The sequence below is a fragment of the Myxococcus sp. MH1 genome, from assembly GCF_059738865.1.
On sequence record NZ_AP026947.1, the window covers coordinates 7,230,172 to 7,344,708 of the forward strand.

General features: G+C 70.6%; 98 protein-coding genes and 2 tRNA genes (2 of these 100 cut by a window edge). 44 read left to right on the forward strand and 56 right to left on the reverse strand.

The features are described from left to right. The 19 genes from AC6JA9_RS28145 to plsX form a co-directional block, all read right to left on the reverse strand. Positions 1-1,115, reverse strand: partial view of a HEAT repeat domain-containing protein gene (locus AC6JA9_RS28145; RefSeq protein ID WP_426745774.1) — the 5' portion only. The gene continues 862 nt to the left of window position 1, outside the view; 1,115 of the gene's 1,977 nt are visible here — the first part of the coding sequence; its start codon is at positions 1,113-1,115; its stop codon lies off the left edge, out of view. Continuing rightward, positions 1,112-1,492, reverse strand: a complete 381-nt coding sequence (locus tag AC6JA9_RS28150; RefSeq protein ID WP_141327766.1) for a hypothetical protein — start codon at positions 1,490-1,492, stop codon at positions 1,112-1,114. Before AC6JA9_RS28150 ends, AC6JA9_RS28145 begins: the two co-directional genes overlap by 4 nt. An 18-nt stretch (positions 1,493-1,510) precedes the next feature. Next, positions 1,511-2,035 (reverse strand): chemotaxis protein CheW, encoded by a 525-nt coding sequence (locus AC6JA9_RS28155; protein WP_046714842.1) that lies wholly within the window; start codon positions 2,033-2,035, stop codon positions 1,511-1,513. Beyond that, complete coding sequence (locus AC6JA9_RS28160; protein ID WP_497958118.1) at positions 2,032-2,598, reverse strand: chemotaxis protein CheW; 567 nt, start codon at positions 2,596-2,598, stop codon at positions 2,032-2,034. The genes AC6JA9_RS28155 and AC6JA9_RS28160 overlap by 4 nt, the downstream gene beginning before the upstream one ends. A 34-nt stretch (positions 2,599-2,632) precedes the next feature. Beyond that, positions 2,633-5,260 carry a chemotaxis protein CheA gene (locus AC6JA9_RS28165; protein WP_497958119.1) on the reverse strand — a complete coding sequence of 876 codons (2,628 nt, stop codon included), beginning with the start codon at positions 5,258-5,260 and terminating at the stop codon, positions 2,633-2,635. Further along, positions 5,257-5,631 carry a response regulator gene (locus AC6JA9_RS28170; protein ID WP_046714844.1) on the reverse strand — a complete coding sequence of 125 codons (375 nt, stop codon included), beginning with the start codon at positions 5,629-5,631 and terminating at the stop codon, positions 5,257-5,259. Before AC6JA9_RS28170 ends, AC6JA9_RS28165 begins: the two co-directional genes overlap by 4 nt. 59 nt (positions 5,632-5,690) lie before the next feature. Next, complete coding sequence (locus AC6JA9_RS28175; protein WP_223745808.1) at positions 5,691-6,182, reverse strand: M17 family peptidase N-terminal domain-containing protein; 492 nt, start codon at positions 6,180-6,182, stop codon at positions 5,691-5,693. Between the two features lie 25 nt (positions 6,183-6,207). After that, complete coding sequence (gene nusB, locus AC6JA9_RS28180) at positions 6,208-6,639, reverse strand: transcription antitermination factor NusB (RefSeq protein ID WP_141327756.1); 432 nt, start codon at positions 6,637-6,639, stop codon at positions 6,208-6,210. A 3-nt stretch (positions 6,640-6,642) separates the two neighbouring features. After that, positions 6,643-7,146, reverse strand: coding sequence for a 6,7-dimethyl-8-ribityllumazine synthase (gene ribH, locus AC6JA9_RS28185; protein WP_046714846.1), 504 nt, complete (start codon positions 7,144-7,146; stop codon positions 6,643-6,645). Positions 7,147-7,186: 40 nt separating this feature from the next. Then, positions 7,187-7,846: a riboflavin synthase gene (locus tag AC6JA9_RS28190; RefSeq protein WP_497958120.1), complete on the reverse strand. Its 660-nt coding sequence runs from the start codon at positions 7,844-7,846 to the stop codon at positions 7,187-7,189. Between the two features lie 108 nt (positions 7,847-7,954). Further along, on the reverse strand, positions 7,955-9,118 hold the full coding sequence (ribD, locus tag AC6JA9_RS28195; protein ID WP_223745807.1) for a bifunctional diaminohydroxyphosphoribosylaminopyrimidine deaminase/5-amino-6-(5-phosphoribosylamino)uracil reductase RibD: 1,164 nt from the start codon (positions 9,116-9,118) through the stop codon (positions 7,955-7,957). A gap of 10 nt (positions 9,119-9,128) precedes the next feature. Then, on the reverse strand, positions 9,129-9,632 hold the full coding sequence (gene nrdR, locus AC6JA9_RS28200; protein ID WP_223745806.1) for a transcriptional regulator NrdR: 504 nt from the start codon (positions 9,630-9,632) through the stop codon (positions 9,129-9,131). A 41-nt stretch (positions 9,633-9,673) separates the two neighbouring features. After that, positions 9,674-10,930 carry a serine hydroxymethyltransferase gene (gene glyA / locus AC6JA9_RS28205; RefSeq protein ID WP_497958121.1) on the reverse strand — a complete coding sequence of 419 codons (1,257 nt, stop codon included), beginning with the start codon at positions 10,928-10,930 and terminating at the stop codon, positions 9,674-9,676. Positions 10,931-10,968: 38 nt separating this feature from the next. Beyond that, positions 10,969-11,412, reverse strand: coding sequence for a ribose 5-phosphate isomerase B (gene rpiB / locus AC6JA9_RS28210; RefSeq protein ID WP_223745804.1), 444 nt, complete (start codon positions 11,410-11,412; stop codon positions 10,969-10,971). Positions 11,413-11,433: 21 nt separating this feature from the next. Then, positions 11,434-12,690 (reverse strand): beta-ketoacyl-ACP synthase II, encoded by a 1,257-nt coding sequence (gene fabF / locus AC6JA9_RS28215; RefSeq protein ID WP_141327746.1) that lies wholly within the window; start codon positions 12,688-12,690, stop codon positions 11,434-11,436. A gap of 84 nt (positions 12,691-12,774) precedes the next feature. Further along, positions 12,775-13,017 carry an acyl carrier protein gene (gene acpP / locus AC6JA9_RS28220; RefSeq protein WP_046714853.1) on the reverse strand — a complete coding sequence of 81 codons (243 nt, stop codon included), beginning with the start codon at positions 13,015-13,017 and terminating at the stop codon, positions 12,775-12,777. Between the two features lie 104 nt (positions 13,018-13,121). Continuing rightward, a complete protein-coding gene (gene fabG, locus AC6JA9_RS28225) occupies positions 13,122-13,868 on the reverse strand; it encodes a 3-oxoacyl-[acyl-carrier-protein] reductase (protein WP_141327744.1) in 747 nt (248 codons plus the stop codon). Between the two features lie 4 nt (positions 13,869-13,872). After that, positions 13,873-14,805 (reverse strand): ACP S-malonyltransferase, encoded by a 933-nt coding sequence (gene fabD, locus AC6JA9_RS28230; protein WP_497958122.1) that lies wholly within the window; start codon positions 14,803-14,805, stop codon positions 13,873-13,875. Between the two features lie 198 nt (positions 14,806-15,003). Further along, positions 15,004-16,065, reverse strand: coding sequence for a phosphate acyltransferase PlsX (gene plsX / locus AC6JA9_RS28235; RefSeq protein WP_473567769.1), 1,062 nt, complete (start codon positions 16,063-16,065; stop codon positions 15,004-15,006). Between the two features lie 524 nt (positions 16,066-16,589). Between plsX and rpmF the strand changes: the two genes are divergently transcribed. Beyond that, positions 16,590-16,778, forward strand: a complete 189-nt coding sequence (rpmF, locus tag AC6JA9_RS28240; protein ID WP_046714857.1) for a 50S ribosomal protein L32 — start codon at positions 16,590-16,592, stop codon at positions 16,776-16,778. A gap of 138 nt (positions 16,779-16,916) precedes the next feature. On the opposite strand, the gene AC6JA9_RS28245 is transcribed toward rpmF, so the two are convergent. Further along, a complete protein-coding gene (locus AC6JA9_RS28245) occupies positions 16,917-17,519 on the reverse strand; it encodes a YceD family protein (RefSeq protein WP_141327738.1) in 603 nt (200 codons plus the stop codon). Positions 17,520-17,683: 164 nt separating this feature from the next. Between AC6JA9_RS28245 and AC6JA9_RS28250 the strand changes: the two genes are divergently transcribed. Genes AC6JA9_RS28250 through AC6JA9_RS28275 form a run of 6 tightly spaced genes read left to right on the forward strand, consistent with a single transcriptional unit; the run spans position 17,684 to position 22,747 of the window. Continuing rightward, on the forward strand, positions 17,684-18,607 hold the full coding sequence (locus AC6JA9_RS28250) for a tetratricopeptide repeat protein (RefSeq protein WP_223745801.1): 924 nt from the start codon (positions 17,684-17,686) through the stop codon (positions 18,605-18,607). Beyond that, on the forward strand, positions 18,604-19,113 hold the full coding sequence (locus AC6JA9_RS28255) for a hypothetical protein (RefSeq protein WP_497958123.1): 510 nt from the start codon (positions 18,604-18,606) through the stop codon (positions 19,111-19,113). The genes AC6JA9_RS28250 and AC6JA9_RS28255 overlap by 4 nt, the downstream gene beginning before the upstream one ends. 56 nt (positions 19,114-19,169) lie before the next feature. Continuing rightward, positions 19,170-19,850 (forward strand): response regulator, encoded by a 681-nt coding sequence (locus AC6JA9_RS28260; protein WP_046714861.1) that lies wholly within the window; start codon positions 19,170-19,172, stop codon positions 19,848-19,850. A 20-nt stretch (positions 19,851-19,870) separates the two neighbouring features. Beyond that, positions 19,871-21,226 (forward strand): sensor histidine kinase, encoded by a 1,356-nt coding sequence (locus AC6JA9_RS28265; protein WP_141327730.1) that lies wholly within the window; start codon positions 19,871-19,873, stop codon positions 21,224-21,226. Positions 21,227-21,238: 12 nt separating this feature from the next. Beyond that, positions 21,239-22,183: a metallophosphoesterase family protein gene (locus AC6JA9_RS28270; RefSeq protein WP_223785672.1), complete on the forward strand. Its 945-nt coding sequence runs from the start codon at positions 21,239-21,241 to the stop codon at positions 22,181-22,183. Positions 22,184-22,243: 60 nt separating this feature from the next. After that, complete coding sequence (locus AC6JA9_RS28275) at positions 22,244-22,747, forward strand: SixA phosphatase family protein (protein WP_223785673.1); 504 nt, start codon at positions 22,244-22,246, stop codon at positions 22,745-22,747. Positions 22,748-22,749: 2 nt separating this feature from the next. On the opposite strand, the gene AC6JA9_RS28280 is transcribed toward AC6JA9_RS28275, so the two are convergent. From AC6JA9_RS28280 to AC6JA9_RS28310, 7 genes are all read right to left on the reverse strand, one after another. Continuing rightward, entirely contained in the window at positions 22,750-23,199 is a 450-nt protein-coding gene (locus AC6JA9_RS28280; protein WP_408889857.1) for a DUF1634 domain-containing protein, read from the reverse strand. Beyond that, positions 23,196-24,041: a sulfite exporter TauE/SafE family protein gene (locus tag AC6JA9_RS28285; RefSeq protein WP_046714866.1), complete on the reverse strand. Its 846-nt coding sequence runs from the start codon at positions 24,039-24,041 to the stop codon at positions 23,196-23,198. The genes AC6JA9_RS28280 and AC6JA9_RS28285 overlap by 4 nt, the downstream gene beginning before the upstream one ends. A gap of 99 nt (positions 24,042-24,140) precedes the next feature. Next, a complete protein-coding gene (locus AC6JA9_RS28290) occupies positions 24,141-24,890 on the reverse strand; it encodes a carbonic anhydrase (protein ID WP_223745796.1) in 750 nt (249 codons plus the stop codon). Then, positions 24,887-26,431 carry a SulP family inorganic anion transporter gene (locus tag AC6JA9_RS28295; protein WP_223745795.1) on the reverse strand — a complete coding sequence of 515 codons (1,545 nt, stop codon included), beginning with the start codon at positions 26,429-26,431 and terminating at the stop codon, positions 24,887-24,889. Before AC6JA9_RS28295 ends, AC6JA9_RS28290 begins: the two co-directional genes overlap by 4 nt. Positions 26,432-26,661: 230 nt before the next feature. Beyond that, positions 26,662-28,005, reverse strand: a complete 1,344-nt coding sequence (locus tag AC6JA9_RS28300; protein ID WP_141332964.1) for a sigma-54-dependent transcriptional regulator — start codon at positions 28,003-28,005, stop codon at positions 26,662-26,664. Further along, on the reverse strand, positions 28,002-29,678 hold the full coding sequence (locus tag AC6JA9_RS28305) for a sensor histidine kinase (RefSeq protein ID WP_223785675.1): 1,677 nt from the start codon (positions 29,676-29,678) through the stop codon (positions 28,002-28,004). The genes AC6JA9_RS28300 and AC6JA9_RS28305 overlap by 4 nt, the downstream gene beginning before the upstream one ends. 74 nt (positions 29,679-29,752) lie before the next feature. Continuing rightward, positions 29,753-31,150, reverse strand: coding sequence for a hydroxymethylglutaryl-CoA reductase, degradative (locus tag AC6JA9_RS28310; RefSeq protein ID WP_497958124.1), 1,398 nt, complete (start codon positions 31,148-31,150; stop codon positions 29,753-29,755). A gap of 585 nt (positions 31,151-31,735) precedes the next feature. Here AC6JA9_RS28310 and AC6JA9_RS28315 point away from each other — a divergent pair. The 13 genes from AC6JA9_RS28315 (at position 31,736) to AC6JA9_RS28375 (ending at position 43,384) form a co-directional block, all read left to right on the forward strand. Continuing rightward, the gene (locus AC6JA9_RS28315; protein WP_267700310.1) at positions 31,736-32,428 is read left to right on the forward strand and encodes a response regulator; all 693 of its coding nucleotides are present in this window, start codon (positions 31,736-31,738) and stop codon (positions 32,426-32,428) included. A 90-nt stretch (positions 32,429-32,518) separates the two neighbouring features. Continuing rightward, positions 32,519-33,787 (forward strand): porin, encoded by a 1,269-nt coding sequence (locus AC6JA9_RS28320; RefSeq protein ID WP_483578292.1) that lies wholly within the window; start codon positions 32,519-32,521, stop codon positions 33,785-33,787. A 49-nt stretch (positions 33,788-33,836) separates the two neighbouring features. Next, a complete protein-coding gene (locus tag AC6JA9_RS28325; RefSeq protein ID WP_426745767.1) occupies positions 33,837-34,658 on the forward strand; it encodes a phosphate ABC transporter substrate-binding protein in 822 nt (273 codons plus the stop codon). A 42-nt stretch (positions 34,659-34,700) separates the two neighbouring features. Continuing rightward, a complete protein-coding gene (gene pstC / locus AC6JA9_RS28330; protein WP_426745766.1) occupies positions 34,701-35,708 on the forward strand; it encodes a phosphate ABC transporter permease subunit PstC in 1,008 nt (335 codons plus the stop codon). Beyond that, positions 35,705-36,616 carry a phosphate ABC transporter permease PstA gene (gene pstA / locus AC6JA9_RS28335; protein WP_223745788.1) on the forward strand — a complete coding sequence of 304 codons (912 nt, stop codon included), beginning with the start codon at positions 35,705-35,707 and terminating at the stop codon, positions 36,614-36,616. Before pstC ends, pstA begins: the two co-directional genes overlap by 4 nt. A 48-nt stretch (positions 36,617-36,664) precedes the next feature. After that, the gene (gene pstB / locus AC6JA9_RS28340) at positions 36,665-37,408 is read left to right on the forward strand and encodes a phosphate ABC transporter ATP-binding protein PstB (RefSeq protein ID WP_218035661.1); all 744 of its coding nucleotides are present in this window, start codon (positions 36,665-36,667) and stop codon (positions 37,406-37,408) included. 23 nt (positions 37,409-37,431) lie between these two features. Continuing rightward, positions 37,432-38,118, forward strand: coding sequence for a phosphate signaling complex protein PhoU (gene phoU, locus AC6JA9_RS28345; protein ID WP_223785695.1), 687 nt, complete (start codon positions 37,432-37,434; stop codon positions 38,116-38,118). A gap of 137 nt (positions 38,119-38,255) precedes the next feature. After that, complete coding sequence (locus tag AC6JA9_RS28350) at positions 38,256-38,774, forward strand: helix-turn-helix domain-containing protein (protein WP_408891715.1); 519 nt, start codon at positions 38,256-38,258, stop codon at positions 38,772-38,774. Positions 38,775-38,803: 29 nt separating this feature from the next. Beyond that, positions 38,804-39,352 carry an IS630 family transposase gene (locus tag AC6JA9_RS28355; RefSeq protein WP_408891716.1) on the forward strand — a complete coding sequence of 183 codons (549 nt, stop codon included), beginning with the start codon at positions 38,804-38,806 and terminating at the stop codon, positions 39,350-39,352. A gap of 54 nt (positions 39,353-39,406) precedes the next feature. After that, entirely contained in the window at positions 39,407-40,615 is a 1,209-nt protein-coding gene (locus tag AC6JA9_RS28360) for a ceramide glucosyltransferase (RefSeq protein ID WP_248544402.1), read from the forward strand. A gap of 63 nt (positions 40,616-40,678) precedes the next feature. Beyond that, entirely contained in the window at positions 40,679-41,530 is an 852-nt protein-coding gene (locus AC6JA9_RS28365) for a metallophosphoesterase family protein (protein ID WP_223745786.1), read from the forward strand. 96 nt (positions 41,531-41,626) lie between these two features. Further along, on the forward strand, positions 41,627-42,016 hold the full coding sequence (locus tag AC6JA9_RS28370) for a response regulator (RefSeq protein WP_267700308.1): 390 nt from the start codon (positions 41,627-41,629) through the stop codon (positions 42,014-42,016). Positions 42,017-42,094: 78 nt separating this feature from the next. Next, positions 42,095-43,384, forward strand: coding sequence for a hemolysin family protein (locus tag AC6JA9_RS28375; protein WP_497960770.1), 1,290 nt, complete (start codon positions 42,095-42,097; stop codon positions 43,382-43,384). A 9-nt stretch (positions 43,385-43,393) separates the two neighbouring features. Here AC6JA9_RS28375 and AC6JA9_RS28380 read toward each other — a convergent pair whose 3' ends face one another. The 3 genes from AC6JA9_RS28380 to AC6JA9_RS28390 all read right to left on the reverse strand — a co-directional run bounded on the left by AC6JA9_RS28380 (position 43,394) and on the right by AC6JA9_RS28390 (position 45,699). Continuing rightward, positions 43,394-44,113 carry an autoinducer binding domain-containing protein gene (locus AC6JA9_RS28380; protein WP_497958125.1) on the reverse strand — a complete coding sequence of 240 codons (720 nt, stop codon included), beginning with the start codon at positions 44,111-44,113 and terminating at the stop codon, positions 43,394-43,396. A 138-nt stretch (positions 44,114-44,251) separates the two neighbouring features. Next, positions 44,252-44,944: an N-acetylmannosamine-6-phosphate 2-epimerase gene (locus tag AC6JA9_RS28385; RefSeq protein ID WP_426745762.1), complete on the reverse strand. Its 693-nt coding sequence runs from the start codon at positions 44,942-44,944 to the stop codon at positions 44,252-44,254. After that, positions 44,941-45,699, reverse strand: a complete 759-nt coding sequence (locus AC6JA9_RS28390; protein WP_223785679.1) for a class I SAM-dependent methyltransferase — start codon at positions 45,697-45,699, stop codon at positions 44,941-44,943. The genes AC6JA9_RS28385 and AC6JA9_RS28390 overlap by 4 nt, the downstream gene beginning before the upstream one ends. A 484-nt stretch (positions 45,700-46,183) precedes the next feature. Between AC6JA9_RS28390 and AC6JA9_RS28395 the strand changes: the two genes are divergently transcribed. Next, a complete protein-coding gene (locus tag AC6JA9_RS28395; protein ID WP_497958126.1) occupies positions 46,184-47,236 on the forward strand; it encodes a CARDB domain-containing protein in 1,053 nt (350 codons plus the stop codon). Positions 47,237-47,807: 571 nt separating this feature from the next. On the opposite strand, the gene AC6JA9_RS28400 is transcribed toward AC6JA9_RS28395, so the two are convergent. After that, a complete protein-coding gene (locus AC6JA9_RS28400; protein ID WP_223745782.1) occupies positions 47,808-47,957 on the reverse strand; it encodes a hypothetical protein in 150 nt (49 codons plus the stop codon). Between the two features lie 171 nt (positions 47,958-48,128). On the opposite strand from AC6JA9_RS28400, the gene AC6JA9_RS28405 reads away from it, so the two are divergent. Then, positions 48,129-48,202: transfer RNA gene (locus AC6JA9_RS28405), tRNA-Arg, on the forward strand. A gap of 255 nt (positions 48,203-48,457) precedes the next feature. Here the strand turns inward: AC6JA9_RS28405 and AC6JA9_RS28410 are convergent. Further along, positions 48,458-48,781 carry a hypothetical protein gene (locus AC6JA9_RS28410; protein ID WP_223745781.1) on the reverse strand — a complete coding sequence of 108 codons (324 nt, stop codon included), beginning with the start codon at positions 48,779-48,781 and terminating at the stop codon, positions 48,458-48,460. 142 nt (positions 48,782-48,923) lie between these two features. Here AC6JA9_RS28410 and AC6JA9_RS28415 point away from each other — a divergent pair, with 142 nt between their 5' ends. The 4 genes from AC6JA9_RS28415 to cml all read left to right on the forward strand — a co-directional run bounded on the left by AC6JA9_RS28415 (position 48,924) and on the right by cml (position 52,703). Next, complete coding sequence (locus AC6JA9_RS28415) at positions 48,924-49,925, forward strand: hypothetical protein (protein WP_223785682.1); 1,002 nt, start codon at positions 48,924-48,926, stop codon at positions 49,923-49,925. A 395-nt stretch (positions 49,926-50,320) separates the two neighbouring features. Continuing rightward, positions 50,321-50,686: an HPF/RaiA family ribosome-associated protein gene (locus AC6JA9_RS28420; protein WP_141324457.1), complete on the forward strand. Its 366-nt coding sequence runs from the start codon at positions 50,321-50,323 to the stop codon at positions 50,684-50,686. Between the two features lie 99 nt (positions 50,687-50,785). Beyond that, positions 50,786-51,340, forward strand: coding sequence for a TlpA disulfide reductase family protein (locus tag AC6JA9_RS28425; protein ID WP_408891837.1), 555 nt, complete (start codon positions 50,786-50,788; stop codon positions 51,338-51,340). Between the two features lie 178 nt (positions 51,341-51,518). Beyond that, positions 51,519-52,703: a CmlA/FloR family chloramphenicol efflux MFS transporter gene (cml, locus tag AC6JA9_RS28430; RefSeq protein ID WP_497960771.1), complete on the forward strand. Its 1,185-nt coding sequence runs from the start codon at positions 51,519-51,521 to the stop codon at positions 52,701-52,703. 55 nt (positions 52,704-52,758) lie between these two features. On the opposite strand, the gene AC6JA9_RS28435 is transcribed toward cml, so the two are convergent. From AC6JA9_RS28435 to AC6JA9_RS28460, 6 genes are all read right to left on the reverse strand, one after another. Then, complete coding sequence (locus AC6JA9_RS28435; RefSeq protein WP_408889849.1) at positions 52,759-54,117, reverse strand: glycoside hydrolase family 16 protein; 1,359 nt, start codon at positions 54,115-54,117, stop codon at positions 52,759-52,761. Positions 54,118-54,193: 76 nt separating this feature from the next. Continuing rightward, positions 54,194-55,261, reverse strand: a complete 1,068-nt coding sequence (locus AC6JA9_RS28440; protein WP_497958127.1) for a sulfate/molybdate ABC transporter ATP-binding protein — start codon at positions 55,259-55,261, stop codon at positions 54,194-54,196. After that, the gene (gene cysW, locus AC6JA9_RS28445) at positions 55,258-56,109 is read right to left on the reverse strand and encodes a sulfate ABC transporter permease subunit CysW (RefSeq protein ID WP_497958128.1); all 852 of its coding nucleotides are present in this window, start codon (positions 56,107-56,109) and stop codon (positions 55,258-55,260) included. Before cysW ends, AC6JA9_RS28440 begins: the two co-directional genes overlap by 4 nt. A 5-nt stretch (positions 56,110-56,114) precedes the next feature. Next, positions 56,115-56,957, reverse strand: coding sequence for a sulfate ABC transporter permease subunit CysT (gene cysT, locus AC6JA9_RS28450; RefSeq protein WP_223745773.1), 843 nt, complete (start codon positions 56,955-56,957; stop codon positions 56,115-56,117). Positions 56,958-56,960: 3 nt separating this feature from the next. Continuing rightward, entirely contained in the window at positions 56,961-57,992 is a 1,032-nt protein-coding gene (locus tag AC6JA9_RS28455) for a sulfate ABC transporter substrate-binding protein (protein ID WP_267700297.1), read from the reverse strand. Between the two features lie 11 nt (positions 57,993-58,003). Next, the gene (locus tag AC6JA9_RS28460; protein WP_497958129.1) at positions 58,004-59,308 is read right to left on the reverse strand and encodes an OprO/OprP family phosphate-selective porin; all 1,305 of its coding nucleotides are present in this window, start codon (positions 59,306-59,308) and stop codon (positions 58,004-58,006) included. A gap of 377 nt (positions 59,309-59,685) precedes the next feature. Between AC6JA9_RS28460 and AC6JA9_RS28465 the strand changes: the two genes are divergently transcribed. After that, a complete protein-coding gene (locus tag AC6JA9_RS28465; protein WP_497958130.1) occupies positions 59,686-62,277 on the forward strand; it encodes a LamG domain-containing protein in 2,592 nt (863 codons plus the stop codon). A gap of 13 nt (positions 62,278-62,290) precedes the next feature. On the opposite strand, the gene AC6JA9_RS28470 is transcribed toward AC6JA9_RS28465, so the two are convergent. Next, complete coding sequence (locus AC6JA9_RS28470) at positions 62,291-64,048, reverse strand: aminotransferase class V-fold PLP-dependent enzyme (protein WP_497958131.1); 1,758 nt, start codon at positions 64,046-64,048, stop codon at positions 62,291-62,293. Positions 64,049-64,187: 139 nt separating this feature from the next. Here AC6JA9_RS28470 and AC6JA9_RS28475 point away from each other — a divergent pair, with 139 nt between their 5' ends. From AC6JA9_RS28475 to AC6JA9_RS28490, 4 genes are all read left to right on the forward strand, one after another. Continuing rightward, complete coding sequence (locus AC6JA9_RS28475) at positions 64,188-67,601, forward strand: AAA family ATPase (RefSeq protein ID WP_223745768.1); 3,414 nt, start codon at positions 64,188-64,190, stop codon at positions 67,599-67,601. Between the two features lie 3 nt (positions 67,602-67,604). After that, the gene (locus AC6JA9_RS28480; RefSeq protein WP_497958132.1) at positions 67,605-71,003 is read left to right on the forward strand and encodes an AAA family ATPase; all 3,399 of its coding nucleotides are present in this window, start codon (positions 67,605-67,607) and stop codon (positions 71,001-71,003) included. A 1-nt stretch (position 71,004) separates the two neighbouring features. Further along, positions 71,005-73,317, forward strand: a complete 2,313-nt coding sequence (locus AC6JA9_RS28485) for an AAA family ATPase (protein ID WP_267700293.1) — start codon at positions 71,005-71,007, stop codon at positions 73,315-73,317. A 96-nt stretch (positions 73,318-73,413) separates the two neighbouring features. Continuing rightward, a complete protein-coding gene (locus AC6JA9_RS28490; RefSeq protein WP_408889843.1) occupies positions 73,414-76,389 on the forward strand; it encodes a tetratricopeptide repeat protein in 2,976 nt (991 codons plus the stop codon). A gap of 7 nt (positions 76,390-76,396) precedes the next feature. On the opposite strand, the gene AC6JA9_RS28495 is transcribed toward AC6JA9_RS28490, so the two are convergent. Then, on the reverse strand, positions 76,397-77,938 hold the full coding sequence (locus AC6JA9_RS28495; RefSeq protein ID WP_223785688.1) for a M28 family metallopeptidase: 1,542 nt from the start codon (positions 77,936-77,938) through the stop codon (positions 76,397-76,399). Positions 77,939-78,125: 187 nt separating this feature from the next. On the opposite strand from AC6JA9_RS28495, the gene AC6JA9_RS28500 reads away from it, so the two are divergent. Beyond that, the gene (locus AC6JA9_RS28500) at positions 78,126-79,124 is read left to right on the forward strand and encodes a hypothetical protein (RefSeq protein WP_463750325.1); all 999 of its coding nucleotides are present in this window, start codon (positions 78,126-78,128) and stop codon (positions 79,122-79,124) included. 249 nt (positions 79,125-79,373) lie between these two features. After that, positions 79,374-82,565, forward strand: a complete 3,192-nt coding sequence (locus tag AC6JA9_RS28505; protein WP_497958133.1) for a PAS domain-containing protein — start codon at positions 79,374-79,376, stop codon at positions 82,563-82,565. 25 nt (positions 82,566-82,590) lie between these two features. On the opposite strand, the gene AC6JA9_RS28510 is transcribed toward AC6JA9_RS28505, so the two are convergent. The 12 genes from AC6JA9_RS28510 to AC6JA9_RS28565 form a co-directional block, all read right to left on the reverse strand. Beyond that, positions 82,591-82,848, reverse strand: a complete 258-nt coding sequence (locus tag AC6JA9_RS28510; protein ID WP_248544420.1) for a hypothetical protein — start codon at positions 82,846-82,848, stop codon at positions 82,591-82,593. Positions 82,849-82,903: 55 nt separating this feature from the next. After that, the gene (locus tag AC6JA9_RS28515) at positions 82,904-85,165 is read right to left on the reverse strand and encodes a xanthine dehydrogenase family protein molybdopterin-binding subunit (protein WP_497958134.1); all 2,262 of its coding nucleotides are present in this window, start codon (positions 85,163-85,165) and stop codon (positions 82,904-82,906) included. A 10-nt stretch (positions 85,166-85,175) separates the two neighbouring features. Continuing rightward, complete coding sequence (locus tag AC6JA9_RS28520) at positions 85,176-85,640, reverse strand: (2Fe-2S)-binding protein (protein WP_223785692.1); 465 nt, start codon at positions 85,638-85,640, stop codon at positions 85,176-85,178. Next, on the reverse strand, positions 85,637-86,290 hold the full coding sequence (locus AC6JA9_RS28525) for a hypothetical protein (protein ID WP_046714905.1): 654 nt from the start codon (positions 86,288-86,290) through the stop codon (positions 85,637-85,639). The genes AC6JA9_RS28520 and AC6JA9_RS28525 overlap by 4 nt, the downstream gene beginning before the upstream one ends. A 310-nt stretch (positions 86,291-86,600) precedes the next feature. Then, positions 86,601-87,074: a hypothetical protein gene (locus AC6JA9_RS28530; protein ID WP_497958135.1), complete on the reverse strand. Its 474-nt coding sequence runs from the start codon at positions 87,072-87,074 to the stop codon at positions 86,601-86,603. A gap of 2 nt (positions 87,075-87,076) precedes the next feature. Further along, the gene (locus AC6JA9_RS28535; protein WP_497958136.1) at positions 87,077-88,123 is read right to left on the reverse strand and encodes a hypothetical protein; all 1,047 of its coding nucleotides are present in this window, start codon (positions 88,121-88,123) and stop codon (positions 87,077-87,079) included. Between the two features lie 68 nt (positions 88,124-88,191). Next, on the reverse strand, positions 88,192-88,743 hold the full coding sequence (locus AC6JA9_RS28540; RefSeq protein ID WP_046714908.1) for a response regulator transcription factor: 552 nt from the start codon (positions 88,741-88,743) through the stop codon (positions 88,192-88,194). Further along, positions 88,730-90,112: an ATP-binding protein gene (locus AC6JA9_RS28545; RefSeq protein ID WP_497958137.1), complete on the reverse strand. Its 1,383-nt coding sequence runs from the start codon at positions 90,110-90,112 to the stop codon at positions 88,730-88,732. The genes AC6JA9_RS28540 and AC6JA9_RS28545 overlap by 14 nt, the downstream gene beginning before the upstream one ends. Positions 90,113-90,227: 115 nt before the next feature. Continuing rightward, positions 90,228-90,746 carry a hypothetical protein gene (locus AC6JA9_RS28550; protein ID WP_141323642.1) on the reverse strand — a complete coding sequence of 173 codons (519 nt, stop codon included), beginning with the start codon at positions 90,744-90,746 and terminating at the stop codon, positions 90,228-90,230. Between the two features lie 47 nt (positions 90,747-90,793). Further along, positions 90,794-91,774, reverse strand: a complete 981-nt coding sequence (locus AC6JA9_RS28555; RefSeq protein WP_223745756.1) for a HEAT repeat domain-containing protein — start codon at positions 91,772-91,774, stop codon at positions 90,794-90,796. A 7-nt stretch (positions 91,775-91,781) separates the two neighbouring features. Continuing rightward, a complete protein-coding gene (locus tag AC6JA9_RS28560; protein WP_223745755.1) occupies positions 91,782-92,993 on the reverse strand; it encodes a hypothetical protein in 1,212 nt (403 codons plus the stop codon). A gap of 121 nt (positions 92,994-93,114) precedes the next feature. Beyond that, positions 93,115-94,443, reverse strand: a complete 1,329-nt coding sequence (locus AC6JA9_RS28565; RefSeq protein WP_223745754.1) for a glycoside hydrolase family 2 TIM barrel-domain containing protein — start codon at positions 94,441-94,443, stop codon at positions 93,115-93,117. Positions 94,444-94,525: 82 nt separating this feature from the next. Between AC6JA9_RS28565 and AC6JA9_RS28570 the strand changes: the two genes are divergently transcribed. The 4 genes from AC6JA9_RS28570 (at position 94,526) to AC6JA9_RS28585 (ending at position 101,651) form a co-directional block, all read left to right on the forward strand. After that, a complete protein-coding gene (locus AC6JA9_RS28570; protein ID WP_223784129.1) occupies positions 94,526-98,968 on the forward strand; it encodes a hypothetical protein in 4,443 nt (1,480 codons plus the stop codon). A gap of 87 nt (positions 98,969-99,055) precedes the next feature. Further along, a complete protein-coding gene (thiD, locus tag AC6JA9_RS28575; RefSeq protein WP_223745752.1) occupies positions 99,056-99,877 on the forward strand; it encodes a bifunctional hydroxymethylpyrimidine kinase/phosphomethylpyrimidine kinase in 822 nt (273 codons plus the stop codon). A gap of 118 nt (positions 99,878-99,995) precedes the next feature. Beyond that, the gene (locus AC6JA9_RS28580) at positions 99,996-100,358 is read left to right on the forward strand and encodes a YciI family protein (RefSeq protein WP_141323632.1); all 363 of its coding nucleotides are present in this window, start codon (positions 99,996-99,998) and stop codon (positions 100,356-100,358) included. Between the two features lie 24 nt (positions 100,359-100,382). Next, a complete protein-coding gene (locus AC6JA9_RS28585) occupies positions 100,383-101,651 on the forward strand; it encodes an RNA polymerase sigma factor (protein ID WP_483578306.1) in 1,269 nt (422 codons plus the stop codon). 339 nt (positions 101,652-101,990) lie between these two features. Here AC6JA9_RS28585 and AC6JA9_RS28590 read toward each other — a convergent pair whose 3' ends face one another. Further along, positions 101,991-103,310, reverse strand: coding sequence for a ferritin-like domain-containing protein (locus AC6JA9_RS28590; RefSeq protein WP_223745750.1), 1,320 nt, complete (start codon positions 103,308-103,310; stop codon positions 101,991-101,993). A gap of 236 nt (positions 103,311-103,546) precedes the next feature. On the opposite strand from AC6JA9_RS28590, the gene AC6JA9_RS28595 reads away from it, so the two are divergent. Continuing rightward, a complete protein-coding gene (locus AC6JA9_RS28595; protein WP_497958138.1) occupies positions 103,547-105,526 on the forward strand; it encodes a S8 family serine peptidase in 1,980 nt (659 codons plus the stop codon). Positions 105,527-105,575: 49 nt separating this feature from the next. Here AC6JA9_RS28595 and AC6JA9_RS28600 read toward each other — a convergent pair whose 3' ends face one another. Then, a complete protein-coding gene (locus tag AC6JA9_RS28600) occupies positions 105,576-105,881 on the reverse strand; it encodes a hypothetical protein (protein ID WP_223745748.1) in 306 nt (101 codons plus the stop codon). Positions 105,882-106,063: 182 nt separating this feature from the next. Here AC6JA9_RS28600 and AC6JA9_RS28605 point away from each other — a divergent pair, with 182 nt between their 5' ends. Beyond that, positions 106,064-108,049, forward strand: coding sequence for a CotH kinase family protein (locus tag AC6JA9_RS28605; protein WP_497958139.1), 1,986 nt, complete (start codon positions 106,064-106,066; stop codon positions 108,047-108,049). 13 nt (positions 108,050-108,062) lie between these two features. After that, complete coding sequence (gene opgC, locus AC6JA9_RS28610; RefSeq protein WP_497958140.1) at positions 108,063-109,154, forward strand: OpgC domain-containing protein; 1,092 nt, start codon at positions 108,063-108,065, stop codon at positions 109,152-109,154. 16 nt (positions 109,155-109,170) lie between these two features. Here opgC and AC6JA9_RS28615 read toward each other — a convergent pair whose 3' ends face one another. Next, entirely contained in the window at positions 109,171-109,842 is a 672-nt protein-coding gene (locus tag AC6JA9_RS28615; RefSeq protein WP_141323624.1) for a carbonic anhydrase, read from the reverse strand. A gap of 180 nt (positions 109,843-110,022) precedes the next feature. Between AC6JA9_RS28615 and AC6JA9_RS28620 the strand changes: the two genes are divergently transcribed. Continuing rightward, on the forward strand, positions 110,023-110,655 hold the full coding sequence (locus AC6JA9_RS28620) for a hypothetical protein (RefSeq protein WP_223745745.1): 633 nt from the start codon (positions 110,023-110,025) through the stop codon (positions 110,653-110,655). Positions 110,656-110,758: 103 nt separating this feature from the next. On the opposite strand, the gene AC6JA9_RS28625 is transcribed toward AC6JA9_RS28620, so the two are convergent. Next, positions 110,759-110,844 (reverse strand) — tRNA-Leu (locus AC6JA9_RS28625). A 388-nt stretch (positions 110,845-111,232) separates the two neighbouring features. On the opposite strand from AC6JA9_RS28625, the gene AC6JA9_RS28630 reads away from it, so the two are divergent. The 3 genes from AC6JA9_RS28630 to ffh all read left to right on the forward strand — a co-directional run. Continuing rightward, the gene (locus AC6JA9_RS28630) at positions 111,233-112,807 is read left to right on the forward strand and encodes an amino acid adenylation domain-containing protein (RefSeq protein ID WP_483578311.1); all 1,575 of its coding nucleotides are present in this window, start codon (positions 111,233-111,235) and stop codon (positions 112,805-112,807) included. 129 nt (positions 112,808-112,936) lie between these two features. After that, on the forward strand, positions 112,937-113,593 hold the full coding sequence (locus tag AC6JA9_RS28635; RefSeq protein ID WP_223745743.1) for a condensation domain-containing protein: 657 nt from the start codon (positions 112,937-112,939) through the stop codon (positions 113,591-113,593). A 230-nt stretch (positions 113,594-113,823) separates the two neighbouring features. Continuing rightward, positions 113,824-114,537, forward strand: the beginning of a protein-coding gene (gene ffh, locus AC6JA9_RS28640) for a signal recognition particle protein (RefSeq protein WP_223745742.1). It continues 936 nt past the right edge of the window; the window shows 714 of its 1,650 coding nt (coding positions 1-714); it begins with the start codon at positions 113,824-113,826; its stop codon lies beyond the right edge, outside the window.

The following is a 114,537-nucleotide window of genomic DNA, read 5'->3' on the forward strand; positions in this document are numbered from 1 at the left end:
ACCCCGCGCAGGTCATCCTCCGCCCACTCCAGCAGCGCGCACAGCGGCGTGACGGAGCCGGGGTCCACCAGGTCCACCAGCGCCTCGGCCGCCGCGGCCCTCGCCGGCGCGGACAGGTCCGCCATCGCCGCGAGCAGGAGCCGGCCACCTTCGGAGCCCAGCCGCCCCAGCGTGCCCAGCACATCCCGCAGCAGCCGGTCCTCGCGGGCGACCTCCGCCACCCGCACCGCGAGCGAGGCCTCGCCCAGCGCCGCCACCGCGAGCAGCGCGCCCGAGCGCACCGCCACGTCCTCCGCCTCCATCGCCTGCTCCAGCCGCGACACCGCGTCCGGCAGGCGCCGGAGCGCCGCGACGATGACGGCCTCCAGCTCACAGCGACGCGACGCCTCCACCAGCGAGGCCTGCGTGCCCAGCGCCGCCAGGGCTGCCTCGCGAATCGAGCGCGCGTCCGACGACAGGCCCTGACACAGCCGCTCCGTGGCGGCCACCTGGGGGATGAGCCCCAGCACGCGGAAGGCGCTGCGTCGCAGCTTCGCGTCGTCCAGCAGCGCCACCACCACGGGCAGGGGCGGAGGGCGACGCAGGAGCGCCAGGCCCTCCAGCGAGGACAGGCGCAGCAGCGGCTCCGCGTCACCGAGCAGCCGCGACAACGCGCGCGCCGCGTGCTCCCCGCCCACGCGCCCCAGCGCTTCCGACACCGCCACGCGCACGTTCAGGTCCGGGTCCTCCAGGGCCTGGACGAGCGGCAGCTCCGCGGTGCCGAGCCCCAGTTGCCCGAGGATGTCCGCGGCGAACTTGCGCTGGTCCGGGTCCACGTGGCCCAAGAGCTTCACCAGCGGCGCGAGCGCGGCCGGGCCCAGGCCGGAGAGGGCCTCCGCCGCGGCGTTGCGCGCGCCCGTCTCCCCGCGCTCGCCCAGCACGGCGACGAGCCGGGAGGCCACCTGCTCGGGGGGCGTCAGCCGCTGCAGGCCCGTCGCCGCCGCGTGCCGCACGCGCCAGCTCTCGTCGTGCAGGCCGGTGACGAGCACGTCGAGGATGCCCTCTGCTCGCGGGTCCAGCTCCTGGAGCGCGCGGTAGCGCTCCTCCTCCGCGGGGAAGACGGGCAGGTGGCTCATTCGAAGACCCGGTCGGACCCTTCCTGCGCGTAGAACCAGAGGGCGTAGATGCCCAGGCACGTGCCCAGCGGGAAGTTCGCCAGGTTCAGGATTCCCAGCACCAGCGCCAGCACCCGCGACCACGCGCGCCGCTTCAACAAGCCGATGCCCGTGAAGAGCCCCGGCAGGCAGTACACCAGGACACAGACGCTCACGCCGCCGCCGAACCACCAGAAGTCGGCGCGGTCCTTGGCCGAAGCGGAGTCGCTGATGATGCCCAGCCCCATGACCGTGAAGAAGAGCATCGCGCCGACGCCCACCAGCACCGTCAAGCCGTTCACCACCAGGAAGCTGATGCCGAGGATGCGGCGGTGGTTGTCCAAGTCACTGCGAGGCATGGCCCTTCCCTTCACGTGTCATCGCGCCGGACGAACCGCCTCGCGCTCCAGCTCCGCGCGCAACAGCGCCTTCAAGTCCAGCAACAGTCGCAACCGGTCCGGTGGACCGCACACCCCCACGACGAAGGGCGAGCGCCCCGCCACCGTCAACGCGGGCGCGGGCTTGATATCACCCCGACGCGCGCGCAGCACCTCCGCCACGCGCTCCACCTTCACCGCCACCCGCCGCGCGCCCAGCCTGCAGACCAAGAGGCGCGCCTTGCGCGACTCCACCGAGGGCTGCCCCTGCAATCTCTTGCGCAGGTCCACCACCGGCAGGATGACGCCGCGCAGGTGCAGCACGCCTTCGACGAACGACGGCGCGTGGGGGATGGGTGTCACGCGCTGGAGCGGGAGCACCTCCTCCACGCGCTGGATGTCGAGCGCGTATTCGTCCTCGCCGACGAAGAAGGCGCACAGCTGCACTGGCGAGTCCGGGTGTCCCGCGGGCGCCTCGGGCACACCGGAAGGATGATGCGCCAGCAGGTTGACGGAGTCCTTCATGACGCCAGCGCCTGTTCGGGGTCCAGGAGGATGAACAGCGAGGGTCCGCGTCGGCCGATGGCCACCACGCAGTCACGGTCCCCTATTCGGAGGCTCGGCGGTGGCGGCTCCAACATGGAGGGCTTGAGCTTCACCACGCCGCTGACGCTGTCCACCCACACACCCGCGGGCCCCGTCTGCGTGCGCAGCACGAGGATGCGTGCGTCTCGCGGCGGCACGGGCGCCTCGGGGCCGGCGACCAGCGGCGCGCGTTCCGCGAGGCCCAGGCGCACCTTGATGTCGTACGCGGGCAGCAGCTCGCCGCGCAGGTTCAGCACGCCCAGCAGCTGGGGCTCGGCCCTGGGAATCTCCGTCAGCGGCGGCACCTTGGCGATCTCGCGCACCGCGCGGATGGGCACCGCGTAGCACTCTCCCTCCAGGCGGAAGGCGAGGTACTCCTCGGGGACCTCCTCGGGCGTGACGGAGGCCACGCCGTCGCTGCCGGCGGCGAAGTCCTGCAGCCCGCTGACGTCCTCGTCCGGACGGAAGAAGAAGTCGTCGAGCAGTTCGGCGAACCGGGACACGGCTCGCGAGGATAGCAGCCGGCCGCGCCGGACGTCAGGCCCGCCTTCGCTCCAGGGCCAGCCCGTCTTCCAGCAGCGCGCCGACATCCAGCACCAGCACGGGAGTCCGGTTTCCCAGGTCCGTGGCGCCGGAGATGCCCCGGACCGATTGCAGCCGGCCGCCCAGGGGCTTGGTGACGATGTCCTGCTGCCCGTGCAGCTCGTCCACGGCGATGCCCAGCCGCTCCTGGGCAAGCCCCACCACCACCACGAAGTAGCGGCTCACCGGCCGCTCTGGCAGACCGAACAGGCGCGACAGGCGCACGAAGGGGAGCGTCTGTCCGCGCAGGTCCAGCACCTCGCGCCGCTCCACGGTGCGAATCTCGCGGGGCTGCACGGAGAGGATTTCGAGCACGCTGTTGAGGGGAACCGCGTACGTGCGCGCGCTCACGCCCACGACCAGCGCGCGGATGATGGCCAGCGTGACGGGCAGCGTCAGGTGGAAGGCGGTGCCCTTCCCGCGCTCGCTCCACACGTCGATGATGCCGGAGAGGTTGCCCAGGTTGTTCTTCACCACGTCCAGGCCCACGCCTCGGCCGGACAGCTCGGACACGCTGCGCGCGGTGGAGAAGCCCGGCAGGAAGATGAGGTTGAGCAGCTCGCGGCGGCCCATCTCCTCGGCCTGCGCGAAGGTGATGAGGCCCCGCGTCAGCGCCACCTCGCGCACGCGCAGCTCGTCGATGCCCGCGCCGTCGTCGCTCACCTCGATGACGACGTGGTTGCCCTTCTGCACGGCGCGCAGCGCCACCACCGCGCGGCGGGACTTGCCCGCGGCCAGTCGCGCGTCCGGTGACTCGACGCCGTGGTCGATGGCGTTGCGGATGAGGTGCATGAGCGGGTCGCTCAGCTCCTCGACGATGAGCTTGTCGAGCTCCACCTCGCCGCCGCCGATGACGAAGTCGATCTCCTTGCCCGCCTCGCGGGTGATGCGACGCACCAGCCGGGCCAGCTTGTCGAACACCTGGCCCACGGGGACCATGCGTGCCTCGAGCAGGCCCTCCTGGAGGGCCTCCAGCTTGCGCTCCAGGCCCCGCGTCTCGCGCGCCAGCTCCTGACCGAACAGCTTCGACAGGGGCACCACGCCGTCCTGCCGCGCGGACTCGGCGAGCCGCTGGAGGTTCGCCTTGATGAGCAGCAGCTCGCCCACCATGTTGATGAGGCCATCCAGCTTGCCGATGTCGACGCGCACCGTCTGCGTCAACGAGCGCAGCGACGGCTCCGGCGTGGTGGAGGCCACGGTCGTCGGAGGTGCAGAGGTCGGGGCTTCGGCGGAGGTCGTCACTGCGCGCACGGGAGCGCGGCCTCCGGGGCCCTGGAGGTACGTGACGAGCGACGGCCCGGTGGTGCCCGAAGCGCCCTGGGGCAACGGTCCGCCGCCCGGACCCGTCGACGGGGAGGAGCGCAGCCCCGAGGGGAATGCGCCCGAGCTTGCGACGGTCGCGCTCCATGCGGCGGAGGGGGCCCCGGGGCCGCGCGCCCCAGCCGCGAGTCCCGAGTCCGCGGGAGGAACGACGCCAGGGGGAATCGCGCCCGTGGGGTGCACCGACGAGGGATTCACGCCTCCAGCACCCTGCCCCATCGGATATGAGCCCGCCAGGTACGTGGCGGGGACGCCATCAGCGCCCTGCGCGCCCGCGTTCTCATGCCCGGCGTCACCTTGCACCGCCCCAGGCCCTTGCTCCGTGAGCGGCAGCGACGGCTGTCGCCCTTCCGCCGCCCCCTTCGCGCCGCGCTTCTTCCCACCGCGCTTCGGCGCGGGCGTCGCCACCCCGGGACTCTCGGGGCGCGTGCCCGGCGGCTCCACGACGATGGCGGGCGGCTCGACCACCCGGGCCAGCACCTCGGCCGAGTGGGCCGTCGCGGGCACTCCCACGGGCCGCACATTGAGGGGAGCCAGCTCCGCGGGCGTCCCACTCAACCCGGACTCCAGCTCCGTCACCGACACGTGCGTGCCGAAGATGAGGTCGAACGCGATGCCATGCGCCCCACCCGGCCGCGCGGACGGCAGCGTGCTGATGACCTCGCCCAGCGGCTTGAGCCGCGTGTTCAGGTCCGCCAGCCCCTTGTCGAAGTCAGACAGGTCGAACGCCGCGCGCACGCGCCACAGCGCCACGCCCCGCCGCATGTTCTCCCGGAGCCGATGCTCCTCGTACTCCGTGAAGACCGAGCGCACCTGCGCTTCCAGTTCCAGCCGCTCCAGCGGGTCCTCGTCCCGAGCGACGGGCACCTCGCCCAGGCGGATCAACCGCTCCGCCATGCCCTCCACGCGCCGGCTCAGCCCCTCCGTCTCCAACCCCCGCGCCGTCTCCGCCAGCAGCGACTGGAACGCATCCAGCGCTTCAATCAGCGTGTCGAGCACCGCGTCGTCCAACAGCAGCCTGCCCAGCCGCAGCCGGTCGAGCAGGTCCTCCGTCCCGTGCGCCAGCCGGGAGATGCGCTCCTGCCCGAACAGCCCCGCCAGGCCCTTGAGCGAGTGCGCCGCGCGGAAGATGCCGTTGACCCGCTCCGGGTCCGCCTCCTGGCCGCGCCGCTCGTCCAGCACCAGCAAGTCCTTGCCGAGCGCCTCGAGAATCTCGGTCGCCTCGGCCACGAACTCGGCCAGGGCCTTGCTCGGGGGACTCACGGCAGCTTCAGGTACCGGCGCAAGAGCCCCTCGAGGCTGCCGGGCTGGAACGGCTTGACCAGGTACTCCGCCGCCCCCAACGCCATGCCCCGCTCGCGGTCCTGCTCCCGCCCCTCCGTGGTGATGATGAAGAGCGGCACGTCGCGGTAGTTGGGGTTCTTCTTGACGAAGTTGATGAGCTCCAGCCCGTTGATGTCGGGCATGTTGATGTCGGTGATGATGAGGTCGAAGCGGTGACGCGGCAGCAGCTTCAGCGCCTCGAAGCCGCTGGAGGTGACGACGGCCTCGATGCCCTCCACCGCCTCCACCGTCGACGCGATGTATTCGCGCGACGCCTTGGAGTCCTCGACAATCAACACCTTGACACGCATGCGTGCACGCCCCGGACGGTCCCCCGATGCTAACAGAAGGCCTGCCCGGTCGCCGAGCTTCAGCCCTTCCTGCCTGGTAGGAGTCGGACGAGCGCCTTGTCCGTCAGGAGGGCCACCCGTCCGCCCTTGAACGCCGGCAAGAAGCCCTTCTGGAAGGCCTCTGCCCGCGCCGCGTCATCCAACGAACCGCCGCCGGGGATTTCCAGCGCCACCGACGCCACCTTGGCCCGGCTGAGCACCTTGCCCGCCTCGGCCAGCGCCTCGTGGAGCCTTTCGGCGTCCAGCGCCTTCCGGGCCCCCAGGCCCACGACGAAGATGCGCGGCACCTCCAGCTTCCCGTCCGCGGGCAACAGGAGCCAGTCGTCTTTCACGCCGGAGAAGAAGCCACCCTTGAGCACCCGCGACAACGCACCGCACAGGCGCCAGTCCACGTAGCCCGCGGTGGCCGGCAACGGGCGATCATCCTCGGCCACGAACAGGCACAGGGCGTCCACGCCGGTCAGCGAGTCCAGCCCCTCCATCCCGATGTCGTGCGTCGTCGTCTGGCTCACCGCGGTTGCTCCTCGGCTCGGGACTTCAGTCCTTCTTGAGCGCCACCGCCACCCGGTCCAACAGGCCGTTGACGAACGCGCTGGACTCCTCCGTCCCGAAGTTCTTCCCCAGCTCCACCGCCTCGTTGATGGTGACCTTGCGGGGGATGTCCGGACGGTACTTCAGCTCGAAGATGCCCACGCGCAGCACGTTGCGGTCGATGCGGGACATGCGGTCCAACCGCCAGTTGTGGCTGTGCGACTCGATGAGCCGGTCGATCTCCGCGCGGTGGCCCTGCACGCCGTCCACCAGCTCGCGGGCGAACTTCACCGCGTCCGGATCGCGCTTCTGCTCCTCGGCCTCGGCGGAGGCCGTCCACGCCGACTCCAGCGCCTCGTACACCGACGTCCCCGGCGCCATCTCCAGCTGGTAGAGCGCCTGCAACGCCCGCTCACGTCCCGTTCTGCGCGCGCCCATGGACTACCCCTTCCTCGCGTCGAGCGCGGGGATGCGCGCGTACAGGTTCACCATCTCGATGCAGGCCAGCGTGGCCTCGGCGCCCTTGTTGCCCGCCTTCACGCCCGCCCGGTCGATGGCCTGCTCCACCGTGTCGGTGGTGAGCACGCCGAACGTCACGGACGTCGCGGGGTTGGCCGCCGCCGCGTTGAAGGCCACCGCGCCGATGCCCTTGGCGCACTCGCCGGCCACGTAGTCGAAGTGGGGCGTGCCGCCGCGGATGACGGCGCCCAGGGCGATGACGCCCACGTACTGACGCGACTCCGTCACGCGGCGCACCAGCCCGGGCAGCTCGTACGTGCCGGGGCAGCGGTACACGTCCACGTCCGCGTCGGCCACGCCGTGGCGCACCAGCGTGTCCACGGCGCCCTTGGCCAGCTCCTCGGTGATGAAGCCATTGAAGCGGGCAACGCAGATGGCGAAGCGGCCCTTGGGGGGGAGGAAGTCACCTTCGATGTAGCGAGGCATGCGGGGCTTCCTACACCACCCGCGCCCCCGCCGTCGCCTGCTACGGCGTGCCGAAGCCCGCCGCCCGGACGGCCGCCTCCGTCACCCCACCCGGGGAAGCGCCCACCTGCCCGCGCTGGAGCGAGAACAGCCGGGCCACGTACTTCCCAATCGGGTCCGCCTCCAGGTTGACCCGGGCCCCCACCGCCTTGGCCCGCAGGGTGGTGCGCTCCTGCGTCTCCGGAATCAGCTGCACCCCGAAGCGGTCCGCGCCCACGCTGTTGACCGTCAGACTGATGCCGTCGATGGCCACCGAGCCCTTCTCGATGAAGTACGGCGCCAGGGACTCGGGCAGGCCGAACACCATCACCCACGAGCCGCCTTCCGGGTAGGTCTCCAGCACCGAGCTGACCTGGTCCACGTGCCCGGAGACCAGGTGCCCGCCCAGCCGGTCCCCCAGCGCCAGCGCCCGCTCCAGGTTGACCCGGTCCCCGGGCCGCACCCCGTCCAGCGTGGTGCGCCTGAGCGACTCCGGCGCCACCTGCACCCGGAAGGTGTCCCCGGACCGCTCCACCACCGTGAGGCACGCGCCATCCACGGCGATCGACTCGCCCAGCGCGAAGCCCGAGGCCCCCAGCGCCGTGTGAATCCACAAGTCCGTCATCCCACCCGGGATGACGCGCTCCACCCTGCCGATGTCCTGAATGAGCCCGGTGAACATGATGCCCAGGCTTATAACGAACGGCCCCCCGGGTCGCCCTCGTCCGGCGCGCCGATGTGTCCGTCATTCACCGACACCATGCGCCCCGCTCATGGGCGCCGAAAGTGCCTAGAGCAGCGCCTGGAGCAGGATGTCCGGGCCGTGCTGCTCGAAGGTGAGGTCCTTCACCGCGAGCGCCTGGGCCATCTCCTTCACGCCCAGGTCCCCGGCCCACGACATGCCCTCGCGACCGAGCAGCTTGGGCGCCAGGAACAGCGCGAGCTCGTCCGCCAGCTTCTCGCGCAGGAAGGAGCCGTACATCTCCGCGCCGCCCTCCACGAGCACGTGGTTGTGGCCGGAGCGGGCCAGCTTGCGCAGGAGCGCCTTCAGGTCCACCCGGTCCGCCTTGGGGCGCACCTGCCACACCTCCACGCCCTGGGCGAGGAAGCGCCGGGCCTTGCGGCCCTCGGGGTCCTCCAGCGTGGCGATGATGGTGCGCGCGGAGCTCTTCTGGTTGAAGACGGTGTAGCGCGGCGACAGGCGCAGCCGGCTGTCCACCACCACGCGCAGCGCGTCCTTGCCCCCGCCGCCGGGCAGCCGCGTGGTGAGCTTGGGGTCGTCGTGGCGCACGGTGTTGGCGCCCACCAGGATGACGTCCACGGAGTCGCGCAGCCGGTGGACCCACTCGCGCGCCTTCTCCCCCGTCACCCAGCGCGAGTCCCCCGTGGCCGTGGCCAGCTTGCCGTCCAGCGTGGCCGCGGCCTTGAGCGTCACCCAGGGCATGCCCGTGCGGATGAGCTTGAAGAAGGGCCGGTTGAGCTTGTCGGCCTCCGCCTGGAGCACGCCGGTGACGACCTTCACGCCCGCGCGGCGCATGCGCGCCACGCCCTTGCCGCTCACCTTGGGGTTGGGGTCCGCCGAGCCGCAGAAGACGCGGCGCACGCCCGCCTCGATGATGGCCAGGCTGCACGGCGGCGTGCGGCCGTAGTGGTCGCACGGCTCCAGCGTGGAGTAGAGGTCCGCGCCCCGCGCCTTGGCGCCCGCGGCCTCCAGCGCCACCACCTCCGCGTGCGCGGTGCCCGCCTTCTTGTGGTAGCCGCGGGCGATGATGCGGCCGCCCTTCACCAGCACCGCGCCCACGACGGGGTTGGGGCTGGTGCGGCCCAGGCCCTTGGCGGCCTCCTCCAGGGCGATGCGCATGAAGAACTCGGCCACCGCGCGGTCGAAGTCCGCTGCCCGCTTCGCCCGGGGCGCCCTCGTGGCTTCGAGCTTTGCCCGCGTGAGCAGCCTCATCCGTTCTCCTTCAACTGCCCCGGCCCGGGAGGAGCGGCGGCTTCGCCTTGCGCTCGCGCTCCTGGTCCTCGAGCAGGTCCTTCAGCTCGTGCATGAACTCGGAGATGTCGCGGAAGCTGCGGTACACGGAGGCGAAGCGCACATAGGCCACCTCGTCCATCTGCTGCAGCCGGCGCATGACCTCCTCGCCGATGACGGACGAGTTGATCTCCTTCTCGCCCATGCCCTGCAAGAGCCGCTCGATGGCCACCACCGTCTCCTCCAGCTTGTCGGCGGAGACGGGGCGCTTCTCGCAGGCCTTCTTCAGGCCGCTGACGATCTTCTCGCGGTCGAACGCCTCCCGCCGGCCGTCCTTCTTCACGATGAGCGGGTAGAGCTCCTCCACCCGCTCGTACGTCGTGAAGCGGCGCTTGCAGGCCAGACACTCGCGGCGCCGCCGGATGACGGAGCCCTCGTGTGACTCTCTCGAGTCGATGACCTTGTTTTCGGCATCCTGGCAGAACGGGCAACGCATGGAGGCGGGAGAGAAGCTCCTGTCGGCGAACGAGCGGCGAGCTACTTCAGACGCGAGGCGTACAGCGGGAAGCTCTGGGCCAGCTCCTTCACCTGCCCGCGGATGCGCGCGAGCCCAGCGTCGTCCTGGGCCGCGTCCAGCGCGGCGCCGATGAGCTTGCCCACCGTGGCCATCTGGGCCTCGCGCATGCCGCGCGTGGTGATGGCGGGCGTGCCCACCCGGACACCGGAGGTCACCATCGGCTTCTCCGGGTCGAACGGAATCATGTTCTTGTTCACCGTGATGCCCGCCTTGTCGAGCACCGCCTCGGCCACCTTGCCCGTCAGCTTCTTGGGCCGCAGGTCCACCAGCATCAGGTGGTTGTCGGTGCCGCCGGACGTCAGCCGCAGGCCCGCGGACAGGAGCGCCTCCGCCAGAGCGCTCGCGTTGGCGACGATCTGCTTCTGGTACGCCTTGTACTCCGGCGTCAGCGCCTCGCGCAGGGCCACGGCCTTGCCGGCGATGACGTGCATCAGCGGGCCGCCCTGGATGCCGGGGAAGATCTGGCTGTTGATGGACTTCGCGTACGGCTCCTTGCCCATCACCAGGCCGCCGCGCGGACCGCGCAGCGTCTTGTGCGTGGTGGTGGTGACGATGTCCGCGAAGGGCACCGGCGAGGGGTGCACGCCCGCGGCGACCAGGCCCGCGATGTGCGCCATGTCCACCATCATGGAGGCGCCCGCCTCGTCGGCGATCTCCCGGAACTTCGCGAAGTCGAGCGTGCGCGGGTAGGCGCTGGCGCCCACGACGATGACCTTCGGCTTGTGCTCCAGGGCCAGCTGGCGCACCTGGGCGAAGTCGATGGTCTCCGTGTCGCGCGTCAGGCCGTAGTGGACGACCTTGTAGAGCTTGCCGGAGAAGTTGAACGTGGCGCCGTGGGTGAGGTGGCCGCCGGAGTTCAGGTCCAGGGACAGCAGGGTGTCACCGGGCTTCATCAGCGCCATGTACGCGCCCATGTTCGCCTGGCTGCCCGAGTGCGCCTGCACGTTGACGAAGTCCGCGCCGAACAGCTGCTTCGCGCGGTCGATGGCGAGGTTCTCCACCACGTCCACCACCTCGCAGCCGCCGTAGTAGCGCTTGCCGGGGTAGCCCTCCGCGTACTTGTTGGTGAGCACCGAGCCCACCGCCTCCATCACCGCGGGGCTGACGAAGTTCTCCGAGGCGATCAGCTCCAGGCCTTGCTCCTGGCGCTCGGTCTCATGACGCACGGCCTGGGCAATCTCGGGGTCCACCTCGGCCAGAGTGCGGGTGTTCTCCATGGCTGATCTCCTCACGACGACGGGTACTGCGAAGGCCGCTAGCCCTGGGACTCGGCCTCGCGAATCTTCTGCACGCGGCGCTCGTGGCGACCGCCCTCGAACGCCGTGCCGAGGAACGCCTCCAGGATGGCCCGGCCCACGCCGGCCCCCACCACGCGCTGGCCCAGGCACAGCACGTTGGCGTCATTGTGGGCCCGCGCCATCCGGGCCTCGAACTCCGTGGTGCACAGGGCCGCTCGCACGCCCTTGTGCTTGTTGGCGACGATGCTCATGCCGATGCCGGTGCCACACACCAGCACGCCCAGCGTGGCCTCGCCGGACGTCACCGCCTTCGCCACGCGCGCGGCGAAGTCCGGGTAGTCCACCGAGTCCCGGGCGAAGGGCCCCACGTCCTCGTGGGCCACCTTCCGCTCCTGGAGCGCCGCCACCAACTCCTGGCGGAGCTCCAGGCCCGCGTGGTCCGAAGCGAGAATGACTTTCACGCGGGGTCTCCTCGCTTCCCGTTACTGGAAGCGCTTGAACAGCAGCACCGCGTTGGTGCCGCCGAAGCCGAACGAGTTGCTCATCACCGCGTCCACCCGGAGCTCGCGCGCCTGGTTGGGCACGTAGTCCAGGTCGCACTCGGGGTCGGGCGTCGTCTGGTTGATGGTGGGGGGCAGGATGTTGCGCGACAAGGCCAGCGCGCTCACCACGCCCTCGTAGCCGCCCGCCGCACCGAGCATGTGGCCCGTCATGGACTTGGTCGACGACACCGCCACCTTGCGGGCGTGGTCGCCGAACACCGCCTTGATGGCCTTGGTCTCGTTCGCGTCGTTGAAGGGCGTGGAGGTGCCGTGCGCGTTGATGTAGCCCACGTCCTCCGGGTTCATCCCCGCCGACTGGAGCGCCAGCCGCATGCAGCGCGCCGCGCCCTCGCCTTCCGGCGCCGGCTGCGTCACGTGGTACGCGTCCGAGTTGGCGCCGTAGCCCACCAGCTCCGCGAGGATCTTCGCGCCGCGCTTCTTCGCGGCCTCCATCTCCTCGAGCACCAGCATGCCCGCGCCCTCGCCCATGACGAACCCGTCCCGGTCCTTGTCGAACGGACGGCTGGCCGCCGCCGGGTCGTCATTGCGCGTGGACAGCGCCTTCATCACCGAGAAGCCACCCAGCCCCAGCGGGGTGATGGCCGCCTCGGCGCCGCCGGCGATGGCCGCGTCCGTCTCGCCCAGCTTGATGGACTTCCAGGCCTCGCCGATGGCGTGGGCGCTGGTGGCGCAGGCGGACACCGGAGCCCAGTTGGGCCCCTTGCAGTTGTAGCGCATGGAGATGAGCCCAGGCGCCATGTTGACGATCATCTGGATGATGAAGAAGGGCGACAGCCGGTCGAACCCCTTCTCCAGGCCCTTGCGGTGCTGCTCCTCCAAGGAGGAGATGCCGCCGATGCCCGAGCCCACGATGACGCCCACGCGCTCCGGCACATAGCCGTGCGGCGCGTCCGGGCCCACCGGCAGCCCAGACTCCTCCACAGCCATCGCCGCCGCGGCCATGGCGTACTGCGCGTAGAGGTCCATGCGGCGCACTTCGCGCTTGTCGATGAACTTCTCCGGCTCGAAGTCCCGGACCTCGCCGGCGATTCGCGTGTCGATCTTCTTGGGGTCGAAGCGGGTGACGAGGGAAATGCCTGAAGTGCCAGCAAGCAGCGCCTGCCAGTTCTTCTCGGTTCCTGTGCCCAGTGCCGAGATGAGCCCGGTACCGGTGATGACGACTCGACGGTGTGACACGGTCCTCTCCGGTGGCGCCTGAGACGCCGGGGACGCCGCGCTTCAACGCGGCGTCACCCCGCCCCCCGGCACGCTGTGTGCTGTCTACTTCTTGTGGTCGGTGACGTACTTGATGGCGTCGCCAACGGTCTTGATGTTCTCGGCCTCCTCGTCGGGAATCTCGACCTCGAACTCCTCTTCCATCGCCATCACGAGCTCGACGATGTCGAGGCTGTCGGCGCCAAGGTCTTCGATGAAGGACGACTCGGGCTTGATCTCGTCCTCTCCCACGCCGAGCTGGTCGGCGATGATGTTCTTGACCTTGGCCTCAATAGCGGACGTCGACATAATGCTGAACCCTCCAGGAACCAGATGTAGGCCCGGAAGGCTTCCCGAGCCCTGTCGAAAGCCGGCGCGGTATATCCCACGCCCGCTGGCAATCCAACCTTGGGTTACATGTACATGCCGCCGTTGACCTTGAGGACCTCGCCGGTGATGTAGGAGGAAGCGTCACCTGAGAGGAAGAGGACGGCCTGGGCCACCTCCTCCGGGCTGCCCAGCCTCCCCAGCGGAATGCCCTCCACCATCTTCTGGCGCAGCTCGTCGTTCAGGTGGGCCGTCATGTCCGTGCTGATGAAGCCGGGCGAAACGGCATTGACCCGGATGCCCCGGCTGGAAAGCTCCTTGGCCACCGTCTTCGTCAGGCCCACGAGGCCCGCCTTGGCCGCCGAATAGGCCGACTGGCCGGGGTTGCCCATGTCCCCCACGACAGAGGTGACGTTGACGATGGCGCCCGAGCGCTGCTTCATCATGGGCCGGCTGGCGGCCCGGATGAGGGCGAAGGGGCCGCGCAGGTTGGCGTCGAGCTGCTTGTCCCAATCGTCGTCCTTCACCCGCATGACCAGGCCGTCCACGGCCATGCCCGCGTTGTTGACGAGCACATCCAGCCGACCGTGGTTCTTGACGATGCCCTCGATGGCGGCGGCGCACGCGGCGGTGTCCGACACATCGAAGCGCACGGACTCCGCCTTGGCGCCGGCGGCGGTGAGCATCCCCACCGTCTCCTGGGCCGCGGCCTCGTTGCCCGCGTAGCTGATGATGACCGTGGAGGCGCCCGCCTTCGCGAACGCCACCGCGCACGCCCGGCCGATGCCGCGCGAGCCACCCGTCACCAGCACCACCTTGTCCTTGAAGCTCATGCGCTCACCCCAGCGCCGCGAGCACCTTCTCCAAGCTCGCGGCGTCCTCGACGTTGAAGGTTTCGATGTCCTTGGTGATGCGCTTGACCAGCCCGCACAGCACCTTGCCCGGCCCCAGCTCCACCACGCGCGTGACGCCCTCGGCCTTGAGCGCCTCCACGCATTCAATCCACCGCACCGGCGCGCTCACCTGCTCGAGCAGGAGCGGCACCACGCGGGACACGTCCTGGTTGGGCCGCGCCTCCACGTTCGTCACCACCGGCACCGCCGGCGCCGACAGCTTCACGCCGCCCAGCACCGCCGCCAGCCGGGGCTTCACCGGCTCCATCAGCGCGCAGTGGAAGGGCGCGGAGACGGGCAGCGGCATCACCCGCTTGGCGCCGGCCTCCTTGCACTTGACGCCCGCGCGCTCCACCGCCGCCGCGTCGCCGGCAATCACCGTCTGCTCGGGCGAGTTGTAGTTGGCCGGCGACACCACCTGGCCTTCCGCCGCCGCGTCACAGGCCGCGTTCACCTTGGCGGGCTCCAGCCCCAGCACCGCCGCCATGGCGCCCACGCCCGCGGGCACCGCCTCCTGCATGAAGCTGCCGCGCGCGCGAACGGCCCGGGCCGCGTCCCCCAGCGACATGGCGCCCGCGGCCACCAGCGCGGAGTACTCGCCCAGCGAGTGGCCGGCCACGAAGGCCGCCTGGGGCCCGCGCTTCGCGAACACCGCGTGCGCCGCCACCGACACCGTCAGGATGGCCGGCTGGGTGTTGGCCGTGAGCTTCAGCGCGTCTTCTGGTCCCTCGAAGCAGAGCTTGGAGAGCGACTCTCCGAGCGCGTCGTCCGCGGCCTCGAAGACGGCGCGGGCCTCGGGGAACTTCTCGAAGAGGTCCTTGCCCATCCCGACGGCCTGGCTGCCCTGCCCGGGAAACACGAATGCGACCTTCGCCATGTGCGGTCTCTGCCTCCTGATACGTCCAAATCCGTCCTGTGACATCGGGCGCCTTCGCGCCGACATCCCCCGGGCCACGGTCTTCCGCCGGGAAGCACTCACCCGACGTCGTGGGTCGCGGGGCGCGTCCTGTCTCCAGCCGGTCCTGACGTCACCTCGAGGAGACCCGTCGCAGCCCAATGCCCAGGCGTCCGCTCTCTAATCGGAAACCGATTGCTCTGTCCCCTTTTTTCCCCTCGGGTGGGCAGGCAGCCAGGACGCGGCGCGGGCGATGCATCGCGTCAACTCCTCCTGCAGTCCGGCCTGGGCGGTGGCCAGCGCGGCCCCCAGCGCGTTGTGGATGGCGCGTGGGGACGAGCGGCCATGGGCCACGATGCCCACCCCGTTCAGGCCCAGCAGTGGAGCCCCGCCCACCTCGGCGTAGTCCACCATCTTGCGCAGGCCCGCCAGGGCGGGCTGGAGCAGCATCGCGCCCAGCTTCTCCGACAGGCCGCCCCGCTTCTCGATGGCCTGCCGCAACAGGCCGATGACGCCCATGCCCACGCCCTCGGATGTCTTGAGGACGACATTCCCGGTGAAGCCGTCCGTCACCACCACCTGCACGTCGCCGGAGAACAGGTCCTTGCCCTCGACGTAGCCGGCGAAGTCCAGGTCCGACTGGCGCAAGAGGTCGCTCGCCTCGCGCGTCAGGGGGGTCCCCTTGGAGGCCTCTTCTCCATTCGAGAGCACCGCCACCCGGGGACGCGCGACGCCCATGCGAAGGCGCACGTAGGCCTCGCCCAGCACGGCGAACTGGGCCAGGTGCGAGGGCTTGCAGTCCACGTTGGCGCCGGCGTCCAGCAGCAGGCAGCGCCCGCCGCCCTTGAGCGCGGGGAAGAGCGCGGCCAGGGCCGGACGCTCCACGCCCGGCAGCCGCCCCAGCGTCATCAGCCCTCCCGCCATCACCGCGCCGGAGTTGCCCGCGGAGACGAGCGCGTCCGCGTGGCCGTCGCGCACCAGCTCGAAGCCCACGCGCAGCGACGAGTCGCGCTTGCGGCGGAAGGCCGTGGAGGCGTGGTCGTCCATCTCCACCACCTCCGAGGCGTGGTGCACCCGGAGGTTCGGCGGCGGCAGCCCCCGGCCCAGGTGGGGCGTCACCCGCGCGGTGTCCCCCACCAGGACGACCTGATGCTCGGGGTGGGCGCGGGCGAAGAGCACGCCACCCTCCACCGGAGCGGCCGGGGCATGGTCGCCCCCCATCGCGTCCAGGACCAGCCTCATCCCTGCCGTCCCCTCGTCTGTGCGCGTGTCATGTCCCACCCGGCCCGCACCTTCCGGGCGCGAGGCGGCGCGCAGGAGACCAGGAACCTCCCAGGGGGGCAACGAATCGCTGGCCCCGCCACGTGGGGTGGGAGCAGGTGGGCGACGGCCCGGGAGACGCTCCGCATCGGTGTCCCGTACCTGGGGTGGAGGTCAGCCGGGCGGGCGGCGTGGATCCGCGGCTCCAGGGCTCCAGGGATGATCCGCGCGGTGGCGCAGAATGGGCTGGGCGTCACGAGCGTTGTCCCGACGCGCCCCATGGGATATCTGGCCCCGGGGTGGCCTTCGAGCGCCGAGGTCTGGATGATGGATCCAAGCCATACACGCTCATTGACTCGGACCTTGTGAGCCGCTAGGGTCCGCCGCCTTTCATGCCGGACGGGGAGTACGCGAGTTGATCGCGACCGCTTCCAGCCCGGCGTTGGACCGACATGTTGCGCAGGGAGCCGGGGACCCCGGCACAGCGCGTGAGACAGAGGTGAGCCGTGGGCGTCCCCAAGAAGCGTACTTCCAAGATGCGTCGTGACCGCCGTCGTGCGGCGAACAACAACCTGCGCACCGCGGTGCAGGTGACCAAGTGCCCGAACTGCAAGGAGCCGGTGATGCCTCACCGCGCCTGCACGTCCTGTGGCCAGTACAAGGGCCGCGAGCTGCTGCCCCAGGCCGAAGCCTGAGTCTGCCTCACTGACGCTCCCTTTCCCGGGAGCGTCGCTTCAGTGCGAAGGGCCGCGCCTCCTGCTTCCGGAGGTCGCGGCCCTTGCTCTTTTCACGACCCCGCCAACCGCGCGGGGCCGTGAGCAATCATCCAAACTTCAGTTGTTGAGCTTGATGTCCTTGAGCTTCGCCAGCCGCGGGTCCACCGGCCGGGTGTCGCACTGGCACGTCGCCTCGTTGAGGTTGGTGCCGCACTGCGAGCACAGGCCCTTGCAGTCCTCCTTGCAGACGAGGTTCATCGGCAGCGCCAGCAGCAGCTGCTCGCGGAGGATGGGGTCCAGGTGGATGGTCTTCCCATCGAAGAGCTCCTGGTCGGCGTCGTCCAGCTCGAACGAGCCGCCCGTCTCGCCCTGCTGCCGCTCCTTCTTCTCCATGGACTTCTCGTCGTCGTCCTTGAAGTCGTCGCCGCGGGCCAGCGACTCGGGCACCAGGTTCAGGGTGAAGGACACGGGCAGGGCCAGCTCCACGTCCTTCAGGCAGCGCTTGCAGGGGGCCGTCAGCTGGGCGGTGAACTTCCCCTCCAGCAGCACGCCGCCGCTCACCTTGCGCAGCGACGCCTTGAGCTGGGAGGCCCGCGTCGCTCGGAAGCCGGTCTCCTGGCCAGACGACTCGCCGTCCAGCGCGGCGCTCAGCAGCTCCTGCGCGATGGGCTCGTCCAGCTTCAGCCCGGACTCATGAATTTGTTCAACCTTTACGAGCATTTACGCGACTTCCCGGTCAAAATGGGGCGGGCAACATAGAAGGCGGACCCTCCAGCGTCAACACGCCCGGGTTCCACAGCACCGCGAAGATGTCACGCCGCCGTCACCACCGGTGGAGTGGCCTTCGTGGATCCTCCAGACAACGCTTTGCTAGGGTCGGTTTGATGCACAGGCATGATTCGCCGTCGCGGGTGGGGGCGCTCTTTCTCGTCGTGGGCCTCCTGGCGCCCCCCGGGTTGGCCCGTCCGCTCTTCCCCGCGCCCGTCCTCTCACAGCTCGGCCCCACCAGCCCTCAAATCGACCGCGCGCGCGAGCAGATCGACGACGGTGAGTTCGAGGAGGCCCGACGCACGCTCCAGGAAGGGCTGGACGCGCCGGATGTGACGGACGACCAGCTGGTGGAGCTCTACCGCCTGCTCGGCCTCACGGCGCTCTACCTGGGCGACGAGCACCAGGCGCGCGAGGCCTACGAGAAGCTGCTCCAGGCCCGTCCCGACTACGAGCTGCCTCGCACGGCGCCGCCCAAGCTGCGCTCGCTCTACGCGCGCATCAAGGAGGACATCCGCAGCCGGCGCGTGCGCCCCGTCACCCTGGACGTGGACCCGATTCCGGACCCGCGCGGCGGAGAGCCCATCGTCGTGGAGGCCACCATCCAGGAGCTGGCGCTCGGCGCCCGCGCGCGGCTGTTCTACCGACGCGCCGGAGGCCAGGCGTACAACTCCGTCGACTTCGTGAAGGACCGCGGCGAGAAGGAGCGCTTCCGCGCCGTCGTCCCCGCCTACGACGTGCCCGTGGAGCCCGAGCCCTACGAGGTCGAGTACTACTTCGAGGTGGTGGACGCGGCGCAGCGCCGGCTCGCCGGCCGCGGTGACTCGTTCCAGCCGCTGCTCTTCCAGGTCGCCCCCGAGAAGGCCACGGCCACGGCCGCCGAGGCCTCCGAGGGCCGCCCCTGGTACAAGAGCCCCTGGCTCTGGGTGGCCGTGGGCGCGGTGGCCATCGGCGGCACCGCGGGCGTCGTCGCCCTCACCTCGTCCGAAGATCGCGGCCGCGTCCCCATCACCATCCGCGTGGACCCCTCCCAGCCATGAGCCTGCGCCTCCTGAACGTCCTGCCGCTCGCCGCCCTGCTCTTCGCGTGCGGTGATGCCCCCTCCTCCCACGCCGGCCGCTTCCCGCTGGACGTGACGATGTCGCGCGCGGTGGCCAACGAGGTCCACGCGCTCCAGGTGAGCGTGCTCAAGAACGGCTCGGGCCGAAGCTGCACGGAGCTGCAGCGCACCTGCCTCAACACACAGGTGAAGCGCGAGGACCTCGTGATGCTGGAGGACTCGCGCGGCAACGAGGGCCGCGCGCTGCGCTTCACCGTGGACATGGCCGCCCTGGAGAGCGGCGGCAGCCAGGCGCTCGAGGTGGACGTGCCGGTGGGGCGCGACTACGCGCTCGTCATCGAGGCCATCGCCGTGGGCTCGCCCTCGCGCTTCCTGGGCAGCTCCTGCAACTACCTGCAGGTGGTCAACTCCGGGAACAACGCGCCGGTGCTCGCCGCGCCGCTGGTGCTGACCGAGCAGTCCTGCGACCCGAGCATCGCCCCCTGAGCAGCCGTGCGCCCACGCTCCGGGCACAGCGCCGCCCACCGCCTTAAGAGGACGCCATGACGCGAATCCTGATCATCGAGGACGAGCAGGACCTCGCCGGCCTCGTCGAATACAACCTGCGGGCCGCCGGCTTCGAGACCGAGTCCGCCAACACGGGCGCCGGGGGCCTGGCCCGCGCGCGCGCCAACCCGCCGGACCTGCTGCTGCTGGACCTCATGCTGCCGGACATCGCGGGCGGCGAGGTGCTGCGGATGCTCAAGCAGGACCCGGAGCTGCGCAAGACGTCCGTCATCATCGTCAGCGCCAAGGGCCAGGAGTCCGACCGCGTGCAGGGCCTGGAGCTGGGCGCGGACGACTACGTGGTGAAGCCCTTCTCCGTGCGCGAGCTGCTCCTGCGCGTCAAGGCGGTGCTGCGCCGGGGCGACGCCGACGAGGGGCCCGCGCAGGTGCTCGCCGCGGGCGACATCCTCCTGGACACCTCCCGCCACCAGGTGCGCGTGAAGAACGAGGAGGTCATCCTCACCGCGCTGGAGTTCCGCCTGCTGCGCACGCTCTTGGAGCGAAGCGATCGCGTGCAGACGCGCGAGGTGCTCCTGTCCGACGTCTGGGGCATCCAGGCCGAGATCCACACCCGCACCGTGGACACGCACATCAAGCGGCTGCGCGAGAAGCTCGGCCCCGCCGGTGACATCATCGAGACGGTGCGCGGCGTGGGCTACAAGCTCAGCCCTCCGTAGCCGACGAGCCCCCACGCGCCATGCCCCTGCGCTACACGCTGCTCCCCCTGCTCCTGCCCGCCACGGTGGTGGGCCTGCTCGTGGCCTCGCTCGGGACGCCGAGCGGCGCGGTGCCGGTGGCGCTCATCACCCTGGCCGGCTCGCTCATGGCGCTGGGGCTCAGCCGAGGCGCGCTGCAGCGCCAGCTGGACCGGCTGGAGCGCAGCACGCGCGGCCGCGCCGAGGGCGGCAACGGGCCCACGCCGGACCCGGACCGGCTGGAGGAGGTGGCGAGCCTGGAGGGCGCCATCGACTCGCTGCACGCGCGCCTGTCCGCGCGCAACACCGAGCTGAGCCAGGAGACGCGCACGCTCACCGCCGTGCTGGACAGCATGGCCGAGGGCGTCTGGGTGACGGACGCCGAGGGCACGGTGGTGCGCCACAACGACGCCCTGCGCGGCATCCTCCAGCCCGGCGCGTCCCTCGTCGGCCAGCGCCCCCTGGCCATCCTGCGCGACGACCAGCTCCATGACGCCGTCATGCGCGCCTGCCGCGAGGGCGCCTCCCGTCACCTGGAGCTGTCGCTCGAGGGGCTGTTCCCCCGCACGCTGTCCATCCGGGTGACGCCGCTGGGCAAGGACCTGCCGGGCAGCGCCGCCGTCTTCCACGACGTCACCGAGCTGCGCCGGCTGGAGAAGGTGCGCAAGGACTTCGTCGCCAACGTGTCCCACGAGCTGCGCACGCCCATCACCGCCATCCGCGGCTACGCCGAGACGCTCCAGGGCGGCGCGCTCGGGGACGCGAAGATGGCCCCACGCATGGTGGAAATCATCCACCGTCAGTCCGAGCGCCTCTCCGAGCTGGTGGAGGACCTGCTGGAGCTGTCACGGCTGGAGTCGCGCGAGGTGAACCTGAAACTCGGGGAAGTCTCGCTCGCCGAGGCCGCCGCCCGGGCCGCCGACACGGTGCGCCTGAAGGCCGAGGGCAAGGGCCACGTGGTTTCACTCCACGTCCCGGCGGGCCTGCGGGCGGTGGGAGACCCGCGCGCGGTGGAGCAGGTGCTGCTCAACCTCCTCGACAACGCGGTGAAGTACACGCCGGCGGGCGGGCGGGTGGACGTGGACGGAGCGTGCGAGGACGGGCGGTGCGTGGTGCGGGTGCGGGACACGGGGGTGGGCATCGAGCCGCGCCACCTGTCGCGAATCTTCGAGCGCTTCTACCGGGTGGACAAGGGTCGCAGCCGGGACATGGGCGGCACGGGGCTGGGGCTCTCCATCGTAAAACACCTGCTCCAGGCCATGGACGGCGAGGTCAAGGTCGAGAGCCAACCGAACGAGGGCAGCACCTTCACCATTTTTCTGCCCCAGGCGGCCCCCGCGCGGTCTGCGACGGGATAGGATGGCGCGACCATGCGGGTCGCCATCCTCGCGGACATTCACGGCAACCTCCCCGCCTGCGAGGCCGTGCTGGAGGACATCGAGCGCTCGGTGGCGCCCGACTTCATCGTCGCGGCCGGAGACCTGGCGCTGCGCGGCGCGCACCCTCGCGAGACGGTGGACCTCATCTTCGACCGCTGCGACTCCGTGCTGATGGGGAACACGGACTGCTACCTCGCCGGGAACTACCTGGGGGGTGCGTACCGGGAGCGGGACCACTGGAAGACGGAGCTGTTGCGCTGGACGCGGGAGCAGTTGGGCGAGGAGCACCTGCGCAAGCTGGGCGCCCTGCCCTTCTCCGTGCGCTACACGCCGCGCAAGGGGCAGGACCTCTTCGTGTGCCACGCCAACCCGCGCAACCTCGAGGAGTCGCTGGACCCCACGCTGGATGACGTGGCGGTGCGCCGCTTCTTCGCCCACCTGGACGCGGCCGCGTGCGCCTTCGGCCACCTGCACTTCCCCTACCGCCGCCGCGTGGGCCGCATGCTCATCGCGGACGTGGCCAGCGCGGGCATCCCCCGTGACGGGGATTTGCGCCCCGCCTACGGCGTCTTCACGTACACGCCCAAGGGCTGGCGCGTGCAGATCCGCCGCGTGCGCTACCCGGTGCGCAAGGCCACCCAGGCGCTCACCGCGCGCCGCGTGCCGGGCGGGCCGCTGCTCATCCACAAGCTGGTGGAGGCACGCTACCGCCACCACCACGCGCTGATGGAGGCCGCGCGCCGCCACTCCGGCCTGCCGCCTCCGGGCCCCGTGCTGCGGCCCCCGCCGGGCGCGCCCATCCGCAACGCGGCGGTGCCGCTGGAGGGCCGGGCGCCCCCGGAGGTCGACCCCACCTCCCTGCCCACGGACATGGACGGCACCGTCACGGACGCGACGCCGCTGCCGCTGGATGTGTTGAACGACCTGGACGGCTGAGATTTGTCGCCAGGGCGTTGCTTGAGTCGGGGCGCGCCGGGTGGTTGAGGGCAGGCCACCATGTCCCCTCGCGAACTGCCCCTGCTGCTCGTCCGCCACGCCGAAGCCGAGGAGGCCCACGTGCTGGGCGACGAGGCCCGCGCGCTCACCCCCGAGGGCCGCGCCCTGTTCCGCCAGCACGCGCGCAAGCTCGCCCGCCTCACGCCGCTGCGCGGCATCATCACCAGCCCCCTGGTGCGCGCCGTCCAGACGGCGGAGCTGCTCGCCGAGGCCCTGGGCCTGGCCCAGGTGGACGTCCACCCCGCGCTCCTGCCGAGGAAGGGCGCGGCGCGCCGCATCCTGAAGCTCGCCCACACGCTGGGCCCGGGCTTCGCGCTGGTGGGCCACAACCCCTCGCTGGAGAAGGCGCTCGCGCTCGCGCTGGGCGACGACACCCGCGCCCCCGACAAGCTGCGCAAGGGCACCGCGGTGGCCCTGCGCGCCCTCGCCGACGACGGCGGCTACCAGCTCGTGTGGTGGGCCGCGCCGGGCCGCTCGCTCAAGCGCTACGACGCGGAAGGCTGACGTCAGCCCTCCGCCGCGCCCACCAGGAAGGACACCAGCAGCAGCGTCAGCACGCACGTGGTGATGGCCACGTAGAGCCTGTCCTTCTGCTGCCGGAAGATGAGCAGCGACAGCGCCACGCGCATCACCGGCACAGCCATCATCACCAGGAGCCCCGCCATCACGAAGGACTGCCCGCGCGCGGCCAGGGCGCCGGCCACCACGTCCGCCAGCCCATGCGGCACCGGGTGCGGCGCGGTGAGCCGCTCCAGCGCCTCCGACGACACCAGGTAGTCGGGGTGGCGCAAGAACGTCACCACCGTGCCCAGCGTCACCAACGCCATGCTGGCGAGCACGCCGTAGCGCAGCAGGTCACTGATGAGCAGCTCCGCGCTCAGCGGGGCGTCCCCCGCGCGAGGCACCACCACCGCGCGGACCTCCACGCGGGGCTCGTTCGACGAAGGCTCGCTCATGACGTCCACCCCTTGCGCAGCATCTCGAAGGCCACCCACAGCAACACGCCCACGAAGAGCGCGCGCAGCCACGCGGCATTCACCCGGGCCATCAGGTGCCGCGAGCCCAGCCACGCGCCCAACGTGACGCCCACGCACACGGGCCCCGCGATGAACGGGTCGATGTGGCCTCGCGCGAAGTACACGCCCGCACTGGCCGCCGCCGTGACGCCAATCATGAAGTTGCTCGTCGCCGTGGACACCTTCAGCGGCAGCCGCATCGTCAGGTCCATGGCCGGCACCTTCAGCGCGCCCGAGCCGATGCCCAGCATGCCGCTCACCGTGCCGGCCACGTACATCAGCCCCAGCCCCGCCACGGGCCGGGTGACGCGGTAGCCCACCTCGCGCCCCAGCGACTCGTCGAAGTAACTGCCGTGCAGCCCCAGCCGGTCCGCGAGCGCGTCCTCGGGCACCTCGGTGGGCACCGCGCCCGACTTCAGCCGGCGCAGCATCACCAGCGCCGAGTACGCCATGACGGCGCCGAAGACCAGGTATACCCCGCGCCCGCCCACCCGACCCGACAGGAAGGCCCCGGTGAGCGCGCCCGCCGTGGTGGCCAATTCCAGGAACATGGCCACGCGCAGGTTGGCCATCCGCTCGCGCACGTACGCAGCCGCGGCGCCGCTGGACGTGGCGATGACGGAGACGATGGACGCACCCACCGCGTAGTGGATGTCCACCTTCAACAGCAGCGTCAGCACGGGGATGAGGATGAGCCCGCCGCCAATCCCCAGCAGGGAGCCCAAGAGGCCCGCGCCCACGGAGAAGGCCAGGACGACGAACGTGAAGAGGAAGGGTGTCATGCGGCGCCGGGCCGCATCCTTCCTCTCCTCCGCCCGAATTCCAATCAGGAGTCACGGCCCGAAACGGGCCGTGCCCCTCGCCTGCTTGCTACGAGACGGCTAGTGGCCGCTGGCCACGGCCGACAGGTGCACCGCGCCCGCGCCGTTCGACGGGTTCACCACCGCGGCCGGAGTCGGCGCGTCGCCGCCCAGCTCGCGCAGGAGCGCCTCCCCCACCAGCTCCGTCATGGGGATGAAGCGGCCATGCGCCGGACGCCACACGTGCACCTGCGCGTTGGCGATGTCGAACCACCAGCCGTGCAGCCGCAGCTTGCCCGCCGCCACGCGCTCCTTCACGAGCGGGTAGGAGGCCACGTGCTCCAACTGCTGGAGCACGTTGAGCTGCGAGAGGCGGTCGTAGTCCGGAAGGTCCTCCCCCAGCTTGCTGCCGGCCTTGAACGTCTTGAGCGACTCGTTGCCGTGCGAAAGCCACGCCGACAGGTTCGGCGCGCCGGGCACCTGACCGCCCGCGAGCAGCGCCTTCATGGCGCCGCAGCTCGAGTGGCCGCAGATGACCACGTCCTGGACCTCCAGGTTGGCGATGGAGAACTCCAGCGCCGCGGCCTCGGACTGGTCGCCCGTGGAGACGCCCTGCGCGTCCGACGCGGGCACCATGTTGCCCACGTTGCGCACGACGAACAGGTCGCCGGGGTCCGTGGACACCATGAGGTTGGGCACCAGCCGGCTGTCCGAGCAGGAGATGAAGAGACAATCCGGAGACTGACCCTTCGCCAGCCTGGCGAACACGTCCCGGTAGGCGGGCCGGCTCTTGAGCTGGAAGTCCAAGAGACCACGAATGAGCTTCTTCATCGGGCACCTTCTGAGGCGAGAGTGTTGTTGGGAACCTGGTGACCCAGGACAGGACTCGAGGTCTTGGACGTCCCGCTGCGGACCCAGACCTCCTCGAGCGACTCCATGACGACCGAGCCGCCCGTCTTGCGATGCGTGTCACTCCAGCTTTCGATGGCCTCGAAGCCCGAGTGGTCCAGCGTATCCACGGCCAGGTCCACGCGGACCTTGCTCCCCGCGGGCACCTGCGCCAGCGCCATGGACAGACGGGGGACACCCACGAAGGTGAGCGAGCCGGACACCTGGACGAGGTACTCGTCCTGCACCTGCTTCACGTCCACCTTCACGCTGCCCAGCCGCCACAACAACCGCAGGATGGCCACCAGCAATCCCAGGCCGATGCCCGCCAGCAGGTTGATGCCGACGACGCCCGCCACCGTCACCGCGTACACGAGCACCTCGCCGCGCTTCTGCAGCTCGCGGATGTGGTGCAGGTTGACCAGCTTGGTGCCGACGACGACGAGCAGACCGGCCAGCACCGTCAGCGGCACCAGGCCCGCCACCGAGCCGAGCGTGGTGACGAAGAGCAGGAGCCACAGGCCGTGCATGACGGCCGACCAGCGCGACTTCGCGCCCGCGGCGAGGTTGGCCGCGCTGCGCACGATGACGCCGGTGATCGGCAGGCCGCCGATGAGACCCGACACCGTGTTCGCCACGCCCTGCGCGAACAGCTCCTTGTCCAGGTTGGCCCGGGGGCCCGTGTGCATCTTGTCCGTGGCCACCGCGCACAGGAGCGACTCCGCGCTCGCCACCAGCGCCAGCGACAGCACCGCCGCGATGAACGTGCCCCAGCTTCCCGCCGCGGGCAGCGCCGGCAGCTGGATGCTGCTGAACACGTTCTCCGGCAGCTGCACGCGCGCCACGTCCGCGCCCCAGAACACCGAGACCGCCGTCGCGCCCACCACCGCCACCAGCGGCGCGGGCACCAGCTTCAGCTTGCCCTTGCCGATGAACGGCCACACCACCATCAACCCGATGGTGACCAGGCCCAGCAGCGCGGCCGGGCCGTGCAGCCCGATGAGCTGCTCGGGCAGCTCCTTGATGTTCTGCCAGGCGCTCGACTGGGGACTGCCGCCCAGCACGATGTGGATCTGCCCCAGCACGATGAGGATGCCGATACCGGCCAGCATCCCGTGAATCACCGCGGGGGAGATGGCCAGCGCCGCGCGCGCCACCTTCAGCCCACCAAAGGCCATCTGCAGCAGGCCCGCGGCGGCCACCGCGGCGCACGTCATCGCCAGGCCCATGGTCTGGATGAAGCCGAACACCATCACCGCCAGGCCGGCGGCGGGGCCGCTCACCTGCATCGGCGCGCCGCCCAAGAGGCCCACCACCACGCCGCCCACCACGCCGGCGATGAGGCCCGACACGATCGGCGCACCGGAGGCCAGGGCGATGCCCATGCACAACGGCAACGCCACCAGGAACACCACCAAGGAAGCGGGCAGGTCAGCGGCCAGGTTCTTCCAGGCCGAGCCAGCGTTCCCATGACTCGTCGACATCGCCATACACCTCCACGAGAAGACGCCACCGGGGGTGGCGCACGCTGAGTCTCGCGGCGCGTCATGGCAATGAATGTGCCACGCCCCAACCCCTTGGATTCACATGCGAATCCCCCATCAAGGGTGGGCGGGCGATGAAAGGAAACTTCAGTGGCCGGGGGCCGACTTCAAGAAACTTGAGCAAGGAACTTGAAGTCCCCTGCCCCGGGCGGCCGCCGTGGGACGGCGGCTCAGGACTCCTCGAGCTTGCGCAGGAAGGTGGGATACGACAGGCCCAGGGCCTTGGCGGCCTCCATGCGGCGGCCCTCCAGCCTGCCCAGCACGTGCTTCACGTAGAGCCGCTCCACCTCGTCGAGCGTGCGGGGGCCGCCGGAGACGACGAAGGCGTCCGGGTCCACCGCGGCGGGGCCCTGGTTGCCGCGGGGCTCCAGCGCCTGGAGCTCCAGCGCGGGGCCGGACTCGAGCACCAGCGCGCGCTCGAGCACGTTGCGAAGCTCGCGCACGTTGCCCGGGAAGCGGTAGCGCTCCAGGCGGGCCTTCGCCGCGCTGGAGAAGTCCACCGGCCTGCGCCCCAGCTCCGCGCACAGCTCCACCAGGAGCGACTCCGCCAGCGGCAGCACGTCCTCGCGCCGCTCGCGCAGGGGCGGAATCTCCACGCGGAAGACGCTGAGCCGGAAGTAGAGGTCCTCGCGGAAGCGCCCCTCGGCCACCTCGCGCGTGAGGTCGCGGTTGGTGGCCGTCACCACGCGCGCGTTGCTCGTCAGCTCCGTCGTCCCGCCCAGCCGCCGGAAGGCGCCCTGGTCCAGGAACGTGAGCAGCTTGGCCTGCAGGCTCAGCGGCAATTCGCCAATCTCGTCGAGGAAGAGGATGCCGCCGTCGGCCACCTCCACCAGCCCGCGCCGCGCCGCGCGCGCGTCGGTGAAGGCGCCCCGCTCGTGGCCGAACAGCTCGCTCTCCACCAGCGCCGACGGCAGCGCCGCGCAGTTGACGTGCACGAAGGGCCCCTGCCCGCCCTGCACGTTGTGCAGGTGGCGCGCGAGCACCTCCTTGCCCGCGCCCGTCTCGCCGGTGATGAGCACCGGGCTGCGCGGCGCGGTGGCGATGCGCTCGATCATCTGCAGCGCCTCCACCATGGCCGGCGCGCGCGGACGCAAGAGCCGACGCCGCCCGCCCAGCTCGCTCTCCGCCTGGCGCAGCCGCTCGTGCAGCTGCAGGTCCTGCGCGGCCCTGCGCGCGCGCAGCACCAGGTCGTCCAGCTCCACGGGCTTGGACAGGTAGTCGCGCGCGCCCTGCTTGATGGCGTCCACCGCGCTGGCGATGTCGCCGTGCGCCGTCACCATCATCACCGCCGTGTCCGGGAACTGCGCGCGCAGCTCCGGCAGGAAGTCGATGCCGTCCCCGTCCGGCAGGCGCCTGTCGAGCACCACCACCTCGGGGGCCTGCCGGGCGAGCGCCGCGCGCGCGTCATGGAGCGAGTGCGCCAGCGTCACGCGGAAGCCCTCGTGACGCAGCACGGTGGCCGCCAGCGAGGCGAAGGTCCGGTCGTCATCCACCAGCAACAGATGGGTGCTCATGAGGTGCGCTCCAGGGGCAACCGCAGCGTGAAGAGGCTGCCCTGTGGACGGCGGGTATAGGTCAGGCTTCCACCATGTGCCTCCACGGACGTGCGCGCCATGGGCAACCCCAGGCCCACGCCCTTGGCCCGTCCGGTGGCGAAGGGCTCCCACAGCCGGGGCTCCAGCCGGGGGTCCACCCCGCCCGCGTTGTCCTCCACCACCAGCACCGCCTCCGGGCCCTCGCGCGACAGGCTCACCGACACCCACGGCGAGGGGCGCAGGCCCGTGTCCTTCGCCACCGCGCCCGCCTCCACCGCGTTGCGCACCAGGTTGTCCACGGCGGACACCAGCAGCGCCGCGTCCCCCTGCACCGTGAGATGCTCCTCCAGCGACGTGCGCAGCTCCACCGTCTCCGACTCCGGCAGCATGCGCACCGACTGCAGCGCCTCGCCCACCAACAGATGCAGCTCGCAGCTGCGGCGCAGCGCGGCACGCGGCGCGCCGAACGACAAGAGCGAGCGCGCCAGGTGCCCCAGCCGCTCCACCTGCGAGCGCAGGCCGATGACGGGCAGCTCGCTGCCCGCGGGCGTGGTCCTCAAGACCGACAGCGCCGCCTGGATTCCGTTGAGCGCGTTCTTCACCTCGTGGGCGATGAGCGCGGCCGCCGTGCCCAGCGCCGCCATGGTCTCCTGACGACGCAGCCGCTCCTCCGCCGCGAGCAGCGAGCGGTAGGAGTGACGCAGCAGGACGAGGAACAGGCCCAGCGTGCAGGTGAGCAGCGCGATGTGGAAGGCGAGCTGGCGCAGGAAGCGCGAGCGCAGGCCCGCGGTGGCGGACTGCTCCTCCTCGAGCACCACCAAGAGCAGCTCGCTGCGTCCCACCCACGCCGCGGCCCCCATCAGCCGGGTGCCCTCCAGCATCAGCGGCCCGGGCGCCTTCGCCAGGGCGCGCAGCGACTGCGAGAAGTCCTCCGCGTGGCTGAAGGTCGCCGACGGCAGCAGCAGCCGCCCGCGCGCGTCCATCAGGAACAGCGCCGTCTCCTCCGTGGCGCGCGTGGGCAAAGCCTCCGTGCGCACCTCGCCGAGCAGCACCCCCTTGAGCTGGCCTTCGCTCATCATGGGCACCGCCACCACCAGCGGGCCGCCCTCGCCCTCCAGCAGGTCGATGGTGGGCGCCTTCCTCTCCACCATGCGCTGGAACCAGGGCCTGCGGGTGATGGGTGTCGCGCCCAGGGACATGCCGGGCGGGTCGCTCCACACGCGCTCCCCCTTGGGGCCCAGCAGCGCCACGCCCTCCGAGAAGAGCGACGAGTGGTAGAAGGCGCTGTCGAGCAGCGCCTGCTCCGCCGGGGACGCGCCGTCCTCGGGCAGCAGCATGGGATGGCCCGCGACGCGCGCCAGCTCCGCCTCCAGCAGCAGCAGGTGGACCCCCAGCGCGTCCGCCTGCACCCGGGCCTGGTTGGACAGGTGGCCGAGCAGCTCCTCCCGCGCGTTGTCCACATCCTCGAGGTAGCCGAGGACGGGGCTCGTCAGCGCCACCACGCCCACCAGGCCCAGCCCCAGGAGCGCCGAGCGGCCCCCCCGCCGCTGCTCCTGCGCCAGCTGCCCCGGCGTGGGCGTCAGCGTGGGCACCGGCAGGTGGCGCAGGGGCGCGGTGGAGGGTGGCGCGGGAGGCGGTTCGGGCGGGGTCATGGCGTGCTCGCCCCGCCGTTGTGGCACAGCCCCCGCGCCTGGGGAACCGACAACGCGCGGGCGTCAGCCCGCGCTCACTCCAGGTCCTCGCGACGCCGCAGGTCCCCCGTGGGTGGCGGCGGCGCCAGGCTGGCCGCCTCCCCTCCGCCGCGCATCCTGTCCAACACCTGACGCGCCCGGTCCGGCTTCACCTCGCCCTCCTGCACGAGCAGCGCGGCGATGGCCTCCACCCACTCGGGCGGCGCGCCCACGCTCGAGGCCACGGTGCGCGCATGCACCGCCATGTGGCCCCGCTGCACGCCCGCCGCGCCCAGCTCGCGCAGCGCCGCCAGGTTCTGCGCCAGCCCCACCGAGACGAAGATGCACGCCAGCTCCCGCGCATTGGGCCGCCCCAGCAGGGTGAGCGCCGACTGGACGCCGGGGTGCGACTGGAGGGTGCCGCCCACGGTGCCCAGCGCCAGCGGCAGCTGGAGCTCGCCCACCAGGTTGCCGGCCTCCCTGCGCCACACCGACAGCGGACCGTAGCGCCCCCGGAGGGCCGCGAACGCGTGCGCGCCCGCCTCGATGGCGCGCCAGTCCTGCCCCGTGGCGAGCGCGAGCGCGTCGATGCCGTTCATGATGCCCTTGTTGTGCGCGGCCGCCCGGTACGGGTCCGCCTGGGCGAAGCGGCTGGCCTGGACCACGCCCTCCGCCACCTCGGTGCCGGACAACCCGAAGTCCCCCAGTGTCCGCTCGGGGATGGAACAGCGCGCGCGAGCCAGGCACTGGGCCGACAGGTGCGTCAGGGCGCGCACGTACACCTTGCCCCCGGTGAGCTGCTCGATGCGCGGCGCGAGCGTCTCCATCATCGAGTCCACCACGAGCGCGCCCTGCGACTCCCGCGTATCGACGTGCACGTGCACCACGAGCAGCGGATCCATCCCGGGCTCCGGCGAGGGCAACAGCCGCACCTCCACCTCCCGCGCCCCTCCGCCTTCCTCCGCCAGCTGGGGATGCAGGCTGTTGGCCAGCGCGAGCAGCTCCGTGCGCGCCTCCAGGACGCGCGCCATGGCGAAGCTGGGCGGCCCGAAGCGGGTGACCTGGATCTGACCGAGCATCAGCGACGGGTCCGCCTCCGCGAGGAACCCACCCGCCTCTCCCACCAGCTTCGCCGCGAAGGAGGCGGCCGTGATGACCGACGGCTCCTCCACCACCATGGGCACCGCGTAGGCGCGCCCGTTGACCTTCAGGTGGAGCCCCAGGCCCAGGGGCAGGCTGAACAGCCCCACCGCGCTCTCCACCGCCGACAAGGTCGTCTGCATCCGGGGGCCCTGCTCCCCGGTGAGCCCGCTCAACGCCTCCGCGTCCAACCCCAGCTCCACCCCCACCCGCTCGCGACGCTCCTCCAGCGACAACCGCTGGAAGCCCGCGAATACGGACTGGGTGGACCTGTCACCACGAACGCCCTGCGTATCCAGAAACTCATCCGTCATCAATCACCTCACACCATGACAATCCCTCTCAAATGAGTCACGCGCAACCCACGAGCAATATGACACATCACCACCCCCCGGGGACCATTGTCGCACCGCGGACATCCGCGCCCCCATGCGGTTCGTCAGCCCACAGAGACATTGAACCCAGGCACAAGGAACCCCGCCCCCGAGCGATGGACCGGGTCTCATGGACGATTCCTTGCATCCAGCATTTGCAACCGCCCCGCATTTATCCCGGGGCTCCATCCTCCCCGCCCGCACTCCGGCCCGCACGCAATCCGTCTGTCTTTCACAAAGCCTTGCAGCCCGCGCTGATTCCGCACCGTGAAACACGTGCGGGCTGTCTTGCGCATGCGGGCCACGGCCGCGAGGAAGACCTCCGGCCCCACCGGACCTGTCTTGAGTAATGGGGTCGGGCCGGCGGACGAAGGACCCCTCGGTCCCAGGCCATTGTCACATTCTCGTCAGGACGCCCCGGCCCGCATTCCTGGCGGCTCGCCCGCCCTGGCGTCCGCCCGCATCACACAATCGTTGCAAACGCGTCACGTGCATGGAAATCGGGCCGCGCAGACTCCGGGCGCCATGGCCCACGTCCTCATCGTCGACGACGAACCCGATCTCGCCCAGCTCATCGACTTCAACCTGCGCGACTCCGGCTTCTCCACCCAGCTCGCAGGCACGGGCGAGGCCGCCCTCGTCGCGGCCCGGGAGAAGCCCCCCGAGCTCGTGCTGCTGGACCTGATGCTGCCCGACATGTCCGGCATCGATGTCTGCCGGCAGCTGCGCGCCCAGTCCCCGTCGCGCGAAGTCCTCATCGTCATGCTCACCGCCAAGGGCGAGGAGGCGGACCGCATCCGCGGCTTCGAGGTCGGCGCGGACGACTACGTCGTCAAGCCCTTCAGCGTCCGGGAGCTGGTCCTCCGCCTCAAGGCCATCCTGCGCCGGGGCGGCACGCCGCAGACCACCGCGGAGACGGCGCCCCTGGCCCTGGGCGCGCTCAAGCTGGACCTGTCCGCCCACCGCTTCTACGTGGAGGACAAGGAGGTCCCCCTCACCGCGCTGGAGTTCCGGCTGCTCGGCCACCTCATGACGCGCACGGGCCGGGTCCAGACGCGCGAGCAGCTCCTCGAGGAGGTGTGGGGCCTGTCCTCGTCCCTGGAGACGCGCACCATCGACACCCACGTCATGCGCCTGCGCGACAAGCTGGGCCCGGCGCGCACCCTGCTGGAGACGGTGCGCGGGGTGGGCTACCGCATCGTCGACCCGGCCCACTGACTTCGTGACACGGATGTCACACAAGAGACCCGAAACAGCCACGGACGTTACCTAGAAGCCAGTTTCGTGACCCTCCCGAAACCCTCCTCGATGCGTCTCGTCACCACCTTCCTCACCCTCTGCGTGGCGTCCGGCCCGGCCCTGGCCCAGGAGCCCGCGTCACCGCCGGCCGAGGCGTCCGCCCCCCAGGTGCCCTCCGCCGACGCCCAGGCGCCCGCCGAGCCGCCCCCCGCCGACAGCGCGCCGGCGGACGCGGACCTGGACGAGCGGATGACGAACGCCGAGGGGAAGGTGGCCGCGCTGGAGGAGCAGAACGCGGAGACGAAGGTGGACCTGTCCGCGCTCAAGAAGCTGAAGATTTCGGGCTACGTCCAGGGGCGCTACCAGTACCAGCAGAGCCTGGATGACAGCGGCTCGGGCGGCTTCAGCCGCTTCACCGTGCGCCGAGGCCGCCTCAAGACGACGTACACCACGGACTGGTCCCAGCTGATGTTGCAGTTCGACGGCGTGCCCACCACGGGCGTCACCGTGCGCGACGCGGAGGCCACGCTCTACATCCCGGGCACCCACCAGCAGCTGGGCCTGACGCTGGGCCAGATGAAGTGGCCCTTCGGCTACGAGGCCGTGCAGTCCTCCAGCGACCGCGAGATCCCCGAGCGCACCCGCGTGGTGCGCGCCTTCCTGCCCGACGAGCGGGATCGCGGTGTGAAGTTCGCCGGCAACTTCCTGGACGGGAAGCTCCACTTCAGCGGCGGCGTGTTCGACGGCGACGGCATCTTCAACCAGGGCTACGTCGGCTCCGACAACGACAAGGAGAAGGACGCCATCGGCCGCGCAGGCTTCGACCTGGGCTGGGTGTCCGGCGGCATCTCCGGCTGGTACGGCCACACCATCACCAAGGGCCCCACGGACACCTACCGCAAGGCGTACACGCGGGATCGTCTGGCACTGGACGCCCAGCTCTACCTGGACGTGCTGCCCTTCGGGGCCACGGCCATCAAGGGCGAGTACATCACCGGGCGCTCGTACTGGAAGAGCTCTGGCGACGTGAAGATTGAACAGCCGGGTGTGCCCGCCAGCGGCTGGTACGGGCTCATCGTCCAGAACATCGGCCTGACGGACGCGGTGGCTGTCCGCTACGACTTCTTCGACCCGGAGAACGGCCGCAAGAACACGGTGACGGACGGACGCCCGGCCAGCACCAACTCGGTGGGCACCCTGGCCATCGCCGTCCTCCACTACTTCGGCGAGCACTTCAAGGTCACCGCCGCCTACGAGATGCCCGTGACGGCCGCGCCCGGCGCCCCGAAGGACCCGCACGACAACCTCTTCACGCTTCAGATGCAGGCCCGCTACTAGGCCCTACCTTCCCACCGACTCACAACGCTTCGTCAAGGAGCCGACCACCATGAAGACTTTCATTGGCGCACTCATCGCGGGCCTGCTGCTCGCCCTCCCGCTCTCCGCCCATGCGGGCAACGTCACCGTGAAGGGCTCGGACACCATGGTCATCCTCGGGCAGCGATGGGCCGAGGAGTTCATGAAGAAGACGCCCGCCACCAAGGTGCAGGTCACCGGCGGAGGCTCCGGCGTGGGCCTGGCCGCGCTGCAGAACGGCACCACCGAGATCGCCATGTCCAGCCGCGAAATCAAGGACGCGGAGAAGCAGAAGCTGCGCGCGCGCTACAACACCACGGGCCAGGAGATTCCCGTCGCCAAGGACGGCGTCACCTTCTACGTCAACGAGGGCAACCCCGTGACGTCCCTCACCGTGGAGCAGCTGCGCGGCATCTACGTGGGGGATGTCACCAACTGGAAGCAGGTGGGCGGCCCCGACGCGCCCATCATCATCTACTCGCGCGAGAACTCCTCGGGCACCTACGTCTTCGTCAAGGACCACGTCCTGGACGGCGACGACTACGCCGCCTCCGCCCAGACGCTGCCGGGCACCGCCGCCGTGGTGAACGCCGTCTCCAAGGAGAAGAACAGCATCGGCTACGGCGGCTCCGCCTACGCCAAGGGCATCAAGGAGCTGAAGATCAAGAAGGGCAACGAGGAGATCGCCCCCTCGGCGGAGAACATCAAGACGGGCAAGTACCCGCTGTCGCGCGACCTGTACTTCTACCTGCGCAACAAGCCCGCCGGGGAGGCCAAGGCGTTCATCGACTACGCGCTGTCCCCGGAAGGACAGGCCGTCGTGACGAAGGTCGGCTACTTCCCGGTGAAGTGACGCCGGGCCGTCACACGAATGTCACGCGGGGCTGGAGGCCACATGGATAGACAGGCCGTCATGGAGCAGGGTCTCACTCAGCCTCTGGTCGCGCCCACACTGTCCCCGGCCGCGCGGCGGCGGCAGCTCAAGGAGAAGGCCATCGCGGGGTTCATCACCCTGATGGCCTTCACCGGCATCGCGGCGCTCATCCTCATCATCATCTTCGTGGCCAAGGAGGCCCTGGCGCTCTTCACCCAGGCCGAGGCACGACACGAGGCCAGCCTGTCGAAGATGTTCCTGCCGCAGGAGGTCCCGCCCGGCCGCCCGCCCTTCCGCTGGCAGCCGGTGTCGAAGATTCCCAAGGTCAGCATGATTCCGCTGTTCGTCGGCACGCTGAAGACGACGGTGGTCTCCATGCTCGTCGCGGTGCCGCTGGGCGTGTTCGGCGCGCTGTTCGCCGCGGAGTTCGCGCCCCGCCGCCTGCGCGAGCTGCTCAAGCCCGTCATCGAGCTGCTCGCGGGCATCCCCTCCGTCGTGCTCGGCTTCTTCGCGCTGATGGTGATGTCCACCGTCATCAAGGACGTCTTCGCCTTCGACCGGCCGCTCAACGCCATGGTGGCGGGCCTGGGCCTGGCGCTCGCCATCGTCCCGGTCATCTTCACCGTGTCCGAGGACGCGCTCACCGCGGTGCCGCGCAGCTACCGCGAGGCGTCGCTCGCGCTCGGGGCCACGCCCTGGGAGACGGCCTGGAAGGTGGTGCTCCCCGCCGCGGCCCCCGGCATCCTCGCCGCCTGCGTGCTGGGCTTCGGGCGCGCCATCGGTGAGACGATGATCGTCCTCATGGCCTCCGGCAACGCGGACGTCATCTCCTGGAGCCTGGGGGACTCGGCGCGCTCCCTGTCGGCCACCATCGCCGCGGAGATGGGCGAGGTGGTGGTGGGCAGCCCGCACTACTCGCTGCTGTTCTTCATCGGCGTGCAGCTCTTCCTGTTCACCTTCGTCCTCAACCTGCTCGCGTCCACATGGACGAAGCGGGTGGTGAAGAAGCTCACCGGAGGTGCGGCGTGACGCCCGGCACCCGCCGCGCCGTGGGCCTCGCGCTCACGTCGCTCACTGGACTCGCCGCGTTCGTCATCGTCGCGGTGCTGGCCATCATCCTCTTCAACGTGGTGGAGAACGGCGCCGGGGGCGTCACCTGGACCTTCCTCACCCAGCCGCCCGAGGACGGGATGATGGCGGGCGGCATCTTCCCCGCCATCTTCGGCACCGCCGCGCTCACCCTCCTGATGACGCTCGCGGTGATGCCGGTGGGCGTGCTCACCGCGGTGTACCTGCACGAGTACGCACCCCCGAACTCACTCTTCGCCCGCGTCGTCCGCGTGGCGGTGGTGAACCTGGCGGGCGTGCCCTCCATCGTGTTCGGCCTGTTCGGCCTGGGCTTCTTCATCCTCTTCGTGGGCCAGGGCATGGACCGGGCGCTCGGCCACGAGGAGATGTACTGGGCCCAGCCCGGCATCCTCTGGGCGTCGCTGACGCTCGCGGTGCTCACGCTGCCCGTGGTCATCGTCTCCACCGAGGAGGCGCTGCGCGCGGTGCCCATGGACCACCGCACCGCGAGCCTCGCCCTGGGCGCCACCCAGTCCCAGACGCTGGCGCGGGTGGTGCTGCCGGGCGCGCTGCCGGGCATCCTCACCGGCGCGGTGCTGGCCATCTCCCGCGGCGCGGGCGAGGTGGCGCCCATCCTCTTCACGGGCGCGGCCTACTTCCTGCCGGACCTGCCCTCGCACCTCAACTCGCAGTTCATGCACCTGGGCTACCACACGTACGTGATGGCCACGCAGTCGCCGGACGTGGAGGCCACCCGTCCCCTGCTCTACGCGACGGTGCTGGTGCTGCTGCTGCTCACGTTCGCCCTCAACCTGGTCGCGGTCATCATCCGGACCCGCACGCGCCGCAAGGCCGCGGGCGCCCACTGACGGTACACGCCCTCCATGTCCCTCACGCCCAACGCTCCCCGCCCGAAGATGGAGGCCCGCGAGCTGACGCTCCGGTACGGCGCCAAGGAGGCCATCAAGAAGGTCTCCCTGGCCATCCAGGACCGGCGCGTCACCGCCCTCATCGGCCCGTCCGGCTGCGGCAAGTCCACCTTTCTGCGCTCGCTCAACCGGATGAATGACCTGATTCCGGGCGCCAACCACACCGGCACCATCCTGCTGGACGACACGGACATCCACGACCGGAGCGTGGACGTGGTGGACCTGCGCCGCCGCGTGGGCATGGTCTTCCAGAAGTCCAACCCGTTCCCCAAGAGCATCTTCGAGAACGTCGCCTACGGCCTGCGCGTGGGCGGGATGAAGGACAAGGCGGCCCTGGCCCAGCGCGTGGAGAAGTCCCTGCGCGGCGCGGCCCTGTGGGACGAGGTGAAGGACCGGCTGCACGAGAGCGCCCTGGGCCTGTCCGGCGGCCAGCAGCAGCGGCTGTGCATCGCCCGCGCGATGGCGGTGGAGCCCCAGGTGCTGCTCATGGACGAGCCGGCGAGCGCGCTGGACCCCATCGCCACGGCCAAGATCGAAGAGCTCATCCACGAGCTGAAGGCGACGTACACCATCGCCATCGTCACCCACAACATGCAGCAGGCCGCCCGCGTGAGCGACAGGACTGCTTTCTTCTACATGGGTGAGCTGGTGGAGTGCGGGCCCACCGAGCAGATCTTCACCAACCCGCGCGAGAAGCGCACCGAGGACTACGTCACCGGGAAGTTCGGGTGAGCGCAGAGAAGGGATTGTCGCAGATGCCGTTGACCCACACGGACAAGGCGTTCGAGCAGGACCTGAGGGACTTGCGCGAGAAGCTCCTCGCGATGGGGGCCAAGGTGGAGGGCCTCATCGTCCAGAGCATGCGCGCCCTCACGGACCGCGACAGCGCCCTGGCGGAGAAGGTCGTCGCGGCCGACAAGGACGTCAACCGGCTGGAGGTGGAGATCGACGAGCTGTGCCGGCGAATCCTCGCGCTGCGCCAGCCGGCCGCCAGTGACCTGCGCCTCATCACCACGGCCTTGAAGATCGTCACCGACCTGGAGCGCATCGGCGACCTCGCCGTCAACATCGCCGAGCGCTCCATGGACCTGAACCAGGTCCCTCCGCTGGCGCCCTACGTCGACACGCCCAAGCTGGCGGAGCTGGCCCAGCAGCAGGTGAAGCGCTCCCTGGATGCCTTCGTGTCCAACGACGTGGCGAAGGCGGAGGAGGTGCTCCAGGGGGATGACCTGCTGGATGCGCTGTTCCTCAAGATCTTCAACGAGCTGCTGGCGTACATGATGGAGGACTCGCGCAACATCCGGCGGGCCACCGCGCTGATGTTCATCGCCAAGCACCTGGAGCGCATCGGCGACCACGCGCTGAACGTGGCGGAGATGGTCGTCTACATGGTGCGGGGCAAGGACATCCGCCATCCGCGCAGCCGCAACCTGGGCGACTAGCCGGACGGCTTCACCGCGCCGTCACGTGGAATTGCCCGGGGCGCCCCGGGCGCTCCCCACTCCTGACGCGCGGGCCCCCTAAGTAGGTCGCCGGAAGTTCCGAGACAAATGCCGGTCGCATGCGCATTTTCTGGACCATGCGACCGGCAAGGAGCCCTGCCGAACTGGGGCTGACAGCAGAGGACAGGCGGAAGCTGGAGCATGCGCTGCGAAGCGTGCGCGACGCCCGCCACTTCCGTCGACTACTGGCAGTGAGACTCCTCGCAGAGGGCAAAGGCCCGGGCGAGGCTGCGCATCTGGCAGCCCTGAGTCGGCCAGCCGTCTACTTCTGGCTGGAGCGCTATCTGGCGCAGCGTGACCCCGAAGCGCTGCGAGATGCCCCGCGGCAGGGGCGGCCGAGGAATGCGCCGCGCCTGACGGCCGAGCGCCTGCGCGAAGTCGTCCGAGGCAGCCCAGAGAAGCAGTCCTGGGCGAGCCACGGCTGGACGGTGCCGCTGCTGTGCACGCACCTGAAGCGACAGGGCATCGAGGTGTCGCCCCGTACACTGCGCCGCCGGCTGCACGAGGCGGGCCTGGCGTGGAAGCGGCCACGGTACGTGTACGCCACGGCGGCGCCCCATCCAGGGCAGAAAAAGGGGGCCTTGTCCGCCGTCTGAAACGGCTCAAACGCCTGTTCCCCCGGGCCGTGCTGCTCGTCATGGACAGCACGGTGCTGCGGTGGTTTCCGCCGCTGCGCGCCGCCTGGGCCCCCAGGGGAGAGCAGGCCGTGGTGCCGATTACAGGCGAGAACGCCAAGCGCACACTGTGGGGCGCCATCAACCCTCGCACCGGCAAGCGCGTGCTGCTGGCAACCCAGCGCGCCAGACGCGAAGACTTCATGGATTTTCTGCGCGCCCTGCGTGCCGCCTACCCCGGTCGCCCTCTGCTGCTGGTGTTGGACCGCGCCAGCTGTCACACGGCCCAGAAGTCCCAGCAGCTCGCCGCTCGCCTCGGAATCCACCTGCTGCTGTTGCCCAAGCAGCGCTCAGAACTCAACTGCATGGACCACTTGTGGCGCTCCCTGAAGCAACGCGTTTCCGCCAACCGTCAGTACCCCACGGTCGAGCAGCACGTCGGCGCCGCCATCCGATGGGTGCTGGGCCTTTCTGCACGGGACGCCCTCCGCAAGGCCGGCTGCCTCGCCGAGGGCTTCTGGCTACGCGATTTGTTAGAGAACTTCTGGCGACCTACTTAGCGTGGCAACCGGTCGCGCGATGCCCGCGCGCCAGTCCCCGGGGACCGCCCGCGCATGTCGCTCGCCTCCGCCCTCCTGCTGTTCGCCGCCTCTTTCGGCCTCACCGCGCTCGCCGTCCAGTACGTGCTGGTGCTCCGCCACCGCCGGGAGGCCCCCCGGGCCCTCCCCTCCGGCGCCGCGTGGCCCGCCATCTCCATCCTCAAGCCGCTGTGCGGCGCGGATGACGACCTGGAGACCAACCTCAAGCACTTCGCCCACCTGGACTACCCCGGCGCCTACGAGGTCGTCCTGGGCGTCAAGGACACCCGCGACGCGGCGTACCCCGTGGCGTGCGAGGCGGTGCGCCGCTGGCCCGGCGTCATGCGCCTGGCGCTGCAGGAGGGCGCCCCCGGCCTCAATCCGAAGGTGAACCAGCTCATCACCCTGGCGGACCGGGCCCGGTACGACCTCTTCGTCATCAGCGACAGCAACACGCGGGTGGCGCCCGGCTACCTGGAGGAGATCGCCGCGGGCTTCGCGGACCCGACGGTGGGCTGCGTGACGCACCCCGTCTCGGGCATCGGCGAGAAGAGCCTGGGTTCGCTGCTGGACAACCTCTACCTGACGTCCAGCGCGGCGGCGGGGATGATTGGCGCCAAGCGCCTGGCGGACCAGGACATCGTCGTGGGCAAGTCCATGGCGCTCAAGCGCGCGGACGTCGACGCGCTGGGCGGCTTCTACTCGGTGCGCGACGTGCTCGCGGAGGACTTCGTCATCGGCCAGTGGGTGACGCGCAAGCTGGGACGCCGCGTCGTGGTGGCGCGTGCTCCCGTGTACAACGTGTCGCTGGGCAAGAGCGTGCGCGCCTTCTTCCAGCGCTACCTGCGCTGGAGCGTCATCCACCGGACGGCCGTGACGCCGTCCACGTATGTCGCGCAGTCGCTGCTCAACCCCGCGCCGCTGGCCGTGGCGGGCGCGCTGGTGAGCCCCTGCCTGGAGTCGGTGACGCTGGCCACGCTCGTCGTGCTCGGCAAGGTCCTGGTGGACCTGGGCGCGTTTCGCGCGCTGCGTCCCCAGCCGGTGTCATGGCGCGCCGCGCCGGCGGTGCTGCTCAAGGACGCGCTGCTGTTCGCCGCGTGGTGGCACGGCGTGTTCTGCCGCACGGTGGACTGGCGCGGGACGCGGCTTCGCGTGGGCCCGGGCACCCGCCTCTTGCCGCCGCGCGCGCGCGTGTCCACGGCGAACGCGGCGCTGGCCCCTCGGGACGAGTGGGTCGCCGGCTGATGCACAGGTGTTTCATCACGCTCGCGACGGATTCACGTGGCGGACGTGAAGCCGACGCGGTCGATGCCTACGTTGCTGTGCATGCCCCCAAGGACGTTGGCGCACCTTTCGGATCTGCACCTGGACCTGAGCCCGGCCAGTGACGCCCAGGCCCGGGCGCTCGTCGCCGCGCTCCAGGCGAACCGCGCGGACCACGTGGTGGTGACCGGTGACTTGACGCACCAGGGCTCGCACGAGGAGTACCGTCGCTTCCTCGACATCTTCTCGCCGCTGTTGGACACCGGACGGCTCACGCTCATCCCCGGCAACCACGACCGCCCTGGCGAGGACGTGGGCGGCGGCTGGATGGACGGCCTGAAGGTCCGCACCGTGGAGCGCCCCGGGCTGTATCTGGTGTGCGTGGACTCCACCGGCGAGCACAACCGCAACTACTTCGCGAGCCACGGCGAGCTGTCGCTCGAGACGGTGGAGCAGGTGGAGAAGGCGCTTGGCCGCGCCCCCAAGGACGCGCTGGTGGCGGTGCTGGTGCACCACCACGTGCTGCCCCTGCCCGAGGAGAGCTTCCCGGAGCGGCTCGCCACGCGCATGGGCTGGCCCCACGCGTCCGAGCTGTCCCTGGGCGCGGAGCTGGTGGCGCGCATCCAGGGCAGGTGCGACCTGGTCCTCCACGGCCACCGCCACCACCCCAACGAGACGGTGGTGGACACGGCCCATGGCCGCCCCTTGCGCGTCTTCAACGCGGGCAGCTCCACCGACCTGGGGCGCTTCCGGCTGCTCCAGCACTCGGAGGGTCGCCTGCTGAGCGAGCCGGTGTGGTGCCACTCCACCCAGCCGGAGCGTCCGCGCACGGCCAGCCACAACGTGCGCCCCGCGCTGCAGTACCTCGTCACCCAGCTGGGCATGGCCCTCTTCTGATGTCCGCCCGCTCGCTCTGCGAGCGGAAGCCATTCCACCGGGGGAAGCGAATGGCCCGGGGGCGCGGTGGGGTTCTTCCCATGTTGGGGAGGATGCTTGGCGCGACTGGACACCGATGACGGCTTGAGAAGAGTGCTGGTGGTCGACGACGACGCGGACTGGCGGGAGTTCCTGCGGCTCAGCCTGGAGGAACTGGGGTATGACACGATGGAGGCGGCCGACGGCCAGGAGGCCCTGGACAGCCTCCGGCGCGGTGAGCGCTTCGAGGTCATGCTGCTGGACCTGAACATGCCGGGCATGAGCGGCCTGGAGGTCGTGGAGAAGCTCGAGCGGCTGCCACGAGGGCCCCACCCCCGGGTGGTGTTCCTGACCTCGGCGGCGGCCCAGGACGTGGGCATGGCCCTCTTGGCCGGCCCCCACTACTACCTGCCCAAGGGCGCCAGCCGGGACCAACTGTCTCTGCTCTTGCAGTCACTTGGTGGGTGAGCCGCCGGCCAACCGGGGATACGGTAGAGGGCTCCTGAGAGGAGGGCCGTCATCGCATCGGAGCTGCTCGTCATCTTGTTGCTCGTCCTGGCCAATGGCGTGTTCGCCGGGGCCGAGCTCGCCATCATTTCCATCCGAAGGACGCGGCTGAAGGAGCTGATGGAGCAAGGCAGTGGCTCCGCCAAGGCGGTGGAGGCCCTGCGGGCCAACCCCGAGCGGTTCCTCGCCACGGTGCAGATCGGCATCACCGTCATCGGCGCGACGGCGGCGGCCTTCGGTGGCGCGAGCATCGCCAACCGCCTGGCCCCGGTGCTGATGGAGCTGGGCCTGCCGGAGACGACGGCGGACGAGGTGGCCCTGGCCGCGGTGGTCGTCTTCGTGTCGTTCCTGTCGCTGGTGCTCGGGGAGCTGGTGCCCAAGTCGCTGGCGCTGCGCGCGTCCGAGCGCTACGGGATGCTCATCGGCCGGCCCCTGCTGGGCCTGTCGTGGGTGATGCGGCCGGTGGTGTGGTTCCTCACGGCCAGCTCCAACGTGGTGCTGCGGCTGTTCGGCGACAAGACGAACTTCACCGAGAGCCGGCTGTCCGCGGAGGAGCTCCAGGCGCTGGTGGAGGAGGCCGCGAAGCAGGGCTCGTTGGACCCGAAGGCGGGCGAAATCGCCTCGCGCGCGTTCGAGATGGGCGAGCTGACGGTGGGCGAGCTGATGGTGACGCGCGAGCAGATCGTCGCGCTGCGTCGCCACGCGAGCGCGGACGAGATTCGCCAGATGCTGCTGGAGCGCGGGCACTCGCGGATGCCGGTGTTCGAGGGTTCACTGGACAACATCGTCGGCTACGTCATCGCCAAGGACCTGCTCGCCGTGGCGTGGGAGGGGAACCTCATCGTCCTGGAGGACGTGCTCAGGCCGGCCTTCTTCCTGGTGGAGACGATGCGGGCCATGGACGCGCTGAAGGAGCTGCAGCGCCGTCGCATGCAGCTGGCCATCATCGTGGACGAGCGCGGCGGCGTGGTGGGCCTGGTGACGGTGGAGGACCTGGTCGAGGAGATGGTGGGCGACATCCTCAGCGAGTCGGAGACGCCCGAGGAGCTGGTGCGGCGCGAGAGCCCCGTGGCGGCGGTGGTGCAGGGCAGCGCGGCCATCCGCGACATCAACCGCGAGCTGGGGCTGGAGCTGGCCGAGGACGGCGACTACTCCACGGTGGCGGGGCTGAGCATCGCGCTGGCGGGCGGCGCCATCCCCGAGCCCGGCACCAAGCTGAAGACCAAGGACGGCCTGGAGCTGGAGGTGGTGGAGGCCTCGCCCCGGCGCGTGCGCACGGTGCGCATCTTCCTGCCGCCGCCCCAGCCGGAAGAAGGCGACAGCGACTGAGGCCCGTGCTCACCCCGCGTCCATCAGCCCCAGGGTGAGCGCCTTCACCACGGCCTGGACCTTGTTGGTGGCGTTGAGCTTGAGCAGGGCGTTGCCGATGTGGAAGTTCACGGTGCGCTCGGAGATGTCGAGGATGGTGCTGATGTCCGCGGACGTCTTGCCCTCCCCCGTCCAGAGCAGCACCTCGCGCTCGCGCGGCGTCAGCGCGGTGTCCACGTCCGGCGCGAGCCGGGGCACCAGCAGGCCCATCATCCGCGCGTGGAGCTGGTGGGCGGCCATCAGCATCGGCTGACGCAGCGCCGCGAGCGTGGCGTCGGAGAGCGGCTCGGGTGACGCGCGGGCGAAGGTGAGCAGGCCGAAGACGCCATGCGCCGCCCAGCACGACTGGGCCACCGCGGAGGCCAGCCCGAAGGCGCGCGCGTCCTCGAGCAGTTGGGGCGCCTGGGCGAAGAGCTCGTCGGACCAGACCACGAGCTCGGTGCTGCTCACGCCCAGGCGGACCACCGGGTCGATGCGCAGGTAGTCGTGCTTCCGGTAGTGCGCCATCCATCCCGGCGGATAGGAGTCGAAGGTCGCCACCACGGGATGGGCGACGGGCCAGGGCATGCGCAACAGGTAGCCGCAGAAGTCGAAGCCCAGCGTGCGGGCCAGGGCGTCCACGCGCTCGAACAAGGCCTGCGCCTCATCCGCGCGCCGCGACGGCGGTCCGCTCGCCTCCCCCGTGGCCATCTGCCCTCCCTCCTCGTCGGAGCCAGGCTGGATGAGACCGACGATGAGTGGATGATATAGACAGCCCTCCCCCGGCGGACCACCCTCGATGGCTGTCTTTGCCCCGCATGGGGCGCGCACCTGGCCCGCACCGCGCATTCAGCGCGCGCGGAGGGCCTTGGCGAAGGTCGCGGTGATGAATTGAGGGCGGGTGATGGCGCTGCCCACGACGACCAGGTCCGAGCCGAGCCGCAAGGTCCGCGCGGCCTGCGCCGGCGTCGAGATGGCGCCCTCGGCCACCAGCGGGCAGCGCACCACGGCGGCGCGCAGCGCCCTCAGGTGCTCGAAGTCATCGTCGCAGAGGTGGCGTCCGGCCGTCTCCCGGGTGAAGCCATACAGGCCGCTGGAGACACAGTCGAACCCCAGCTCCTGGGCGAGCGCGGCCTCGCGGACGGTGGCCACCTCCGCCATCAACGGGACGTCCGGGTAGCGGGCGCGGACCTTGCGGACCAGGTCCGGGAGCGACTCACCCTCCGGACGCCACCGCTCCGTCGCGTCGATGCCCACCAGCTGGGCGCCGGCGTCCACCACCTCGGCCACCTCCGCGAGCGTCGGGGTGACGCGCACCCTCGAGCCTGGATACTCGCGGAGGAGGACGCCGAGGAGCGGCAGGGGGACCTTCGCGCGAATCGCGGCGATCTCCGCGGGCCCGTTGGCGAGGAGGCCCTGCGCCCCGCCCCGGACCGCGGCGACGGCCATGGCGGTCATGAACGCGCTGCCATGGAGCGGCTCGCCGGGCAGGGCCTCGCAGGCCACCACGAGGCCTCCCTGGAGTTGTTGGAGCAGCCTCATCCGGAGACCCGCGCCCGTCGGCAGTCGAGCATCGCGGCGTGGGGCCTTCGCAGGTAGGCGTGCAGCGCGGGAGGGGCGTCCTCGACGCGGGCGAGCCCCGGGGGCCAGGGGTCGGCCCAGAACACGGGCCCGAAGCCCGCGTCTCGCAAGGCCTCCTCGATGGAATTCCTGGACCAGTACCAGGCGGTGACGTCTGCCTCCACGCCCGCGGCGCGCAGCTCGACTCGCAGCGCGCCTCCTTCCGCATGGGGCGCGTCCGAGACCAGCCGCAGGCCATAGGGAGCGTAGTAGTCCGGGTCGGGCGCGTGGTCGGGATGGAGCGGCAGCGCGAGCAGACGTCCTCCCGGGCGCAGCACCCGGGCCATGCTCGCGCACATCTGTCGCAGCTCGCTCCGCGTGGAGGCATACGGGAGGACGTACACGGCCAACACCAGGTCGAACCGCTGCTCCAGCTCGGGCGTCAGCCGAGACACGTATTCGATGCCGCGCTGCTCCTTCGCCTCCCGCTGCCGCGCGGCGCTCAGCATCCCCTCGGACGCGTCATGGCCCACCACCCGGCGGGCCCCTCGCCCGGCGAGCAGCCGGGAGTACAGCCCCGCGCCACAGCCGAAGTCGAGCACGTCGCTGCGCGTCAGGTCTCCCAGCGAGTGGAGCACCGAGGGCACCTCGATGTCCCGACGGAAGGGCCAGGGGGCGACGTCCTCGTAGAGGCTCGCCAGTTCGTCGAACTGGCGCTCTGCGGCGGTGGCGGACATCGACGACCTCCCGTGCGAAGGGTTCCCCTGAGTTAAAGCCAGACACCCCGGGTGGGAAAGCTGTCAGGACTGACAGGATGGGCCCCTTCAGCGATGGCCGCGCCCCCGCCCTCGCGCCGGACGACGCCCGAGCCTCCGCGGCGAATCCCAGACACCCCGGGCGGGCGCCCGCTCTTTCTCGCCGTTTCAGACACCGTGATGCACGGCGGGTCCCAGGGGACACGGAATCTGGGCTTTACTGACTGGGACTCGGTTACACGAACAGCCTCGGTTGGGTGGAAACCACCCCTCGGTGAGTCATTGCGTGAATGATTTGACCCAGTTCAATACACCCACGCAAATGACCTAACGTGGGCATGCCTCATTGCGAGGCCATTGACCGGAGCCAGACATGACACGTGTATATGGATTCCCCGCGCTCGCGGCGCTGTTTCTCTTGGGCGGCTGCGATGGCAGCTCTTCCGAAGTGGGCGCGCCATCCTCCTTGCAGACACAGGAGGCGGCGGTAGGCGAATTGGACCTGGCGGTGGTGGACCTGGTGGCGTCCTGCCAGGCCACGGCGCTGACGCTGTCCGCGGCGGTGCAGAACCTGGGAGCCACCGGCATCGCCGGCTCGACGACGGCCATCTACGCAGGCGAGCCGGGCGCGGGCGGCACGCGCCTGGGAATCGTCAGCGTTCCCTTCCTGGTGGGGGGTGAGCGCTTCCCCTTCCAGCTCTCCTTCACGGTGCCGGAGGGGACGCAGCAGGTGGTGGTGGTCGCGGACGACGACGGCGTCTTCGACGAGGGGGACGAGGCGAACAACCGCGCCGCGTTCGACTTCCCGATTCCGTGTGCGACGAATCAGCTGCCGGTGGCGAGCTGCCAGGATGTCACCATCCAGGCGGACGCGACGTGCCGGGGGCAGGCCTCCGTGGACCACGGCTCGTTCGACCCGGATGGCTTCCCGGGGCCGTTCAGCGTGAGCCAGACCCCCGCGGGCCCGTTCTCCCTGGGGACGACGCCTGTCCGTCTGGATGTGACGGATGGCGCCAGCACGAGCACCTGCTCCGCGACGGTGAAGGTGGTCGACGTCACGGCGCCCACGCCGGGCGCGAGCCGGGGCATCACCCTGACGCCCTCGGCGGGCTCCGACTACGTGCTGGTGTCGCTGGATGACTGCGCCCTGCCAGCCACGGACAACTGTGGCGGCACGCTGCCCCTGGCGCAGGCGGGCTCGCTGCTGCGCGTCACCTCCGACGAGCAGAACGACGCGCTGTCATTGCTGCGGCTGCTGGCCTGCGACGACATCAAGCTGAGCGCGGATGGCAAGTCCGCGATGGTGCGCGCGGAGGCGGCGCTGCTGGGCAACGGCCGCGTCTACACGTTCGTGTATGGCGTGTCGGACAACACGGGCAACCAGTCCGTGGGCTCCTGTCAGGTCCGCGTTCCCGCGCTGCTGGGCAACCCCGCCGTCGACTCGGGGGCCCGGTATTGCCAGGGCGAGGGCTGCCCCTCGGGGACGACGTACCCCGGGCTGCTCTGCTCGCTGCTGTAATGGATTGAGGTCGCGGCACTCCGCCCGGGGCTGTCCCGGGCGGGGTGCCGCGGCCCAATGACTCCGCAATCCCAGATTCCTGGGATGGGCCTGCCCGGCGCTCCTCGAATACCGTTGCATCCTCCCCAAGGAGGCAACCATGTCGACGAGGTATTGCATTGGAGCGGCACTGGGACTGCTGGTGACCATGGCCATGGGCTGTGGAGCGCCGTCTGCTGAAGATGTCGTCACGACGGAAGGCATCCAGGAGTCTTCGCAGGAGCTGTCGACCTGTACGGCGGCCTGCGCCACGGGGTCGGTGAGTTGTCCGTCGGGAACGACGGTCTGCTCCGCCCAGGACAACTCCGGGGTGACGTGCAACGGAACGTTCATCGCGTGTCCCACGACGCCCCCGGCGTGTGGCGACCTGCCGCGGTGCAGAGACCTGGTGGGAAGCGTCTGCGCCCCCGGCTCCAGGGAGCCGTGCTGCACGGCCTCGGGAGCTGAGAGCGTCTGCGTCTGCACCCTCAGTGGAATCCTGCGCTGCAACACTCTCTAGGCGGAGTCCGGGCGGCTTCGACTCGCCTCGAGGCTACTGCCGTGGAGTCGGCAGGGGCTCATCCGGGTGGATGATGGAGGGGCTCCGTCGGACATAGGCCCGGGCCCAGAGGTAGGCCCCGGCCCCCGCGGCCAGCAGGGCTCCCACGGCGCCCAGGAGCACCCATCGAGTCGTCCGCGTCATTCGAGTCCTCCAGGAGGACTCCCGACAGGAGGAGCCTCCGTGCCTGCTCGACCCTAGGGCACGGAGGCTGCCGCGGGCCAGCCAGCAGTGTCCTCTCGCCAGCCTCAGGCCGAATGTGTGCTTGCGTCGGCCAGCAAGTTCGGCTACTTGTGCCCTCGCCGCAGCGGTTCTGCGCGATTAGCTCAGCTGGATAGAGCGTTGGCCTCCGGAGCCAAAGGCCGCAGGTTCGACTCCTGCATCGCGCGCAGGGACAACCGCCCGGTCTTCCTCAGGAAACTGATGGAGACCGGGCGGGAAATCCTGCCCCTCCAGGCTCCCCCAACAGACTCGCGGCAATGTCCCCGTCAGCGAAGCGCCTGTGGCGTGGTCCCGTCGCTGGGACCGGGCCGCCTCCGGGATTCGACGTCCGGATGACCGTGGCGCAAGACACCACCACGGCTCGCCCCGGCTCTCCGCCCAGGCAAGGGCGCGCCAATGGCTTCATGCGGTCTCGAGGCGACTCAGCAGACGTCGCATCCCGCGCAGTAGAAGGTGCCATCCGACCAGAACACGCAGTATTCGCAACAGTCGACATAGACAATGGATTGCGTAGTATCGGTCGAAGAGAGCTTCGCCTCAGTCCCGTCGGTCTTCACGACCGTACCCGATGTCACCGGCATGGAGCCTGAGTCACTGTGAATGACCATCGAGCCATTCTCACCATGCTCGATACGATATTCCGGGTCGGAGACGCCGCCACAACCCGTTGAAACCGCCGCGAAGAACACGAACGCCGCAACCTGACGGATATTCATTGGCCGTATGCCTTTCCAGTGGGTGCCCATGAGGCAACCACAACTATGAGGTGAATGCGATAGACTGTCCATGAGAGTCGACGACACCCCAGGACTCCGTCACAAACGACCCCGTCCGGGTGACGCGCGATTGAGCTTCTGCCGGCGTCTGACACACTTCGAGCCCCCGAATATGAACGACCTCCCCACAAGCATCGTGATCGCGGTTCCCATAGTCGAGGAGGCAACCCGGTGGTTTCGAGCCCGGTTCCCAACTGCCGCGATTGCCAGCCAGGGTGCGCTGGCTGTTGTTCACCTGGGAGACACCCGGGTTGTGCTGCTGCACGGCCCGCGAGGGCGCACGCGGCAGATCCTGGTCGAGGTCAACCCCAAAGACGTCCCCTTGCACCCGGCTAATGACGTGGAGGTTCAGGTGCGGGCGAAAACCCTATTGGGCTCCCGCTGGGCAACGCTCACGATGCCAGACCAGACGACCCAACTCGTCCTGGTGACCCCCGTTCCGGCCTTGAACAAGTACCAATTGGAGCAGGTCCGCCAGGTGCTGAGGCCACTCAAAGAGAAGGTCGCCAGGTGGCACGAGGGAGTCAAAGGTCATCTGGAATCAATCTGGAACAAGGAACTGGATCGACTCCTGGAGAAGGAGGGTCCGCACCAGATCAAATGGATCGTGGCGGGGATCAATCCCGGGAAACTGGAGGCGAGAGACGGTCGCTACCTGCACCCAGCGGGACCGTCAGGCGCACCAATGCATGTGCTGTTGCGGCATGATGTCCCCAGTTGGGACTTCGTGTTGGCCTTGAATCAAACAAGCCTTGCCAGCTCCAACATGGATGAACTGGACGACCTGTCCCCGAAGCAGCAGGAAATCCTCGACGAATCCCTCCTGGCGATGGCTGAGGCCATTGGCCAACTGGCACAGATAACTGGGGCCCACGTCTGGATTCTCGGCAACAAGGAACTCTTTGCCAGGAAAACCTCGACAATGCGCTTCTATCCGTTCTTTCAACGGTTGGCCAAGCGCACGAGCGAGGACCCGACCCTGCACGACCGACTCTACTTGAGCAACCATCCATCGAGAGGCAGCCTGTTCAGCGAACTGCCCATGACAGACGAGATCCTGGATCACGGATTGGAAGTCGCACTACGGCAGCACTGCCTCCCGCTGCGCCCGTAGCAACTCGGGGGGCGGCCACCGCGGCTTCCCTCCTCACACGGGCGCATCGAGCTTGCCTTTGCCCCTCGGAAATCACGCCCCCGCGACCATGCCGCGCCGCATCGGGCCACAGGGACTCGGCCACTTCCCTATCCCGGTGATGGGCACGGGCGCCGGTCACGTCCTCGGCTGGTACAGCGCGTCAGGCATCCTCATGGCGCTCGGGCGGCCGCGAGACACACGGGTCCCCATCGCCGCCCGGACGTAGCCTGGGTCCAACACCCTCACGCTCCACCGCATTCCCGCCCGGAGACCTTCGTTTTTTCGAAGCCTCCCGGGAGCTTTTCCTATTGGCGCGAAACTCCGCGGACCAGCAGATAGGAGATAGGCCCATGGTGGGCCGGAAGGAGCCGAGGATGCGAATCGAAATCCGAGCCCGACACTTCACCCTCACCGAGACCCTCCGCACCCACGTCGAGCGCCGCGCGCGCTTCGCCATGGGGCGACTGTCCGACCGGGTCCGCGAGGTGACGGTGCGCTTGGAAGACATCAACGGCCCACGCGGAGGCGTGGACAAGGTGGCGAAGGTCACGGTGCGCCTGGAGCACGGCGGACAGCTCGCGTCGGAGGCGATGGACGCGACCTTCCCCGGCGCGGTGGACCGGGCCCTGGAGCGCGCCGGCCACGCGGTGGGCAAGGCCCTGGGACGCTCGCACCGCCAGGACAGCGAGAGCGTGAGGACCGGTCCCTGGGAGGCCGAGGAGCAGCACAGCCCGCTCTGACGTGAAGCGCCGCCGAGGGCCCTTCTCCCCGAAGGGCCCCGGCGATGTCAGGATGGGTCCATGACGCGCGTCGCGCGTCCCTTTCCTGGAGGATTTCCGATGCAGACGGCGGGGCCGGGCGTGCTGGCGCGAGGACGGGCCGCATGGGCCCGCGCGAGGCGGCGCTGGTGGGTGCGATGGGGCGTGGACCTGGTGCTGCTGGCGCTCGTGTTCACCGCCGTCGCGGCCTGGCAGACGCGCCACCTGCCCGGCTCCGGAGCGCCCGCGCCAGACTTCACCGTGCAGACGCTCTCCGGAGAGACGGTGTCGCTCGCCTCGCTGCGAGGCAAACCCGTGGTGCTCGCCTTCTGGGCCCCGTGGTGCGGCGTATGCGGCGCCGAGTCCTCCAACCTCTCCCAGCTGCGCCGCATCGCCGGAGACTCCGCGCACGTCGTGTCGGTGGCGCTGGCCTATGAAGACGTCGCCGCCGTGCAGCGCTTCGCCCAGGAGCACGCGGTGGACTACCCGGTGCTGCTCGGCGACGACTCGATACAGGAAGCGTGGCGGGTGAGCATGTTCCCCACCGTGTTCTTCCTGTCCGCCGAGGGGCGCATCGAGCGCTCCGTGGTGGGCTACACCACCCTGCTCGGCCTGTCCTGGCGGTGGATGTTGTAGAGTCCGGAGCACCTCTCGGAGCCAACGGATGGGAACGACCAAATCCGCAGATGAGTGAGCCGCGGCGACCCTGTTGCCGCGGCCCTCTGTCCAAAGCTCATCACGTTCCCGTGGAGAGGCAGATGGCCGCCCGCTGTTCCCCTTTTGTGCGGATGCCATCGTGGCTCACTCGAAAACCTTGCCGTGGACGTACTCCGTGCCAGCAGCGCTGTTGCTGATGGCCCCCTTCGACCTCCTGGCCTCGCTGGCCATGGACATCTACCTGCCCGTGGTTCCGGCGATGGTCGGAATCCTCCAGACGTCTCCCGCCATCATCCAGCTCACACTCAGCCTCTACATGGCGGTGCTCGGGCTGGGACAGGTGGTGTTCGGCCCCTTGTCGGACCGCATCGGTCGGCGTCGGGTGCTGTTGGGAGGCGCGCTGTTGTTCGCGGCCACCTCGTTCCTGCTCGCGGGCACCTCGGACGCGATGACGTTCGTCGGCCTGCGGACTCTGCAAGCCGTCGGCGCCTCCGCGGCGCTCGTCGCCACGTTCGCCACCGTCCGTGATGTCTACGCGGAGCGGCCGGAGAGCGCGGTCATCTACAGCCTGTTCAGCGCCATGCTGGCCTGCGTGCCCGCGCTGGGCCCCATCGTCGGGGCGCTGCTCGCGAGACACTTCGGTTGGCGGGCCATCTTCATCACGCTCGGCGGCCTGGCGACGGCGGCCGTGGTGAATGCGTGGCCCCGGTGGCACGAAACCCACGCGGCGGACGGGCCACGTCCCGCCGTCGCGTTCCGTCCCATCCTGCGCGACGCCGCGTTCTGGACGTACACGCTGGGCTTCAGCTCGGCCATGGGCGCGTTCTTCGTGTTCTTCTCCACGGCGCCCCGGGTCCTCATCGGACAGGCGGGCTTCACCGAGCTCGGGTTCAGCCTGGCCTTTGCCACCGCGGCGCTCGCGATGATTGCGACGACGCGCTTCGCCAGGCGCTTCGTGGCGGCGTGGGGCCTGGCGGGCAGCCTCACGCGGGGCATGCTCCTGCTGCTCACCGGCGCGGCCCTGCTCGCGGCGGGGCAGTTGTTCGCGGCCCCGTCGTTCTGGACGTTCGTCGCGCCGATGTGGGTCATCGCGGCGGGCATCGTCTTCGCGGCGTCCGTCACCGCCAACGGCGCGCTCCAGGCCTTCGGCGCCGTGGCGGGGACCGCCGTCGCGCTCTACTTCTGCGTCCAGAGCCTCATCGTCGGCACCGTGGGCACGCTGATGGTCGTCCTGCTCGACGGCGACACGGCGTGGCCCCTGGTGGCGTATGCCTCGCTCATGGCGACGGTGACGCTGAGCGCCCAGGCGAACCTGCGACGCAGGCGGATGCCCTCCACCTAGCGCGGGCTCCCACCGCGCCGGAGGGACGTTCAGCCTCCGGCGCGGCGTGCAGCGGCTACAGCTTCACCAACTGCACATCATCCATGTGTACGAAGTTGGCACCGTTGGCCGTGGTGGCGCGGGTGTGGAAGCCCAGCTCCAGATAGCCGCCGGTGACGGAGATGACCGGCGTCTCCACCAGCGTCCACGCGCCATACGTCCCCAGCTCCGTGAACACGGGCGCACACGAGCCACACGTCTTCGCCTGGATGCGCGACAGGTCGAAGGTGCCGCCCTTTCGCACCCACGCGCGGACCCGGTAGTTGCCGGACGCCAGCCCCGACACCGTCTGATACGTCCACACTTCGAAGGGCGCGGCGTTGTTCCAGTGCGTCAGGTGATAGCTGCCCGAGTGCCCACCATTGTGCGTCTCGCTGAAGTCCGCGGCCTCCGTGCCGTTGGGGCTCCACGTCGCCCAGCCAGCCATGTCCGACTCGAAGCCCGGGTTCGTCAGCGTCCCCCCCGGCGTGCTGCCCGCCTGGTACCAACGCACCCACTCCACCTCCATCGTCTTGCGCTGCCCCAGCGGCAGGTCCACGTTGCCCGCCGGCGTATTGCCATACCAGTTCCCACCCAGCGCCAGGTTCAACAGGATGTAGTGGTTCTGCCGGAACGCCTGCGCCGCGTGCACGAAGTCCGCGTTCGCCCGGACCTGGTTGTCCAAGCGGAACACCATCCGGTCCGCCGTCCACTCCAGCTCGTAGACGTGGAACGCATCCGCCAGGCTGTAGCCCCGGTTCGCCCCGGAGCCCCAATCCCTCGCGCCCTCGCCCCAGTGCGTGGCCACCTTCATCCACGACGGCTCGTTCGAGTGCCACTCCAGGATGTCGATCTCCCCCGCCGCCGGCCAGCCGACGCTGGAGATGTTCGCCCCCAGCGTCCAGAACGCGGGCCACATGCCGTAGCCGGACGGCACTTTGATGCTCGCCACCAGCTTGCCGTAGGTCCGCTCCACCTTGCCCTTGGTGTGGATGCGCCCCGAGTAGAACGAGCGCGGCCCATAGCCGGTACAACGCGAGTCATTGGGCGCGTCGTTGGTGCGCTCGGCGGTGAGGATGAGCTTGCCCCCGCTCACCGTCACGTTCTGCGCGCGCGGGTACTCCAGCTCCCCCGTGCCGAAGTTGCAGTTGCCCGTCACCGGGTCGTAATTGCTCGTCAACACGTTCCAGTTCGCCGAGTTCAGCGCCGAGCCCGTGAAGTCGTCCTGCCACGCCAGGTTCCAGCCAGGCCCCGGGTCGTAGGCCAGCTCCTTCTGCTCCTGCGCGACCAACGGCGGCGGCTCGGACTCCACCGGAACCTCGCTCCCACATCCCCCCAACAACAACCCGCCCAAGACAAAACACGCACCCCAGCTGGACTCGCTCCGATATGCCATCCGCTCCTCCTGGAATAATGCGAGAACACGATTTACTCGAATTCTAGCATTTACTTCATTCGGAGTGACAACAAAGTCAGATGGCGTAGTCCCCCACGAACACGGAGGCGGAGCGCACGTCCGCGTTGACCGCGTCCCCTTCCGAGACGCCGAGCGCATCGAACTCGGAGCGGGACACCTGCACCGTCACTTCATCGCCCGAAGGAAGTCTCAGGAGCACCTTGACGAAGCCGCCCACGGACTTGAGGCGCTCCACCCTCCCGGTGACAGGGGAGGCGCTTCGCGCCGCTTCATCCGTGCGCGCCAGCTTGATGTCATGCGGACGCACGAAGGCATGCACCGCCTGGCCTTCCCGAGCGGCGGACGGCATCGCCAGGGCGAGCGAGCCGAGCGCCGCGCGCCCCTGCTGGACATGGCCTCGCAGGATGCTCGCCCCGCCGATGAACGACGCCACGAAGGGCGAGGCCGGGCGGTCGTAGATGTCCTCCGGTGAGCCCGCCTGGGCCACGCGCCCCTCGCTCAGCACCACGACGTGCTGGGAGATTTCGAGCGCCTCCTGCTGGTCATGCGTCACCAGGAGCGTCGTCAAACCGGTGCGCTCGTGCAGGCCATGCAGCCACTCGCGAAGCTCCTCGCGCACCCGCGTGTCCAGCGCGCCGAAGGGCTCATCCAGGAGCAGCACGCGAGGGCGGATGGCGAGCGCCCGCGCGAAGGCCACGCGCTGACGCTGGCCTCCGGAGAGCTGCGCCGGATGGCGCGCGCCCAGGGCCTCGAGTTGCACCAGGCGCAGCATCTCGTCCACGCGCGCCTCCACCTCGGCCCGGGGGAGCTTGCGCATCTCCAATCCGAAGGCGACGTTCTGCCGCACCGTCATGTGGCGGAACAAGGCATAGCTCTGGAACACGACACCCACGTTGCGCTGTTGCACCGGCTGCGCCGTGCAGTCCGCGCCGTCGATGAGGACACGCCCCGAGTCGGGAACCTCCAGCCCGGCGATGAGGCGCAGCAGCGTGGACTTGCCCGCGCCCGATGGGCCCAGCAACGAGGTGATGGCCCCCGCGGGCGCCTGGAACGACACCGACGACACGGCGGGGCTTCCGCCCGCGGAGAACCGCCGGGTGAGCTGCTCGACGACGATGCTCATGACGCCTCACTCCTCCACTCCACGTACTTCTTCAGGACCAGCGTCACCAGCGCCAGCACCGTGAGCAACGAGGCCACGGCGAACGCTCCGGCGAAGTCGTATTCGTTGTAGAGAATCTCCGCGTGCAGCGGCAGCGTCGTGGTGACGCCGCGCACGTGCCCGGACACCACCGAGACGGCGCCGAACTCGCCCATCGCCCGCGCGTTGCAGAGGATGACGCCGTAGAGCACGCCCCACTTCACCTTCGGCAGCGTGACGCGCAGGAAGGTGCGCCAGCCGCTCGCGCCCAGCGTCAGCGCCGCCTCCTCCTCGTCACTGCCCTGCGCCTGCATCACCGGCAGCACCTCCCGGGCCACGAACGGGAAGGTGATGAACACCGTCGCCAGCACGATGCCCGGCACCGCGAAGATGACGTGCACGTCGTGCTCGGCCAACAGCGGCCCCAGCCAGCCCTGCCGCCCGAAGAGCAGCACGAAGATGAGCCCCGCGATGACGGGCGACACGCTGAACGGCAGGTCGATGAGCGTCAGCAGCAGCGCGCGCCCCCGGAACCGGAAGCGCGCCAGCAGCCACGCGGCCGCAAGCCCGAAGACCAGGTTGAGCGGCACGGCGATGCCCGCGGCCGTCAGCGTCAGGAGGATGGCGGAGCGCGCCTCCGGCTCCGTGACGGCGGCCACATACGCGGCCCACCCCTTCTGGAACGCGAAGGTGAAGACCGCCACCAGCGGGACGACGAGGAAGACGGCCAGGAAGCCCAGCGACAGGGTGATGAGCGTCCAGCGCACCCACCGCGAGCCCTCCAGCGGGCGCGTCGCGCGGTGCGACACCAGACTCGAAGGAGCCAGCATGTCCGTCACGCTCCAGGCCGGACTTCGAACCGGCGGTGGCTCCAGCGCTGGAGCAGGTTGACGACGAGCAGCAGCAGGAACGACGTCACCAGCATCACCACCGCGATGGCCGTGGCCCCCGCGTAGTCGTACTGCTCCAGCTTGGTGACGATGAGCAGCGGGACGATTTCGGTGCGCAGCGGCATGTTGCCGGAGATGAAGACGACGGAGCCGTACTCGCCCAGCGCCCGCGCGAAGGCCAGGGTGAAGCCGCTGAGCAGCGCGGGGGAGATGGCCGGGAACAGCACCCGCGTGAAGGTCTGCCACGGCGTGGCGCCCAGCGTCGCCGCGGCCTCCTCCACGTCCGCGTCCAGCTCCTCCAGCACCGGCTGCACCGTGCGCACCACGAAGGGCAGCCCGATGAACGTCAGCGCCACCGCGATGCCCACGGAGGTGTAGGCCACCTTCACCCCCAGCGCCTCCAGATACTGGCCGTACCACCCCTTCGACGAGAACAGCGTGGTGAGCGTCAGCCCCGCCACCGCCGTGGGCAGCGCGAAGGGCAGGTCCACCAGCGACTCCACCAACGAGCGCCCGGGGAAGCGATAGCGCACGAGCACCCACGCGACGAGCAGGCCGAACACGACGTTGACCAGCGCCGCCACCAGCGACGCGCCGAAGCTCAGCCGGTACGCCGCGAGCGCGCGGGGCGCCGACACCGTCTCCCAGAACTGCGGCCACGTCAGGGAGAACGTCTTGAGGAAGAGGCTCGACAGGGGGATGAGCACCAACAACCCCACATAGGCCCAGGTGAAGCCCAGCGACAGGCGGAAGCCGGGCAGGACATGACGACGCGCGGGCATGCTCATGGCTCAGCGCGCCTGGGGGACGTAGATGCGGTCGAAGACGCCGCCATCATCGAAGTGCGCGGCCTGCGCCTTGCGCCAGCCTCCGAACACCTCGTCGATGGTGAAGAGCGTCAGCTTCGGGAAGCGGGCGCCCTCCTTGCTCGCCACCGCCTCCGAGCGCGGACGGTAGTGGTGCTTCGCCGCCAGCCGCTGCCCCTCCTCCGAGTAGAGGAACTGGACATACGCCTCCGCCACGGCGCGCGTGCCGCGCTTGTCCACGTGCCGGTCCACCACCGCGACGGGGGGCTCGGCCAGGATGCTCACCGAGGGCACGACGATGTCGAACCGCCCCTGTCCCACCTCGTCCGTCAGCAGGAAGGCCTCGTTCTCCCAGGCGATGAGCACGTCGCCCAGCCCTCGCTCGGCGAACGTGGTGGTGGCCCCCCGCGCACCGGAGTCGAGCACCGGCACCCGACGGAACAGCGCCTCCACGAAGCCGCGCGCGCTCTCGGGGGTGCCTCCCGGCTTGCGCAGCGCATAGCCCCACGCGGCCAGGTAGTTCCACCGCGCGCCGCCGGACGTCTTCGGGTTGGGCGTGATGACCGCGACGTCCTCGCGCAGCAGGTCCTCCCAGTCGCGGATGCCCTTGGGGTTTCCCTTGCGCACCACGAAGACGATGGTGGAGGTGTACGGCGCGCTGTTGTGCGGGAGCCGCGCCTGCCACCCCTCCGGGATGAGCGACGCCTTGTCGTGGAGCATGTCCACGTCGTAGGCCAGCGCCAGCGTGACGATGTCCGCCTCCAGCCCGTCGATGACCGCCCGCGCCTGCTTGCCGGAGCCGCCATGCGACTGCTTGATGGACACCTTCTGTCCGCGCTTCGCCTCCCACTGGCTGGCGAACGCCGCGTTGACGTCCACGTACAGCTCCCGCGTGGGGTCGTAGGACACGTTGAGCAGCGTGACGACGTTGGCCGAGGCCGCATCGGCACCGGCGGACTTGGAGCACCCGACGAGGGCGAGCACGACGAGCAGGGACGACACGAGCCACGAATGCATGGAGGGGCCTTTCACCAGCTCACCTGGAAGCGGGACATGACGACGGATTCGGGCAGGCGAGCGCCGTCGACGGCGCCTCCCTCGTACTCGGTGTGGTCATACGAGGTGGCCACCCGGACGTTGTTGTTGAGGTACCAGTTCGCCACCGCGCCCCAGCCATGGGCCTTGCGCGCCGCGCGCGTGGGGTCCGCGTAGACGGGGAACGCGTCCGGGTCCACGCGGAGCTCGGACATGCGAGCCCCCACCTCCACCGCGCCCCAGCCCTCCGCGCTCGCGCCGAACGGCTCGGTGGGCTTCACGCCGTCGTAGGCCGCCTTGCCGCCGAAGAGCACGTACGACGCGCTGGCCTGCCAGGACTCGAAGCGCAGCCGCGCGTGCTGCTCCCCCAGGTGGACCTCCTGGGTGGAGGAGACGTACTCGGCCATCGCGCCCAGCGGCCCCAGGTAGAGATAGCCCTGTGGCGACCAGCGCACGTGCGCGCCGTGGGCGACGACGGTCTCCCCCAGGCCGTTGCCCGTCCTGAAGATGAAGAACGTCTGCTGCCCCATGGAGCGCAGCGGCGCCTCGCCCGTGGTGGACGCCGAGCCGAACTGCGACCCGCGCGACGCCGCGATGCCCAGCCCCAGTCCCGAGAGCGACGAGAGCCCCAGCGCCCGGAACGGATGGGCGAACACCCGCGCCGCCAGGTCGAAGCTGTCATCCAGGTTGGTGTCGGCGCTCGCCCCATCCGCCGTGCCGTTGAAGGCCCCCAGCGCGTAGCTCACCACGCCGTCCTTCAGCTCCCCGTGCACCATCACCCCCACGTCCCGGTTGGGCACCAGGTCCGTGGGCAGCGCCCGCTCGATGAAGAGCGTATGGATGCCGGACTGGTTGCGCTCCAGCCCCACCGGCGGACGGAACCTGCCCACGCGCACCCGGACCTCCTTGCGCGGGCGGAACTCCAGATAGGCATCCCACAGCGGAGGCACGTTGGCCGCGAAGTCCACCAGCAGGCGGAAGTCGAACAGACTGAAGAGTGTCCCCTCCAGCAGCGGACGCGCGCGCCGGATGAGCAGCGTCGTCGCCCCGGGACGGTCCGCGCGGCTCTCGAAGAAGCGACCATCCAGTTGCACGTAGCCGCGCAGCTTCAGCAACAGGGCGTTGTCGGCGGAGTGGAGGGAGATTCCCTCGGACGTCGCCCTCACGCTGACGCTCCCCGGGGCGGGCGGCGTGGGCTCGGCGGGCGGAGGTGTCTGGGCCAGCGCGACGGACGAGCACAGCCAGCTCAGCGCCACGGCCAGGAGCGGGGTGCATCGATGCGGGGGTGGACCTGCCATGGCGGAACCTCGACAGCGGAGAGGGGCGCGATGGACGGGGGTTTCGAACTCCAGAAAGCCGAAAGCCCACCTCCTCGCGGATGGTGGGCTTCCTCGAACCAGCTCGAACCAGGCTTCTCAGGCCACGGGTCGACAGGCGCCCACCGCAGGTGCGTCACAGCAGCAACATGCGTGGTGGGTCGAGCGGCGCATCGAGTTCCGCCACGATGCCCGCCACCCTCCATCTTGTCAACGCGGCCCCTGACGACAGCCATCCGCCGGCAGCCGCACTTTCCACTCCGGACAGCCTTTGCCCGCCCCCTCTCACTCGCCCCCGAGGGCCTCGCGGCCAATGACTGGAATCCAAGCATAATTGGAACTCCAAGTCAGGAGGTCCCATGTCGAAACACAGTCGTTCGCGGTGGGTTCCACGCCTCGCCACGCTGTTCCTCGCGGGAGTGGCGGCGCCAGCAGTCCTCGCGGCGGAGCGCCCTTCGCTGGTGAACACGCGCATTGGCACGCCCTTCGGCGCGAACGGGCATTCGTCCACGATTGATGGCCGCGTCTTCGTGGGCAACATCCGCGAGGACCACGCGACGACGACCACCACCTGGGTGGCGCGGGTGTTCCGTCCGGAGGCGGTGACGTACGACGCGGAGGGCAAGCCGAGCTTCGCCGCCGCGTTCTCCCCCGGGCGCACCACCACGGTGAGGAACGGAGAGAACGCGCTGGCGTTCTGCTTCACCCACCCGGCCCAGCCCTACACGCTGGTCGACGGGCTCGCGGTGTACCAGCCGTACCTCTTCGATTCGATGATGTTCAACGGCCCCAACGTGTTCCGCCGCCGTCCGGTGGACCTCCGCGTGTCCCAGCCCTTCACGCCGCAGGCGGACATCTCGTCATTCACCACCGGCAACCTGGAGACGCTGACCACCGTCACCGGCGCGAGCATCCGAGGCATCGAGCCGACGATGACCTCCGACGGCCGGCTGCTCATCTTCCAGGGCGGGCCCCTGAACGATGGCGGCATCGACCACCTGATGTACGCCTACAACCCCACGCCGTGCGCCGCCTCGGGCTGGAGCAACCCGCGTCCCCTGTCGATGATGAACACCGACACGGCCTCGGGTGTGCTGCGCTATCCACTGGCGCGCCAGAAGCTCAAGGCCGCCACCGGCGAGCTCTTCGGCGAGACGACGTCCGGCCCGCTGCTGCGCGGCGCGTATCCGTGGGTGGACCACGAGGGGCGCAACGTCACGTACACCGGCGTCGTCTACACGGATGGCGCGCGCCGCGAGGCGGTGAGCCTGATTGGCGCGGACACCCAGTGGACGGCGTACCACATCGATGGCGCCATCAACACGGGCCGGCTCGACATCGCGCACCTCTTCTACTCGGGCCCCATGTGGAACTTCGAGCAGGAGCGTGCCCCGGAGCAGAACTTCCCTCCCGGCGCCAACAACGACAGCCGCTACCTGCCCGTCACCAAGTCCCACGACGTGCTCGCCCTCTTCGGCAGCAACACGTCGGACTACAACGAGGTGGACGTGGGCGAGCTGGTGGACCCGTTCCACGTGCTCAACCTGCCCATGAACGAGCTGGTGACGCGCGCGGGCGCCTACGACTTGACGCGCACGCCGGACCACTCGGGCTACTTCTACACGGGCACCCTCACCGGCACCGCGTCCATCTCCGCGGGCAACTTCGTGACGCAGTCCACCTCCGGCTCGCTGTGGGAGCCGCACGGCCAGGGCAAGGCGCTCGTCGTCCCCGGAGGCGGCGCCCTCACCGTGAATCTCACGGACCCCAGCGGCACCGTGCGCGGCGTGGGCGCGCTGGTGCGAGGCTTCACCGTGCAGCTCGCCGTCCGTCCCGACGCGAACATCCACGCGGGCTGCACCACCGGCAATCCCTATCGCTACCTCTTCCAGAAGTCGGGGGCCATCGACCTCATCTACGAGTCCGACAACACGGTGCAGCTCTCCCTCGTCATCAACGGCACCCGCGTGCGCCTGGGGCGCAGCCCGCCGCTGCCCGTCGGCGCGTGGACCCACCTGGGCTATTCCTGGGACGGCGTCACCGGCGTCTTCCGCGAGTACCTCAACGGCGTGCCCACGCGCCGCGTCCTCCCGGTGGCCCCGGGCAGCTTCCGCCTGGGCACGGGCGTGCTGAGCATCGGCGCGGGCAACGTGATGAACACCCAGTCATGTCCCGTCAATGGCGAGGGCTCGTTCAAGGGCGCCATCGACGAGGTGCGCTTCTTCAGCCACGCGCGCTCGGCCCGCTCCATCTGCATGACCTCGCCGGGCGCGGACTGTCTGGACACCGCCATCCAGGAGACACCCACCGAGGGGCAGTTCGGCATGAGCCAGCAGTTGCACCTGTGCAACAGCTACGCGGCGCTCGGCACGCGGGCCTGCTCGTCAGCCATGCACCGCGTCTGCGCGCAGCGCGGGGCGCATGACGCCCTGGCCAACAGCACCAACGTCCTGGAGACGATTCAGCAGCTCATCGGCAACCGCCCGCCCATCTCGCTCCTGGGCGTGCTCGCCGGCGCGAACGCCACCGACGTCAACGTGGCCTGCGGCCCCATCCAACATGAGAGCGTGGCCGTCACCTTCGAGGAGCTGTCGCGCCTGCACGGGCTCTGCACGGATGAGCGCGTCGCGCAGACGCTGGACTGCGGCGCCGCCGCGCATCGCTGGTGCAACAAGCTGGGCTGGACGACGGGACAGATCTTCGAGGTGACGTCACGTCCCTGGGTGGGCTGCTTCAACTCCGGCCTCATCCAGGACGTGGCCAAGGACCAGCTCGGCCCCGTGTCCAACTCCGGCGCCTTCATGACCACCGACTCCAAGCTGGAGGTCAGCCGGTGGTGCCAGGCGCGAGGGTATGGCGCCGGCGTGGTGCAGGAGCTGGGCCTGGGTTACCTCGCGCAGGTGCACTGCTTCCAGCCCGCCGTGACGGTGCCCTGGAAGATCAACCCCTGAGCCCCGGCGCCCCTCAGGTCCCCTGGAGCCTGAAGGGCGTCCCCTTCTCGCCGGCGGAGTGCTCGCGGGTCAGCACCTCGAGCACCTCGCCGGGGAGCGGGAACCACCGCAGCCGCTCGGCCTCCACGCGGAGCGGCGCGTCGTCCGTCTTCAGGCGCGCGTAGTCCTGGAGCGCCTCCTCGACGGCCTCGTGCGCGCGGGCGACATAGCAGGTCAGCTCCGATTCGGGCACGGAGCGCCCTGGAGGGGGCGCCTCGGCGTCGCCGTTGGCATAGGACAGCGCATCCAGTCGTCGCAGCGCCCGCTGATGTCCCCGGTAGCGCCACTGTCCGGTGGCGGGCTCCAGCACGTAGCGCGGCAACAGCTTCCAGCCCTCGGCGGCGACGAAGTCCACCGCGTCCAACAGGAAGCCGAACGTCGTCTCGGACAGGAAGTAGTTGAAGCCCAGGCGCACCCAGCCGGGCTTCACGCCATCGGTGCCGCTCAGGATGACGTCCTGGAAGCGGTGGCTGGTGACGGGGTCGATGCTCAAGAGGCGATGGCCGTAGGGGCCCGCGCAGGAGCACCCTCCCCTCGCCTGGATGCCGAACAAGTCGTTGAGCAGGGCGACGACGAAGTTGTGGTGGAGGTACGCGTCACCGTGGCGGACCAGGAAGCTCACGATGGGGAGCCGGGGCAGCGCGGGGTTGCCAAGGATTCGCAGCGCGGGGTTCGCGCCCCAGCGCGTGAGGGCTCTGGCGACGAAGTCCTTCTCCAGGGCGTCGATGTGCTCCACGCCCACGGACTCGCGCAGCCGGAACACCAGCCCGGCGCGTATCGAGTCCACGATGGCGGGCGTGCCACCCTCCTCGCGATGCACGGGGTCGCGCTGGTAGACGTGCTCGCTGCCGCTCACATAGGACACCGTGCCTCCCCCCGGCACGGTGGGGATGCGGTTGCCCAGCAGCCTGCGCTTGACCACGAGCACCCCCGTCGTGCCCGGCCCGCCGATGAACTTGTGCGGTGACAGGAACGCCGCGTCCTTCTCCACGCGGGGCCGCGAAGTGCCGTCCTCCCGGCCATTCATCTCCACGTGGACGTAGGGGCCCGCCGCGGCGAAGTCCCAGAACGCGAGCGCGCCGTGACGACGCAGGAGCGCGCCGATGCCCTCCAGGTCACTGAGGATGCCGGTGACGTTGCTCGCGGCGGAGAAGCTGCCAATGCGCAGCGGTCGCTCCCGGTAGCGCACCAGCTCCCGCTCCAGGTGGTCCGGGTCGATGCGCCCGTCCGCGTCCTCGTCGATGGTGACCACGTCCGCGATGGACTCGCGCCAGGGCAGGTCGTTGCTGTGGTGCTCGTAGGGCCCCACGAACACCACGGGGCGCTCGGCGGCGGGGATGCGCGAGCGCAGGTCATAGCGGGCATCCAGGTCCGCGGGGATGCGCAGGTTGAGGATGTCGATGAGCTTGCAGACGGCCGCGGTGGCGCCCGAGCCACAGAAGAGCACGACGTCCTCGGGTCCACCGCCCACGGCCGCGTGGATGATGTCGCGTGCGTCCTCGCGAAAGCGCGTCGTCTGGGCGCCGGTGCCGGACGTCTCGGAGTGGGTGTTGGCGTAGAACGGGAGCACGTGGTCCCGGATGAAGTCCTCGATGAAGCCCAGGGAGCGGCCCGACGCGGCGTGGTCCGCATAGGTGAGCCGGCGGGCCCCGAAGGGGCCGTCGAGCACCCGCCCCTCCCCCAGGATGGCGCCTCGAATCGACTCGACCAGCCGTGTACGCGCGTCGTGCATCGCTCGCACCTCTCGTGGTGGGGCCCAGCGTCCCGCCGAAGCGCGCCGACTGTCCAGTCCCCACGCGCCGACGGACCGCGTCAGCCACGCGAGCGTCGCACCGTCACTGCGCCGCCCCATGTTAGCGTGAACACACTCCATGAACTTTCGCTTCCAGTGCTGGGTGCAGCGCCACGCCAGCGGTCGGGTGACGCTCACGCCGCTGTCACTTCCCCACCTCGCGGTGCACGCGGACTCCCTGGAGAAGGCCACCGAGGAGCTCACGCTGGCGCTCGACGACCAGCTGACCCGCATCCATCCCCGCCGCGTGCCGGAGTTCATCTCCGCCACGGGCGGCACGCCGCACGCGCTGGAGCTGCGGGCCCTCCCCGTCTGGGGCGAGGAGGAGAACTCCGTCGCGCCGCTGTCGCTCTTCGGCGTCTCCGCGCCCACGCACCAGTCCTACCTGGGGCTGAACACGCCGCGCCTGGAGACGCAGCTGTGGTTCCAGGGCAAGTCACTCCCCGAAGATGCCCCGGAGCGTCTGCGCGAGCGCCTGGAGGGACTCAGCGACGCGCGCCTGTTGGCCCTGCGCGCGGACGGCGGCGAGGCGTTGATCGACGTGGAGGTGGAGGCCACGCCCACGCGGCTGTCGGCCCTGACGCCGCGGCAGCTCCACCTGGACATCCGCCCACCGCCGCGTCCCCCGGACGCCCCCGACACATCCGATGAGCCTCGCGTCACCGGGCCGCTGGACGACGAGGACGAAGAGGAGGTCCTCGACGACGACACGTGGGAGCCCCGCAAGCGCAAGCGGCGCCATGAGCCGGGTGACAAGGCCGCGAAGCCGCCCCCCACGCCCGTGCTGGACCGCATCGCGGTGCCCTGGCACAAGCTCGCGGAGGACGGCCAGCTGGACCCCGCCTACGAGCAGGACGCGCTGGTGTCCCTGCTGCGCGCCCGCCTGGCCGCGAAGGACGCGGAGGCCGTGGTGCTGGTGGGCCCCTCCGGGGTGGGAAAGTCCGCCCTGCTGCACGCGCTCGCCGAGGCGCTGCGCGCGCCCACCGCCACGGACGACGAGCGCGCGCGGCCCTTCTTCTTCCTGGACGGCAGCCGCCTCATCGCGGGCGAGGGCATGTGGGGCGGCTGGCAGCAGCAGGTGCTCCAGTCCTATCGCGAGGCCTCCGAGGCCCGCGCCATCCTCGCGCTGGGCCACGCCGTCGACCTGCTCGACGCGGGCAAGAGCGCGCACAGCGACCAGAACGTGGCGCAGCTGCTCCTGCCGCTGCTGTCCACCCGCGAGGTGTCCGTGGTGGCCGAGGCCACGGCGGAGACGTGGGCCCAGGTGGAGCGCCGCAACGCCAGCTTCGCCCGGCTGTTCTCCGTGGTGCGCGTGGAGGAGCCCGCGCTGGAGTCGCTCTCCCGCATCCTGACGCGCGTGGCCCAGGACACCGTGGGCGCCACGTCGCTGGACGTGAAGCCGGAGGCCCTGGAGGAGTGCCGCTTCCTGTGCCGGCGCTTCCTGCCGTACGGCGCGCAGGTGGGCAACGCGGTGGCCTTCCTCCGGCGGCTGCTCGCCACCTGCACCCACGCGGCCCAGGCCCACGTCACGCGCCTGGACGCCGTCCGCCAGTTCGCCTCCGAGTCCGGCATCCCCGAGTCCCTGCTTCGCGACGACGTGCCGCTGGAGGCCGAGCAGGTGCGCGCGTTCCTTTCCACGCGGGTGCTGGGACAGCCGACGGCGGTGGAGCGCGTCGCCAACGTCGTGTCCGTGCTGAAGGCGGGGCTCGCGGACACTCGCAGGCCGCTGGGCGTGCTCCTGTTCGTGGGCCCCACGGGCGTGGGCAAGACGGAGCTGTCCAAGGCCCTGGCGGAGCTGTTGTTCGGCTCGCGCGAGCGCATGGTGCGCCTGGACATGGGCGAGTACGCCGGCCCGGACGCGCTCCTGCGCCTCCTGGGTGACGGGCAGACGCCGGGCCACCTCTCCGCGGCCGTGCGCCGCCAGCCCTTCTGCGTGGTGTTGCTGGACGAGGTGGAGAAGGCCCACCCCGCCGTGCACGACGCGCTGCTGGGCGTGCTGGGCGAAGGCCGGCTCACCGACGCGTCGGGCCGCTTCACCGACTTCCGCAACGCGGTGCTCGTGCTCACCAGCAACCTGGGCGCGGACACGTGGCGCGCGCGCGTGGGCTTCGACTCGCTGGGCGGAGTCCCCGACGTGGCGGCGCTGCGCACGCACTACCTGGCGGAGGTGCAGCGCTTCTTCCGGCCGGAGATGTTCAACCGCCTGGACGACACCATCGTCTTCTCGCCCCTCTCCGCGGAGCTGCTGCGCCGGTTGGTGGTGCGCGAGGTGGAGGCCGTGCGACGCCGCTCCGGCCTGTCCCGCCACGACGCGAGCCTGGAGGTCTCCGAGTCCGCGCTGGACTGGCTCGCCGCGCGTGGCTTCGACCCGCGCTATGGCGCGCGCCCGCTCAAGCGGGCCCTGGAGCGGGAGCTGGTGGTGCCGGTGGCGGCCTGGCTCGCGGAGCACCCGACGAGCGGCCCGGTGACGCTGCACGTGGAAGGCGGCGACAGTGGCCTCACGCTGCGCGCGGAGGCGGTGGGCGGCGCTGCGGAGGGCGTGGGTCGACAGGCCATCGAGCAGGTGCTGGAGGAGGCCGCCACCCTGCGCGCGGAGGTGCAGCGCTGGGGTCGCTCTCCGCCCATGCGCGTGCTCCGCCAGGAGCTGGCTGTCTTCGACAAGATGTCCCGGCAGACGTCGTACTGGGAGGAGCGCGCGCTGGCGGAGGAGTCGTCACGCAAGTCCGGCGAGGCGCGTGAGCTGGACAAGGCCTTCCGCGAGTGCGCCCAGCAGACGGAGGCCATCGAGGACCTGCTCTTCGAGGCGCACCTGTCGCGCTCGGTGGGACAGGCGGAGTCGCTCGCGCGTGATGTCTCCTCGCTGCGCGCCACGTTCCGCCCTCTGCGGGAGCGGCTCTACGGGAGCCTCTACCAGTACTCGCGCAGCGTCTCCCTCATCCTGGTCCCCAGCCGGGGCGCGTGGGCCCGGCTGTGCTTCCTCGCGGCCTCCTACGAGCGCTGGTGCAACAGCAAGCAGCTCACGTTCCAGCGCGTGCTCCTGTGGCCCTACCAGAAGCCGGAGGGAGAGAAGGCGCCTCGCAAGCCCCCGCCTCCGACGTGGAGCTACGAGAAGCACGACGACCTGACGAAGCTGAAGACGACGCCCATGGCCTACGCCATCGAGGTGACGGGCGAGACGCGCCCCCTCCTCCTCTCCGCCGAGCACGGCGTGCACCGCTTCGTCGAGGGGAGCCAGGCGGCGCTGGTCCGCGTGCTCTTCACGACGAACCCGTACAGCCGGGACGTGCTGCCGGAGTGGGAGAAGCTCGAGAAGCTGCTGCCGAAGGAGGAGGTCCGGAGGATTCGCCCCGGCTCGACGGAGATGTCGGGGGGCTCCGTGGAGGACCTGCGCACCGGCGCGCGCGCGCGCTACGCCGGCGGCGTGCTGGACATGGAGTCGCTGCAGGAGCCGTGGATGAACTGGCGCGTGTTCGGCGAGACGGAGGAGGACTGACCCATGGATCTCAAACTGCCCCTCGTCTACGCCCCCATGGGTGGCCGCCTCGTCGAGGCCTGGGTCCCCGCCTTCTGGCCCGCCCTGCACCGCGTGGGCCCCAGCCTGTCCGCGCTGCGCGACGACCTGGCGCTCGCCATCATGGAGCGCTTCGAGAAGGAGCACCCGTCGCGCGTGGCCAGCTACCAGCTGCCTCCGCACCTGTCGCTCAAGCACGTGAAGGTGGACACCGAGGCGAGAGATCGGGAGAAGGGCCTGCGCATCGCGCTGGAGGGGCGCATGGCGGTGCTGCTGGAGAAGTGGCCTCGCGATGACTTCTGGGTGGTGACGCCCACGCGCATGCCGGAGGCCCGCTTCGCCATCGCCCGGCCCGAGGACCTGCCCAAGGCGCTGGGGCGCAGGCTGGGCGCGTGGTGCCTGGAGCACGGGCTGAAGAACCTGGACTCGCGCTGGGCCCAGGGCCGTGAGCGGCTGGAGCTGCTGGAGGTGGATGCCTACGCGCCCTCCATCCTCCCGCGCACGCCGCCCCGGCCGCCCAAGCCGCCCCGGCGTCGCCGCGCGTCCGCGTCGGAGTCGAAGCAGACCGCGACGCCGCCCGAGACACCGGAGCAGCGAGAGAAGCGGCGCAACCGCAGGCGGCTCACGCTCACGGAGCTGCGCGAGGTGGCGCGCAACCTGAGCCACGCCGCGCGCGACGACGGGCTGGAGCATTGCTACGGCCGCGAGTCGCTCGTGCGCGAGGTGGTGGACGCACTGGAAGGCCGCGAGGGCGCGGCCATCGTCCTGGTGGGCCCGCCGGGCTCGGGCAAGACGGCGCTGGTGCACGAGGTGGTGCGCCGGCTCACCGTCCGCCAGGACGCCGCGGGACAGCGCCGGGACGTGTGGCGCGTGGACGGCAACCAGTTCATCGCGGGCATGAGCTACGTGGGCCAGTGGGAGGCGCGGGCCCGGGGCGTGGTGAAGGAGCTGGTGGAGGTCGCGGACCTGCTCTACGTGGACGACCTGGCGTCGCTCGTCTACGCGGGACGCACCGCGAACGAGCGCACCAACGTGGCGCAGTTCCTGGAGCCGCACATGGCGCGCGGCGAGCTGACGGTGCTGGCCGAGTCCACGCCGGAGCGCTTCGAGCGCGTGCGCGAGGAGGCCCCCACGCTCGCCTCGCTCTTCCGCGTGGTGCACGTGCCAGCGCTGGAGCCCCGCACGACGCTGCCCGCCCTGCTGGGCACGCTGCGCGAGCTGGAGGGCTCGGGTGACGGCGGGCCCGCGGTGCGGCTGTCGCCGCTGGCGCTGGAGACGCTGCTGGACCTGCAGCACCGCTTCGTCGCGCACGAGTCCTTCCCGGGCAAGGCGGTGCGCCTCTTGCGCCGGGTGCTCGCGCGCCCGGGCACGGTGGAGCAGAACGTGCGGCGCTTCACGGAGGTCGACGTCACCGCCGCGATGCGTGAGCAGACGGGCCTGCCGGACTTCGTGCTGGGCAGCGCGCCGCCCCGCCCCCGCGAGGCGCTGGAGCGGGCCCTGGCCACGCAGGTGGCGGGGCAGCCGGAGGCCGTCGGCGCCGTGGTGGACGCCATCCTCACGCTCCAGCGCTCGCTGCAGCCGCCGGACAAGCCGCTGGCCACGTACCTCTTCGTGGGCCCCACGGGCGTGGGCAAGACGGAGACGGCCAAGGCGCTGGCGCGCACCCTCTTCGGCAGCGAGGAGCGGCTGGTGCGCTTCGACATGTCGGAGTTCATCTCCGCGTCCAGCATCACCCGCCTGCTCGGGCGGCCCGGTGCGCCGGACGGTGAGCTGACCACGGCGCTGCGCACCCAGCCCTTCTGCGTCGTGCTCTTCGACGAAGTGGAGAAGGCGCACCCGCGCGTGTTCGATGCCCTGCTCCAGTTCCTCGGCGAGGGGCGGTTGACGGACGGCGCCGGGCGCACCGTGGACGCAAGGCAGGCGGTGGTGGTGCTCACGTCCAACCTGGGCGTGCGCGAGGCCGCCGCCCGCACGGGCTTCCACCGGGCCCCCGAAGGCGCGGAGGCGCACTACCTCTCCGCGGTGCGCGCGTTCTTCCGCCCGGAGTTCTTCAACCGGTTGGACCGCGTGGTGCCCTTCCGCTCGCTGACGCCCGCCGCGCTGCGGCTCGTCGTGGAGCACGCGCTGGAGTCGCTGCTGTCGCGTCGGGGCATCCGCCGGGGCAACGTGCTGGTGGAGGTGGAGTCCCCGCTGCTCGACCTGCTCGTGGAGCAGGCCTATGATCCGCGCTATGGCGCGCGTCCACTGAAGCGCGCGCTGGAGCGTCGCCTCACCGTGCCCCTGGCGCATCACCTGGTGCGGCGCGGAGGCGACGACCTGGCCCGCGTGGAGCTGTATCGCCAGGGTGACGACATGGGCCTGTCCGTGGAGCTGCTCGTGCGCGAGCCCGCGTGGGCGCCCGAGCAGGCCGCGAGCGCATGGACGCTGCCCGCGGTCTTCCGTGCGCTCGAGGAGGTCACCGCGCGGCTGGACGCGCTGCTGGCGGCGGAGGCGAAGCGCGCGGAGGCGGGAGACGTATCGACGAGCCCCGAGGCGCTGGAACTGGGCGAGCGCCTGGAGCGACTGTCGGCCGAGGCCCTGGACATCCGCGAGAACGAGCTGGCGGACCGCGACTTCCTCGAGACGGAGGAGCGCGCGGGCAAGGAGGAGCGCCGCGCGTACGACTCCAGCTGGCACAACAAGGGACGCGGTGGACTGAGGCCCCGTCCGGCGTACGCCGCGCAGCCCCTGCCGGTGTCTCCCGAGGAGCGGCTGCGCCGCTGCCGCCCCAAGGTGATGAAGCTGCGGGATGAGGTGGAGTGGCTCGCGCACCAGCTTGGCCGGCGCGAGCGCGGCGTGGAGACGCACAGCCTGTTGGTCGAGGGTCTGGCCGACGCGTCCACCTTCGCGGTGAGCGCCGTGACGGGCTCGTTGCCCCAGGGGCTCGGCCGCTGCGTCGTCCTCGAGGAGCGCGTGGAGCCGGATGGCAGGACATCATGGGAGTCGAGCGGGACGGCGCTCCCCGTCGGAGCCCGCGTCCGGCGCGCGGTGGTGACGCTGACCGCGTTCGGTCTGTCGGACGTCCTCCCCCAGCTGGAGGGCTACGCGCTGGTCCTCATCCCTCGCGATGACGGCCCCAGGCCCGCGCTGCTGCGCGTGGAGCAACTGGAGGGCTCGCCGGAGCAGCTCGCGGACGTGGCCCAGCGGGTGGCCGCGCGAGACCAACTGAAGCTCGCCGAGCAGCAGGCACGCCGCGCGGGCACGGCCCCCGCGCCCACCCCGGGCCGGGTCGTCCTGGAAGGAATGCAGCCGCCCATCCAACACCTGGCGAGCGGACGGCCGCCCGCGGACGCCGTCACCTGGGCGGCGCGAGTGCTGCGCGAGCAGTCCCGAGGAGGGCACTGACATGGAGAAGAACTTTCACCTGTTCGTGCGCAGCTACCCGGGCGTGGGTGTGGCCGCGCACGTGCTGACGCATCCGCACCTCGCCTCGTTCGCGCCGGACCTGGCGACCGCGCGCCTGGACGTGGCGGAGGTGCTGGGGCGGCTGCTCAAGCGCGGTCAGCTCCACGATGAAGTCACGCACTGGCCGGACCTGCGCACCAAGAAGATGAACCTCACCGTGCGCGCCGTACAGCACGGGCGGCTGTTGCCCGTGCCCCTCAAGCTCACCGTGGTGACGCGCGGTGGGCGCGGCGGCGGCAAGGCGGAGCGCGCGAAGCGCAAGGCGGGCTCGGGCAAGGACCCCGTGCACGTCTGGGTGCCGCGCGTGGACGTGCAGGGCTCGCTGCAGGACCTCTCCGACCTAGAGGCGTACGTGGAGGAGCTCGTCCGGCACGAGCTCTACCTCGCGCCCCTGGAGCGGCTGCACTCGCTGGCCTACCTGGGCGATGAGACCGTCGAAACCCTCTCCGTGTCGATGAAGCACCGCGAGGCACCCCGCGCGACCCGGGTCGACGAGTCCCGGCGCGCCGAGCGCAGACCGCCTCCGCCCCCCGCGCTCGCGGAGGCCAGCCGCTGCCTCAACGAGGAGGCCCGCGCGGGCCTGCTGGAGCGTGCGTGGGAACGCAACAAGGAGGTGGGGCTGCTCACCGAGGCCGTCACGGCGCGCGCGCGCGCCAGCGTGCTGCTGGTGGGGCCGCCCTCCGTGGGCAAGACGGCGCTGGTGCACGAGCTGGTGCACCGCGCCGAGTCCGCCCCCGCGGGCAACCCGCTCCACGGGCTGGAGGTCTACAGCACGTCGGGGGGCCGCATCATGGCCGGCATGGCCTACCTGGGGCAGTGGCAGAAGCGCGTGCAGCAGATGGTGCTCGAGCTGCGGGTGCGCCGCGCGGTGCTGCATTTGGACAGCCTCTCGGAGCTGCTCTCGCTGGGCGGCGGCGACACGGGCCTGGACGTCGCGCGGCACCTGCTGCCCGCGCTGGAGGGCGGCGAGGTGGTGCTGGTGCTGGAGGCCACCCCCGAGGACGTCGCGCGCGCCGAGCGCACGCATGGCGCCTTCCTCCAGGCCCTGCGACACCTCGCGGTGGAGCCGCTGCCCGCGTCCGCCGCCAGGGCCGCCGTGCAGCAGGCCTCGCAGCGCGTGGCCAAGACGCGCAAGGTGCGCTTCACGCCGGAGTCCCTGGAGCGCGCGGCCGAGCTGACGGAGCGCTTCGGCGAGGGGCCTCCGCCCGGTGGCGCGGTGTCGCTGCTGCGCGCCGCCACGTCCCAGCTCGACTCGGGCGCGGAGGTGGGCCCCGGCGCGGTGACGGCCGCCTTCTGCACGCGCACGGGCTATCCGCGCGAGCTGGTGGACGCGTCGATTCGACTGGACCCGGACGCGCTCCTTCGCCGCTTCCGCGAGCGCATCGTCGGCCAGGACGAGGCCACGCTGCTGTTGCGCAACCTCGTCGTCACGCTGAAGACGGGCCTCGCCGACCCTTCACGTCCCCTGGGCGCGTTCCTGCTCCTGGGCCCCACGGGCGTGGGCAAGACGGAGTCCGCGCTGGCCCTGGCGGAGTACCTGTTCGGGGACGTGTCGCGGCTGGCGCGCTTCGACATGGCCGAGTACGCGGCGCCGGGCAGCGCGGGGCGCCTCGTGGGTGAGGTGGGTGGACAGCAGGGGGGGCTTGCGCGGCGGGTGCGCGAGCAGCCCTTCGGCGTGGTGCTGCTGGATGAGGTGGAGAAGGCGGACGCCGGTGTGCACGACCTGCTGCTCCAGGTGCTCGGCGAGGGGCGGCTCACGGACGGCACGGGCCGCACCGTCAGCTTCCGCAACACGGTGGTGCTGCTCACCAGCAACCTGGGCGCGGAGTCGGCGGCGCGCTCGCTGGGCTTCGGCGGGGATGGGCCTCGCGACATGGAGGCCCACTACCTGGGCGCGGCCACGGCCTTCTTCCGGCCGGAGCTGCTCAACCGCTTGGACCAGGTGGTCCCCTACCGCGCCCTGTCCGCGGACGTCATCCGCACGCTCACCCGGCGCACGCTGGATGCCGCCCTGGGACGCGAGGGCCTCTCACGGCGGGGCGTGAAGGTGTCCTTCGGCGAGGACGTGGTGGACTTCCTCGCCCGGACGGGCTTCGACGCGCGCTACGGCGCCCGGCCCCTGAAGCGCGCGGTGGAGCAGCACGCCGTCGTCCCGCTCGCCCAGTGGCTCGCCGCCCATGCGGGCGCGCCCCACCGGCACGTGGAGCTGCGCCTGGGCAGCGAGGAGCGCCTGGAGGTGGTGCCCCGGGCCTGACATCAACTCGTGACAGGGCTCTGCTATCGTCGCCCACGCCCTCCCCACCCGGAGCCAGACCCCTCCTTCATGCGCTGTGTCGACGAGGCCGTCTTCATGAAGTTGCTCCTGGGGGAGCTGTCCCCCCAGGAGTCCGCGGAGGTGGATGCGCACCTCGACACGTGCGCCTCCTGCAGGTCCATGGTCGCCGAGGGCCTGCGCGCCCAGTCCCCGGACGCCGCCGGCGCGGAGCCCCCCACCGAGCCCGCGCAGCCGTTCTCAGGCCGCCCGGACGCGGCCCTGGAGAAGGGCACCGCCGTGGGCCGCTACCTGGTGCTGGAGCTGCTCGGCGCCGGGGCCATGGGCGTCGTCTATGGCGCGTATGACCCGGAGCTGGACCGCCGCGTGGCGCTCAAGCTGCTGCGCACCGGCGCGCTCGGGCTGAACGTCGAGAAGGAGCGCGCGCACCTGCTGCGCGAGGCGCAGGCCATGGCCCGCGTCTCCCACCCCAACGTGGTGGCCGTGTACGACGTGGGCACCTTCGGCCAGCACGTCTTCCTCGCCATGGAGCGCGTGGAGGCCCGGACGCTCGTCGAGTGGCTGAAGGCCGCGCCGCGCCCGTGGCGACAGGTGCTCGAGCTCTTCCTCGACGCGGGCCGGGGGCTCGCCGCCGCGCACGCCGCGGGCGTGGTGCACGGCGACTTCAAGCCCGCCAACCTCCTGGTGGGCGACGACGGCAACGTCCATGTCACCGACTTCGGCCTCGCGCGCCTGGGCGCCGCCACCGCGACACAGGGCGCCGCCACCACGACGGAGGGTGCCGCCACCGCGGGCATGGAGCGCTCCGTCACGGGCGGCACGCCGGCCTACATGGCGCCGGAGCAGCTGCTCGACAAGACACGCGCGAGCGCGGCCGGGGACCAGTTCTCCTTCTGCGTGGCGCTGCACGAGGCCCTCTACGGCGCGCGGCCCTTCGAGGGCGCCACGCTGGCGGAGCTCTCCACCCAGGTGTCCTCGGGGCAGGTGCGGACCGCGCCCGCCGGCACGCGCGTGCCGCCGTGGGTGCGCCGCGTGTTGCTGCGTGGACTGGCCCGGCGTCCCGAGGACCGCTTCCCGCATCTGGGGGCGTTGTTGGACGCGCTCCAGAAGGACCCCTCGGCCCGATGGAAGCGCGCGCTCCAGCTCGGCAGCGCCGTGGCCATGCTCGGCGCGGCTGTGGGCCTGACGCACGCGGTGCACACCCGGGGCGCCCGCGCCTGCGCGAGCGCCCCGGACGAGATGACCGCCGTCTGGGGGCCCGAGCAGCACAACGCCATCCAGAACGCCTTCGCCGCCACTGGCCGTCCCTACGCCACCGCCGCCTGGGAGCGCGTGCGCCGCGAGCTGGACGCGTACACCGCCGCGTGGACGACCACGCGCATCACCGCCTGCGAGGCGACGCGCGTGCGCCAGGAGCAGCCCGAGGAGGTGATGGCGTGGCGCATGCGCTGTCTCGACAACCGGCTGGCGGACGTCTCTGCGCTCGCGCGGCTGTTGTCCCAGGCGGATGCCCGGACGGTGGACGAGTCGCACCGCGCGGTGAAGGGGCTGCCGGCGTTGTCGGGCTGCTCGGAGGCGCTCGCGCCGGGCGGGGCCGTGATTCCCGAGGGGCCCGAGGCCCGGGCCCAGCACGCCACGCTGCGCGCCACCCTCGCCCGGGGCCGCGCGCTGCTCTCCACCGGGCGCTATGCGGAGGGCGTCGCGCTGGTGGAGCCCACGGCGCTCGCCGCCCGGCGCGCGGCGAACCGGCATGACGGCGCCGAAATCTCGCTGCTGCTCGGCGAGCTGCGCGAGGGCGCGGGCGACTGGCGCGGCGCGGAGGCCGCCCTCTTCGAGGCGCTCAACGCCGCGGAGGCCACGCGTCAGGACGCCGTGGCCGCGCGGGCCTGGACGCTGCTGGTGCGCGTGACGTGCATCGGCCTGGACGAGTACGAGCTCGCCTCGCGCTGGAAGGACCGGGCCGCCGCCGCCATCGAGCGACTGGGCGGCGGCAACGAGCTGACGCGCGTCAACCTCCTCACCTACTCCGGCACGCTCTTGCGCAAGCAGCGCCGGTTCGAGGAGGCCGTCGAGCTCCAGCGGCAGGCGCTCCTGTTCGCCGAGAGCACCTTCGGCCCGGACAGCCTGGAGGTCGCGGACGTGCTGCTGGAGCTGGGCTCCACCCAGTGGGTGCACCCCCGGCTGGAGGAGGCGAAGGCCCACCTGGAGCGCGCCGCCGCCATCACCCAGCAGGCCCTGGGCCCCGAGCACCCGGACGTCGCGCGCGTGCGCATCGCCATGGTCCCCGTGCTGCGAGACTTGAACGAACTGGACGTCGCGGAGCGCATCGCGCGCGAGGCGCTGGGCGTCTTCGAGCGCACGCTCGGCCCGGAGCACCCTCGGGTGTACGACGCGCTCAATGACCTGGCCTCGACGCTCGTCGTCGAGTCGCGCACGGACGAGGCCCTGCCGCTGTACGAGCGCGCGCTCTCCATCGTCGCGAAGACGGACGGCGCGGTGAGCCTGGGCGCCGCCGTCATCAACGCCAACCTGGGCGTGCTCTACTTCCAGAGCGGCAAGCACGACCTCGCGCTCGAGCGCTTCCTCTCGGCGGTGAGCATCCGTGAGAAGGCGCGCGGCCTCACGGACCCGGGGCTCGTCAGTCCGCTGCGGCTGGTGGCCCGGGTGCTTGGCTTGAAGGGCCGGTACGAGGACGCCCTGCCGCACCTGCAGCGCGCCGTCGACATCCAGATGCAGCAGGCGGACGACAGCGCCAGTCAGTGGACGCTCAGCCTGAGGGACCTGGGCGCCGCCTTCCTCAAGCTCGGCCGGCCCCGCGAGGCGCTGGCGCCGCTGGAGCGCGCCGTCGCGGGCTGGGACAAGGCCCTGCCGGGCCCCGGCCACCGCACCGAGGTGCGCTTCTTCCTGGCCCAGGCCCTGTGGGACTCCGGCAAGGACCGCGAGCGCGCCGTGCGGCTCGCCAACGAGGCGAAGGCCATGGCCCTCACGGAGGACCCGTCCCCGAGGACCCAGCCGCTCATCGACACCTGGCTCGCCGAGCACCGCCTGCGCTGAGGGCGATTCAGCGCGGCGTGGGCGTCGCCTGCTTGTCGGCGAGGCTGCCGCGCTTGCCCTCCTGCCACTCGTCCCAGAGGTTGAAGGAGCGCAGCTGCTGGGGCAGGTCCGTCGCCTTCATGAGCGCCTCCACCTCCGCGCGGCCCTGACGCCCCAGCCGCTCCTCCATGGTGGCGAAGCCCCACGCCAGCGAGCCCACCACCGCCGCGTTGCCGCGCAGCGTGCGCGCGTCGCACTGCTCGAACTCGTCCGAGCGCGCGTGGTAGTTGGGCCCGTACGTCGCGGACTCCTGGTTGGCGATGAGGTTCGCCACGCCGCTGAGCATGAAGTCCAGGTTGTCGGTGCCTACCACCGGCACGTCGACCTGGGTGAAGGGCCCCAGGCCCGCCACCGGCGCGAGCGCCCGGTCCACCAGGGGCACCAGCGGAGGCCGGCCGTTGGTGAAGAAGCCGTTGATGCGCCCGCAGCCGATGTCCACCGACAGCGCCATGACGTGCCCGTCCAGCTCCGCCGCGTGCGAGCGCACGTAGCCCGCCGAGCCATACAGACCCTGCTCCTCGCCGTTCCAGAGCGCGAAGCGAATCGTCCGCGCGGGCTTGAGCCCCAGGCGTCGAATCTGCCGGGCCAGGTCGATGAGCATCGCCACGTTGGCGCCGTTGTCGAGCGCGCCTCCGCCCAGATCCCAACTGTCCAGGTGCGCGCCCAGCACCACGACTTCGTCCGGCTTGGTGGTGCCCCGAATCTCACCGATGACGTTGCGCGCCTCGTAGGGCCCGCCCGTCTTCAAATCCAACGCCGCGCTCAACGTGAGGGCCGTGCCCGCGCGAAGCAACCGCTGCGCGCGTCGGGCGCCATCGCGCTCCATCACCATCATGGGCCGGGTGTTCTTCGCGCCCGTCGACACGTTGTGGCGGTAGAGCTGATTGCCGGGGCGGCTGCCCATGTAGACGACGCCCGCGGCACCGGCGGCCACCGCGCGCGCCTCGATTCCCACCGCCTCCGCGTACTCGCGGAACAGCCCGTCCACGTCCCGCAGCTCGTCCGTCTCCACCAGGACGAAGGCGCCCTTCACCTTCGCGCCCACGCGGGCGTGGTCCGCCTCCGTGCCTCGCCCCAGGTCGATGAGCGGCGCGGTGAGTCCATTCTTCGGCGTCGCGGCCGAGAAGGGCATCGCCGCCACCCGGGGCGAGAAGCGCACGCCCTTGCCCTGCACCGTCGCGCTCGCGCCCTGCTCCAGCCACAGCGTCGGCATCCGGAACGGCTCCGCCTTCGCGCTGACGCCCGCCTCCCGGAAGCGCTCCAGCGCCCACTCCACCGCGCGACGGTTGGCCTCCGAGCCCGTGGCCCGCCCACCCACCTCGTCCACCAGCGAGCGCAGGTCCTCCACCATCGGCGTGGCCCCCAGCACCGCTCCCGTCAGCGACATCACCTCCCGCTCGCGCACCGAAGGAGCCTGAGGCTCGGCCTCCACCCGCTGCGACGACACGAGGACCAGCGACACCAACGCCGCGCTCCAGGGCTTCTGACGTGAGGACATGACGCGCAGCATTCACAACCTCCCGCGTCTGCTTCAAGCCGCAAGGCGCCACGGACCTCGCGGTACATCCGACTACAATCGTTGTTGTGTTTTATCTGCGTCCGCTTGAGTTCCACGCGAGGGGATGGCACACGGGCGGCCCATCCCAGGGCGGCGACACCAGCCGTGGCGCCGTCCTCACCCCGTGGAGGCCCAGACGATGCGTGGGAATCTGAAGCAAGCCATTCTGTGGACGTTGCCGGCGGCCCTGTTGAGCGCGTGTGGTGGAGCGCCCCAGGCGCCCGCCTCCGACGACGCGCCGCTGGAGCAGGGCCAGGCGGGGCTCGTGGCCGCTCCGCCGACACCGCCCAGCGGGAACATCGCGGACAGCGTCGTGGACCAGGGGGTGCTGCCCGTGGGCGGCGCGGTGGCCGGCTACCCGGGCTCGCAGCCCGGCTACTTCGGCTACACCATCCAGGCGAACGCGGGCGCGCAGCTCCGGCTCGAAGTCACGCACCTGGGCAGCTCCATGTACCTGGACACCGGCCTGTTCCTCTACGGCCCCAAGGACGCCGACGGGAGCTTCGGGGTGACGCCGCTCGCACAGGACGACGACTCGGGCTACGGCACGCTCAGCAAGGTGGAGCTGGTGACGGTGCCGAAGACGGGCGAGTACCTGGCGGTGGTCGGCTTCGTGAACGCCGCGAACAAGCAGTTCCGCCTCGCGGCCTCGTGTGTCGGCGGCACCTGCCTCGTCAACCCGCCGGCGCCGCCCGCGGGCCTCACGCTGAGCTGGCTCGAGCAGCCCATCACCGAGCGCCTCCAGTCCGTGGTCGACCAGGGCAATGACTGGTTCGAGAACGAGACGGGCTCCCTGCGTCGGCTCGACTACTACTGGACCTTCACCGGGCAGGCCACGCTGGACCAGGCCGTCCAGGCGGTGCTCGCCCAGGGGCGCTACCAGGTCTACCGCAGCGACCCCGCGCCGGCGGTGCTCTCCCTGTCGGAGACGAGCAGCTCCATGTGGTTCCAGTTCCGCCCGCTGCTGCCCGTCATCCTGGAGACGTACGGCAACGGGACGGAGACGGTGCAGGTGAAGCGCTACTTCCGCGAGTACTCCACCGGCCCCAACGGAGACACCCACCGCATCCTCTACATCATGCTCTTCCCCCAGTCGTACAAGGTCATCGTCTTCGAGCAGACGTGGCACGAGCTCTGACACACGCGTGAGGGCAGACGGCCCGGCGGGCGCAAGTCCCCCGCCCCCAGGTGCCCTGCGTCCTCCACTGTCACCCGACGACCGCGGGCTCGCCTCCTGGTGGGCCCGCATCTCCCCGGTGACAGGGAGGATGTACAGACTCGCGGTGGGTGGGGTGTGCCCGGAAGCGCGCGCGGGCACGACCTACCCACCACCCATCCTGGGTGGAGCCGGCCGGGGGAACACCGTGTGCGGGGACCAGGCGCCAGCGTGACGGACGAGGAGGCCATCGAGGGTATCTCCCCGGAGCAGTCCCGCTTCTTCCTCGAGACGATGGTCGCGGGGGCGCCCGTGGGCCTGGCCTTCGTCGACCTGGAGCTGCGCTACATCCACATCAACGAGGCGCTCGCGGAGATGAACGGCCTGCCGCGCCACGCGCACCTGGGCCGCAAGGTCCGCGACGTGGTGCCGGACCTGTGGCCCTTCATCGAGCCGCACTACCGACAGGTGCTGGAGCACGGGCAGCCGGTGCGCAACCTGGAGATTGTCGGCGCCACGGCCAAGGCGCTCGGCGTCCCCCGCAGCTTCGTCATCAACTACTTCCCCGTGCGGGACGCGGGGGGCGCGATGCAGGGCGTGGGCATCACCGTCGTGGAGACGACGGAGCACAAGCTCGCGCAGCAGGCCAACCGGCTGAATCAGGAGCGCTTCCGCTCGCTGGTGGAGGCCACGGCCCAGCCGGTGTGGACCACGGATGCGCAGGGGGAGCTGACCGAGGCGGCTCCCCGCTGGATGGCCTTCACCGGACAGTCGCGGGGTGCCCACCTGGGGCTCGGCTGGCTCGACGCCATCCACCCCGGGGACCGCGGGCGCTTCGTGGCGGAGTGGCGCTCCGCCTTGAAGACAAGCGAGCCGTACCGCGGGGAGGTGCGCCTGCAGCACCGCGACGGGACGTGGCGGGACGTCATCCTCCGGGGCGTGCCGGTGTTCGACGACGACGGCCTGGTGCGCGAGTGGATGTCCACGGCCGAGGACGTCAGCGAGCGCAAGCAGGCGGAGCAGGAGCTGCGGCAGACGACGCGCGCGCTCGCGGCGAGTGACGAGCGCTACCGGACCTTCCTGGCCCAGAGCACGGAGGGCATCTGGCGCATGGAGTTCGACGCGCCGCTGGACACGCGCCAGCCGGAGGACGCGCTGGTCGACGCCATCATCCGCACGGGCCACATCGCGGAGAGCAACGAGGTGATGGCGCGGATGAGCGGCTTCGACTCCGCTCGCGAGCTGGAGGGCGTGTCGCTGCGCGAGCTCATCCAGCGAACGGGGGGCTCGGCCGAGGCCATCCGAGCCTTCGTCCAACGCGGCTTCCGGGTGCAGGACCTGGAGACGCGCCAGCGGGACAGGAAGGGCCTGGAGCGGGTGCGGCTGTCCAACTTCGTGGGCGTGGTGGAGGACGGCTGGCTCGTGCGGGTGTGGGGGACGCAGCGGGACGTGACGGAGCAGGCCCAGGCGCAGCGGGCGCTGGAGCAAAGCCGGATGCAGGCGCGCCAGCGGGAGCACCAGCTGCGCACCATCACCGATGCGCTGCCCGCGCTGGTGGCCTACCTGGACCCGGAGGAGCGCTACCTGTTCTGCAACCGCGCCTTCGAGACCTGGTTCGGCGTGAAGCCCAGCAGCGTGGTGGGCAGGACGCTGCGCGAGGTGGGCGGGGAGTTGCTCTATCCCGTCTTCAAGGCCTGGGTGCGCCGCGCCTTGTCGGGAGAGCACGTGGCCCACGAGACGGCGCTCGGCCTGCGCGACGGCCGGCAGATCCATGTCCAGGCCACCTTCGTGCCCAGCGAGGACGCGCGCGGCCGCATCCAGGGCTGCGTGGTGCTCATCCACGACATCACGGACCGCAAGCGCACGGAGGCCGAGGTGGAGGCCCAGCGCGCGCGACTCTACGACGTGTTGATGAACGCTCCCGCGTCCATCGCCATCCTCTCCGGGCCGGAGCAGACCTTCACGCTGGTCAACCCGAACTTCCAGCGGCAGTCACAGAACGCGGAGCTGGTGGGCACGTCCCTGAGGGACCTCGCCCGGGAGAGCGAGCAGGGACAGGCGTACTCGCAGGCCATCGACGAGGTCTTCGCGTCGGGGCGTCCGATGAAGCTCACGGAGATGCCGCAGCTGTTGAACCTGAACGACAAGGGGCTGGAGCAGCACTATTTCAACATCGTCTACCAGCCGCTGCGGGACGCGCGGGGCGAGGTGGACTCGGTGCTGTCGTTCTCGCTGGACGTGACGGACCAGGTCCGGGCGCGCTATCAGGCCGAGGAGCTGGCCGCGCACCAGGCGAGCCAGCAGAAGTGGCTGGAGTCGCTGCTGCACATGACTCCGATTGCCTTGCTCATGATGGAGCCGGGGACGGGGAAGGTGCTCTTCGCCAACCAGGCGGCCCATCAGCTCGCGGGCGGAGAGCTCGCGCTCGGCGTGCCGGTGGAGCGCTACGGCACCGTCTACAACGTCATCGACGAGCACGACGCCGCGCTGCCCAACGAGCGCATGCCGGGAGCCCGCGCGGCGCGGGGTGAGACGCTGCGGCGGGAGCCGATGCGCTGGCGGGTCGCGTCCGGACAGGTGCTCGACATCCTGGTGGACTCCGAGCTGTTGCCCGCGATGCACGGACATCCGGCGACGGTGGTGCTGGCGCTCCAGGACGTGACGCGGCTGAAGGACACGGAGGTGCGGCTCCAGGAGGCGGTGCGCCTGCGAGACGAGTTCCTCACGGTGGCCTCGCACGAGCTCAAGACGCCGCTGACGCCGCTGCAAATCAAGCTCCAGGGGCTCGCGCGCGAGGCCGGCTCGTCCACGTCCGAGGAGCACCTGCGTCACAGCGTGATGCGGGCGGCGGAGAGCACGTCGCTGCAGGTGCGCAAGCTGGCCGCGCTCATCAATGATTTGCTGGACGTGACGCAGTTGGCGGGCTCACCGCTGCCGTTGGAGCTGGGGCGGGTGGACCTGTCCGCGGTGGCGCGCGAGGTGGCGGAGCAGCTCCGGGCGCAGGCGGCGCAGGCGGACAGCGTGCTCGAGGTCGAGGCGCCCGTGGCGGTGGTGGGCCGGTGGGATGCGCGCAGATTGGAGCAGGTGGTGCGGGGGCTGGTGTCCAACGCCATCAAGTACGGGCCCGGCAGGCCCGTGCGAATCCGCGTGGAGGAGCGCGCGGGGCGGGGACGAATCCTGGTGAGCGACGAGGGCATCGGCATCGCGTCCGAGGACCTGGAGCGCATCTTCGAGAAGTTCGGCCGCGCCGTCCCCGCGCGCAACTACGGGGGACTGGGATTGGGCCTCTTCATCAGCCGCCGGATTGTAGAGGCACACCAGGGCACCATCCGCGCGGAGAGCCGGCGGGGCCACGGCGCCACGCTCATCGTCGAGCTGCCGCTCACCGGGCCCGAGCCCACCGCGCCGCCGTCCATCCACTGACGGCATGCCCGCGGCTCCCCGCTGCTCAGTACTCCTGGCAATCCCAACGCAATCCCGCAGAGGTGCTCTTGCAGAGACACACGCCAAGGGCCCCATTCGACTGCCAGGTGCACTCGGCGATGCGCACACGGCAGGTCTGACCGTCCATGGCCTCGCACGCGGGCAGCTCCAGCGACGCCGACTCCGAACTCATCGCGTCGCCCTCCAGCGAAGGCTCGACCTCGCCACCACATCCGGACAGCAACGCCACAGCCAATACTCCGCGAATGATGAACGTCTTCATGGTGTCCCCCGGGCCAGACTTCTTGGAACTCCAAGAAGCCTAGCATCAAGCCCGGTTACACCGGAAGTGTCCGAACGATGGGCAAATCCCTCACGCGCGTGCCCGTGAGGGCGAAGAGCGCATTGGCGATGGCGGGGGCCACCGGGGGCACGCCCGGCTCGCCCACGCCACCCGGGGGCGCGTCACTCTGGATGATGTCCACGTGGATGGCCCGGGGCGCGTCGGCCATGCGCACCAGCCTGTAGTCGCGGAAGTTCGACTGCTCCGTCGCGCCGCCCTTCATCGTGATGGCGCCGTAGAACGCCAGGCTCATGCCGAAGATGACGGAGCCCTCCATCTGCGAGCGGACGCGGTCCGGGTTCACCACCAGCCCCGCGTCCACCGCCACCCACGCCTCGTCCACGCGCGCCCGTCCCGCCGCGTCCTTCTTCATCGACACCACCACGCCCACGTAGCTCAGGAAGCTGCGGTGCGCGGCGAGCCCCAGCGTGCGGCCGTTCTTCTCGCGCTCGCTCCAGCCCGACATCGCCGTGACGCGCTCGATGACCCCGCGCAGCCGCTCCGCGTTCACCGGATGCGCCTCCACCGGCGCGCCATAGTTCGGCAGCGCGCTGACGCCCAGCTCCGCCACGGACACGAGGCGCGGAGGCCCGATCACCTCCAGCAGGTTCTCCCGCGGGTCCATCCCCCGCGCATGCGCCAGCTCGTCCATGAACGAGCCCACCGCGAAGCCGTGGAAGATGTTGTTCACCGAGCGCAGCCAGCCGATGCGCACCTTCGCCAGCGCCTCGCCCATCTCCGCGCGCACGTTCGGAATCGCCAGCGCCAGGTCCAGCACGCCCTGATTCAAGTCCCTCGCCACCGGCCCCGTCACGTCCTCGGAGAACGTGGAGCGGATGGCCGGGAAGGACGTGCGGTGCAGCCACGCCGTGGGCTTGCCCGCCGCGTCCAAGCCACAGCTCAGCCGCTGCGCGCTGGCCGAGTGGTAGTAGTCATGACGGATGTCGTCCTCGCGCGTCCACTGCACGCGCACCGGCACGCCCGCCATCTTCGCCAGGTGCACCGCCTCCGCGACGAAGTCCGCCTTCGACTTGCGTCCGAAACCGCCGCCCAGCAGCGTGACGTTCACCGTCACCTTGTCCTCGGGCAACCCCGACGCCTGCGCCGCCTCGGTGCGCGCCGCCTGCGGATGCTGCGAAGGCGCCCACACCTCGCAGACCCCATTCGCCACCCGTGCCAGCGCCACCGGCGGCTCCATGGGCGCGTGGGACAGGTGCGGCGCGTAGTACTCCGCCTCCACCACCCGCGCGGCGCTCGCGAGCGCCTTGTCCACGTCCCCCACCGCGCGCGCCGGCTTGCCCGGCACCCGCACCGACTCCAGCAGCGCCTCGCGATACTTCACCGAGTCGTACTCAGCGTTGGGGCCGTCCTCCCAGGTGATGTCCAGCGCCGCGCGGCCCCGCATCGCCGCCCACGTGTTCTCCGCCAGCACCGCCACCCCGCCCCAGCCCTGGAAGACATAGGGCCGCTTGGGCACGGGCAGCTCCAGCACCTGCTTCACGCCGGGAATCGCGAGCGCCTTCGCGGCATCGAAGCGCACCACCTTCCCACCGACGACGGGAGGCCGCGCCACCACCGCGATGAGCATGCCCGGCAGCTTCACGTCCGCGCCGAAGACGGCCGTGCCCGTGACATAGGCCGGCCCGTCCAGCAGCGGCAGCTCCTTGCCCACGTAGCGCAGCTCCGACGAGGGCCGCAGCGCCACCGACTCCGCCTTGGGCACCGGCAGCTTCGCCGCGTCCGCCACCAGCTCCCCGAAGCCCAGCGAGCGCGAGCCCCGCTTGTGGAACACCGCGTGCTCCCTCGCCTCGCAGTCCGAGGCCGGCACCTTCCAGCGACGCGCCGCCGCGGCCACCAGCATCTCCCGCGCCGTGGCGCCCGTGCGGCGCAGCGACTGGTACACGCCCCGGATGCTGCTGGAGCCATCCGTGTTCTGGTCGCCGTACACGGCGTCACCCACGGCCTGCACCACCTTCACCCGCGCCATGTCCGCGCCCAACTCGTCCGCCACCACCACCGGCACTGAGCTGCGGACGCCCTGCCCCATCTCCGAGCGGTGGCAGACGATGGTGACCTGCCCGTCCGAGGCGATGTGCACGAAGACGTTGGGCCGAAGCTCCGCGGGCTTGCCCTTCGCGCCAGGGGCCGCGCCCGCCAGCGTCACGGTGGGCACCACGCCCAGCGCCAGCCCTCCCACCGAGAGGTTGAGCCCTTCGAGGAAGGAGCGCCGGGAAATCAACTCAGGCTGTTGGCTCATCGCGTCCTCGTCACTTCGCGTCGGGCGTGCCCGCGGCCTTCTTCACGGCCGCGCGGATGCGCGTGTACGTCCCACAGCGGCAGAGGTTGCCCGCGAGCGACTGGTCGATGTCCTGGTCCGTCGGCCGCGGCTTCTTCACCAGCAGCGCCGCCGCGCACATCAGCTGTCCCGACTGGCAGAACCCGCACTGCGGCACGCCCAGCTCCACCCACGCGCGCTGGAGCGGATGGCTGCCGTCCGGCGACAGGCCCTCGATGGTGGTGACGCTGTGCCCGTCCGCGCGGCGGATGGGCGTCACGCACGCGCGCACCACCTGCCCGTCCAGGTGCACGCTGCACGCGCCGCACAGCGCCTCACCGCAGCCGTACTTCGTCCCGGTCAGCCCGAGCACGTCGCGCAGCGCCCACAACAGCGGCATCTCCGGGTCCACGTCCAGCACCTGGTCCACGCCGTTGACCTTCACGCGAATGCTCATGGCCGCGCCTCCTCGCTGGGGCACTCCGCGCCCGTCTCCACCCACGCGCCCACCAGCGCGCCGAACTGTTCCTGGGTGCCCGGCGCGGGCTCCCGCCCAGAGCCCGGCGTCCAACCCCACGCCACCAGCTCGTCATGCGCGTTGTGCTCGACGATTTGCGCCAACGTCTTGCCTCCGTTCCTCGCGGGGTCCTTGAGCTGCTCGCACACCTGCCGGGGGCTCTTGCCCACCCAGGCCATGGACAGCGGCGCCAGGTGCCAGTTCGGCGCCCCCGGCACGCGCGTCAGCGCCTGGTTGCGGTCCTGGTGACAGCCCGCGCACTCCATGCCCACGACGCCGAAGCCCTCGGGGCCTCGCGTCACGGGCGGGTCATGCGGCTTGAAGCCCATCTCCTGGAAGGGGCTGTCCCCATCCGGATGGCAGTTCGCGCAGCGCGGATGCAGCAGCACGCGACTGGCTTCGAGGAACAGCGCCCGGGAGCGCTGCTTCGGGTCCTCGATGCGCTGGAACATGTCCAGGGAGCGCAGCTCGCGGGCGTCGACCCGCGGAAGCGGCTCCCACTGCGCAGCCTCGGTATCGGGCTGACGCCGACATCCTCCGGCGCCCGCGAGGAAGAACACGGAGGCCATGACCGGAAGGGCGAGCTTCATCGCGACAAGGTTCTGGCATGTCGCCCCCCTGCTCAAGCCGAATGTTCCACGGACTCCCGCCACTGAACGTGGAGGTGGGAGTCACACGCCCCTTTCCCACTTCACCTTGCGGCGGGGTCTCGAAGACGACGCGTCTTGCCCACCGGGCGTCGCGCGCGCCTCGCCGGGGGCGTGGGAGGCGCCTCGCCAGGCCCCTTCCGGGTCCGCTCCGACAGCGCGGCCCTCGGCGCTCGCTTGAGGCTCGGCGCCCGGGGCACCGAGGGAGCCACCACGAACATCATCCAGAGGAAGTCATACATGGGCGAGGACCTCAGAAACCTCGAAACAGGGGACGACCCTGGGACAACCCGGCCCACGGGATGGCGCACGCGACCAGCCCCATCGCGACGAGCAGCCCCAGGGCCCAGGCGCGGTGCCGCGTCACCGACACGTCCGCGCGCTGGCTCAACGCGGACCCCACGTGAGCGACGACCAACGCCAGCAGCATCAGCGTCGGGTGTTCGATGCCGAAGAAGCGCAGCGTCGGGTGGGCCAGGCTCTCGCGCAGACCGCCTTGCCGCGAGAAGGGCGTGAACGGGCTCAGGCCCGAATAGAGCACCATCCCCAACAGCATCTGCGTGTCGAAGGCGGACACGCAGAACACCTGGAGCCGCCGGTCCCCGCGCGTCCACTCACGCCCCCCGCTCCAGCCCCGAAGCGCCCTTCCCAGCGCGAGCACGCCCAGCAGCACCACCGCCCAGCGCACCCACGAATGAAGGAAGAGCACCACCGGGTACGCGCTCACGCTCACCTCTCCGCCGTGGCGGGCATGGACTCAATCCAGCGCTGGACCACTCCGCGCCCCTGCTCATCCACCACGTGGGTGCCGAGGGGAGGCATCTGGACGGGAAGTCCGCGAGCGCTCATGCGGTGGAACAAGGTGCTGCGCTTCACGTCCCCCGGCGCGATGCGAGGCACGGCGTCTCCGAACAGGCCCGTGGTGCGGAAGATGGAGCGCACGCCCACCGCCGTCTTCCACGCATCCGTCAGGTGCACCGAGCCCAGCTCCGCGGCCTCCAGGCGCAACAGCAGCCCGCCGCCTCCGCCCAACGCCAGCGGGTTGGTGTTGTGACAGGACACGCCGCAGTTCATGTGCAGGTAGCCCAGCGCCGCGCGGTCCACCTCGCTCCCCGGGATTCGCGGCGGAGGCTCGGGGGGATGGGTGAGCAGGCCCTCCTCCACCAGCTTCGCCAGCGTCAGTCCCCGCGCCGCCTCGTGCCCGAGCGCCACGGCCTCGAAGCCGAGCACCTCGTCCTCGCGCCCTCCGTGGCACGTCAGGCAGTCCACCTGGCTCGGGATTTCATGGCCCGGGGTCCCCGGCACGTTCTTCTCGCCGTCGGTGAGCTCGGTGGCCTGCTGGCCGTCGTCGCTCCAGCGGTACGTCGTCCGCAGCCACTTGTCCTCGGACTTCTTCCACAAGAGCCGCGTCTCGATGGGCCTTCCCTTCCAGCGGAACTCCTTCCAGAGCTTCGTGCCGGGAGGAAAGCGCCACTCGTCCGGACGCGAGGTGTCGATGCGCGTCCCGGGCGGCAGCAGGATGAAGCGGGACTTCTCCAGCCCGTCGCTCCAGAGCTGCAGGCCGGGCTCGAAGGCGCGAATCCCGGCGCCCACCGCGCGCTTCTCCCAGCCCTTGCCCCCCTCGCCGTACAGGCCCGTGCAGGCCAGGTGCTGCAGCCCTCCGCCCTCGCAGACGATGCCGCCGTCCACGGCCTTCCAGCCGGCGCCCCCGCGCGAGGAGCGACGCTCACAGCCCGGAGCGAGGAGGACGAGGACGACGAGCCAGACGATTCGCACGCCGCCACACTAACGAAGGGCGCGGGCCGCATCGTGCGTCTTGGTGACGCACCCCGCGTCACCCCGTCTCACTGCCGCACGGGGTGCTTGGACAGCTTGCGCTGGAGGCTGCGGCGCTGGATGCGCAGCAGACGGGCGGCCTGGGAGATATTGCCGCCACAGTCCGCGAGCACCCGCTGGATGTGCTCCCACTCCGCGCGCGCCAGCGAGGGCACCTGGTGCTCCAGGGCAGCGGCCTCTCCGGCGGGCAGCGTGGCGCCCGCGAAGGCCAGCAGGATGTCATCCACGTCCACGGGCTTGGAGAGGTAGTGCGTGGCCCCACGGCGCACGGCCTCCACCGCCGTGGCGATGCTCCCGTAGCCGGTGAGGACCACCATCGTCGTGCGCGCATCCAGCGCCTTGAGCTCGCGCACCAGGTCGAGCCCCGAGCCATCCGGCAGCTTCAGGTCGATGACGGCGTAGCCGGGGCGCACCGACGGCGCCAGCTCGAGCGCCTCCTTCGCGCTGCCCACGCCGTGCGCGGTGAAGCCCTTGCGCCCGAAGGCGCGCACCAATCGCTCGCGATAGGGCTCGTCGTCGTCGATGACGAGCACCACCGCGGAGGTCTCAGGCCGCTGCATGGACAGCCTCCCTCCTGCACGGCAGCACGAGCGTGGCGCGCGTGCCCCGGCCCTCTTCCGTATCCAGCTCCAGTCGTCCGCCGCACAGCTCCGCGAACGTCTGACCCAGGAACAGCCCCAGCCCCATGCCCTGCCCCGCCGGCTTGGTGGTGAAGAACGGCTCGCCCACGCGCTCCAGCACCTCGCGGGGGATGCCCGTGCCCTGGTCCTCCACCACGAAGGCGGTGCCCTCCGCGTCGCCGTGCACGCTCAACGTGACGGGCGCCTGCGACGCCTCGCTCGCGTGCAGCGCGTTGCGCACCAGGTTGGCCAGCACCTGCACCAGCCCGCGCGTGGGGAAGAACAGCGACACGTCGGGCCCCTGCGTGAAGCGCAGCCGCGAGAGCTCCCCGGCCGACAGCTGCTCGCGCAGCAGCCCGAGCACCGCGCCCGTCGTGGTGCGCTCGGGCACCTCGCCGTAGGTCTGCCCCGCGCGCGCGCTCATGCGCTCCAGGATGTCCCGGCAGCGCTCCACCTGGTCGCGGATGAGCCTGGCGTCCTCGAGCGCCTCGTTCGGCTCCTCCTGGATGAGCGCCTCCAGCTCGTTGGCCGCGATGGCGATGGTGCCCAACGGGGAGCCCAGCTCGTGCGCGGCGCCCGCTGCCAGTGTGCTCAGCGAGGCCAGCTTCTCCGCCCGCGCCGCGAGCAGTTGGGCGCGCACCAGCGCCTCCTGTCGGTTCCGGAGCGCCGCCGACACCCGCGCCACCATCAGCGCGATGAGCATCACCGTCAGCGCGAAGGCGACCCACAGCCCCAGCACATGGCGAGAGTGCGGCGGCATGGGACTGGCCACATGCGCCACCTCGACCAGCGGCACGTGCCACTGCATCAGCGCCATGGGCCCCAGCACGGACAGCATGCACAGGCAGACGATCCAGCGCCGCCCCAGCACGAGCGCCGCCAGCGACACGTGCACCAGGTACAGCATGGCGAACGGGTTGTCCGGCCCCCCGGAGAGCGCGAGCATCGCCGTCAGCAGCATCGTGTCGAACGCGAGCACGCCACCCAGGTGGTGCGTCTTCACCACCGGCCCCCGGCGCAGCCACAGCGTCAAGAGCAGGTTGGACACACCCGTCGTCGCCACCAGCGCGAGCAGCGGCACCACCGGCAGGTCGAGCATCAGCACCCGCACGGCCACGATGATGGTGAGCCCCGTGCCCGCCACCGCGTGCCAGCGCAGGCGCGCGAGCCACCGCAGGGCAATCGCGCTGGACGACAGCAGGTCCACCATGTCCTGCGCGGAGCGGTGGAACGCGGAGCGAGGCGGAGGTTGTCTCGACGCCGGCGAGCCACGCGGGGCCGCCTGCGAGTCGGAGGGCGGGCGGAACACGCCTCCTTGTAACCCGTAAGCCCCCGGTCCGCGAGCGCGTCAAGTTGACGCAGGGGCACCGGGCCAGGGAGGAGGAACACGACGCCCCGCTTCCCTGGCCGGTGCGGGGCTTCGGTTAGATGTAGCCCATCAGCTCACCACGGTCCAAGGCCTCGCCCTTCGACGTGTACGAGGAGTACCAGGACGTGTTCTTGGTGCCGTACTGGTCCTTCTGGAAGTGGGAGTGGGGACCGGTGGCGTTGCCCGTGCCGCCCAGGTTTCCGACCTGGCAGCGGTTGCACGTGCGGTCATACGAGTCACTGGTCTTGATCCAATGCCACTGACGGAAGGACCAACCACTGCCGAGGTTGAGCTTCGCCTCGTTCTGGTTGCCGCTGCCGTTGCCGTTGCACACCACGCCCGAGGTGCGCACCGTCACGTTCCAGTAGACGGTGGCGGACACGCCCGTCTGGGCCCCCCAGTAGTTGCAGCGCGAGTTCGCCACGTCCACGGCGCCGTGGTACGTGCCGCTCGAGTAGTACGTGGTGGCCGTCACGGTGCTCGGATACGGCGCCACGGCGGTGTACGCGAGCGCGGCCGTGGGAAGGGAGACCAGGGCCGCCAGCGCCATCAGGCGCGACTTGGAGCTACGCATCGTTGTTCCTTTCGGGCCGACTGTGCGGCCCCCAGAAGGACTGCTGCTCAGCGAGCCTGACGCAACCGCTGCTTCTCCCTCAGGAGCAGGCTCCACTCCTGAAGACCGGTACTCAACGCGCCAATCCAGGCGTCGACCTCGGCGACCAGCCGCGGGTCGACACTCCGCAGCGCCCGAAGCTCCGGCACCGCGCCCTGGAACCCCAGCCGCGCGAGGCTCTGGAGGATGGCCGTCCGCACACCCACGTCCTGTTCGGCGCGATACAGCGCGCCGAGCGTCTGACGCGCGCGCGCCATCTCCGACGCGGGCACCCCACCCAGCGCCGTCGCCGCCGACGCGCGCACCTGCGCGTCATCGCTGCCCAGCAGCGTGTGCAGGGCCCCGGCGGAACCCGCGCCGATGGCCGCGGTGGAGATGTTGCCCAGGATTCTCGCCGTCACCTTCGCGTCATGGGACGCCGCGGCCGCCGCCACCGCCAGGTCCGACGACGGCCCGTGCATGCCCGCGTAGACGAACTGGTTGTCCTCGATGAGGTTCGTCGCGGCCTCCTCGCGGACCTGGGGCGAGGCGTCCCGCACCAGCCGCGAGTACATGTCCCCGGTGTGCTCCTCCGCGCTCGTGCGCCGCAGCGCGCGCGTGGCGGCCGCTCGCACCGCCGGGTCCGCGTCCCCGAGCGCGCGCTTCGCCACGAGCTGGAGCGTGCCCGGGCTCTCGCCCCGGTCCGTCTTCGCCGCCAGGGCCGCCGCCAGGTGCTCCACCATGACGGGCTCCGTCTCGCGCTCGAAGGCCGCGCGCAGCTGCGCCTCGGGCAGCGTGACGGCGGACTCCTTCAACAGCTCGCGCAGGTAGCGCCGGTACGCGGGCGACTTCGACTGGAGCCCTCGACGGATGGAGTCCATCAGCCCCTCCACCGAGCACGTCTCCGGCTGGAGCTCGGGAGGCGGCGCGGACCAGGAAGGGACGGACAGCAGGAGCGACGACAGGGCCAGCAGGCGAAGGGCCCGGAGAAAAGACGAGGTGCGCGTCATGGAGGGCTCAGTCGTGGTGGAGACAGCCGAGGGGGTCCTGGTCCGCCAGCGCGTTCCACACGCGCTCGAAGTCCACGACGCCGCTGGCGTAGATGCGCTCGAAGTCCTGGTACAGCGGCTGGAAGCGCGGGTCGATGAGCGCCATCTTCGCCATGACGGGCAGCGCCTCCTGTCCCGCGGCGCGCGCGGAGAAGCGGAACAACGCCCATCTCACGCACACGTCCTGCTCCGGCTCGAAGGCGCGCGTGAAGGTGTCCAGCACCTTCGTCCGGTCCTCGGACAGGGCCAGGTTGTGCGCCGCGGCGCCGCGCGCGTCGGGGCTGCCCTCGGTGGTGAGCACCTTCGCGTAGCCGTCCGTGGCGCGCGCATCCAGCACCGGCGCCGTCTCCATCGGCGTGGAGAGCGCCATGTAGCGCACGTGCTCGTCGAGCGACTGCGTGCCGATGCTCAACAGTGATTCGAGATAGGGCCCCGCGTTCGCCGTGCGCCCGTAGTCGTTCTTCATCACCCGGGCGATGGTCCGCGCCGCCGCCCACCCCGCCTCACCCGAGGCCGGGTCCTTGGCGAAGTCCGAGAGCTTCGACAGCGCGTCGGGGGAGAGCTGCTTCTGCGTGTCCAACGCGGACAACACCCCCGCGCGCCGCTCGGGCGACAGCTCCACGTCCAGCCCCAGCTCCAGGATGCGCCGGGACACCTCCGGCAGGTGCACCGCGTCCGAGTCCTTCAGCGCCATCGCGAAGACCTTGAACTCCTTCGGCCCCGCCTCGCGCGTCCACTCCAACACCTCGCGCGCCTTGCTCGCGTCTCCGCCGATGAGCTCCGTCAGCCGCTCCTTGAGGTACATCCGGACCAGCGGGTCTCTCGACGCGAGCAGCGGCGCCGCCCACTCGCGGAACGTCTCCACGCTCACGCCGTCGTTGAAGCGCTCCAGCTCCCGCCAGCAGGTGGTGGCGTCGTACCGGGGCGCAGCCTCGACGGCCTCCTCCTCTTGGGCCGCGGCCAAGGCCCGCCCACCCGCGCGAGCGCCCCGATGCGGGGCCCCTCCGTCGGGCGTGACGCCAACAGCCGGCACCGGAGTCGAGGGCGCAAGACTTCCGCGCCAGAAGGTCACCACCCCCACGACCAACACCAGCAACAGCCCACCCACGAGCACGGCGACCACGCGATGGCGCGACAGCCGGCCCGAGGAGGTGGAGCGCGAAGACGATTCGGGACGCATGCCGCGCCGACCCTACTACGTGCTCCAACCACCCAGACCTTAAAATCTCAGAAATCAGATAATTACAGTATTCCTTCGAAGATACAATTCGCTCTGCCTTTCCACGACACGGCGGAACGGCTCATGGCGCAGAGGAAGTGAGCACGGAGGTGGTGGCCGTCATCAGGTTGCCAGAGGCGTCCTTCGCCAGCCCGTACAGCTTGATGGGGCCTTTCACCGAGGGGAGCTTCACGCGCCAAGAGTTCGGTGTGGCGCCCGGCGTGGCGCGCAGGCGGATGACCTCACCGCGCTCGAAGCGGGTGGCCGCGCCCCGAAAGTTGTACGCGAAGGAGATGTCCAGCGGCCGGCCCTGCGGGTCCTTCACCTCGAAGGCCACGTCCGCCCAGGTGCCCGAGGTCTCCTTCTTCACGCCCTGGACGACGAGCGCGCCCACCTCCGGCAGGGGCGGCTGCGGCTTCTGCCCCGTGTACGCCTCGCGCACGGCGTGCCACGCGGGCCGCGTCGACTTGCCCGACAGCATGCCGAGCCACAGGCTGGTGTGGTCGAACGTGGAGCTGAAGTTGAAGACGAAGAGCCCCAGGCAGTCACCGGTGCGCACGTGGGGCGCGAGCAGCGTGTTCCACGCGTCGACGATGACGGCGTACTTCTCCCGGTCATCGGGCTCGCGCGGGACGCCCCGCTCATCCTTGGGCGCGTCCCACTCACCCTGCGCGCCGAACTCGGTGATGAGCCAGGGTTTGGTGGCGCCCTCCTCGCGCAGCGCCTCCGGCAGCGCCTGGAGCCCCCGTCCATAGACATTGAGGCCGTAGGCATCCAGCGACGGGACGAGCTTCTCCCACCACTTCACCGCGAGCACCCACGCATCCACCGAGATGACGGGGTGCGCGTCGTCCACCTTCTTGATGTCCCGGACCACGCCCTCCAGGAAGCGGGCGTAGGCCTCCTTCGCCGCGTCGTTGGGACTGTTGAGGATGACCTCGTTGCCCACGCCCCACGCGAGCACCGCCGGGTGGTCCTTGTAGCGCCGCACGCTCTCCAGCGTGTCCTCGCGCTGCTTCTTCATGCCCGCCGTGTCGGTGAGATAGTCGAACGAGTCGTCGTCCTCCGCGCCGGGCTGGCCATGCCGCATCCACAGCCCGACGAGCACCTTGAGCCCGTGCTTGTGCGCCGCGTCCAACAGCGGCTGCGTCTGCGGCCCCACTCCCCAGGTCCTCAAGGTATTGACGCCGAGCGCCGCGAGCCGCGCGCAGTCCTGCTCGTACGCGGCCGAGCCCGCGCTGCCGCTGAACGTCACCCCCTTGGCGACATGGGGGCGGCCATCCACCTGCAAGCTCCAGCCGCCCTCCCCCTTCACCAGGGTGGTCCGGGCCTCCGCCACCGGACCTACGGACAGCACCACCGCGAACAGCCACACCAGGACGACGCCAGGACAGCGAAGCGTAGGGGCCATGGGCGCGGAGGATAACGCCAGACAAATCGCGGGAAGAAATCCACCCGGGTCCGTTCAGCACCCCAGCAAAGGACCAATCACAATGAACTTCTTGCGAAACATCCGCCGGGACCGGCGGAGAGTCTGGGGTCTGGCGGCCGCGCTGGTGCTGGGCGCCTGTGGCGACAACGGCCTGCCGGAGACCGCCCGTCCGGCCGGAGACGAGCAGTTGGAGACCGCGACGACGGCGCAGCCGCTGGCGTTCTCCTCGCCCATGGACTTCTCGGAGCTGCGTGGGCTGCCCGCGGCGCCCGCCTCCATGGACACCACGGTGAGCGAGCTGCTCGCGGTGCTGCCCGACCCGCGCTTCGCCGACCTGCGCGGCGTGCTCCAGACGCGCCACCAGCCCACCGACAAGGTGCGCCTGCTGACGTCCTACGCGCGCGACTACCCCGTGTTCCTCAAGGGCCACCAGGCCCTGCTGCCCCAGGCCGACGGCGTCATCTCCGCCCAGAGCCCCGTCGTCACCTGGCAGACGCTGGCCTCCAACGCCTGCTCCTCCACCCACGCGTGCGCCAACCTGTTCGAGCCCACGCAGCAGGACACGGGCACCCTGGACCACAAGGTCATCGTCATCGTCGCGCCCCTCGTGGAGCTGGCCGCCCCGGTGCAGACGGGCGGCGCCACCCTCGTCGTCGCCTCCGGCGGCTTCACCTCGCGCGGCTTCTCCGTGCGCACCACGCCGGGCGCGCGCACGCCGCAGCAGGACGCGGACCCGATGGACCGCGTCGTGCCCCCGGGCCGCGACGGCCTCAACGGCGGCAGCTTCGTGCTCTACACCAACGTCCTCAACGGCGTGCGCGTCACCACCTCCGGCCAGAAGGGCGAGGATGGCTGGACGGGCGTCGACGCCACGGGCTCCCCGCCCACCACCACCATCACCGGCAACTACGGCCCGGACCCGAAGGTGAGCTGCAGCGGCACCCCCACCGCGCAAGCCGGCCACGGCAGCAACGGCGGCAAGGGCGGCCACTCCGGCGACGTCGTCATCCGCTACACCTCGCTCATCGGTCCCGGCGTCGTCAACGAGCCCCACAAGGCCTCCCCCATCACACCCGAGCAGTGCTTCCAGGACGAGGACGGCCCCTGCCACAGCCTGAAGTGCCGCTGGAACCCCGCCATCGCGCTGTGTGATTCGCGCACGGAGGCGGACAACACCCAGTGCAGCGACGGCAAGGACAACGACCTCAACGGCTACACCGACTGCGAGGACTACGCCTGCTCCAAGAACCCGCACGTCACCGTGTGCGCGGACGCGTCCTGGGGCCCCATCCAGCGCGAGGCCTCCGCCGAGTCCTGCAGCGACGGCAAGGACAACGACAACGACGGCAAGACGGACTGTCTGGACCCGGAGTGCAGCCAGCGCGGCTTCTGTCAGCAGAGCCGCGCGGCCAACAGCGAGTTCTCCGAGGAGGCGTGCCAGGACGGCCACGACAACGACGGCGACGGCTTCGTCGACTGCGCCGACTTCGGCTGCAAGAACTTCGCGACCACCTGCGGCACCGCGGGCGAGGGCGGCGACGAGGAGTGCACGGACCTCATCGACAACGACGGCGACGGGCTGGGTGACTGCGCGGACCCGGGCTGCCACGGCAACGCGTACTGCGGCCTGGGCCCGGTGCTCCTGCTCACCACGGGCCTGGAGGAGACCAACGACGCGGCCTGCTCGGACGGCACGGACAACGACGTCGACGGTGACGTGGACTGCGCGGACAAGGAGTGCCGCTACAACCCCCGCGTGCTGAACGCCTGCGGCAGCGAGCGCACGGTGCTCAACTGCTCGGACGGCATCGACAACGACGGTGACGGCAAGGTGGACTGCCAGGACCCCGGCTGCGCCGGCAACCCCTACGTGAAGGTGTGCGAGCCGGACACCTACCCGTTCCTGCAGGAGGCCACCGCCGCCACCTGCTCGGACGGCGTGGACAACGACGGCGACTACTACTCGGACTGCTCCGACTTCCAGTGCAGCAACAGCCCGCTGGCCGGCAACGTGTGCGGCGCGCAGGAGAACACCTTCGCCCAGTGCACGGACGGCCTGGACAACGACAACGACGGCTACAAGGACTGCTCCGACTCCACCTGCCGCAACAGCCCCTTCTTCGGGGACCTGGCGTGCCGGAATCAAATCCAGACGTGGCACGACGTGAGCCTGGGGGACTCCTACAACGGCCGCTACGTCGACACCCGCGCGGAGCTCGTCACCACGGCGCCGCTGTCCGGCAAGAAGGGCATCGCCGGCAAGCGGCTGTCCCGGACGGTGCAGGTGGTGGTGCAGGAGGCGCCTCCGGGCAGCTGCGAGCACTACGACGACTACCTCTGCGTGCCTCGCGACGAGACGCGCACCTGCTACGTCGGCACCAAGGCCAACGACGGCGTGGCGGGCGCCGCGGGCACGGCCGGCACGCAGAAGGTGCTGCGCTCGATGCGCCGCGACGTGGACATGCTGCGCGCCCTGCTCGCGCCCCAGTCCTGGCGTGTGTCGCAGTCCCACGCCAACGCCCTCTTCAAGCGGGGCGAGCTGCAGCGCGCGGGCTTCCACTACCTGCAGAACATCATGGAGATGGGCGGCATCCTCGCCCAGGCGGGCCTGGTGTGTGACGAGACGCCCGCGGCGGGCCGTCCCTTCGCGGACCTGTACCTCTACGGCTCGCTGTGCCCGCTGATGGCCCACGACGTCACGCGCCTGAGCTTCCTGCAGAGCCAGCGCAACTTCTACGGCCTGGCCAAGGACACGCCCTTCAACCCCCACCTGCGCTACGAGCAGCTGCGCGCGGAGTTCGACTCGCTCTACGACGTGCTCGACAGCTCCGTGAACCAGTGGCTCACGCTGGCCAACGGCACGCAGCTGTCCGCGTGGATGTCCCAGAACCAGGCCGCGCTCAACGCGGACGTCGGCGTGCTGGAGGCGGAGAAGGTGGTGGCCGACCAGCGCATCACCGTGGCGAACGCCTCCATGGCCGCGCTCCAGCAGTCCATGAACAACCGCAAGGCGGCGATTCAGCTGATGACCGAGAACATCCAGGCCACGGACCAGCGAATCACGGACCACTACAACACCAGCAAGGGCTTCGGTGAGTTCCTGCTGGACCTGGTCGGCACGGTGGCCGCGGCCTACGGCGGCGAGTTCCTGGCGGACCTGGCGGGCAAGGCGGCCGAGTCCCTGTGGAGCGAGGTGAAGAAGAGCTTCCAGTCGGAGTCCAGCGGCACGCCCGTGGCCGGCGCGGGCGCGCCCAGCAGCGAGAGCGGCTCCATCCAGACCCTGCTGTGGGACGCCATCAAGACGAGCGCCGCCAACGCCGCCGCGAGCAAGCCCTTCAAGGACAAGCTCAAGAGCGGCGGCACCGAGCTGTGGGACATCGTCTCCGGCAACCAGAAGAAGCCCGCGCGCAGCATCATCTCCGACGAGGTGAAGAAGGAGATCCTCTCCCAGTCGCAGGTGGAGATGACGCTGGACCTGATGGACCTCCAGGCCCAGGTCACCAAGGCCCAGGCGGAGTACCGGCTGGCGCTGATGGAGCGGGACATGGTGACGCTGCGCCAGCGCAACTCGGTGGCCGCGCGTGACGCGCTCAACGACATCCTGGCCTTCGGCAACGGCACGGAGCTGCGCAAGTTCGACCAGCTGCTCATCGGCCAGCAGGTGTACGCCCGCGCGCTGCGCACGCTGGACCAGCTCTCCATCCGCTACTGGGAGCTCATCCGCGTGGCCGAGTACCAGTACCTGCCCTTCGACGCGTCCACCGGCGACAGCGCCATCCCTGCGACGTTCCGCGAGAACTACGACTTCAACCTGGCCAACTACCCGGACATGAAGACGCGGCTGGTGCAGCACCTGGACAGCCTGCCCACGCACACGGTGATGAGCCTGACGCCGTACTATCGCCGCCTGGCCGCCACCGACTTCCACCCGCTCACCGTCAACGAGTCGGAGCGCATGAAGGCGCTGGGAGATCTGGTCACCGCCGGGACGACGTACCGGGCGGCGCGCTTCCAGGTGACGCCCACGGACGTGAGTGCCTCCACCGTGCTGTCGCTGCGCAAGGGCCACCGCGTGCGCAACGTGCGCGTCAACGTCGTCACGGCCACGGGCGCCTCCGTGTCGGTGCCGGCGGTGCTGGTGCGCGACACCATGGACGGGTTCAAGCTCGGCAACTACTTCGCCGAGTTCGAGCTGGTGGACCGGGACGAGTACACCTCCGGCGGGACGCGGCAGGTGCTCCACTACGTGCCCTTCACCGCCTGCGTCTCCGGCCCGCCCGCGTGCGACGTCGCCGACCCGGCGTGCTCCACCCCGTTCCAGGGCGCGGCCTTCACGGACGCGTGCAGCGTGGCGCCGGGCGGCTCCACGCCGGCCAACAACTCCTTCTATGACCGGAGCCTGTTGGGCGAGTGGACACTGCTCATCGACACGGCCAGCTTCACGGGCCTGGGCGATGTGCGCGCCGCCGAGGTCGTCTTCATGACGGCCGGCATCACCATCTAATCGTCTTGACTCCGGGTGCGGGCTCGCGGACCTCCGCGGGCCCGCGCCCTCCAAAAGGGGTGGCTCCCTGGAGCGGGCCGGCGCAGCATGCGCCCCATGGAGACTCCCAAGCGAGTGCCGACGGCGCTCACCATCGCCGGCTCCGACAGTGGCGGTGGCGCAGGCATCCAGGCGGACCTGAACACCTTCTCGTATCACCGGGTGCACGGCACCACCGCGCTCACGGCCGTCACCGCGCAGAACACCCGGGGCGTCACCAGGGTCGACGTGCTCCCCGCCGCCTCCGTGGCCGCGCAGGTGGACGCCGTCATCGACGACCTGGGCGTGGGCGCGGTGAAGACGGGCATGCTCGTCAACGCGGAGATCATCTCCGTCGTCGCGTGGCGGCTGAAGGCGCTCAAGCCAGGCCCGCTCGTGGTGGACCCCGTCATGGTGTCCCGAGCCGGCGCGCGCCTCATCGACGACTCGGCCGTCGGTGCGCTCAAGGAGCACCTGCTCCCGCTCGCGGACGTCGTCACGCCCAACCGGCACGAGGCGCAGCTGCTCTCCGGGATGGACCTGCAGACGCTCGAGGACATGAAGGAGGCGGCCCGGCGCATCCACCAGCTCGGCCCGCGGGCGGTGCTGGTCAAGGGCGGCGGCATGTCGGGCGAGCTGCGCGGCCTGGACGTCTGGTTCGACGGGGAGCGGATGGAGACGTTGTTCCTGCGCTCGGTGAAGACGCACAACACGCACGGCACGGGGTGCACCCTGTCCGCGGCCATCGCCGCGTGGATGGCGCTGGGGCAGGCGCCCTTCGAGGCCACCCGACGCGCCAAGACCTTCGTCACCTCGGCCCTGGAGCACCCGCTCCCCCTGGGGCAGGGGCATGGTCCCTTCAGCCACTTCTCCCCGCTCGAGCCCTCCTGAGGGGCCGGGTGGAAATGGGGCGGAAAATCCCTTGGGAAATGGGCGGTCGATTTCCCGCCGGCCTGTTCGACCCAAGGCGGGAGGCTTCACTCCCCTTCGTCACCGTGAGGATGGACCCATGAAGTACCTGCTGATGCTGTTCGAGAACGAGAAGGCCTGGGACGCGCTGCCGCAGGAGGAGGCCCAGAAGGTGCTGGAGGAGTACGCGGCCTTCAGTGAGTCCATCGAGAAGAGCGGGAACAACATCGCGGGCGAGGCGCTGCAGCCGACGTCCACGGCCACCACGGTGCGCGTGCGGGACGGCAAGCGGCTGACGACGGACGGGCCGTTCGCGGAGACGCGCGAGCAGCTGGGCGGCTTCTTCCTGGTGGAGGCGAAGGATCTGGACGAGGCGATTGCCCTGGCCTCACGCATCCCCGCCGCGAGGTCGGGCTGCGTGGAGATACGCCCTGTGATGGACTACTCCGACGTCATGGGCTGAGGCCGGAGTCGGAGCGGGTCGTCCATGGAGGACGTGCGGTCCATCGTCGAGCAGACCTATCGCGCCGAGCATGGCCGCATCGTGGCCATGCTCATCGGCGCGATGGGGGGAGACTTCGCCTCGGCGGAGGAGGTGGTGCAGGAGTCCTTCGAGGCGGCGCTCCAGCAGTGGCCGCGCGAGGGGATTCCGCGGGAGCCTCGCGCGTGGCTCCTGCGGGCCGCGCGCAACAAGGCGGTGGACCGGGTGCGCCGGGGCGTGCGCCTCGGCGCCCGGGTGGATGCGTTAGAGGTGGTGGCGAGGCTGGAGCAGGAGCTGGCCGCCACGCCGCGGGGTGAGGACTGGGAGGCGCATCCGGACGACTCGCTGCGACTGCTCTTCACGTGCTGCCACCCGGCCCTCGCCGTGGACGTCCAGGTGGCGTTGGCGCTGCGCACGCTGTGTGGGCTGACGACCGAGGAGGTGGCGAGAGCGTTCCTCGTGCCGCCGGCGACGATGGCGCAGCGGCTGGTGCGCGCGCAGCGCAAGATTCGAGACGCGCGCATTCCGTATGTCATCCCGGAGCCTGACGCGTTGGGGGAGCGCACCCGGGGCGTCCTGCATGCCATCTACCTGCTCTTCTCGGAGGGGCACTCCGCGACGCAGGGCACGGAGCTGGTGCGCGTGGACCTGTGCGAGGAGGCGCTGCGGCTGGCCCGGCTGACGTGCGACCTGTTGCCCCGCCATCCCGAGGCCACCTCGCTGCTGGCGATGATGCTGCTCCACCATTCCCGGCGCCACGTGCGGGTGGCCGAGGATGGTGGACTGGTCCTGTTGGACCGGCAGGACCGCGGGCGATGGGACGCGGCGAACATCGCGGAGGGCCTGTCCCTGCTCGACACCGCGTTGTCCCTGCGAGCCTTCGGTCCGTACACGGTGCAGGCGGCCATCGCGGCGCTGCATGCACAGGCGAAGCGGCCGGAGGACACGGATTGGGAGCAGATCGCCGCGCTCTATGAGCGGCTGGCGAAGCTGACACCGGGTCCGGTGGTGGAACTCAACCGCGCGGCGGCGGTGGCGATGGCGAAGGGCCCGGCACAGGGGCTGGTGTTGGTCGACGACCTGGAGTCGTCCGGACGACTCACCGAGCACCACCTGCTGCCCGCGGCCCGCGCGGAGCTGCTGCGCAGGCTGGGGCGCAGGGACGAAGCCGTGGCGGCCTACTGTCGCGCGCTCGCCCTGGTGCGCACGGAGCCAGAGCGCCGCTTCCTCGAGGAGCGACTGCGGGAGGTGCTCGCGGAAGTGCCGCCGACCTGAGCGCGTCACGGAGTCACTCGACGAGGAATGCACCCACGCCCCGCGCCGGCAGTCGGCCGCCGAGAGGACGCGACACCGCGCCGAGGAGTCGCGGCAAGTGGACGGCCCCACCCTGGGCGCGACACCGCGCCGATGATGACTTCGCAGGCGGCGCCGCATCGACCATCGGGGGGACAGCGGACCTTGGGGTAGGGACCACGGTCACCGTGAGACGTGGCTCTGCGGCACGCCAATCCTTGGATTCTGCCGGAGGGCACGCCGGCCCCGAGCCGAGCCTCCCGTCGAAGCACCGAAACGCCTACGTCAACCCAGGCGTCCCGGCATGCACGGCCCCGCGCCTCAGTTCCACAGCTCGCGGGAGAGCACCTCCACCATCGCGAGAGCGACCTCCGGCGGAGGCAATCCCAGCGCACGCAAGACCGCCTCATCGGTCGGCGCGGAGACCTCGGCGCGCAGCGCCTCCACGGCCCGCTGACGTGCCGCGCGCACCGTCTCGCGCTCCTCGGGCGAGAGCTTCTCCTCCGCCCAGCGGTCCACGGCCCACGACAGGTCCGCATGCCGCGTCTCGTCCTCAGCGATGCGCACCATCGCCTCGCGCACCTCCGCGTCCTCCGCGTGCAGCGCCTGGTGATGCGCCAGCAGCGCGCCATACGTCTCGCGCACGCAGCCCTCCACCGCGTTGTCCAGCGCCACCTCGAACAGCGGCCGGGGAGCCAGCGGCGCCACCACCGCGCGCTCCGGCGTCACCCCATGTCGCCGCGCCAGGCTGCCGCACACCTGCGTATGCGCCACCTCATCCAGCGCGCTGCGCAGCGCCGCCTGTTGCAGCTCGACGGCCGCGCCATGCAGCGCCAGCTCCTCGCGCAGCCGTAGGAAGGCGGTGATGGAGGCCTCCTCCAGGTGGGTGATGAGCGCGAAGTGCTGTCCCAGCTCATCCACGCAGTCCACCGTTCCATCCGAGCGAAGCCCCGCGGGCCTGCGCCCCACCGAGCACCCCTTGTCGCCGCGCTCCAGGACGTGCGTGCGCTTCTCGACCACCTCGCCGGAGGGCTTGACCACCAGCAGGTACTGCGTCAGCGCCGTCCCCTCGCCACACGCGAACCCCTTGGTGGCGATGACGCTGAAGGTCCCATCGGCGTTCGTCTTCACCGCGCCATGCTTCAGCTCGGTGCAGCTCACGTTGTAGTCCTCCGCGAAGACCTGGAGCAGCGCCTCCGTCGGGGTGTCGATGCTGCCCAGCAGGGCCGCGAGCGCGTTGCGGGACGTGTGCGCCTCGACCGAATCTCCTCGCGTCGTCACCAGATAGTACGCATAGCAGCCCACCTCGCAGCGGGAGCGGAACCCGTCCTCGGAGGCCAGCGCGTCCAGCTCCGCGTTGCACACCGCGGGCTGCGTGGCGGTCTCGCACGCCGTCCCGACGGACGCCAGACGCTGCTGCCGCGGCGAGCTCTCCAGGTCCGTCACGATTCGCAGCTCGATGAAGTCCGTCGGGCTCGCGGGGGCCAGCCCCTGGAGCGACACGCGACCGTTGTCACAGGGGGGCGCCGAGAACCCCTCCAGGGAAATCCCCCCGTCGCCACAACCGGTGAGCACCAGGGGCGACGCCAGGGATGCACTCAGCGCACGGGCGAAGAGCCGGCGCAGTTGATTCGAGTTCAAGCAACACTCCTCTCTGGGTACGACCTCACTGCCGACAGCAATGGCGGTGCCAGCAGCGTCTCATTCGAGAAGCCGCGGTGACAATCCGAAGCGTCTCCGGTGTTTTCCGCGAGCGCACTCAGAAACCTGAGGGGCGCGGTGTCTCGAATTGATCAACCTCCGAGCCCCCGGCGTCCAAGCGGGCTCACCCAGACGCTGTCCTCGAAAGAGGCGGCACATCGCAGGCCACACACCCCATGTGGAAACTCCGCTTCATCCCGCTGCTCTGTCTCCTCACCCTCACCGGTTGCACCGAGCCCACCTCACGCGAGGCCTCGCGCCAGCAGCCCATCCCGAACCGATACATCGTCGTGCTCCGCCCCCAGGCCCACACGAAGGCCCACGGGCAACAGAAGCCTCGCGAGTACGTCGCGAACCTCGCCAAGGCGCACGGCGCGACGGTGCTGCGCGCCTATGAGCACGCGCTCCAGGGCTTCACCACGGAGCTCGACCCGACACGCCTCGAATCGCTGCGCGCCGATGAGCGCGTGGCCTTCATCGAACAGGACGCCCGGGTGCGCCCGCTCGCCACGTCGCAGACAGCGGCGTGGGGACTGGACCGCGTGGACCAGGAGGACCTGCCGCTCGACGGCCACTACCGTCCCGCGCTGAGCGGCGCGGGCGTCCACGCGTATGTCCTCGACACCGGCATCCGCTCCACGCACGCCGAGTTCCAGGGACGCCTGGGCGAGGGCTTCGACGTGCTGGACCCTGAGGGTGGTGCGGAGGACTGCCACGGTCACGGCACGCACGTGGCGGCAACCCTCGGAGGCTCCACCTGGGGCGTGGCGCGCGCCGCGACGCTGCACTCCGTGCGCATCATCGACTGCGAAGGCGAGGGCACGGTGTCGGGCATCATCGCCGGCATCGACTGGGTCACCGCCCATCACCAGGCCCCCGCGGTCGCCAACCTGAGTCTCAGCCTGGAGGTCTCCGAGGCCCTGGACCAGGCGGTCCGCAACGCCGTGGCCGCCGGAGTCACCGTCGTCGTGGCCGCGGGCAACCGCAGCGTCGATGCGTGCGACTACTCTCCGGGCCGCGCGGCGGAAGCCCTCACGGTGGGCGCCACCCGGCTGACGGACACGCGGGCGTCGTTCTCGAACTACGGCCGCTGCATCGACCTGTTCGCGCCGGGCGAGGACGTCCTCTCCGCCGACCTCCCGGACGACACGGCGACCGAGGTCCGCTCCGGCACCTCCATGGCCACACCACACGTCGCCGGCGCCGCCGCGCTCTACCTGGAGACCCATCCCCGCGCCACGGCGACGCAGGTGATGGACGCGCTCGCGGGCGCCGCCGTGGCGGGGCGTGTGAATGAGGCCGGCCCAGGCTCCCCCAACCTGCTGCTCCAGGCGGGCTTCCGACACGTGACGGGAGACCATCACCGTCCCTGGGCGCAGGTGATGACGCCGTTCCCCTGGAGCACCGTGCGAGGCACCTCGCGCGTGCGCGTGCTCGCCTGGGATGACGTGGCGGTGCGCCGCGTGGACCTCTGGGTCAACGGCCTCCTGCGCGCCAGCGACACCACCCTCCCCTTCGAGCTGGACTGGGACACGCGCGAGGAGCTGAACGGCCCCACCACGCTGGAGGTCCGCGCCTACGACACCGCGCTCGGAGCCTGGCGCGCCACGCCGGTGAAGGTGACGGTGCGCAACCCGGACGTCGCGGACTTCGATGCGACGCTCCTGGCGCCCCGCTGCACCACCCTCGCGTCAGCATGCGACACGGGCATGCTGGTTCGCGGAATGGGGAGCGTGGGGCCGGAGCTCCATGCCCCCAACACGCTCGACGGAAGCTGCGCCGATGGCAACAGCGGCACCTACGGTGTCACGCCATCGCTGGAAGGCCTGCGCGTCGCCAGCCAGGATGGGGGCCCGCTCACCGCCGGCAGGCCCGTGACGCTCACCGCGAACGTCATCGGCTTCCTCCCCTTCTTCGAGCGCGTGAACCTCTTCCACGCACCCGACGCACGCCATCCCCAGTGGACCCACGTGGCCACGCTCCCGGTCGAGGTGACGGGAGAGAATGCGCTGTCCGTCACCTTCACGCTGCCGGAGGGTGGGCTCCAGGCGATTCGCGGCGTCATCGGTGACAATCCCACCGGGGCAAGCTGCGTCGCGAGCGAGTGGACGGACCACGACGACCTCGTCTTCCCCGTGGCGCCCTCGCGTCGCTGAAGCAGGCCACGACCCGGCGCGCCGTCACCCGGCGGCGCGCCGCCGTCTCTCAATGGGGGCGCGTCGAGTCCGTGCTCTCGTCGAGCATCCGCACCGCCACCGCGCGACATCCGCCACACACCACGCCCGCCCGCTCCCAGTGCACCTGGTCCTCGAGCTCGCGAGCATCCTCGGGCCCCTCTTCCAGTCGCCGCACCAGCGCCGCGAGCGCGTCCTGCTCACCGTCCTCCGACGCCTCGGCGGACTCCAGCACGTCCTGCTCGCCCTCGAGGACCAGCTTGAAGCGGTAGTACACCTCGCGTGGGTTCAGGGCGCGCCCACACGTCGCGCAGTGCCGAAGTCGGGGTCCGGTCATCGCAGGTGGGCTCCCTCGCTCGGGTGCGCAACAGCCATGGCATTCCGCAACCCCCAGCGTGGCACACTGCCACGCTCTCCCGACACTGCTTCCCTGAATTCAGGGAGATAGTTTGAGGCACGAGGATTGCTGGCAACCCCGGGTCCCACGTCCCCCAGGGTCCACCCCTTCGTGTCTCATCCATGAATCACCCGTCTCGTCCCGAAGTCGCGGGGGGCCCCGTCGTGGCCTCCGAGCGAGTCCCGTTCGTCTTCCCGAAGCCGAGGCGCTCCGGGGCACTCGCCGCGCTGTTCATCGCGCTCACCGCCTGCGAGAGCACGCCGTCCGACAAGGGCTCCGGGCCCGGGGTGGAGGAGGAGACGGCGTCACCGGTCGTCACCATCGACGCCATGGACAACGAGCAGCACGTGCTGCGTGGCGGCTTCCAGATGGACGCGGGCGTCGTGCGCGTGGAGGTCTACGAGGGCTCCATCCTGCTCGGGCTGGCGGTGCTCGAGGACGGACGGTGGAGCATCCCGTGGCAGCCGGGCCACGAGAGCGAGTCGCTGGAGGTCGTCGCCTATCACGACAGCGGGACGGAGGTGCGCACGCGCCTGGAGTTCCAGCGGCTGGGCTTCGGCACGCAGGACAGCCTGTACGCGGCCGAGGCGCTCCTGACGCTCCCCACGTCCCCGGACACGACGACGCGCTACACGCTGGATGGCTCCACGCCGGGCCCGACGTCTCCCGTCTACACGGCGCCGTTGGTGCTGCTCAACCGACGCGGGCAGCCCGCGCCGCTCAGCCTCATCCCGACGAATCCCGCCGAGTCACCGGAGCCCTGGCGCTGGAAGCCGCCCACCGCGCCCTCCACGCTCGCGACGGTGGTGCGCGTGCGGCAGTTCGCGGGCGAGACGCCGGTGGACGCGGGACAGGCGCGCACGTACCTCATCGGACAGCCGCGCGCGTACACGTTGCCGGTGTTGTCGTTGGCGACGGACGCGGCGAACTTCTTCGGTGACGAGCAGGGCATCTACGTGCCGGGCCGCGTCTACGCCGAGACGCCGGGGCCCATGGAGGGCTGGGGCACGGGCAACTACATGCAGGACGGCAAGGACTGGGAGCGCCCGGTCCACGTCGAGTGGTTCGACGCCGTGGGCGCGACGGTGTTCGCGCAGAACGCGGGCGTGCGCATCCACGGCGCGGGCAGCGCGGCGATGCCGCAGAAGAGCCTCCGGCTGTACGCGAAGGAGGAGTACGGCCCGGAGCTGTTCCAGGCGGACGTGTTCCCGGACCATCCGCTGCGCGAGTTCAAGCGGCTCATCGTGCGCACCTCGGGGCAGGACCAGGTGGGCTCCAAGCTGCGCGACTGCGCGCTCCAGGGCTTGCTGCGCGAGACGTCCCTGGCGCTGCAGGCCTGTCAGCCCACGCTGGTGTTCCTGGATGGCGAGTACTGGGGACTGCACGAGCTGCGCGAGCGGTATGACGAGTACTACCTGGCCACGCACCACGGGCTGAAGCGCAAGGACATCGTCATCCTGGAGGCCGACGGCATCCTCGACACGGGCGAGGACGCGGACGTGCTGCCCTACCAGGAGCTGCTCGCCTACGTGCGCGAGCACGACCTCTCCGTCCCCGAGCACTCCGCGTACGTCGCGGCGCGCATCGATGTGGAGGACTTCATCGACTACCACATCGCGGAGGTCTACTTCGGCAACGAGGACTGGCCGGACAACAACGTGAAGTTCTGGCGCCTGCGCGGTGGGGAGACCTCCGGCGACACGGGGCCCGGGGATGGGCGGTGGCGCTGGCTGCTCCACGACTTGGACGCGGCCTTCATCGGAGGTCCCGAGGCCAACTCACTCGGCCGGCTGCTGCGCGACGAGCGGCTCGGCGAGTCCTTCGTCGTGCTGTTCCGGAGCTTGATGAAGTCGCCGGACTTCAAGGGTCTGTTCGTCTCGCGCTTCCAGTGGCACCTGGAGAACACCTTCGCGCCGGAGCGGGTGCTGGCCCTGCTCGACGAGGCCGCGGCGCGACTTGCACCCGAGATGGCCGAGCACGTCGCGCGGTGGGGTTACCCGGCCTCGGTGGAGTCGTGGCAAGCGGAGGTGGAGTGGATGCGCGAGTGCGCGCGTCGTCGGCCCGAGGCGCTCCAGCGTCATCTGCGGGAGGAGCTGGGCGCGCCCTGAGCCCGTCTTCCTCATGCCGCGTCGACCCGACCTGGATGCCCTGCGGGGGTTGCTGCTCGTCCTGATGACGCTGACGCACCTGCCCACGCGGCTCAACGCGTACACCAGCCAGCCGTTCGGCTTCGTCTCCGCGGCCGAGGGGTTCGTGTTCCTGTCGGCGTTCCTGGTGGGGGGCACGCATGTGAAGGCGTGGGACGCGCCGGGGAAGCTGTGGCGCGGGCTGCGGCGCAGAGCCCTCAAGGTCTACGCGCACCACGTCGGGCTGCTCTGCTTCGCCTTCACCTTCATCGGCGCGGTGGGCTGGCTCACGCACCGCCCCGCGGTGCTCAACCTGCTCGACTTCTTCCACCAGGAGCCGCTCACGGCGCTGCTGAGCAGCCTGGTGTTGCTGTATTGCCCGCCGCTGCTGGACATCCTCCCGCTCTACGTCGTGCTGCTGTTCCTGTCGCCCTTCGTGCTGACCGCGGCGCGCCATGCGGGCTGGGGGAAGGTGGTGTGCCTCAGCGCGCTGGTGTGGCTGTGGGCGCAGCTGGGGCTCAAGCGGGAGCTGTACGGCACGTTGGGGTCCGTGTCCTGGCTGCCGATGAAGGTGGACCACTCCGGGGCGTTCGACTTGTTCGCCTGGCAGTTCCTCTGGGTGCTCGGCGTGTGGCGGGGGAGCCTCAGGGCGCGGGCCGCCGGGAGCCCCGCGCCGCCGCCGCGCCTCCAGTGGGTGTTGGCGTGGGGAGTGGTCGTCGTGTTCCTGCTCGCGCGGTACGAGGTGCCAGGGTTCCAGCTGTTCACGAGCTGGCCCGTGCTGCTCGACAAGTGGACGCTGGCGCCGCTGCGGCTGGTGAACTTCCTGGCGCTGGCGCTGCTCGCGGACCGGGGTGCGCCGCTCGTGTATCGCTGGCTGCGGCCGAGGGTGCTGGAGCTGTTGGGCAGCGCGTCCCTGCCCGTCTTCAGCGCCCATCTGGTGTTGTGTCTGTTGAGCCTCGCGCTCATCAACGAGAGCGAGGCGCCGCTGGACAGCCTGGAGGAGGTCGCCGTGCTGGTGGTGACGTTCGCCGGGATGGTGGTGGTGGCGCTGCATCACCAAAGGCGCGCGGCGCCCCTCACGGGCTGAGCCGGGCGCGACCGAGTCAGAGCACCTGGCGAAGGCCGAAGCGGCCCCGGGCGCGGAGGGAGTCTCCGTCCGTGGCGACGACGGGGGTGAACTGCCCCTGGCTCGGCTCGTAGGCGTGCACGCAGCCGTCCTCGAGCTGGTAGACCCAGGCGTAGAGGTTGAGCGCGCGGTTCGCGAGGGCCTCGGCGACCGTGGGATGGGAGCGCAGGTTCTCGAGCTGCACGAGGACGTTCTCACCGACGGCCGCATCGAGGAGGGCATCTCCGCTCAGGTGGGCGTAGCTGGCCTCGACGATGCGCCGGGTGGACTCCGCGTGGCGCAGCCACTGGGCCATCTGGGGGAGCTTGTCGAGGAGCTGGGGCTTGAGCAGACCGTGCATGGCGCCGCAGCGGGTGTGTCCGCAGACGATGATGTGGCGGACCTTGAGGGCGGCGACGGCGTACTCGATGGTGGCCGCGGTGCCGTTGTTGGCGGTGCTGTAGGGCGGGACGATGTTGCCGGCGTTGCGGATGATGAACAGCTCGCCGGGCCCGGCGCCCGTCACCTCGTTGGGGAGGACGCGAGAGTCGGAGCAGGTGATGAAGAGGACCTCGGGGTTCTGCGCCTCCGCGAGCTTCGAATAGAGGTCTTGCTTGGAGCGGAAGACCTCGGTCTGGAAGTGATGCAGTCCCGGGATGAGTTTCTCCATGAAGGCGCAGCCTTCACCAGGAGCAGCGCCTCCGACAACCCCATTGCGTGTGCCACGCGGGTGACGGTGAACATTTCCACCGGCCTGCGCGAAAAAGCCTCTCCACCATGAATGCACACGCAACGGCCGTGGCATCATCGACAGGCAGCACACGAAGCGTCAATCGCGTTGGGAGGAACCATGCGTACCCTGTTGACCCTGGGCCTTGCAGTCCTTGGCTTCCAGTTCGGCTGTGGTGTGGATGATGCCGACACGGAAGCGCAACCCGATATGGCTTCACAGGAGGCCCCGCTCCTCATCTGCCTGTCGGAGTACTTCATCAGGTATTACAGCGATGCAACCCTCACCACATCGGTCGGCACGGAGCGGTGCATCTGTGGAAGGACACCCGTGCGCACGGGGCAAAGGAGCCCGTACTTCATCGAAACTGACGGTGGGGAGTGTCCTGGCATTGCGCCGGAAGCCCGGGCGGATGGGACGGACACCACGCTCGAGATTCCTCCTCCCACGGCGACCATGAATTGCGAATGGATGGACGAGACCGAGCGAATCGAGTGCACAGCGAGCGCGAGCGGCGGAGTGACGCCCTATACCTACCAATGGCAAAGGGCGCACAACCTCGACGTCGATCCCGCTCCAGGCAACTGGCCCTGGCGCAATGGCACCACCACCTTCAGCGAGCCTTGCAAGTTCGGCCTCTACCCGGGCGGACGGTATTACTACAAGTACATCCGCTTCCGCGTCCTCGACGCCAACACCTACGTCTCGAACTTCGTTGAACAGAGCTTCCGCTGCTGGACGCCGAATCCGTAAACCCTCGGGATGATCAGGGCACTGAGCGGAACCCGTCTCGTGCCGCCGTGGCAGCAGCGCGCCGTCAGGGAGGCGAGCATCCTCCCTGACGGACTCACGATATTGCACGAACCGGGAATCGAACCCGGACGACCCTTGCGAGTCAGCGGATTTTAAGTCCGCTGCGTCTGCCAGTTCCGCCATTCGTGCAGGCCCCCTGTCCTACCAATCACCCTGCCCACTGCTCAACACCATTCCGAGGCCCCACGCCCGGGCCTCCCCCTCCCTCGTCTGCCCCAGCGCGCCCGCCTCTCGGACTCCGAGGGCGCCCGGCTTTCACTGTCCTGAAGGCGCCTCACGGGCACGACCCCGGGACGAACGACATCTCCGGTGGCACCGCGCATTCTGCGCGGGTCCCATTGGAACGACAGGGGAGAACGCCGCCCATGAGCACGTCGCCCCGTTCGCGCCTCCGAGCGGACGCCGTCCAGGCCCCCGCGCCCGGCGTGTATGCCTTTCGTGAGCCCCCCGACTCGCGCTCCGTGCTCCACCGAGAACTCGTGACCCACGCCTTGGGCCCCTGAGGAGAATCACATCCATGTTGTTTCAGTACCTTGAAGACAGCGCGCGAGCGGCCCCTCGACGGACAGCGGTCATCGACGGCGAGCGAGCCATCTCCTATGAGGAGCTCGACGCGGGCGCGAACCAGGTGGCCCGCACGCTCCAGGAGCTCGGCATCGGCCGGGGCGCGCGCGTGGGGCTCCACCTGACCAAGTCGCTCGAGGCCGTGGTGGGCCTTTTCGGCATCCTCAAGGCCGGCGCGGCCTACGTCCCCATCGACCCCTCCGCGCCGGAGTGGCGCCTGAAGTTCATCGCGAGGGACTGCGCGCTCGCGGCCATCCTCACCACCCCCTCCTGGCAGGCCTCGCTCCAGCAGGTGCAGACCCTGCGCGGAATCATCCTGGTGGGAACGCGACAGCCGAACACCACATCAGCACCTCCCGGGGAGAACCTCCCGACGACCCTGACCTGGGAGCAGGTGCGCACCCGCTCCACCTCGCGCCTGGAGAAGGACTCGCGCGCCACGGCAGAGGACCTGGCGTATGTCCTCTACACCTCCGGCGCCACCGGACACCCCAAGGGGGTCATGCACAGCCACCGCGCCGCGCAGGCCTTCGTCGAGTGGGCCTTCCAGACTGCGAACGTGCGCTCCTCGGACCGCGTCTCCAGCCTCTCGCCCTTCCACTTCGACCCGTCCGTCTTCGACCTCTTCGCCACGGCCAAGGGTGCCGCCACGCTGGTGCTGGTGCCCATCGAGCTGTCCGCGATTCCGCGGGAGCTGGCGGACTTCATCGCGAAGAGGGAGATCGCCATCTGGCACTCCGTGCCCTCGGTGCTCACCCAGCTCGAGGCCCGAGGCGAGCTGTCACGGCATGCCTTCCCGCACCTGCGCACCGTGCTCTTCACCCGCGAGGTCTTCCCACACAAGTACCTGCGCAAGCTAGTGCTGACCCTGCCCAGGCCGCGGTACCTCAACCTCTACGGCACCACCGAGACGAACGTCTGCACGTACCACGTCGTCACGCCCGCGGACCTCGCGAGCCCCGAACCCCTGCCCATCGGCAAGGTCTGCTGCGGAGACGAGGTCTTCGTCATCCGGGATGACGGCGCGCGGGCGGCGGACGGAGAGGAGGGCGAGCTGTGCGTGGCGGGCCCCACGCTGATGAGCGGTTACTGGGGACAGGAGGAGCACACCCGGAAGGTGCTCGGCCCCATTCCAGGCCACCCCAAGGCCTATCGGACGGGGGATCGGGTCACCCGGGAGGCTGGAGGCGTGCTGCGCTTCCTGGGCCGCCGCGATGACCGGGTCAAGGTCCGGGGCCGCCACATCGATCTGACCGCCGTGGAGGAGGTGCTGCTGCGCCACCCGGAGGTCGAGGAGAGCGCCGTGCTGACGCTCCCGGACGAGCTCGCGGGCGGGGAGCTGCGCGCCTTCGTGGTGCTCAAGGACAACGCGAGCGCCAGCCTCCAGGACCTGCGACAGCACTGCGCGGACTACCTGCCGCCCTACATGGTCCCCACTCGCATCGACACCTGCGAATCCCTGCCGAAGACGACCGCCGGGAAGAAGGACCGCGTCCGAATCCAGGAGGACGCCCGCCAACGCGCCTGAGCTGTCTCGTCCCACCGCGTCGGGCCTGGCCCCGTGGCCTCGCCCAGCTGGACATCGGAGTGAGTCGCCATGAACGGGAGCGTGGGACACTCGGCATCCGAGCCTCGGGGACGGACGGGAGCCCGCCCGATGCACGTGGACCTCTGGCGGGACTTCGAGCGACCGGGACACGTGGACGCGGCGAGCACATGCCACCTGCCCCGCGTCTTCCGTCTGTCCGGCCTGCTCGACTGGCGCGCGCTGCGTCTGGCGCTCGAGGCCCTGCAGCATCGCCACGGCGCTCCGTGGTCCACGCCCCCCGTGCCCGGCGTCTTCGTCCTCCCCACCATCAGCCTGCTCGATGGAACGCCCTATTCGGCGGTGCGAGAGGCACGATTGGCCGAGGCCTTGCGCCACGAGGCCCGGCGTCCGGTCGACCGCCAGGGCGCGCCCCTCGTCCAGGCGACGCTGTTCGTCCTGGACGTGAGCGAGCACGTGCTCCGGCTCGAATTCCACCCCAGCCTCATCGACATCCGGCCCCTGGAGGTGCTGCTGTGGGAGCTCGCGGAGCTGTATGCCGCGTACCGCAGAGGGTGGCCCGCGCCCATCCTGTCGCCCGTGGAGCCGAGTCCCCGGCCGTCCGCGAACGACTTCAGGCGCGGCCCACGCGGGGATGACCTTCCGGCGCCCGCGCGGCGAGGACCTCGCGGTGCGCCCCTCGCCGCCGAGGACGTGCTCGCGGCCCTGGGCATGGCCGATGCCGCGCACAGGGGAAGGATCCTCGAGGACCTCGAACAGGTCCGTTGAGCGGAGGACAGCCCCGGGGCCTCCGCTCGACCGGGGCCCGGGCAGGCTGGGGCCCGGGCCCGAAAGCCACCCGCCGGGCCCTGGGGGATGCGCCAACCCCTTGGGAGCGTTGATGAATCCAGGGCCTCGGCCCGGGCCAGACGGGCCCGGGGGTCGGCTCTTCACTCTTCGACGCCTGGGATGCGCTCCAAGGTCGCATCCCACCTCCCCCCTGTTATAAAGCGCCCCCCATGCTTGAGACCGTCACCAAGGGCTTCCGCGCCGCCAAGAACCGCCTCGCCGGCAAGAGCGAGCTCACCCCGGAGCTGGTCGACGAGTCGCTCCGCGACATCCGCGTCTCGCTCCTCGAGGCCGACGTGGCCTTCGACGTGGTGAAGAAGTTCGTCGCCCGCGTCCGCGAGAAGGCCGTGGGAGAGCTCGTCCAGACCACCATCACCGATGCCTCGGGCCAGAAGCGCAAGGTCAGCCCGATGGACCACTTCATCAAGATCTGCCACGACGAGCTCGAGGCGCTGATGGGGCCGGTGGACACGGGGCTGAACCTCAAGCCCAAGGGTCAGCTGTCCGGCATCATGATGGTGGGTCTGCAGGGCTCGGGTAAGACGACGACCACGGGCAAGCTCGCCAACCGGCTGCTCCAGCAGGGCCGCAAGCCGCTGCTCGTGGCCGCGGATATCTACCGTCCGGCCGCCGTGGACCAGCTCAAGGTCCTGGGCGAGCGGCTCAAGGTGCCCGTCTACCACGAGCCCGGGGTGCAGCCTCCCGAGCTGGCGAAGCGGGGCTATGCCGCCGCTCGCGAGCAGAAGTGCGACGTGGTGCTCATCGACACCGCCGGTCGTCTCGCCATCGACGAGGCGCTGATGTCGGAGCTGGAGTCCATCAAGTCGAACGTGCACCCGGACAACATCCTGCTGGTGTGCGACGCGATGATTGGTCAGGACGCC

Bases quoted from the DNA above. Each gene is read 5' to 3' on its own strand.
- ribD (WP_223745807.1), bottom strand. From the start codon at position 9,118: ATGAGGCTGCTCACGCGGGCAAAGCTCGAAGCCACGAGGGCGCCCCGG.
- AC6JA9_RS28260 (WP_046714861.1), top strand. From the start codon at position 19,170: ATGACGCGAATCCTGATCATCGAGGACGAGCAGGACCTCGCCGGCCTC.
- fabD (WP_497958122.1), bottom strand. From the start codon at position 14,805: ATGGCGAAGGTCGCATTCGTGTTTCCCGGGCAGGGCAGCCAGGCCGTC.
- AC6JA9_RS28550 (WP_141323642.1), bottom strand. From the start codon at position 90,746: ATGCGTAGCTCCAAGTCGCGCCTGATGGCGCTGGCGGCCCTGGTCTCC.
- AC6JA9_RS28475 (WP_223745768.1), top strand. From the start codon at position 64,188: ATGAACTTTCGCTTCCAGTGCTGGGTGCAGCGCCACGCCAGCGGTCGG.
- AC6JA9_RS28265 (WP_141327730.1), top strand. From the start codon at position 19,871: ATGCCCCTGCGCTACACGCTGCTCCCCCTGCTCCTGCCCGCCACGGTG.
- AC6JA9_RS28460 (WP_497958129.1), bottom strand. From the start codon at position 59,308: ATGGCAGGTCCACCCCCGCATCGATGCACCCCGCTCCTGGCCGTGGCG.
- AC6JA9_RS28365 (WP_223745786.1), top strand. From the start codon at position 40,679: ATGCCTACGTTGCTGTGCATGCCCCCAAGGACGTTGGCGCACCTTTCG.
- glyA (WP_497958121.1), bottom strand. From the start codon at position 10,930: ATGGAGAACACCCGCACTCTGGCCGAGGTGGACCCCGAGATTGCCCAG.
- AC6JA9_RS28190 (WP_497958120.1), bottom strand. From the start codon at position 7,846: ATGTTCACCGGGCTCATTCAGGACATCGGCAGGGTGGAGCGCGTCATC.
- AC6JA9_RS28615 (WP_141323624.1), bottom strand. From the start codon at position 109,842: ATGGAGAAACTCATCCCGGGACTGCATCACTTCCAGACCGAGGTCTTC.
- AC6JA9_RS28320 (WP_483578292.1), top strand. From the start codon at position 32,519: ATGCGTCTCGTCACCACCTTCCTCACCCTCTGCGTGGCGTCCGGCCCG.
- AC6JA9_RS28480 (WP_497958132.1), top strand. From the start codon at position 67,605: ATGGATCTCAAACTGCCCCTCGTCTACGCCCCCATGGGTGGCCGCCTC.
- AC6JA9_RS28595 (WP_497958138.1), top strand. From the start codon at position 103,547: ATGTGGAAACTCCGCTTCATCCCGCTGCTCTGTCTCCTCACCCTCACC.
- AC6JA9_RS28620 (WP_223745745.1), top strand. From the start codon at position 110,023: ATGCGTACCCTGTTGACCCTGGGCCTTGCAGTCCTTGGCTTCCAGTTC.
- AC6JA9_RS28170 (WP_046714844.1), bottom strand. From the start codon at position 5,631: ATGCGTGTCAAGGTGTTGATTGTCGAGGACTCCAAGGCGTCGCGCGAA.
- fabG (WP_141327744.1), bottom strand. From the start codon at position 13,868: ATGAGCTTCAAGGACAAGGTGGTGCTGGTGACGGGTGGCTCGCGCGGC.
- AC6JA9_RS28245 (WP_141327738.1), bottom strand. From the start codon at position 17,519: ATGCTCGTAAAGGTTGAACAAATTCATGAGTCCGGGCTGAAGCTGGAC.
- AC6JA9_RS28385 (WP_426745762.1), bottom strand. From the start codon at position 44,944: ATGAGGCTGCTCCAACAACTCCAGGGAGGCCTCGTGGTGGCCTGCGAG.
- thiD (WP_223745752.1), top strand. From the start codon at position 99,056: ATGCGCCCCATGGAGACTCCCAAGCGAGTGCCGACGGCGCTCACCATC.
- AC6JA9_RS28325 (WP_426745767.1), top strand. From the start codon at position 33,837: ATGAAGACTTTCATTGGCGCACTCATCGCGGGCCTGCTGCTCGCCCTC.
- nusB (WP_141327756.1), bottom strand. From the start codon at position 6,639: ATGGGCGCGCGCAGAACGGGACGTGAGCGGGCGTTGCAGGCGCTCTAC.
- AC6JA9_RS28495 (WP_223785688.1), bottom strand. From the start codon at position 77,938: ATGCTGCGCGTCATGTCCTCACGTCAGAAGCCCTGGAGCGCGGCGTTG.
- AC6JA9_RS28285 (WP_046714866.1), bottom strand. From the start codon at position 24,041: ATGACACCCTTCCTCTTCACGTTCGTCGTCCTGGCCTTCTCCGTGGGC.
- plsX (WP_473567769.1), bottom strand. From the start codon at position 16,065: ATGAGGCTGGTCCTGGACGCGATGGGGGGCGACCATGCCCCGGCCGCT.
- AC6JA9_RS28570 (WP_223784129.1), top strand. From the start codon at position 94,526: ATGAACTTCTTGCGAAACATCCGCCGGGACCGGCGGAGAGTCTGGGGT.
- AC6JA9_RS28415 (WP_223785682.1), top strand. From the start codon at position 48,924: ATGAACGACCTCCCCACAAGCATCGTGATCGCGGTTCCCATAGTCGAG.
- AC6JA9_RS28360 (WP_248544402.1), top strand. From the start codon at position 39,407: ATGTCGCTCGCCTCCGCCCTCCTGCTGTTCGCCGCCTCTTTCGGCCTC.
- AC6JA9_RS28560 (WP_223745755.1), bottom strand. From the start codon at position 92,993: ATGCGTCCCGAATCGTCTTCGCGCTCCACCTCCTCGGGCCGGCTGTCG.
- AC6JA9_RS28435 (WP_408889849.1), bottom strand. From the start codon at position 54,117: ATGGCATATCGGAGCGAGTCCAGCTGGGGTGCGTGTTTTGTCTTGGGC.
- AC6JA9_RS28635 (WP_223745743.1), top strand. From the start codon at position 112,937: ATGCACGTGGACCTCTGGCGGGACTTCGAGCGACCGGGACACGTGGAC.
- AC6JA9_RS28600 (WP_223745748.1), bottom strand. From the start codon at position 105,881: ATGACCGGACCCCGACTTCGGCACTGCGCGACGTGTGGGCGCGCCCTG.
- AC6JA9_RS28390 (WP_223785679.1), bottom strand. From the start codon at position 45,699: ATGTCCGCCACCGCCGCAGAGCGCCAGTTCGACGAACTGGCGAGCCTC.
- AC6JA9_RS28410 (WP_223745781.1), bottom strand. From the start codon at position 48,781: ATGGGCACCCACTGGAAAGGCATACGGCCAATGAATATCCGTCAGGTT.
- AC6JA9_RS28525 (WP_046714905.1), bottom strand. From the start codon at position 86,290: ATGAAGCTCGCCCTTCCGGTCATGGCCTCCGTGTTCTTCCTCGCGGGC.
- AC6JA9_RS28515 (WP_497958134.1), bottom strand. From the start codon at position 85,165: ATGAGCCAACAGCCTGAGTTGATTTCCCGGCGCTCCTTCCTCGAAGGG.
- cysW (WP_497958128.1), bottom strand. From the start codon at position 56,109: ATGCTGGCTCCTTCGAGTCTGGTGTCGCACCGCGCGACGCGCCCGCTG.
- AC6JA9_RS28310 (WP_497958124.1), bottom strand. From the start codon at position 31,150: ATGACGGATGAGTTTCTGGATACGCAGGGCGTTCGTGGTGACAGGTCC.
- AC6JA9_RS28290 (WP_223745796.1), bottom strand. From the start codon at position 24,890: ATGAAGAAGCTCATTCGTGGTCTCTTGGACTTCCAGCTCAAGAGCCGG.
- cysT (WP_223745773.1), bottom strand. From the start codon at position 56,957: ATGAGCATGCCCGCGCGTCGTCATGTCCTGCCCGGCTTCCGCCTGTCG.
- ribH (WP_046714846.1), bottom strand. From the start codon at position 7,146: ATGCCTCGCTACATCGAAGGTGACTTCCTCCCCCCCAAGGGCCGCTTC.
- AC6JA9_RS28155 (WP_046714842.1), bottom strand. From the start codon at position 2,035: ATGAAGGACTCCGTCAACCTGCTGGCGCATCATCCTTCCGGTGTGCCC.
- AC6JA9_RS28150 (WP_141327766.1), bottom strand. From the start codon at position 1,492: ATGCCTCGCAGTGACTTGGACAACCACCGCCGCATCCTCGGCATCAGC.
- AC6JA9_RS28455 (WP_267700297.1), bottom strand. From the start codon at position 57,992: ATGCATTCGTGGCTCGTGTCGTCCCTGCTCGTCGTGCTCGCCCTCGTC.
- opgC (WP_497958140.1), top strand. From the start codon at position 108,063: ATGCCGCGTCGACCCGACCTGGATGCCCTGCGGGGGTTGCTGCTCGTC.
- AC6JA9_RS28420 (WP_141324457.1), top strand. From the start codon at position 50,321: ATGCGAATCGAAATCCGAGCCCGACACTTCACCCTCACCGAGACCCTC.
- AC6JA9_RS28400 (WP_223745782.1), bottom strand. From the start codon at position 47,957: ATGACGCGGACGACTCGATGGGTGCTCCTGGGCGCCGTGGGAGCCCTG.
- AC6JA9_RS28305 (WP_223785675.1), bottom strand. From the start codon at position 29,678: ATGACCCCGCCCGAACCGCCTCCCGCGCCACCCTCCACCGCGCCCCTG.
- AC6JA9_RS28315 (WP_267700310.1), top strand. From the start codon at position 31,736: ATGGCCCACGTCCTCATCGTCGACGACGAACCCGATCTCGCCCAGCTC.
- AC6JA9_RS28490 (WP_408889843.1), top strand. From the start codon at position 73,414: ATGAAGTTGCTCCTGGGGGAGCTGTCCCCCCAGGAGTCCGCGGAGGTG.
- AC6JA9_RS28350 (WP_408891715.1), top strand. From the start codon at position 38,256: ATGCGACCGGCAAGGAGCCCTGCCGAACTGGGGCTGACAGCAGAGGAC.
- nrdR (WP_223745806.1), bottom strand. From the start codon at position 9,632: ATGCGTTGCCCGTTCTGCCAGGATGCCGAAAACAAGGTCATCGACTCG.
- AC6JA9_RS28565 (WP_223745754.1), bottom strand. From the start codon at position 94,443: ATGGCCCCTACGCTTCGCTGTCCTGGCGTCGTCCTGGTGTGGCTGTTC.
- AC6JA9_RS28470 (WP_497958131.1), bottom strand. From the start codon at position 64,048: ATGCACGACGCGCGTACACGGCTGGTCGAGTCGATTCGAGGCGCCATC.
- AC6JA9_RS28465 (WP_497958130.1), top strand. From the start codon at position 59,686: ATGTCGAAACACAGTCGTTCGCGGTGGGTTCCACGCCTCGCCACGCTG.
- AC6JA9_RS28605 (WP_497958139.1), top strand. From the start codon at position 106,064: ATGAATCACCCGTCTCGTCCCGAAGTCGCGGGGGGCCCCGTCGTGGCC.
- pstB (WP_218035661.1), top strand. From the start codon at position 36,665: ATGGAGGCCCGCGAGCTGACGCTCCGGTACGGCGCCAAGGAGGCCATC.
- AC6JA9_RS28255 (WP_497958123.1), top strand. From the start codon at position 18,604: ATGAGCCTGCGCCTCCTGAACGTCCTGCCGCTCGCCGCCCTGCTCTTC.
- AC6JA9_RS28500 (WP_463750325.1), top strand. From the start codon at position 78,126: ATGCGTGGGAATCTGAAGCAAGCCATTCTGTGGACGTTGCCGGCGGCC.
- AC6JA9_RS28510 (WP_248544420.1), bottom strand. From the start codon at position 82,848: ATGAAGACGTTCATCATTCGCGGAGTATTGGCTGTGGCGTTGCTGTCC.
- AC6JA9_RS28280 (WP_408889857.1), bottom strand. From the start codon at position 23,199: ATGAGCGAGCCTTCGTCGAACGAGCCCCGCGTGGAGGTCCGCGCGGTG.
- AC6JA9_RS28520 (WP_223785692.1), bottom strand. From the start codon at position 85,640: ATGAGCATTCGCGTGAAGGTCAACGGCGTGGACCAGGTGCTGGACGTG.
- AC6JA9_RS28555 (WP_223745756.1), bottom strand. From the start codon at position 91,774: ATGACGCGCACCTCGTCTTTTCTCCGGGCCCTTCGCCTGCTGGCCCTG.
- AC6JA9_RS28250 (WP_223745801.1), top strand. From the start codon at position 17,684: ATGCACAGGCATGATTCGCCGTCGCGGGTGGGGGCGCTCTTTCTCGTC.
- AC6JA9_RS28540 (WP_046714908.1), bottom strand. From the start codon at position 88,743: ATGCAGCGGCCTGAGACCTCCGCGGTGGTGCTCGTCATCGACGACGAC.
- AC6JA9_RS28380 (WP_497958125.1), bottom strand. From the start codon at position 44,113: ATGGCCACGGGGGAGGCGAGCGGACCGCCGTCGCGGCGCGCGGATGAG.
- AC6JA9_RS28425 (WP_408891837.1), top strand. From the start codon at position 50,786: ATGCAGACGGCGGGGCCGGGCGTGCTGGCGCGAGGACGGGCCGCATGG.
- AC6JA9_RS28300 (WP_141332964.1), bottom strand. From the start codon at position 28,005: ATGAGCACCCATCTGTTGCTGGTGGATGACGACCGGACCTTCGCCTCG.
- AC6JA9_RS28275 (WP_223785673.1), top strand. From the start codon at position 22,244: ATGTCCCCTCGCGAACTGCCCCTGCTGCTCGTCCGCCACGCCGAAGCC.
- AC6JA9_RS28630 (WP_483578311.1), top strand. From the start codon at position 111,233: ATGTTGTTTCAGTACCTTGAAGACAGCGCGCGAGCGGCCCCTCGACGG.
- phoU (WP_223785695.1), top strand. From the start codon at position 37,432: ATGCCGTTGACCCACACGGACAAGGCGTTCGAGCAGGACCTGAGGGAC.
- AC6JA9_RS28270 (WP_223785672.1), top strand. From the start codon at position 21,239: ATGCGGGTCGCCATCCTCGCGGACATTCACGGCAACCTCCCCGCCTGC.
- pstC (WP_426745766.1), top strand. From the start codon at position 34,701: ATGGATAGACAGGCCGTCATGGAGCAGGGTCTCACTCAGCCTCTGGTC.
- AC6JA9_RS28485 (WP_267700293.1), top strand. From the start codon at position 71,005: ATGGAGAAGAACTTTCACCTGTTCGTGCGCAGCTACCCGGGCGTGGGT.
- AC6JA9_RS28585 (WP_483578306.1), top strand. From the start codon at position 100,383: ATGGAGGACGTGCGGTCCATCGTCGAGCAGACCTATCGCGCCGAGCAT.
- AC6JA9_RS28295 (WP_223745795.1), bottom strand. From the start codon at position 26,431: ATGTCGACGAGTCATGGGAACGCTGGCTCGGCCTGGAAGAACCTGGCC.
- AC6JA9_RS28580 (WP_141323632.1), top strand. From the start codon at position 99,996: ATGAAGTACCTGCTGATGCTGTTCGAGAACGAGAAGGCCTGGGACGCG.
- AC6JA9_RS28440 (WP_497958127.1), bottom strand. From the start codon at position 55,261: ATGAGCATCGTCGTCGAGCAGCTCACCCGGCGGTTCTCCGCGGGCGGA.
- acpP (WP_046714853.1), bottom strand. From the start codon at position 13,017: ATGTCGACGTCCGCTATTGAGGCCAAGGTCAAGAACATCATCGCCGAC.